This is a genomic window from Actinoplanes sp. NPDC051405 (assembly GCF_055586185.1).
The window spans coordinates 56,506-147,700 of the sequence record NZ_JBVJIR010000019.1 but is presented as its reverse complement, the minus strand read 5'-3'; the positions used below and the strand labels follow the sequence as shown (position 1 = coordinate 147,700).

Below are 91,195 nucleotides of genomic sequence, written 5' to 3'. Positions count from 1 at the left end.
ACGCCCCCCCCCCCCCCCCCCCCCCCCCCCCCCCCCCCCCCCCCCCCCCCCTCCCCCCTCCTCCCCCCCCCCCCCCCCCCCCCCCCCCCACGGTGCTGTTAGTAAGGTTGGCCCATCATGACGCTCACCGAACGCCTTCCGGGCACCGCCGAACCCGACGCCGTCTTCGATGCCTTCCAGGGCTGGGTGAGCGAGCAGGGCCTGACGCTCTACCCGCACCAGGAGGAGGCGCTCATCGAGATCGCCACCGGGGCGAACGTCATCCTCAACACCCCCACCGGCTCGGGCAAGAGCCTGGTCGCCACCGGCGCGCACTTCGCCGCCCTGGCCGACAAGCGCACCACCTTCTACACCGCGCCGATCAAGGCGCTGGTCAGCGAGAAGTTCTTCGCCCTGTGCGCGGTCTTCGGCGCGCACAACGTCGGCATGCTCACCGGCGACGCCAGCGTCAACGCCGACGCCCCGATCATCTGCTGCACCGCGGAGATCCTGGCCAACCTGGCCCTGCGCGAGGGCGCCGACGCCGACGTCGGCCAGGTCGTCATGGACGAGTTCCACTTCTACGCCGAGCCCGACCGGGGCTGGGCCTGGCAGGTGCCGCTCATCGAGCTGCCGCAGGCCCAGTTCATCCTGATGTCGGCGACCCTGGGCGACACCACCCGCTTCGTCGACGACCTGAGCCGGCGCACCGGCCGGCCCACGGCCGTGGTCAGCAACACCGAGCGGCCGGTCCCGCTGGTCTTCCAGTACGCGATGACCCCGCTGCACGAGACCATCGAGGAGCTGCTGACCACCCGGCAGGCACCGGTCTACATCGTGCACTTCACCCAGGCCGCCGCCCTGGAACGGGCTCAGTCGCTGATGAGCATCAACATGTGCACCCGCGCCGAGAAGGACGCGATCGCCGCGGCCATCGGCAGCTTCCGGTTCACCGCCGGCTTCGGGCGCACCCTGAGCCGGCTGGTGCGCCACGGCATCGGCGTGCACCACGCCGGCATGCTGCCCAAGTACCGCCGGCTCGTCGAGACCCTCGCGCAGGCGGGCCTGCTCAAGGTCATCTGCGGTACGGACACCCTCGGCGTCGGCATCAACGTGCCCATCCGGACCGTGCTGTTCACCGGCCTGAGCAAGTACGACGGGGTCCGTACCCGGCTGCTCAAGGCCCGTGAGTTCCACCAGATCGCCGGGCGGGCCGGGCGGGCCGGCTACGACACCCTCGGCACGGTCATCGTGCAGGCCCCCGAGCACGTCATCGACAACGAGCGGATGCTGGCCAAGGCCGGCGACGACCCGAAGAAGCGCCGCAAGGTGGTCCGCAAGAAGCCGCCGGAGGGCACCATCGGCTGGGGCCAGCCGACCTTCGACCGGCTGGTGGCGGCCGACCCGGAGCCGCTGACCTCGTCGTTCCAGGTGTCGCACGCGATGCTGCTCAACGTGCTGGTCCGCGGCGGCGACCCGTTCACGGCGATGCGGCACCTGCTCACCGACAACCACGAGGAGCCGGCCGCCCAGCGCCGGCACATCCGCCGGGCCCTGGCCATCGCCCGGGCGCTGCTGGCCGGTGGGGTCATCGAGCGGGTCGAGACCGACGACGGCATCCGCTACCGCCTCACCGAGGACCTGCAGATCGACTTCGCGCTCAACCAGGCGCTGTCGCCGTTCGCGCTGGCCTGCCTGGAGCTGCTCGACCGGGAGTCGCCGGAGTATCCGCTGGACGTGGTCTCGGTCATCGAGGCGACCCTGGAGGACCCGCGCCAGGTGCTGTCCGCGCAGCAGTTCAAGGCCAAGGGCGAGGCCGTCAACGCGATGAAGGCCGAGGGCATCGAGTACGACCAGCGGATGGAGCTGCTCGAGGAGGTCACCTACCCCAAGCCGCTGCTGCCGCTGCTGGAGGGCGCGTACGAGACCTACCGGGGCGGGCACCCGTGGGTCGCCGACTACGAGATCAAGCCCAAGGCCGTGGTCCGCGACATGTACGAGCGCGCCATGACCTTCACCGAGTACGTCTCGTTCTACGGCCTGTCCCGCTCCGAGGGGCTGGTGCTGCGGTATCTCGCGGACGCGTTCCGGGCGCTGCGCCAGACCGTGCCCGAGGACGCCCGCACCGAGGAGCTCACCGACCTGATCGAGTGGCTGGGCGAGCTGGTCCGGCAGGTCGACTCCAGCCTGCTCGACGAGTGGGAGCGGCTCCGCAATCCGGGCGCCGAGATCGTCGAGGTGTCGCCGCTGGACGACAAGCCGCCGGCGGTCACCCGCAACGTGCGGGCGTTCCGGGTGCTGGTGCGCAACGCCATGTTCCGCCGGGTCGAGCTGTTCGCCCTGCGCCGGGCGGAGGACCTGGGCGAGCTGGACGCCGAGTCGGGCTGGAACACCGATCGCTGGATCGAGGCCCTGGAGGACTACTACGCCGAGTATCCGGTGGTCGGCACCGGGCCCTCGGCGCGCGGGCCGGCGCTGCTGCACATCGAGACCACGCCGACGGTGTGGAAAGTGCGGCAGGTCTTCGAGGACCCCGAGGGTGACCACGACTGGGGCATCGAGGCCGAGGTCGACCTGGCGGCCAGCGACGAGCTCGGCGCCGCGGCGATCCGGATCACGGCGGTGGGCCCGCACTGAGCGCCGGCGGGTCGGCGCCGGCCGCCGCTGTCCGCAGCGGCAGGCACACGGTGAAGGTGGTGCCGGCCCCGGGTTCGCTGGTGACCTCGATGTAGCCGTCGTGGTCGCGCACGATCCGCTGGGCGATGGTCAGGCCCAGCCCGGTGCCGCCGGTCGCGCGCTGCCGGGCCGGGTCGGCCCGCCAGAAACGGTCGAAGACGCGCAGCAGATCCTCCGGGGTCATGCCGACGCCGGTGTCGCGTACGGTCAGCACGGCCTCCGCGCCGCGCTCACGGACGCGTACCAGGACGTGGCCGCCGGTGTCGGTGTAGCGCACCGCGTTGGTCAGCAGGTTGCCCAGGACCTGGCGCAGCCGGTCCGGGTCCGCCTCGACCCACACCGGGGCCGGCACGTCCACGGTCAGCGCGATGCCCGCCTCGGCGGCGACCGCCCGGTGCACGGTCGCGCCGACCTGCACCAGGTCGGCCAGGTCGATCGGGCCCTTGGCGTAGCGCAGGTCGCCCACCTCGGCCAGGGCCAGCACCTGCAGATCGTCGAGGATGCGCCGCTGGAGCATGGTCTCCTCGTGCAGCGAGACGAACAGCTCCCGGCTCGGCTCGACCACCCCGTCGGAGAGTCCCTCGAGGTAGCCGCGCAGGTTCGACAACGGCGTACGCATCTCGTGCGCGACGTCGGCCACCAGCCGCCGCTGGCGTTCCTCGCTGCGCTGCACCGCCTCGGCCATGGCGTTGAACGTCTGCGACAGCCGGGCCAGCTCACCGCGGCCGGAGGTGGGCACCCGCACGTTCAGCCGGCCGCCGGCGAGCAGCCGCGAGGCCTCGGTGAGCCGGCGTACCGGATGGCTGACCAGGCGGGCGATCCAGGCCGTGCCGATCAGCGCCACCACGATCAGGCCGGCGGCGCCGAAGGCGGCGGGCCGGCCGAGCTGGCCGACGTCGGTCTCGCCGGACGCGCCGAGGTAGAGCTGCAGCGGCAACGCGGCTGACACCCCGGCCCGGTCGTTGAAGGTGGTCGCCGCGCAGTTGCGGTCCTCGTCGGGCGCCCCCGGCGCGCTGCACTGCCGATACGTCAGCAGGTCGATGTCGATGCGCCTGCGGTTCTCCAGCACCAGCTCCGACGCCTTGCGCACGCACCCGGCGTGCTCGGTGAGCTGCCGCTGGGTCAGATACGGCGCCCGGTCGGTCAGCAGGACCGCCTCGGTGCCGGGCTTCTCGTCGGCGATGCACCGCACGGCGACCAGCGCCGCCCGGTACTGGGCGAGCTGGCGCAGCATCCCTGCCACCGGTGTCCGCTCGACGGGGCGGACCGGGTCGGGGGCCGGGCCGAACAGCGGTACGGTCAGCAGCGCGGTGGCCGGGACCCCCTTGGCGAGCAGAGCGGCCAGCGCCGGCTGAGCGGCGGCGTCGGCGGCCCAGGACTCCAGCTGCGGCCGCGGGTCGATCAGCATGGGGCCGGGGCGTACCGGGCCGGCGGCGCGACCGGCGATGTTGTCCGTGTCGACCAGCACCGTCTGGTCCAGGGTGATCAGCCGGATGTGCAGGCCGGTCTGCCGGGACAGCTCCGCGGCGAGAGCGTCCACGCCGGGCCACCGCCCGTGCAGCAGGCCGTAACGGGCCACCTGGTCGGCGATCTCGTAGCGGTGCCGGTCCGCGCTGTCCTGGGCCTCGTTGAACGCCCGGGAGGTCAGGCTCAGCGTCAGCCAGGCGGTCGCCCCGATCGCCGTCACGGCCACCACCATGACCAGCAGGAAGATCCGCAGCCGGAAGCTCATTGCTCGGCCATCCGGTAACCGCGGCCGTACACGGTCTGCACGTACCGGGGCTCGGCCGGGTCGGCCTCGATCTTGCGGCGCAGGTTGACCACGTGGGCGTCGACCGTGCGCTCGGAGACGTCCTGCTCGAAGCCGAAGGTCCGGTCGATGATCTGCCCCCGGGTGAAGACCCGGCCGGGCTCGCGGGCCAGCAGCTCGACGATTCCGAACTCCTTGGCGGTCAGGTGCACCGTGGCCCCGCCGACCCGGACCTCGAAACGGCCCGCGTCCACCTCGAGCTCACCGACGCGCAGGGTCGCGGACTGCCCGTCGGTCGTGCCGATCCGGCGCAGCAGGGCCCGGACCCGGGCGGTCAGCTCCCGCGGGCTGACCGGCTTGGCCAGGTAGTCGTCGGCGCCGATGTCCAGGCCCAGCAGCATGTCGTTCTCCGACGAGCGGGCGGTCACCAGCAGGATGGCGACCGGCGACGACTCCGCCCGCAGGATCCGGCACACGTCGAGCCCGTCGACCAGCGGCATCATGACGTCGAGGATCAGCAGGTCGGGCCGGCGGGCCCGGGCCTGTTCCAGCGCGGCCCGCCCGTCGCCGACGGTGAGCACGTGGTGGCCCTCGCGCTCCAGGTACAGGCGAATGAGCTGGGCGTGCTTGGGGTCGTCGTCGGCTACCAGGATCCGGGCGGTCACGGACGCGATTCTCACCCAGGCGGTCAACCCCCGCGCTGAATGTCAGATTCCGATGAAGATCCGGTCCGGTTCCGGTCCGTCCACGGTTCCCGGCCACTTCCTCACAGGTCCTTCATAACCGGCTTCCTACGGTGCAGACCCGCCGTCAACCGAAGGAGTGCCACGATGTGTGGTCTGAGCGTGTTCGTGAGCAGCCGGGCGCACGCCGGTGTCCCCGACCCCGCGTCGGCCGCCGCCTTCGCCGAGGCGCTGGCCACGATGCACCACCGGGGGCCAGACGACACCCAGATCGAGTACGGCGACGGCCTGGCCTTCGGCTTCCAGCGGCTGGCGATCGTGGACGTGGCCGAGAGCCGGCAGCCGGCGCACTACCCGTTCGACGGTCCGCAGGCCGGACGCTGGACCGTGGTCTTCAACGGCGAGATCTACAACTACCTCCAACTGCGGGCGGACCTGATCCGGGAGCACAGCGCCACCTTCGCCACCCACGGCGACACCGAGGTGCTGGCCGCGGCGTTCCACTACTGGGGTGCGGCGGCGCTGTCGCGGCTGCGGGGGATGTTCGCGTTCGTCGCGTACGACCACTGGACCGGCACCGTGCACGCCGCCCGCGACCCGTTCGGGATCAAGCCGCTGTACCTGCTGGAGACCTCGGACGGGCTGTTCCTGGCCAGCGAGCGCAAGGCGCTGCTGCCGTTCAGCGGCGACTCCGGGGCGGCCCTGGACACCGACGCTCTGGCCCACTACCTGACCCTGCAGTACGTGCCGGACCCCATGACACTGCACCGGCACGTGCGGCGGCTGCCGCCGGGACACCGGATGACCTGGACCCCCGGCGGCGGCCTGCGCCTGGACCGCTACTTCCGGCCGTCGCTGCGGCCGTTGCACGTACGGCCGGACGTGGCGATCCACGCCATCCGTGACGCGTTGCGCGACAGCGTCCGCAAGCACCTGCACGCCGAGGTGCCGGTGGGGGCGTTCCTGTCCAGCGGGGTGGACTCGTCGGCCATCGTCGCGCTGGCCGCCGAGGTCAAGCCGGACCTGCACGCGTTCACCGCCGGTTTCGCCCAGGAGGGCTACTCCGAGATCGAGATTGCCCAGCACACGGCGGACCAGCTCGGGGTACGGCTGACCCCGACGGTGGTCACCGAGGACGACGTCATCCGGGAGCTGCCGCGGATCGTGCAGCTGCTCGACGACCCGGTCGCGGACCCGTCGCTGGTGCCGCTCTACTTCCTGGCCCGTACGGCGTCCCGGCACGTCACCGTGGTGCTGTCCGGGGAGGGCTCCGACGAGCTCTTCGGCGGCTACACGATCTACCGCGAGCCGATGTCGCTGGCCGGCATCGAGCGCCTGCCGGCCGGCATGAAGCGTGGTCTGCGCAGCCTGTCGAAGGTCATCCCGGAGGGCGTGAAGGGCCACAGTTTCCTGGAGCGCGGCACCACCCCGATCGAGGAGCGCTACTACGGAAACGCCCGGATCTTCTCCCCCGCGGAGAAGGCGGAGCTGATGCGCTTCACCGCCGACCCCCACACGGTGATCACCGGCAAGCTGTACGCGGAGACCGCCGACGTCGACGACGTCGCCTCGATGCAGTACGTGGACCTGCACACCTGGCTGCCCGGCGACATCCTGACCAAGGCCGACCGGATGTCGATGGCGCACTCGCTGGAGCTGCGCGTGCCGTTCCTGGACCAGGCGGTGTACGCGGCCGCGGCGGGACTGCCCACCGAGATGAAACTCCCGGCCGGCAGCCGAACGACCAAGTACGCGCTGCGCGAGGCCATGCGCGGCATCGTGCCCGAGTCGGTGCGCGACCGCCGCAAGCTGGGCTTCCCCACCCCGACCCGGCTGTGGCTCAAGGGCGCCATCGGCGACTGGATCGCCGAGCTGATGGCCGGCTCGCAGACCGGGCACCTGCTCGACCTCGGCTACGCCCAGCGGCTGCTGGCCGAGCACCGGGCCGGCGTGGCCGACAACTCCCGCAAGGTCTGGACGGTGGCGATGTTCTGCCTGTGGCACGCGATCACGGTGGAACGGTCGCTGAACCCGGCCCCGACTCAGCCGGCGGCGACCGCGGCAGCGTGAGCTCAGCAACGCGCCCGTCCGTCCGAAGGTCAGGTACGGGACGGCTGGGGTCGATGCTCGCGGCGGTGCTCGCGCTCGGCCCGGCGGCCGGGTGCGCGCCGTGATCAGCTACCCGGCGCGGGGGCACGGCGACTGGCGGGTGGCCGGCGGATCGTCCCGGACCGCCGGCCGCGGCGGCTCGCTGCTGCGCTACCGGGTGCTGGTCGAGAAGGACATCACCGGCGTCGCCACCGCCGCGTTCGCCGCCGCGAGTGGGCCGGCGCCGGTCATGCAGCAGCAGACCTTGGGACTGCACGGGTGGGTCTGACCACGAGCGATCCTCTGTCAGGAGAACCATGCACAGCCACCGCCTCAGCGCCGCTGCGACCCACCGCCGCTGGGCTTTCGTCCTCACTCTCGCCGCCGCGGCCATCGCCGGCGGCACCCACCTGATCTCCTGACCGGTCCCCTACGGCGACGGCACCTCGTCGTCGTAACTGCCCGACGGGCCCGCGTACCGCTCGCCGTCCCGGTACGGCCACGCGTTGGCCGTACACCCGTGCAGGCCGAGCGTCTGCTGCTGCATGACCGGGGCCGGTTCACCCTTCCCGGGGCAGCGTTCATGACCGTGCCCGAGGCGATGCCCGACCTCGTGATTGACCATGTACTGGCGATAGACCGCGAGCGGCGCGCCGTAGTGCGGCACGCCGTGCGCCCAGCGGGCCACGTTGAGCACCACCCGGGCGCCGTTGCGGCACGACGTGTAGCCGTCCGGGACGTCCTGGCACAGCTCGTCCCGGGTGCTCGGCGTGACCAGGAAGATCGTGAAGTCGTACCGGTCACCGGGGCCGACCCGGCGCAGTTGCCGGACCCCGCCGCCGGACCAGCCGCGCGGATCCTCCAGCGTCCGCTGCACCGCGGCCGCGAACCCGGCGGTCGAGACCCCGGTGATGTCCCGCTCGACCCGCACCCGGTAGCGCAGCACGGTGCCGCGGGGCGGCTCGGGGCGCTGGGCGGCGGCCGTGCGGAACCGGCCGCCGCCGCGCTCCGGATACCGGACCCGCGGTGCCGTGCGCAGCGGCGCCTTGGACACCTCGGGCGACGCCGACGGGCTCACCGGCGCGGCCGCCGGCGCCGCCACGGTGGGATCCCCCACCGGGCCGCAGCCGGCGAGCAGCAACGTCAGGACCAGCACCGCGGTACGGCCACCGGCGCGCGACATGGGACTTCCCTTCGGCAGGCAACAGGTGTTGTGCGAAGGGAAGGACTGCCGGGGGCCGCGGAAGGTTGATCTACCGGGCCGTCAACCTTTTCGGGCCGTCACTCGTCTCAGGCGGGGCGTGCCGGGCGGTGTGCACGGCGAACGGGGCCAGGCCGACCTCGGCGCGGCGCTCGTCCATGCCGTCCGGGTCCTGGATCGGCCATGGCACCGGGGCACCGTCGGCCACCCCGGCGATCTGGGTGCCGTAGACCTGTGGACGGCCCTCGTTGACCAGTACCCGGTCGCGCAGCATGGCCAGCGCGGACGGGTCGGCCTCCCCCGCCGCGACGGCTGCGCTCAGCAGGGTCAGCACCCGGCGTTGCAGGTCGAGCTGCTGGTCCGCGTGCTGGGCGATGAGGAACGCCCGGCGCGCGGCCTCGGCGCCGACCAGGGTCACGGTGGGCCAGCCGTACGCGTCCAGGATCTCGGCGAGGCGGTCGGCGTTGCGCACCGTGACCCGCCGGTGCGCCAGCCGCGCGGCCGGGTCCCCGCCCAGCGCGCCGGCCTGCAGGTCGCGGTCCTCATCGGTCAGGATGATCAGTTCCCGGGCGAGGTCGTCGTTCGTCATGGGCGTCAACGCTAGGACGCGCGACATGCGGGACAGGGGGGAACCACCCGCGGGCCCGCCGGCGGCACTCTGCGATGATTCATACCGTGGCCGGGACAGCCTCGCGGGCCTCGTCGTCACTGTGTTTCCCGGCCGAGCGAGCACCCGTGCGCTCGGCCCCGATGCCCGCCGCGACCACGAAGGCGATGCCCGCCACCGGCGCCCAGCCGGGCACCTGACCCAGCACCAGCAGGCCGATCAGCAGCGCGAGGGCCGGCTCGAGGCTCATCAGCGTGCCGAAGGCCGCCGTCGTGAGCCGGCGCAGCGCCAGCATCTCCAGGGCGAACGGCACCACCGGCAGCATGATGGCCAGGCCGAAACCGGCGAGCAGCAGCTGCCAGGTCATCTCCCCCAGCACGGCCGGGCCGGCGACCACGGTGGCCACCAGCGCGGCGACCGGCATCGACACCGCGAGGCCCTGCAGGCCGGCCACGTCGTCCCCGACCCGCTGGGTGAGCAGGATGTACGCGGCCCAGCACACCGCCGCGGCCAGCGCGAAGCCGACCCCGACCAGATCGATGCCGCCGTGCCAGGGCTCGGTCAGCAGCACCACGCCGACCGCCGCCAGCGCCGGCCACAGCTTGGTGCCGCGCCGGCCCCGCACCACGGCCACGCCGAGCGGGCCGAGGAACTCCAGCGCGCTGGCGGTGCCCAGCGGCAGCCGGGCGATGGCCGCCATGAACAGCATGGTCACACCGGCCGTGACCACGCCCAGGGCGACGGTGGTCAGCAGGCTGGCCCTGGTGAACGAGCGCAGCCGGGGCCGGACGAGCACCAGCAGGATCACGCCGGCCCAGGCCAGCCGCAGCCACGCCGCGCCCTCCGCGCCGATCTGGTCGAGCAGGCCGACGGAGACGGCGAGACCCAGCTGGACGAGGACCATCGACGCGAGCGCCATCGACGCTCCGGTCCGTGCTTGTGAACGCATGCCGACCAGTACAACCCCGGGACACCGTTCACGTCCACGTGCCGATGGTGGACATACCGTTCAGGACTGGCTGACAATGACGGGATGGACACCCGCCGCCTGCGGTTATTGGTGGAACTGTCGCGGCTGGGCTCGATGCGAGCAGTCGCCGACGAGTTGCACATCACCACCTCGACCGTGTCGCAGCAACTCGCCGTGCTGGCCCGCGAGGCCGGTGCGGTGCTGATCGAGCCGGACGGCCGGCGGGTCCGGCTCACCCCGGCCGGTCAGCGCCTGGCCGGGCACGCGGTCACCATCCTGGCCGCGGTCGAGGCGGCCCGGCTCGACCTGGACCCGCAGGCCGAGCCGGCCGGCGCGCTGCGGGTCGCGGGCTTCGCCACCGCCGTACGGCGGTCGCTGCTGCCTGTCGCGGCCACGCTAGCCGCCACCCACCCCCGGGTCCGTCTGCTGATCCACGAGCACGAGCCGTTCGAGGCGTTCGAGCTGCTCGCCCTGGACGCCGTGGACCTGGCCCTGACCTACGACTACAACCTGGCCCCGGCCGCCTTCGACGCCGGCCTGGAGTCGGTGCCGCTGTGGGAGATGCCGTGGGGGCTCGCGGTGCCCCGCGACGACCCGGGCACCGACTTCGCCGGGTTCGCGGGCCACGACTGGATCGTCAACTCCCGCAACACCGCCGACGAGGACGTGGTCCGCACGATGGCGTCGCTGGTCGGCTTCACACCCCGGATCGTGCACCGCGCCGACAGCCTGGACCTGGTGCAGGACATGATCGTCGCCGGGCTGGGGGTCGGGCTGCTGCCGATGGGGACCGCCACGCTGCCCGGCGTACGGCTGATCGCCCTGACCGGGGTCGAGGCCCGGCTGCGCTGCTACGCCGTGACCCGGCGCGGCCGCGCCACCTGGCCACCACTGGCCCTCGTGCTGCGGATGCTGTCCGACAGCTGACCAGTCCCGGGCCCGGACGACGGCGAGCACCACGTCGTCGTCGGTGCCGCCCGCGAAGTGCCCGAGCAGGTGGTCGCAGATCTGCTCGGCGTTCATCGCGGCGCAGCCCCGCAACACCTGCGTCAGCTCGGCCGGCCCCGGTGCGGGCCCGGGTGCCCAGCAGCCGTACGGCACCGTTCGGGGCGACCAGCACCGGCGGCCGTGGCGCGGTGCTCGCCTGCCGGACCCGGGTCCGGTGCAGCCCTTGGGCCAGGGACGCACCGAGCAGCCGGAAGAACCGCAGGTATTCCTCGTCGACGGCGAGGTGCGGGCTGACCGGGCTGACCAGTACGGCGTCGGAGCGGTCCCGGTCCGCCCCGGTGAGCCGGATCCGGGCGATCCGGCCCTCGGTGGTCTCGACCGCCAGGTCGCGCCCCGCCCGGCCTGCACGACTTGAGCATCGGCCCGATGGTCGACCAGATCCCGGCGAAGACCTTCGCGCCCGGCGCGCCCACGGCCGCCGGACGCTTGTCGCCGATCATCGGCACGTACGCCTCGTTGTAGACGAGGACGTGCTCCGGACCCCAGACCAAGGTCACCGGCGCCGGGTGTGCGGGGTCAGATCCAGGGCCGCCCAGTCGACGCGCCGGTACGCGTCCCGGCAGCAGCGAAGGGATCGTTCACTTGGAGAATGTAGCCGGGTCGCGATCACTCACCGCGGCAGGCAGGCAGGCCTGGTGATCGCGGCCGGTCAGCCCGCGCGGCGGCGGGCCCGGCGGGCCGCGAGCTCGTCACCGGCGGCCGGCTCGGCGTCCAGGCCGGTGCCGACCGGCTGCGGGCCGGCGGCGGGCTCAGCGGGCAGGTGCGACAGCGAGCCCTGGATCTCCTTGAAGGCCCCGCCGATGGCGATGCCGAAGACACCCTGACCGCCCTGGAGCAGATCCACGACCTCCTCCGGCGACCGGCACTCGTACACCGTGGTGCCGTCGGAGATCAACGTGATGCCGGCCAGGTCGTCGACGCCGCGCGAGCGCAGCGTCTCGATCGCCTTGCGGATGTTCTGCAGGGAGACGCCCGCGTCCAGCAGGCGCTTGACCACCTTGAGGACGACCAGGTCACGGAACGAGTAGAGCCGCTGCGTGCCGGAGCCGGAGGCGTCGCGGATGCTGGGCACCACGAGCGTCGTCCGCGCCCAGTAGTCGAGCTGGCGGTAGCTGATGCCGACCGCCTGACAAGCCGTCACTCCGCGATACCCGGTATCGCCGTCCTCGCCGACAAGCGGACCCTCTTCAGAGTCTGACTCGTGCACGCGACTACCTCCCCGCTGCGCGGTGCCGCTTCACCTGGACTTCACGAGCGTATAACCCAGCGAGCCACGAAACAGGGAGGTAATGCTGCGACACGCCGCGTACGGACGACCGGACCTGTGGTGATCGTCGATGCGCGGATCAGCCCGCGAAGTCCTCCGGCCGGACCTGGTCGAGGAACTCGCGGAACTTCTCGACCTCGTCCTCCTGCTCGTCCGGGATGACGATCCCGGCCTCGGTCAGCACCTGATCGGCGCACCGGATCGGCGCACCCACCCGCAGGGCCAGGGCGATCGAGTCGCTCGGCCGCGCGGACACCCGCAGGTCGTCACCGATCAGCAGATCCGCGTAGAACACGTTCTCCTTGAGTTCCGTGATCTCGACGGCCTTCAGCGGCGCCTCGAGCGCCGCGAGGATGTCCCGTAGCAGATCATGGGTCAACGGCCGGGCGGGCTTGACGCCCTGCTGCTCGTACGCGATGGCAGTTGCCTCCACCGCGCCGATCCAGATCGGCAGGTACCGATCGCCGTCGACCTCCCTGAGCAGGACGATCGGCTGGTTACTGGGCAGCTCCACCCGAACCCCGACCACGCTCAGCTCGCGCACCGCCCGCCTCCGTGTCGCTTCGTCGTGCCGCCCCGTAAGGCCACCGCCGCCCCGCAGGGCAACGCGACCATCAGGCTGTTTCCCGCCTATCCTGCACGGTACACGGACGCTCGGGACCGAGCGCCACACGATGCCCGTGTCTGTGGGGTTACCCCGGCCACCCGCGGCAAACCGGCCACCCCGTGCCTCACCGTCCGAGAGTGTCCCGCAGGCCCGCCCGTACCAGCGCCGCGTGCAGCCGCTGGGACAGAGCCTGCAGCTCGCGCGCCGTCTCGGCGGCCCGGGCCCGCGCGGCCGGGTCGTGCTGGCGCATCAGCGGCGTCAGCAGCTGGGCGAAGAGCCCGACCTCCCGGTCCGCGCCGGTCCGGAACGCGCGCAGGTGCCGCAGCTCCAGGCCGTGCCGGACCAGGCCCACCACGGCCTCGACGATCACCACGGCGTCGCCGTCGTACCAGCCCGGCGGCCGGGACAGCACCAGGCCCATCTGCTCCAGCTCGGTGAGCATCTGCTCGGCGATACCGGTGCGCTCGACCAGGTCGGCCCGCGACACCCGGGTGTCGGCGGCGTCCGCCGGCACCTCGGCCTCCGAGCCGACCGCCACCAGCGACGGGCGCCGGTGCGACAAAGTGTCGTCCCCGCGCTCCTGCGCCTCGAGCTGCTCGCGGATGACGCGCAGCGGAAGGTACTGGTCCCGCTGCGCGGTCAGGACGAAACGCAGCCGCGCCACGTCGTTCCACGAGTACTTGCGGTAGCCGGAGGCGGTGCGCTGCGGGTCCACCAGCCCCTCCGCCTCCAGGAACCGGAGCTTGGAGATGGTGGTGTCCGGGAACTCGGTGCGCAGCTGGGCCAGCACCTCCCCGATGCTCATCAGCGCAGCGTCACGTTGACCCTGGGCCCGAGACCCGGGGTCGTGCGCGGCCGCCCCCGACGGGTTCACGCCCCGCTTCCCTCGCCCTCCGGCCGGGGACCGGCGATGAAGACCAGCCGGAACTTGCCGATCTGGACCTCGTCCCCGTTGCTCAGGGTGGCCGACTCGACCCGCTCACGGTTGACGTAGGTGCCGTTGAGCGAACCCACGTCGCGCACCGTGAAGGTGCCCCCGTCGCGGTGGAACTCGGCGTGCCGGCGCGAGACCGTCACGTCGTCGAGGAAGATGTCACTGTCGGGGTGTCGGCCACTCGTGGTCACGTCATGGTCCAGCAGGAACCGCGCACCCGCGTTGGGGCCGCGGCGCACGACCAGCAGCGCCATCCCGGGGGGCAGCGAACCGGACATCCGGCTCGGTACCACGTCGGTCTCGGGGCCCTCGAGCACCTCGTCGAGCGCACCGAGGTTCAGCGTGGACGTGACGTCGAGCGGGGGGAACTCGTCGTCTGGGCGCGTCATCGGACCACCTCACGGATCTGTTTCGGTCGCCGCCCGACGACACGGGGTGAGCGAGCCGGACCCGGGTCCGGAGCGCAGCGCCCCCCGCCGCTGCCCGGAGGTCCGGACGGCACGACTATCGGTATGAGAAAGGAATTGCAGATTTCTCCATGTGCCCCGCGAGCCTAGTCAGCGCCGAAATGGCGGGCAACCAGACGCGCGGGCGATCAGCTGTCGGTCAGCGCCTTGTAGGCGTCGGCGTCCAGCAGTCCGGCGATCGCCGCCGGGTCGTCCGGGGCGATCTCCACGAGCCAGCCGGCCGCGTACGGCTCGGCGTTGATCAGCTCCGGCTCGTCGGCGAGACTGCCGTTGCGGGCGACCACGGTGCCGGCGATCGGCGCGTAGATCTCCGAGACACTCTTCGTCGACTCGATCTCGCCGAGCTGGTCGCCGGCCTGCACAGCCGTACCCTCGTCGGGCAGCTGCACGAAGACGATGTCGCCGAGCGCGTCCTGCGCGAAGTGGGTGATGCCCACCCGCACGGGCGCGGTGCCGTCACCGGACACCCACTCGTGCTCGGCCGTGTACCGCAGGTCCTCAGGAATCACGCATTCCTCCGTTGACAAGCGCGCCCGCTCACGAGACCGGACGCGCGTACTGCAGGCTGGTGGGCTGACGCACCGCGGTCACCTCGACCGCCGTGCGTTGCTCCATGGTCACGTTACCGCCGGCCTGGCTCACCGAAGCGACCACCCCACCGGGGATCTGCAACGCCGTCTGCATCGTCGACGGCACGCCGATCACCCACAGCGTGTACGGGCCACTGAGCTGCTTGCCGTCGACGATCACCTGACCGCCGTCACCATCGACAAAATAGGACGAAGCCACGATCCGTACGGCGACACCGTTGTCGCCGATGATCTCCATCACCTCACCGCCGGCGCCGCGCAGTTCCTGCACGGCGTTCAGAATGGCGGAAGCCTTGATCGGCTGGCCCTTGGGGTCGATCGAGATCTTCAACCCGGGACCCCGCGCGGGCAGGGTGCCGGAGAGCAGCCCGAGCTCATCGGCCCGCTTCCCGGCCTCGGCGAGCGCGGCCTGCCGCCCGGCGACCCCGGAGGTCAGCTGCCGCTGGCTCTCCTCCAAGGTGTTGATCTCCTGCTGCAGGCGCTGATCGCGCGCCTCGAGGTCACTGAGGATGCCGACCAGGTCCTCCTGGCGGGCGGTGGCCAGCCCGGCGTCCTGGTCATTGCTGCGCAACTGCACGACGAGGGTGAAGCCGAGCAGGGCGAGCAACAACCAGATCAGCGCGCCGGCCGACGAGAGTCGCCGCCCGGCAGGGGCCTTCTCCTTGTCCGGTACGGCGGCAGCACCTGTCACCGGTTCGGGTGAGTCATCCGGAGTGCCGCCTTGGGAGTCGGCCCGCGAATCCTCGTCGTCGGCGGCCGCCGCGGCGCGGGCCATGCTTTCCTGCCACCGCCCGGGCGTGTCGCGCTCGGCGTCGCTGGTCGCCGACACGCTTCCGCCGGGGTGATCGGCAGGTTCGTGGTGCTCGGCTGGGTCGTTGTGCTCGGCTGGGTCGTCGGCGGGCCAGGACGGGCTGTCCGACCACCGGCCCGGGTCGGCCGGGGAGCTCTGCCACCGCTCCCGCGATTCGATCGCCGGGTCTCCGGAGGCGTCGGCGGCCCCCGCCGCATCCCAGGACTGCTCATCCTGGGGTGCCGGCGGCGCGTCGTCGGGGTCGGGCCGGCTCTCGTCGTGCCGGGTCGGCGGTGGTCCGTCGGCGCGATCAGTCCAGGCCTGGTCATCGCCTTGCGGCGGCGCGTCGACCTCCCACGGCCGGTCGCCCAGCCCACCCGCGGCGTTCGCCCACGACTCGTCATCGTGGTCTGCCGGCAGCTGATCGCCGCGTTCGGCCGACGGCTCATCGACGGCATGGGGTCGGGACCCGGCGCCGTCCTCCGTCGACGGCCCGTCGGCGGAATCGGGCCGGCGCGGGTTGCCATGGGATGCCGAGGCGTCGTCGGTGACCGGGGTCGCCCGTGGCGTCCGCGTCGTCCCCGGCGCGAAGAACGGCGGTTGCAGCCGCATGGTGGACCCGCCGTCGAACGACCGCCTCCGCGGCGGCTCGCCGGCAGCCGGGCCCGCATCGAGGGAACGCGGCTCGACCTGCACCGTCGGCTCATCGTCGACGGCCGCGGGTGGCGGCGTCAACAGGGTCGTGGCCTCGTCATCGGGCCCGTCCGGCCGGGACACCACGGTGATGTCGTCGCCGGCCGCAGCGACGCTGTCAGCCGGCGCGCTTCCTTGCTGCTCCGGCGGCTCGTGTGAGTCCGTCGCGGGCGGTGACAGCATCGCCCCGGCGAGGCGAACCGTCGGGCCGTCAGCGGACAAGGGCGCGTGCGGGTCGGCCGTCGCATAGGGATGAGGAGCATCCTCGGCCGCCGGCTGTCTGCCGGCAGCAGGCATCCCGGGATCCCCGAGAGCCGACGGCCGGCCGGCGCGACGCCGCTCACCGGCCTCCCGCTCGGCCGCGGCACCGCCGGACGAAGACCGGTCGTCCGGCGCAGACGCGGACGGGGGCCGGTCGCCGCTCACCGGCTCACCCGTCGGCCGGTCGGGCCGCTGAACCGCGGACTCCGGCTGCTCGCCGGACGCCGGCCCGGTCGCGGGCCAGTCGCCGGACACCGGCCCGGTCGCGGGCTGGTCAGGCTGCTGATCAGGCCGCTCGCCGGACGCCCGCCCGGTCGCGGGCCAGTCGCCGGACACCGGCCCGGTCGCGGGCTGGTCAGGCTGCTGATCAGGCCGCTCGCCGGACGCCGGCCCGGTCGCGGACGGGCCGGGCCGGTCATCACGCCGGTCTGGCTGCTGGTCGTCGGTCATCGCCGCCCCTACGCCCGGAACAGGTGCCGGCGGATCGCGGCCACGTTGCCGAAGATCCGGACGCCGAGCACCACCACGACGCCGATCGAGAGCTGGCCGCCTACGCCCAGCTGATCGCCCAGGTAGACGATGATGCCCGCGACCAGCACGTTCGAGATGAAGGAGACCACGAACTGCTTGTCGTCGAAGATCCCGTCGAGTTTCGCGCGCACGCCGCCGAACACCGCGTCCAGCGCGGCCACGACCGCGATGGGCAGGTACGGCTGCAGCGCGATCGGCACCGTCGGATGGAACACGATGCCGAGCACGACGCCGGCGATCAGGGCGAGTACGGCGATCATCAGCCGCCTTTCGACTCTTTGCTGGACGGGGTCGGGACACTGGACGGCGGCACGGACGGCGAGGCCTGCCGCAGGTTCGGCTCGGTGGCCGCGTCCAGGGTGACGTCGTTGAGCTCGGCCACGTCGTACGAGATGCCGAACTTGGTGTTGAGCGCGCGGAAGAAGCGGCCCGCCGGACCGTCGCGGAACTTACCGGCCAGGTTGTCCGGCCCGATCGCGATCACCTGGTACGGCGTGGTCACCGGCCGGAAGTCGACCAGGATCGCCTCGCCCGCCTGCCGGATCGTGGAGGTGGCGGTGAGCCGCTGGCCGTTGACCGCCACGGCTTCCGCACCGGCGGCCCACAGCGCGTTCGTCGCCACCTGCAGGTCGGTGTCGCGGACCCGGGCCTCGCTCTTGCGTTCGCCGGTCAGCGGGTCGACCGGCATCGGGCCGTCACCGACGGTGACCCGGGCGCCGGGGCCGCGTACGGGGGCCAGCCCGGTCTCGGCCTCGAGGTCACGCAACCGGGCCACGGCCGCCCCGCCGAGCTGTTTCTCCCGCAGCTCGGCGACCTCGGCGCGGAGCCGGTCGGCGCGGGCCTGCAGTTCGGCGGTCGCGGTGCGGCGGCTCTGCACCTGGTCGACGAGGGTGTCGCGGGCCTGGCTGCGGGCCGGCTCGGCGGCGGTCGTCTCCTGGTAGGCCACGACCAGCAGGAAGCCGAGCGCCACCAGGGTCAGCGCGCTGATCGCGCTGACGATCCGTTTCGGGGTGCCGGTGCGACCCTCCCCGCGGGCCTTGCGGGCGGCCGCGTCGGCGTAGCCGGGGTCGAGGGGGTTCTGGAACAGCTCGGTCAGGAAGTCCGGGGCGAACCGGCGCTGGCCGTCGCCGCCGTCGGGCGAGGTCATCCGGCGACTGCTCCGCTCCGGGTCTGTTCGGCCCGGTCGGCGCGCAGCAGCGCGCGGGTCTGGGCCAGGTAGAGCACCGCGGCCGCCCAGTACAGGCCGAGGGCCCACCAGGCCAGACCCCAGCCGATCGGCGCGACGACCGCGTGGATAGACGGTACGGCCTCGGCGAGCAGCAGCAGCGGCAGCGCACCGAGCAGCACGAACGTGCCGGTTTTGCCGACGTAGTGGACCGGCGGCGGCCCGTACCCGTGGCGGCGCAGCACCAGCAGGGCGACGGCCAGCACGGCCTCGCGCAGCAGCAGGGCCACGGTCAGCCACCAGGGCACGACCTCGCGCAGGGTGAAGCCGATCAGGGTGGCCAGGATGTAGAGCCGGTCGGCGAACGGGTCGAGCAGCTCACCGAGGCGGCTGACCGAGTTCATCCGGCGGGCCACGTAGCCGTCGACCCAGTCGGTGGTGCCGCCCAGGGTCAGCACGATCACCGCGGCGACGTCGTGCTGCGGGCCGAGCAGCAGGTAGAGGAAGAGCGGCACGCCGAGCAGCCGGATGAAGCTGATGACGTTGGGAATCGTCCAGATCCGGTCGGAGGCGGTGATCGCCGGGGTGCGTCCGGGCGCCGGGGAGCCGGGCGTCACCTGCGCAGGCTGCTGCGACATCGCGCCCCCTCTCCCCCTGCCGGCCGCGGGACCCCACCCGCGGACGTCGTGCGCCGCCCCGGTGGGATCGTCCGCTGCCGACCCCCCGGTCGGCAGGCCGGACACGCCGGGCCGGTCACTCGCGAGCCACTATAACCAGCCCCGTCGTTGTCCCGGTTCACCCCGGGCCGGACCGTGCGCGGGCCGTTGTGCGGGACACACCCCCTAGACCGTCCTAGGAAGGATGGGTCCCGCACTTCTCAGCGTTTGCCGCGGCGGCTACGGACGTAGTCGTTGACCACGTAGCGGCCGAGCTCCGAGACGTCCGGGCTGAAGACCCGGCCCCCGCTGCGCTTGGCCACCGCGTCGACGAAGCGGCGCAGCCCCGGGTCCTCACCCAGCATGAAGACGTTCAGCGTGGCGCCGTAGCGGGTGAGCAGGTCCACCTCGCGCACGGTCAGCTGCACCGTCTCCGGCAGCGTCGGCCAGTTGAAGTACGCCTGGCCGTCGTCCTCCAGGTGGGCCGTCGGCTCACCGTCGGTCACCACCAGCACCACCGGCTCGGCGCCCGGGTGCCGGCGCAGGTGCCGGCCGGCCAGTTTCAGCGCGTGCTGCAGGTTGGTGCCCTGCACCATGTCCGGCTCGATCGCCGCCAGCTCGCCCTGCGACAGGCTCATCGCGTACCGGCCGAAGCCGATGATCTGCAGCGAGTCCTGCGGGAACTGGGTGGCGACCAGGTGCGACAGGGCCAGCGCGGTCTGCTTCATCGGGCCCCAGCGGCCGTCGGCGAACATCGAGTACGACAGGTCGACGCACAGGGCGACCACCGCCGACGCCCGGCGTTCGGTCTCGGCGACCTCGAAGTCCTCCGGCTCCAGGCGCACCGGCAGCGTGCCCACTCCCCCGCCGGCGCGGCGGCGGACCGCGTTGCCGATGGTGCGGACCACGTCGAGCGGCTGCTCGTCACCGAACTGCCAGCGCCGCGACGACCCGATCAGGTCCCCGGCCGCGCCCGCGTCCCGCAGATCGTGCGAGCCGCGCTTCTTGCTGGACAGGTCGGAGAAGACCTGCGCCAGCGCGGTGCGGCCGAGCCGGCGCAGCGCCTTGGGTGACAGGGTGAGGCCGTCCTCGTCGCGGGTTACCCAGCCCTGGCGGCGCAGCTCCCGTTCGAGCTCGCGCAGCCGGCGCACGTCGGCGGCGGCACCGCGGCCGAGCTGGCGCTCGACCGCCTCGACGTCGACATCGTCCAGCGTCGCCCCGGGATGCTCCTGGCCGAGCTGCTCCAGCAGGTCGTCGAGCTCACCCAGCTCGCCGAGGGCCGCGGTGGCGTCGCCGTAGCCGAGGTCCTCGTTGCCGCGCATCCGCTCGCCGCGGTTCCAGTTCAGCTCCGGCCGCAACGCGCGCAGGTTGTCGGTCAGCTCGGACAGCTGGCCGCGCAGCGGCCCGTCGCCGAGGGCCTGGTCCATGAGCTGGGCCAGCTCCTCGCGCTGCTGCGGGCTCAGCGAGCGCATCAGCCGCTCGGCCGCCGCGGCCCGCCGGGCCAGGGAGTCGACGAGCTCGTCGATGGTCGCGGGGTGCTCCGGGAAGAACTCGCCGTGCTTGGCCATGAACTGCTGGAACGCGTCGTCGGTGTCCTCGCCGCGGGCGTGCTTGCCGAGCAGGTCGTTGAGGTCGCCGACCATCTCGGCGACCCGGGCGTCGGTGGCCGGGTCGCGGCCCCGCAGCGCGTCCTTCATGCCGGCGAAGCGCTGCTCGACCACCTCGCGCCGCAGACCGTCGAGGATCTGCTGGTACGTCGCCCGGGCCTCGTCACTGGCCCAGTCGTAGTCGGACAGCTCCTGCACAGCCTGGGCCGTGGAGCGCGGCAGGTTGTCGAGCACCGCCTCCTGGAAGCGGGCGTCGTCGCCCTCCCGCCCGCGCAGCTCGTCGCGTTCGGCGGCGACGGCCTGGTCGAGCAGCTGCTGAGCCCGGGTGACAGCGCCGTCGAGGTTGCCCCGGCGCAACGCCTCACGCCGCATCCGCCGGGCCCGGGCCTCCAGGTCGTCGAGGCCCCGGCCGTCGCGGGGACCCCGGCGCAGCAGGTCCCGCAACGCGTCGCGCAGATTGTCGCCGCCGAGCACCCGCTCGCCGACCTCGTCCACGGCCGCCCGCACGTCGTACGGCGGCGCGAGCGGGTCGGGCCCGTCCCGCCACACGCCGTACCGGAACCGGTTACCGGCCATGGCCGGGCCCGCTCTCGGGGAGGAAAACGCACATGTCAGCTCCCGTACAGGGTGCGGCCGTCGTCGGTCAGCTCCTTGGCCAGCCGGCGGGTGAGGTGCAGCCCTTCCAGGACGAACTCGACGCCGGACGCCGCCTGCCCGGGACTGGGCGCGTCACCCAGGCCGAGCCGGTCGAGCACCTTGGCCAGGCCCGGCACCGTGCCGATCTGGCCCAGCAGCTCCTCGGCCGAGACCAGGTCACCGGTCTCGATGATGGCGCCCTCGGCGACCAGGTCGGTGAAACCGGACAGGTCGAGGCCGGCCAGCCGGGCCCGGAACGTCTCGGCGGTGGCCAGGCGCAGCAGGTGGGCGAGGATCTCGGTCTCGCGTCCCTCCTCGCCGCTCTCGAACTCGACCTTGCCGCGCAGGGTGCTGGTCACCGAGACGGTGTCGCAGATCCGGGCGACGGCCTCGCGCTCGTTCTTGAGCCCGGCCCGGCGCAGCGCGGACGCGGCGACCGTCTCGGCCGCGGCGATGGCGAAGCGGGCCGAGATGCCGGAGCGGGAGTCCACCGCCGGCGAGTCGCGGACCGCGCGGGTGTAGCGGGCCAGTACGTCGATCAGGTGGTCGGGCACGTGCGCGGCCAGGGCCGCCTCCTGCCGGATCAGCGCCGTCTCCAGCTCGATCTCGAGCGGGTAGTGGGTGCGGATCTCGGCGCCGAAGCGGTCCTTGAGCGGGGTGATGATCCGGCCCCGGTTGGTGTAGTCCTCCGGGTTGGCCGAGGCCACCAGCAGCAGGTCCAGCGGCAGGCGCAGCTGGTAGCCGCGGACCTGGATGTCGCGCTCCTCGAGCACGTTGAGCAGCGACACCTGGATGCGTTCGGCCAGGTCGGGCAGCTCGTTGACGGCGAAGATGCCCCGGTTGGTCCGCGGCACCAGGCCGAAGTGAATCGTGTCCGGGTCGCCCAGGGCCCGGCCCTCGGCCACCTTGATCGGGTCGACGTCGCCGATCAGGTCGCCGACGCTGGTGTCCGGGGTGGCCAGCTTCTCACCGTACCGCTCGGAGCGGTGCAGCCAGGAGATCGGCAGCAGATCGCCGGTCTCGGCGGCCAGCCGCCGGGTGGCCGGGGTGAGCGGCTGGTACGGGTGTTCGCGCAGCTCGGAGCCCGTGATGTAGGGCGTCCACTCGTCGAGCAGGTCGACGAGGCCGCGGATGAGCCGGGTCTTGCCCTGGCCCCGCTCGCCGAGCAGCACCATGTCGTGGCCGGCGAGCAGCGCCCGCTCGACCTCGGGCAGCACGGTGTCGTCGTAGCCGACGATGCCGGGGAAGCGTGGCGCGCCGCGGCGCAGCCGGTCCAGCAGGTTGTCGCGCAGCTCCTCTTTGACCGTGCGGAACTCGTGGCCGGAGGCGCGGAGCTCGCCCAGTGTGCGGGGAAGATCGGTCGGAGGTGTGGGGACGAGCTGTGTGGAAGCTTCAGTCACTTCGGAAACGCTACTCCGGACCTGTGACAAGTGACCAAGGCCGCGGCCAGGCCCGCGGAATTGGCTCTGGCCGGGCCCGGCCGGGCGGCGGGACGCTGAGGGACATGAGCACAGAGTTGATCAAAACCGCCGACATTCTGAGGTACGCCGCGTTCAGCGCGGACCCCGCGGGCGGTAACCCGGCCGGCGTGGTCCTGGCCGCGGGCACGCTGTCCGACGCCGAGATGCTGGCGATCGCGGCGGAGGTCGGCTATTCGGAGACCGCCTTCCTCACCGAGGACCGGGGCTCCGGGGTGTACCGGGTCCGCTACTTCAGCCCGCTGGCCGAGGTGCCGTTCTGCGGGCACGCGACCGTGGGCACGGCGGTCGCGCTGGCCGACCGGCACGGGCCGGGCACCTACGTGTTCGTCACCAACGTCGGCGAGGTGCCGGTGGTCGTCGACGATCAGCGGCGGGCCACCCTGACCAGCGTCGGCGCCCGGGTGGCGGAGCTGGCCCCCGAGGACCTGGCCGCCCTGCTGGCCGCGCTGCGCTGGGACGCGGGCGACCTGGACCCGGCCCTGCCGCCCCGGGTCGCGTACGCCGGCGCGTACCACCCGGTGATCGCGGCGGCGACCCGGCAGCGGCTCGCCGACCTGGACTACGACGTGCCGGTCCTCAAGGCGCTGATGGAGGCCAGGGGCTGGACCACGGTCCAGCTCGTGTGGCGCGCGGCCGAGGACCGGTTCGACGTGCGCGACCCGTTCCCGGTCGGCGGGGTCTACGAGGATCCGGCCACCGGTGCCGCCGCGGCCGCGTTCGGTGGTTACCTGCGCGACGAGTGGCTGGTGCCCGGCGACGCGGTGGTGCAGCTGTCGCAGGGTGACGACCTCGGGCGGCCGGGACGGCTCACCGTGACGCTGACGCCCGGCGAGGACGGCGTACGCGTCAGCGGCACGGCGGTGCCCATCCCGGGGTAGCGCGCCCGATAGAGTCGGGCCCCGATGAGCGCCACGATGATCGTCAAGGACCTCGCCGCGGGGCACGGCGACCGCACCCTGTTCAGCTCCCTCGACCTGGTGGTCGCCCCCGGGGACGTGATCGGGCTGGTCGGCGTCAACGGGGCCGGGAAGACCACGCTGCTGCGTACGCTGGCCGGGTTGTTGCCGGTCGAGGCCGGCACGGTGTCGCTGAGCCCGCCCACCGCGAACGTCGGCTATCTGCCGCAGGAGCGGGAGCGGCGCGCCGGCGAGACCGTGCGGGACTTCCTGGCCCGGCGCACCGGCGTCGGGCCGGCCCAGGTCGCCATGGACGCCGCCGCCGAGGCCCTGGCCGAGGGCGCGCCCGGCGCCGACGAGACCTACGCGACCGCGCTGGAGCGCTGGCTCGACCTGGGCGGCGCCGACCTGGACGAACGCGCCGCGGCCGTCGCCGCCGAGCTGGGGCTGGGGGTCGCGCTGGAGCATCCGATGACCGCGCTCTCCGGCGGTCAGGCGGCCCGGGCCGGCATGGCGTCACTGCTGCTCAGCCGGTACGACGTGTTCCTGCTCGACGAGCCCACCAACGATCTTGATTTGGCAGGGCTGGCCCGGCTGGAGGAGTTCGTCACCTCGCTGCGGGCCGGCACGCTGCTGGTCAGCCATGACCGCGAGTTCCTCACCCGTACGGTCACGGCGGTGCTGGAGCTGGACCTGGCCCAGCAGCAGGTCCGCCGCTACGGCGGCGGGTACGGCGCCTACCTGGAGGAACGCGACCGGGCCCGGCGGCACGCGCGCGAGGACTACGAGGAGTTCGCCGACAAGAAGGGCGCGCTGCAGGAGCGGGCGCAGATGCAGCGGGGCTGGATGGAGCACGGCGTGCGCAACGCGCGGCGCAAGGCCAAGGACAACGACAAGATCGGCCGCAACGTGCGCGCCGAGTCGACCGAGAAGCAGGCCGCGAAGGCCCGGCAGACCCAGCGGATGATCGAGCGGCTGGAGGTTGTGGAGGAGCCTCGCAAGGAGTGGGAGCTGCGGATGGAGATCGCGGCCGCGCCCCGCGCCGGGGCGGTCGTGGCGACCTTGCGCGACGCCGTCGTGCGCCGCGGCGACTTCGTCCTGGGCCCGGTGACCCTGCAGATCGACTGGGCCGACCGGGTGGCCATCACCGGGGCGAACGGCGCCGGGAAGTCGACGCTGCTCGCCGCCCTGCTCGGCCGGCTGCCGCTGGAGGCGGGCTCGGCGGCGCTGGGGCCGGGCGTGGTTGTCGGTGAGGTGGACCAGGCCCGCGGGTTGTTCCTCGGCGACCAGCCGCTGATGGCGGCGTTCGGCGAGGCCGTGCCCGAGATGCCCGATGCCGAGGTCCGTACGCTGCTGGCCAAGTTCGGCCTGCGGGCCGCGCACGTGCTGCGCCCGGCGGACACCCTGTCACCCGGGGAGCGGACCCGGGCGGCGCTGGCACTGTTGCAGGCCCGCGGGGTGAACCTGCTGGTGCTGGACGAGCCGACCAACCATCTCGACCTGGCCGCGATCGAGCAGCTGGAGACCGCGCTGGCCGGCTATCCGGGCACGCTGCTGCTGGTCACCCACGACCGCCGGATGCTCGAGGCGGTGCACACCAACCGCACCTTCGAGGTCGCGGACGGCACAGTCACTAGCTGAGCCCGCGTGGCTCGCTGATCGGGCTCTCGTTGCCGGAGCGGTCCAGGCCGCTGAGGCAGTACTGCGCGGCGGCCGGCGGCGGGGCCGGGTCCTGGACCTTGGTGCCGCTGCGGCCGGTGGCGACCAGCTTCGCGGCGGCGCCGTCGACGCGGTAGAGCGCCCAGCTCGCCGGCTCGGCACCGGTGCCCGCCTGCCAGTCGAGCTCCACCGGTCCCGCGGCGGTCCGGCGGGCGCCGACGAGCCGGGGCGCGCCGGGTGGCTGGGCGGGCAGCTGCGCCATCGTCGGCAGCAGGGCCGGGGCGGCGTAGTGGTTCTTGCGGTAGCGGGTGACCGAGCCCAGCCGGTCCGCGCGGATCTGCTTGGCGCTGAAGTGCACGCTGCCCAGCACGCCGTACTTGTCGTTGAGGGTGAGCTGGCGGTCGATCTGGTCCGGCTGCTTCCACGGGCCCTTCTCGCCGACGCGGTAGTCGCCCTGCCCGATGTAGAGCTGCACCCGGGTGCCCTTGACCAGCTCCGACCACCAGGGCAGGGCCTTGGTGTAGTCGGCCTTGTCGAAGCCGATCGCCCAATACAGCTGCGGCACGATGTAGTCGAGCCAGCCCTCGCGGACCCACTTGCGGGTGTCGGCGTAGATGGAGTCGTAGCTCTGCAGCCCGTGGGTGTCCGAGCCGGCCTCGTCGGTCTCCTGGTTGCGCCAGATCCCGAACGGGCTGATGCCGAACTTGACCCACGGCTTGAGCTGCTTGATCCGCTGGTTCATCTCGCGGACCAGGGTGTCGACGTTGGCCCGGCGCCAGTCCCCGCGGCTCTGCGACTTGTCGGCCCGCCGGGCGAAGCTGGCGTCGTCCTTGAACTCGTTGCCCCCACCCTCGGGGTACGGGTAGAAGAAGTCGTCGAAGTGCACGCCGTCCACGTCGTACTTCTGGACGGCCTCGAGCATCGCGTCCTCGACGAATTTGCGGGCCGCCGGGATGCCCGGGTCGAAGTACAGCCGCGCGTTCTTGCCGTCCGGGTAGGAGATCGCCCAGTCCCTGTGCTTGATCAGAGGATGGTTCGGGGCCAGCTTCCTGAAGTCGGCGCCGGGCCCGGACGGGGCCGGCTGGGTCCCGCGGTACGGGTTGAACCAGGCGTGGAACTCCAGGTTGCGGGCGTGCGCCTCGCTGATCATGAACTCCATCGGGTCCCAGCCGGGCGACCTGCCGTCCCGCTTGCCGGTCAGCCACTCCGACCAGGGCGCGTACGCCGACTCCCAGAACGCGTCGCCGCTGGGCCGGACGTGCACGAAGATCGCGTTGTGCCGCATCGAGACGGCCAGGTCCAGCCAGGCGCGGTACTCGGCCTGCACCTTCTCCTTGCTCAGGCCGGGCCGGCTGGGCCAGTCGATGTTCATCACCGTGGTGAGCCACATGCCGCGCAGCTCCCGGGTGGCGCTGACCGGCACGCCCGCGCACCGGCCCGGGGTGCCGGCGGCCGGCCCGACCCGGGCCGCGCCGGGGGACGCCTGCTTACCGGCGCCGGGTGGGTCGTAGGTGGCCGCCCGGAGCAGCCCGATGCCGAGGACCGACACCCCCAGCAAAATGGCAACCACAAGGACCACGGTGGGCCGGACGGGGGGACGGCGCATCGGACCAGTGTGCCTGGTCCTACCCTCAGGCCATGAACGTGGTCGTGGTGGGGGCGGGAATCGCCGGGCTGGCCTGTGCCCGGAAGCTGGCCGCCGGCGGTGCCGCCGTCCGGGTGCACGAGCGCGGCCGGGTCGTCGGCGGACGGCTGGCCAGCAAGCGCCTGAACGGCCGGTACGCCGATCTGGGCGCGGCGTACTTCGTGGCCGACGACCCGGATTTCGCCGCCCTGGCCGAGTCGTGGCGCGCGCGGGGACTGGCCCGGCCCTGGACCGACAACCTGGCGGTGTTCCCGGGCGAGCCGACGACCGGCCCGATGCGCTGGGCGGCGCCGGGCGGGCTGCGCTCGCTGGCCGCGGACCTGGCCGACGGGTTGGACGTCACGCTGAGCAGTGAGCTGAGTGCGCTGCCGGACGACGCGGACGCTGTGGTGCTGGCCATGCCGGGACCGCAGGCGCTGCGGCTGGACCCGCCGGCGGCCGTCGCCGAGGCGGCCCGGGCGCAGGTGTGGGAGCCGGTGCTGGCGGCCGTCTGCACGTACGAGAAGCGGTCCTGGCCGGAGCTGCACGGCGCGTTCGTCAACGGCCACCCGGTGCTGGCCACGATCTTCGACGACGGTGACCGGCGCGGCGACGCCGCGCCGGTGCTGGTGGCCCACTCGACGCCCGCTTTCGCCCGGCCCCGGCTGGCCGACCCGGGCGCCGCGGCCGGGGAGCTGGCCGCGGCGGTCAACGACGTGCTGGGCCTGACCGACCGGCCCGAGGTCCACGTGCACCGGTGGACCTATGCCCAGCCGGCACCGGGCACGCCGTCGTTCGCCACCGACGGGCGGGTGTGGCTGGCCGGGGACGCCTTCGGCAAGCCGCGGGTGCAGACGGCCTGGCTGTCGGGGCGCGCCGTGGGCCGGGCGATCCTGGCTCAGAGCACCGAGCGGTAGACCTCCAGGGTGTCCACGGCGATCCGGGACCAGCTGAAGTGCTCCACCGCGCGGCGGCGCCCGGCCAGGCCCATCTCGGCGGCCCGGGCCGGGTCCTTGAGCAGCTTGGTCATCGCGGCGGCCAGGTCGGCGATGAACCGCTCCGGGTCGACCGGGGTGCCGCTGCCGTCGGTGACCTGCTCGATCGGCACCAGCAGGCCGGTCTCGCCGTCGGCGACGACCTCCGGGATGCCGCCGGTCGCGGTGGCGACCACGGCCGTCTCGCAGGCCATCGCCTCCAGGTTGACGATGCCCATCGGCTCGTAGACCGACGGGCAGACGAAGACCGTCGCGTGCGTGAGCACCTGCACGACCTCGTGCTTGGGCAGCATCTCCTGCACCCAGATCACCCCGGCCGCGTCCCGGGCGTTGCGCAGCTGGATCGCCAGGCCCTCGACCTCGGCGGCGATCTCCGGGGTGTCGGGCGCGCCGGCCAGCAGCACGATCTGGGTCTCCGGCGGCAGGTCGTGGCAGGCCCGCATCAGGTACGGCAGGCCCTTCTGCCGGGTGATCCGGCCGACGAAGACCACGCTCGGGCGGTTCAGGTCGATGCCGAGCCGCTCGATGACGTCGGTGCCGCGGTTCGGGGCGTACTGCTCGGTGTCGATGCCGTTGTAGACCACCCGGATCTTGTCCGGGTCGACACTCGGGTACGCGGTGAGCACGTCCCGCTTCATGCCCCCGGAGACTGCGATGATCGCGTCGGCGCCCTCGATGGCCGTCCGCTCGCAGAACGAGGAGAGCGCGTAACCGCCGCCGAGCTGCTCGGCCTTCCACGGGCGCAGCGGCTCCAGGCTGTGCGTGGTGACCACGTGCGGGACGCCGTACAGCAGTTTGGCGGTGTGGCCGGCGAAGTTCGCGTACCAGGTGTGGCTGTGCACGATGTCGGTGCCGTCGCAGCCCGCGGCCATCTCCAGGTCGACACCCATGGTGCGCAGCGCGGCGTTGGCCCCGGCCAGCTCGGCCGGCTCCGGATAAGCCGTCACGCCCGGCTCGTCGCGGGCGGCACCGAAGCAGTGCACCCGTACGTCGGTGAGGGGGCGCAGATCACGCGCCAGATACTCCACGTGCACCCCGGCGCCGCCGTACACCTCCGGCGGATACTCCCGGGTGAGCAGGTCGACGCGCAGATCCCTACCGCTGGAGGTCGAACGTGAGTCGGTCACGTGTCGCAGAATAGTCTCATCCCGGCCGGCCGGCGGGGTTGTCACATCGGGGTGGCGTAGACGACGACATTGTGGTCGTAGGTGCCGTCGCGGAACGCTCCCCCGCAGGTGACCAGGGCCAGCTGCGGGCTGGTGTCCCGGCGGAACAAGGCCTTCGGCAGCCGGCTCTTGGCGTAGCTGCGCCGGGCCGTCACCCGGTAGGCGATGCTGCGGTCACCGGCGCGGACCTCGATCCTGGACCCGACCGCCAGCTTCTCCAGGCGGTAGAGCGCGCCCTGGCCGTCCTCGGCCGTGTCGACGTGACCGGCGATGAGGACGGTGCCGCGCCGCTCGCCGGGCAGCACGGAGCCGATCCACCAGCCGAGCCGGTCCGGGTCGTCCGGCACGTCGAGCGCGCCGTCGCGGGTGACCCCGACCGGATCGACCGGGGCCCCGACGTCCAGCCGATCGATGGTCACCTTCGTCGGCGTCCACAGCGCGGGGGCCGGCGCCCTCGTCCTCGCCGCAGCGGTCGCGGGCGCCGATGCCGACACGACCACCGGCGGAGGCAGCGCGCCCGCGTCGGCCGGGGCCGAGGGCGGGCGCAGCACCAGGACGAGGCCGACGGCCAGCGCGCCCAGGCCGGCCACCAGGGTGGTCCAGCCCGCGGCGCGCCGGCCGTGGCGGTTCATCGCGTGGCGGCCGGGGAGCGGCGGCGCAGCAGCACCAGGGCCGCCGCGATCAGCAGCAGGCCCAGCGCGCCGAAGCCGAACGCCGCGGGGGCGTTCGACGTGGCGGCCTGGCCGCCGGTGCCCGTGCCGATGCTGCTCGGCACGCCGAGGTCGCTCGCGGCGTCCTCGAGCAGGCCGTGGTGCGCGGCGACCACGGGCGCCGAATCCTGTGCCACCTTCTTGGCCTGGGCGTCACTGCCCTGGGCGACCTCCTGCTCGCCGAGACGCATCGCCTTCATGTGCGCGTCCATCTGGGTGGGAATCCACAGCGCGTCGAAGTCGCTGCCGGAGGCCGCCTGGTAGCGGCGGGCCAGCGCCCGCTGCTCCGCGTTCGGCGCGTCCGGCAGGTCGACCCCGAGCGCCTCGGCGGTGTCCGTCAGCGTCGCGTCGAGCTTGGTGTGGTCGGCGACCCAGCGGGCCCCGAGGTCCTTCACCTGCTCGCTGGCGGCCTTCTGCTGGGCCAGTTCGCCGGTGGCGATCTCGGCCAGGTTGGACTGGTGGGCGGCCCGCAGGAACGCGGTGTCCTGGTCGGACGGCGCCGCTGCCGCGGCGGTCGCCGGCAGGAGCAGGAGGGCGGCCACCCCGGCCACCGCCGCAGCACGTCGGATGAACATGATCATCGATCCCTTCGTTGTCGTGACGAGGCGACTACCCGGCCGCCCGGCCCCTATGCGAAGAATCGACGCGGAAATCGACGCAACTTGTCTCAGCCTGGCACGGTGATGCCGTCGGCGAAGCGGATCAGCTGGTCACGAGTGAGAGGAACGTCCGCCTGCTCGACCGCGATCGACAGCAGCCGCTTCTTGTCGAGCCGCACGTTGAGCGTTCCCGGCCCCTGCTCCGAGGCTTCGAGAGTGGCCGGCCGGCCGCCGATGGTGAGCCGCTCGTCCTCCGGCGACGGCTCGTCCTCCGCCGAGACGGTGCCCAGGCCCAGGCAGATCCCCCGGCCGCTCTCGCCGTCGGTGAGGGTCGCCGGTGGCGCCAGGCACAGATAGTCCGTGGTGAGCGTCTGCAGGGCCAGCCCGGGCGGTGCCGTGGCGATGGCGAAGGGCAGCGGTGTGGGCGGCATCGCCACCGGTCGCAGGCCACCGGCGAAGCGCAGCACCTCGGCCTCGGTGTTGCGGCTGCCGCTGCCGAGCTGGGCCCAGCGCCCGTCGGCGAGCTGCCAGCGCACGCCCACGTACCGGTCGCCAGGACGATTGCCCTGGTAGACGTCGGCGTCCAGGGTCCGGATCAGTGCCGGGCGGCCGTTCACGGTGGTCGCCCGATCCTCGCCCTCGACCCACCAGTCCCCCGGCTGCGGCCCCACCGACAGCTCCATGGCCCGGTCGGCGGAGTCTCCGTAGATGAGCAGGACGTTCGGTCCGACCCGGCCGACCCGGGCGGTGCCCGCACCGGGCGGCGTCCAGCCGGGCGTCAAGGGAAAGACGGGCAGGTCGAACCGGGGTCGCTGCCAACCGGCCACCGCCGAATCCGCCGGCGCCGGACCCGCCGGGGCGGGCGCGGGCGACCGGCGACCGGCGATCGCCACCGGTACGGCCACCACGGCCACCAGCACCGCCGCCGCCCCCAGCACCGCCGCCCGCCGCCGGCCGGCCCGCCGGACTCCTCCGCGCACCGCGTCGAGCAGGTCCGGCGCCGGCGCCGGTTCGTCGGCGCGCTCACGCAGCGTCGCCCGCAGGTCGTCTTCGAGCATCATCGCGAACCTCCGGAAAGGGTGGTGGACGGGGACGGGCTCAGGTCGGTCCGCAGCCGGGCGAGACCACGGGCGGCGTGCACCCGTACGGTCGACGCGGCGCAGCGCAGCACCTCGGCGATCTGCCGGTCGTCGAGGTCCTCGTAGTAGCGCAGCACCAGCACGGCGCGCTGGGCCCGGGTCAGCCGGTCCAGCCGGGCCCACAGGTCGTCGCGCGCGGCGTGCTGATCGGCGAAGTCGGGCACCGAGCGCCCCGGCGCCGGGGTGGTCTCCGGACCGGTCTCGCGCCGGCCCGGCCGTTCCCCGCTGGAACGCCGCCGCAGCCACGACACGTGCGAGCGCACCAACGCCGTACGCAGGTAGCCGTCCGGATCGTCCGCCTCGATCCGCGACCACCGGCGGTACGCCTTGATCAGCACCTCCTGCACGAGGTCCTCGCCCAGGTGCCGGTCCCCGCAGAGCAGATAGGCGAACCGGCGTAACGCGTCTCCCCGCGCTCTGACGTACTCCTCGAACCCATGGCGCACTGCCTCGCTCCCCCGCTGCGGTCGTGATGTCTGCCTCCAGGACGCCGTGGCGCTCCGGTTCTGCTTACCGGAACCCGTAAAATCCCGGGAATCGCCGCTTCGACTGGCGCCGGAGCACCGGGAAAGTTAGCGTCACGGGCATGGCTGTCAAGGTGCTCGCGATCGTTCTGGCAGGTGGCGAAGGCAAGCGCCTGATGCCCCTCACCGCGGACCGGGCCAAGCCCGGTGTGCCCTTCGGCGGCATATACCGCATGATCGATTTCGTCCTGTCCAACCTCGCCAACGGCGGGTTCCTCAAGATCGTGGTGCTGACCCAGTACAAGTCGCACTCGCTCGACCGGCACATCACCAAGACCTGGCGGATGTCGACGCTGCTGGGCAACTACGTGACCCCGGTGCCGGCGCAGCAGCGGCTGGGCCCGCGCTGGTTCGCCGGCTCGGCCGACGCGATCTACCAGAGCCTCAACCTGATCAACGACGAGAATCCCGACTACGTCATCGTCTTCGGCGCGGACCACATCTACCGCATGGACCCCAAGCAGATGGTCGACGACCACATCGCCTCGGGCGCGGCCGTCACCGTCGCCGGGATCCGCCAGCCCAAGTCGATGTCCGACCAGTTCGGCGTCATCGACGTGGGCGAGGACGGCAAGAAGATCCGCGCCTTCCGGGAGAAGCCGGTCGACGTCGAGGGCCTGCCGGACGCCCCGGACGAGATCTTCGCGTCGATGGGCAACTACGTCTTCACCACCCGGGCGCTGTGCGAGGCGGTCACCGCCGACGCCCAGGACCCGGACAGCAAACACGACATGGGCGGCAACATCATCCCCATGCTGGTGGAGAAGGGCGAGGCCAACGTCTACGACTTCCGCGACAACGACGTGCCGGGCAGCACCGAACGCGACCGCGGCTACTGGCGCGACGTGGGCACGCTCGACTCCTTCTACGACGCGCACATGGACCTGATCGCGACACTGCCGGTCTTCAACCTCTACAACATGGACTGGCCGATCTTCACCAACTACGGCTCGTGGCCGCCGGCGAAGTTCGTGCACGGCTACGACGACCGGCAGGGCCGCGCCGTCGACTCGATGATCTCCCCCGGGGTGGTCGTCTCCGGCTCCCTGGTCGAGCGCTCGGTGGTCTCCCCCAACGTCCGGGTCAACTCCTGGGCCCACGTGGAGGGCTCGGTGCTGATGGAGGGCGTGCAGGTGGGCCGGCGCGCGGTGGTCCGCAACGCGATCATCGACAAGAACGTGCTGATCCCGGAGGACGCCCAGATCGGCGTCGACCTGGACCGCGACCGCAAGCGCTACACGGTCTCCGACAGCGGCATCGTCGTCATCGGCAAGGGCCAGCGGATCGAGCCGTAGCCCGGCCCGCGACCGCCTTGGGGGCCGGAGAGGTCAGAGGCGGTCGCGCAGCGTCTGGCTCGGGGAGACGCCGTAACGCTCGCGGTAGGCGCCCGCGAAGCGGCCCAGGTGGGTGAAGCCCCAGCGGGTCGCCACCTCGCTCACGCTGACCTGGCCCGGGCCGGCCCGGGTGAGCTCCGCGTGCACGCCCTCCAGCCGCAGCCGGCGCAGGTAGGTCAGCGGGGGCACGCCGACGTGCTGGCGGAAGGACTCCTGCAGCACCCGGATGCCGACGCCCGCGATGCCGGCGAGCTCGGCCGCCGTGAAGGAGCGCCCAGGCTCGGCGTGCATCGCGTCCAGCGTCCGTTTCACCGTCCGGGGTCGCCGGGCCGTCGGCTGCCCCGCCAGGCCTTCCGAAAACGGGTGCTCGACCGCCTGGGCCAGCCCGCTGATCGCCAGCTCGCGCCAGCGGCGCAGCAGCGGCGGCAGCAGAATCAGACCGTCCGGCTGGCGGGTCTCGGCCAGCAGCAGCCGGACCAGCGCCAGCCAGCTGCGGCCCGGACCGCCCGCGAGCCCGAAGGTCGCCCCCAGCGGCAGCGGTGAGCCGACCCTGCGGTCCAGGGTCGCGTCGAGCTCGCGTTCCAGGGCGAGGCGGTCCACCTTGAAGCTGATCAGCCGGCAGTCGGCCGACCAGCGCAGCGAGATGTCCCCGACCGGGCGGAACACCGCGGCCTGGCTGGGGTCGGCCGTGGTGGCCGCCCCCCGGTGCAGCACCTGCACCGCACCGGTCAGCGGCGCCAACACGTGGTACGCCGTCTCCAGGTTGCCGGTGTCGAGGCACATCTCGACGCCGTAGCTGATCTCGCCGATGGTGATCGGCCCGATCTGCGCCACCTCGCCGGAGAAGGACACCTCGTCCGCGCTGCCAGCCGGTTTGATCTCCAGCGGACCGTAGTACATCCGCCGGCAGAACGAGCTCGCCTGTTCCACATCGGCCGTCCGGAGGCTGACGGAAACCGCCACGTCCCCGTCCGGAGTTCCCGTACCGGGCTCCGGACCGGCCGCCCCTGCCGTGTCCATCCGCTCACCCTAGACCGACAGAGGCGTCACCGCGCGTCACACTTTGGCGGGTACCGGCCACTCGTACTCGGTGACCGAGCCACTGCGCACGTCGACCTCGGCCAATGGGGTGACCGCGTCGCGCCAGACGACGTAGCGGCCCTCGGCCAGGTTGTCGATGACAACGCTGAACAGCACGCCGTCGCGCACGTACCGGGCGCGGACCGCGGCGTGGGTGCGCGTCGCCGCGTCCCCCACCGGGCTCACCTCGATCTCGTGGCCGTGCAGGCTGCCCGGGGTGTAGATGACCAGCGCACCGATGCCGGCCCCGATGTTGAGGACCACGGTGCCCTGCCCGGACGGGTCGAGAGTGTGGTGATGGTGCACGCCCGCGCTCACTTGTCCGCCGGTTCGGGGTTGTTGAAGCCGTCGAACGGCACCCCGAGGTACGGGAACTTCTTGAGCAGCTTCGAGCTGGCGTCCTTGGCCGACAGTCCCTGCTCGACCAGCGCGGCCGCGGCGTCCGGCTTGAACTTCTCGTCCACCAGCGGCACGGTCACGCCGGCGATGGCCCGCAGCGAGATCGACACGACGTCGTCGGCGACGCGGCGCCCGTTCGGGAAGCCGGCCAGGTCACCACCGAGGATGCCGAAGGCGTTCGGGTCCTCCTTGGTCGGCGGGACGGCCGTGTTCAGCCGCAGCATGTCGGCCTGCACGTCGCCGGTGTTGTTCTGGAAGTCGTCGATCAGCCCGTCCGGGATGCCGGTGAGCAGGATCGCCACCAGGTCGGCACGGGCGGTCTTGGCCTTGTTGAGCTCGGCCAGGTTGTCGAAGAGGCCCGGGTAGAGCACCGGCAGCAGCGCACCCAGCTCCGGCTGCTCGACGAACTCGGCGAAGCGCTTGTCCTCGCTCGGCGGCAGGCTGTTCCACAGGTCCTTCTGCGCCATCGGCACGATGACCTCGTTGAACAGCGGGTTGCCGAGCCGCGAGACCTGGACCTGCGGGCCCACGTACACGTCGTCGTTGTCTGGTCTGCCGTGCCGGACCTGCACCTGGCGGCGGCTCGCCGACGTCCAGACGCCGATGACGGCACCCGGGTCGCGGCCGCGGACCTTCTTCTTGCCGTCCTTGCGCACGTAGTGCAGCGGCAGCTGGATGGCGATGCTGTGCACGTTCATCTTGTCGGTGGCGTTGACCGCCTTGCCGGCGTAGTTGAACAGCTTCTGCCCGACCAGGTGCTTGTCCTGGAACGGCCGCAGCGTGCCGAGGTCGAAGATCGCGCCCAGGTCGACGAAGAACGGGTCGGCGCGCTGGCCGGCGAAGACCTTCTCACCGGTTTTCAGCTTGTGCACCGCGTCCTCGGCGAGCTTGTCGTAGTCCGGGATGGACAGCGGGCCGACGTTGCACGGCGGGCAGGGCAGCTTCTCGGCCAGCACCGTGTGCTTGCCGCTGGCGTCCACCTTGGTGACCGAGTAGAACTGCCGGCGGTTCCAGTTCTCGCTGTCGAGCGACTCGATCGGCCCGGTGTTGTAGAGGAACGTCCGGTCGTTGCGCAGTTCGGTCCGGAACCGGAACTGGTACGTCAGATCCGGGCGGCCGTCACCGTTGGAGTCGACGTGGATCTCGTACAGCACGTCGTCGCCGAACTCGAAGAAGTTCGGGCCGCTGGCCGGCAGCTGCAACGGCACGTAGTTGGCGATCAGCGTGACGGTGTCCGGGTGGTCCGGGCTCACGAACGCGTACAGGTCGGCGCTGTCGGCGACCGGGTCCTTGCTGATCTCCGGCGCTTCACGGTGCGATGACATGAAGAACTTCCTTACTCAGGAATCGGGGGGCTGGGTGAGGAAGCGATTCAGGCGCGCTTGACGGCCTTGAGGAGCTTCTCGGCGAGGTCGGGATCGGTCAGCGTCACTCTGGACCCGCCGGAGAACACGTCGAACGTGCCCTTCTTCGCGTCGCGCAGGGAAATCACCAGCGGCTCGCTGTCGCTCGAACCGGCCTTCTCGCCGGCGAGGCTGAGCCCGGCCACGCTGGCGCCGGCGGCGCCGACTCCCACCGTGGCGGCGATGGCAAGAACCCGACGGCGCGACAGGCGGTTAACCGCCCGCGTGCCGTAGTGGACACGACTCATGCTCGGCCTTTCGTCAAACGCTGCGGCGGTCTCCCGCCGGTGCGCGAATCGGGGTTATTGCCCGGGACTTACGTCGTCGACGTCCATCAGTACGAAGCCACCACCGCAGTGGTTCAAAGCAATTTCCCAGCAAAGGTTTCCTTCAGGTTGCCCTTGCCACCAAATCGATGAATGCGCAGCTCAACGAGGGAAATGCCGTTTACTGGGAGCGTTTCCGGGGCGATCGGAATCGGCCACTCACCGTTTCTCTGCGACTGCGTGGGGTGATCTTGGGAGGGTGACCCGTCAGGAACTGGGTCGTTGAGGTTGTGGCCGGCACGACACGGACGAGCGGGGTGGATGATGGCGAGACGATGGCTGGTCGCGGCGGTGCTGCTGCTCACGCTGGGCGGGTGCGGTGACGAACCGGAGGCCGAGCCGGCGACCGTACCCGTGCCGGCGACGACCAGCGAGGCGCCCGTACCGGCGTCGCCGAGCGTGATCGCCAGCCGGGTCGCCGTCGCGGTCTCCCCGGCCCGGACGGCGCCGCAAACGACGCCGAAGGCTGCCGGGCGGGACCGGGCCGGCCCGGCGGAGTTCGTCGCCGTGGTGCAGCGCACCATGCCCGGTCTGGCCCTGGACCGCCGGGAAGAGGAGATCGCCGCGCTCGCCCAGCAGGCGTGCGCGGCGCTGGCGGCCGGCCGGTCCGCCGCCACCGTGGTCAGCGAGGTCCGGACCGTCGGCACCGACCGGGCCGGCGCCCGGCAGTTGATCAAGCTGGCGGTCGGCACGGTGTGTCCCGAGCAGGATCGCCGGGCCGGAGAGTTCTGAACCGGGGTCAGGGCTTGCGGGCCACTCCGCAGTACTGGTTGACGTCGATGTCGGGGTCACCGGGCCCGGGCCGCCAGCGCGAGCACGACACGACGCCGGGCTCGAGCAGCTCCAGGCCGTCGAAGAAGCGGGTGATCTCCGCCGAGCCGCGGTAGACGATCTTGGGCGTGCCGTGCTCGTTCCAGAACGACACGATGCTGTCCGCGGCTTCGCGGTTGATGTCGTTGCAGCCGTGCGCGATCGCCAGATAGCTGCCCGAGGGCAGGGCGTCCACCAGGCGCGCCACCACGTCGCGGGCCGCGTCGTCGTCGAGGATGAAGTGCAGGATGCCCAGCAGGGTGACAGCCACCGGCCGGGAGAAGTCGAGGGTCCGCCCGGCCGCCGCGATGATGGCCTCCGGGTCGTTGAGGTCCGCCTCGATGTATTCGGTGGCGCCCTCGGGGGCGCTGGTCAGCAGTGCGCGGGCGTGCACGAGCACCAGCGGGTCGTTGTCGACGTAGACGATCCGGGCGTCCGGCGCGATCGACTGGGCCACCTGGTGGGTGTTGTCCGCGGTGGGCAGGCCGGTGCCGATGTCCAGGATCTGCCGGACCCCCTGCTCGCCGACGAGGTGGCGCACCATCCGGCCCAGGAAGGCCCGGTCGGCGATCGCCAGGTCGATGATCGAGGGCAGCTGCCGGGCGATCTCGTCCCCCGCGGCCCGGTCGGACGCGAAGTTGTCCTTCCCGCCGAGCCAGTAGTTCCACAGCCGGGCCGAATGCGGCACGTTCGTGTTGATCCGGGCGTCCCCGGCCGGTTCCGGCATGACGGTGGCTCCTTGTCCGGTGTTGGGGTGGGCGCACATCTTTGCACCGATCCTGCAATAACTACAGCCCGTCGCGGGTCGGCCGAAAGTCGCAGCGGATGCACAGCAGGTCGCGCCCCTGGTCCGATGCCACGCACAGGTTGCCTGCGGATGCTGGGAAGTGCCCGTCACCCACCCAGGAGGTCATCATGTCGGCACGCGGAATGCTCGGTCTGGTCGGCACCGCCGTCGGTGGACTGATCGGCTGGGGCGAGGAGGTCCCGGCCGCGGACCCGGCGGCCCTGCGCGCCCTGTTCGCCGACCTCGGCCTGACCGTCGGGCGCACCGAGGAGGACCTGGCCACCGCCGTCCGCGGCTTCCAGGCCCGCGTCGGCCTGGACCCGGACGGGGTCGCCGGTCCCCGTACGGTGCACCTGCTCGCCCGCTACGCCAAGGAAGCCCGGGAGCTGCACCGCTTCGAACGCGCCGCAGCCGCCTGACTCACTCCGGCTTGCCGAGCGCCCGCAACGCGTCGAGCCCGGGCAGCAGGAAGTACTCCCCGCCCCGGCAGGTCACCAGCGGCCGCGGCACCTCGACGTACGCCGGCGGCGAGCCCTGCAGCAGGATCCGGGCGCCCGGCCCGCCGGCCGTGGTGAAGATGTCCTCCTCGCGGCCGCGGCCGAAGGCGTTGCCGTCGGCCATCCACTCGGTCTGCACGAACTCGAACTGCCGGCCCGGATCGGCGACCACGGCCAGGAAGAGCAGCCCGCGTTCGGCGCCGTCGTCCGGCGCGCCGGGCGGCAGGTACGGGCCGTACGGGATGCCCCGGCGCAGCATCAGGTGCCGCCGGGTGAGCTTGCTGCCCCCGGCCAGGGCCCCGCGCGGATTGGCCCGCCGTACGTGGGCCGCGGCCGGGCACGGTGCCAGCAGCTCACCGTCGCGGCGGCGCCCGACGAGCCCGGCGGCGACGTCGTCGGATCCCCCTTCGAACCCGGCGGCGGCGGCCCCGGTCATCTCCCGGAACGCCGGCACGTCCTGCTCCAGCTTGCGGTAGACCAGGTAGCTGCCGTTGCGGCTCAGGCCCGGCGGCAGGAACCGCCCGGCGACGTCACCGTCCACATCGGGCATGCCCAGCACGAACTCGCCGGGCGGCAGCACCTCGCCGGGGGCGTCGCGGCGGCCGTGGCCGGCCACCCGGGGCTGGGAGATGCCGTCGGCGAAGCCGAAGTGCTCGACGAACGTGCGGCTGTCGCCCTCGGCCCGGGGCAGGCGCCCGCCGCGCTGCTCACCGACGACCCGCAGCCCTTCGCTGTCGGCGATGCCGGCCCGCAGCCGGTCGAGCCACGGGTCGAGCTCGGCGGCGTCGGTCGCGGTCAGCAGCAGCACGACGTCGACCGCGCCCGGCTCGGTGAAGGGCTCCTGCCAGGGCTCGGTGCCCCGCCCGGGCGACAGCACGTCCTCGCGGGCGTGCATGCCCTCGCGGAATTCCTCGGGGAATTGCTCCAGCTCGGCGGCGGGCACCCCAAGGCGGGCCAGTCCGGCGTGGCTGACGCCCAGGTGCAGGGCGCGGGCGGGCCGGTCACCCACCTCGGCGGCCGAGGTGACCTCCGGAGCGACGGTACGCAGCCAGCGCCGGGCCTGCGGCCCGGAGGTGATCCGGAGGAACAGGTGAGCGGCCACACTGTGGTCGGCGAAGCCGCGCAGCACGATGCCCTGGATGTCGGGCAGCTCCAGCTCGGCCACCGGACCCGGCTCCGGGACGCGGTCCTCCTCCAGGTCCACGGCGATCCGGAAGCGGCTGCGCAGCATGCCGTCGGCGTTGCCCGGCGCGGTCGCGGCGAACGCGGCCACCTTGCGGCGCAGGCGCAGCGCGTCGGTGAGCTGCGCGACCGAACCCTCCGGGCTTCCGGAGAACGTGTATTCGGCCCGCACGCTGCGCTCGGTGAAGAACGCGACGAAGGGCGCCTCCCGGTCGTACCCGGGATAGCCGGTGCAGTCGCCCCAGATGGCGTCGGCGTCCGGGCCGAGCAGCCGCAGGCGCCGGAAGAAGTCGGCCGGGTCGCCGTCGACGGTCGCGGTCATCAACAGGTACGGGTGCGGCAGGTCGTCCGGGCGCGGCGGGCGGCCGCCGTGCGCGAGCAGGTCGAGCAGCCGCGCCTTGCGGCTCATCCCGGCCGGCCGTTGCTGGGGTACCGCGTGCTCGAGCACGACCAGGCGGGCGAAGTGGACGCCGGCCACCGTGGCGAACGGGCTGCGCCCGAAGGACCGGATCCGCTCGCGCAGCCCGGCGGCACGACCGTCGGCGATGCGCGCGAACACGGTCACCGACCGGGTGCCGGTCTTCGTACGGCTCATGACTGCGCCTCCCAGCTGTAGAGGTCACCCTGGACCTCGTCGACGAACCGCTGCCAGGCCGCGCCGAACTCGGCCGGGTCGGCGGTGCCCAGATGCCGGTCGTACGCCTCCCGCACGCGCAGCGCGGATGCGATCTCGGTCACTCCGGCGTCCGGGTAGGCGGCGTAGTAGTGGTCGACGTCGAGATCGTTCGCCCGGATGTAACGCCGGAACGGCTCCGGCGGCAGCGCCCCGGGGAAGCCGAAGGACCAGCCCCAGATGAGCGCCATCCGGGCCGGGATCTCCAGCGAGAAGGCGTCGATGTACTTGCCCCAGGCGCCGTTGAAGTCGCTGCGGAACAGCAGGTACGCGTACCGGGAGCGGCGGCTCTGGCCGGGGAAGCGGGGCAGCACCGACCAGTGCGCGAAGTGGATGAACGACATCCGCTTGAGGTCCTCGGGCGCGCCGAGCAGGTGCCGCAGGAACAGGAAGCCCCGCAGCAGCGGCACCCAGTGCCGGGGCATCGGGGTGAGCACGGTCAGCGGGGTGCCGCGACCGGCCAACGAGGACAGATAGGAGCCGTCCCGCGACTCCTCGCCCGGTGGATCCGTTGTCTCGATCATGGTGATGATCCTTCACGAAAGATCAACCGCGTCGGCTCCCGCTGACACGGTACGGGTACCCTCGCCCGGTTGCGACGGGAATACACTCGGCCGATGATGCTCGGACGGACCGCCGAACGTGCATTGATCGACGGTCTTCTGACAGGCGCGCGGGCGGGCCGCAGTGACGCCCTGGTGCTCACCGGCGAGCCCGGCATCGGCAAGACGACCCTGATCCAGTACGCGGTCGGGCAGGCCGAGGGCATGCAGGTGCTGTCCGCGCGCGGCTACGAGGACGAGTCGGAGATACCGTTCGCCGGCCTGGCCGACCTGCTGCGCCCCGTGCTCGGGGTGCTCGACGAGTTGCCCGCCCCGCAGGCCGCCGCCCTGCGCAGCGCCCTGGCCCTGGGCCCGCCGGTGGCCGGGGACCGCTTCACCGTGTGCGCCGCCACCGTCGGCATCCTCGCCGCGGCAGCGGAGAGCTCGCCCCTGCTGATCGTGGTGGACGACCTGCAGTGGCTGGACGCCTCCTCGCGCGAGGCCGTGCTGTTCGCCGGCCGCCGGCTGCACGCCGACGGCATCGCGCTGCTGCTGGCGACCCGCGATCCGGCCGACGCCGCCGGGCTGCGCTACCCGCAGGTGGCGCTGTCCGGACTGTCGGTCGAGGACGTCGACGAGCTGTGCCGGGCGACGCTCGCGGTCGCGCCCGAGGGCACCGGGGAGCGGCTGCACGCCGCCACGGCCGGCAATCCGCTCGGTGTCATCGAGCTGTGCCGGGAACGGCCGGAGATCGTCGAGGACGGGGTCACCGCGCCGTTCGTGGCGCCGGGCTCGCGCATCGAACGCGCGCTGCGCGGCCGGCTGGAGGAGCTCGACGACGACACCCGCCGGGCCCTGGTGCTGGCCGCGGCGGCCGTCGGCGGCGACATCGCCACGCTGCTGGCCGCCGCCCGGGCCACCGGGCTGCACCTGCGCCACTTCGCGCCGGCGGAGAAGCACGACCTGATCACCGTCGACGAGCAGCGCATCGAGTTCCGGCATCCGCTGCTGCGCTCGGTGGTCTACCACGGGGCCTCCACCGACGACCGGGTCGCCGCGCACAACGCGCTGGCCACTGCCCTGGCCGGAGCCCCCGGTGACGCCGCGGCCGACGCCCGGGCGTGGCACCTGGCCGCGGCCACTCTGGCCCCGGACGAGCAGATCGCCGCGGAGCTGGAGCAGGCCGCGCTGCGGGCCAGCCGGCGCGCCGGGTACGTGGCCGCGGCGCGGGCGTTCGGGCAGGCCGCCCGGCTCAGCCGCGGTCCGGAGCGGGCGCGGCGGCTGCTGCGGGCGGCGCGCTGCTGGCAGCTCGCCGGGCGCAACGACCAGGTGCTGACGCTGCTCGACGACGCGCTGCCGCTGACCGCCGACCCCGGCCGGCGCGCCCTGATCCAGCACATGGACGCGTACGTGCGGATGTGGCGCGAGCGTCCCGACGGCGTGCTGCCGTTCCTGGTCCGCGGGGCCGAAGCCGTGCAGGAGATCGACCCGGCCCGGGCGGCGCTGATGTATTCCGACGCCTGCATCCCGTACTTCATGGTCGGCGACATCGAGCAGTTGCAGGCCGCGGTCCGCCGCGGCTACGAGCTGGCCGAGCGGGTCGGCGGGGTGGCCCAGCTGGTCGCCGCGGTGGCGCTGGCCGGCGGGCTCACCCTGGCCGGGGAGCGCGAGCAGGCGAGCGCGCTGCTGCGCGACTGCCACGCCGACCTGCTGGCGGCCGATCCCCTGGTCCGCGCCCAGGATCTGTGCCATGCCTCGCTGACCTGGATCTGGCTGGAGGGCTACGAGCAGGCCGGCGAGCTGCTCGGCCGGGTGGTCGCCGCGGCCCGGTCGGCGGGCGCCCTGGGCGTGCTGCCGCAGGCACTGGGCATCGAGTCGGAGCTGCACTTCCGGGTCGGGCGCTGGCACGACGCGCGGGTCAGCGCGGCCGAGAGCCTGCGCCTGGCCAGCGAGACCCGCCAGGCCAACCTGTACGGGCTGTTCTTCGCCGGCCGCCTCGACGCGGTCCAGGGCCGCGACGACGAGTGCCGGCGTCAGGTCAGCCGCACGATGGAGGTGGCCGAGCGTCTCGGCGTCGGCTGCATGGCTCTCTACACCGGTCACGAGCTGGGTCTGCTGGCGCTGAGCCACGGCGACGCGGGTGAGGCGATCACCCGGCTCGAGGCCGTCCGGGAGCTGCCCGTGGTGGCGCACATCCACGAGCCGGCCGTGGTGCCGTGGGTGTTCGACCTCGTGGAGGCGTACATCCGCGACGGCCGGGGGGACGCCGCGGGCGAGCTGCTCGCCGAGCAGGAGTCGCACCCGGGCGGGCAGTGGGCCGAGGCCGCCACGGCCCGGTGCCGGGCGCTGCTGGCCGCCCCGGAAGAGATGGACGAGGCCTTCCGGGTCGCGTTGCAGGCCCCCGGGTGTGCGGTGATGCCGTTCGAGCGGGCCCGCACCCAGCTCTGTTACGGCGAGCGGCTGCGCCGGGTCCGGCGGCGGGCCGACGCGCGCCGGCACCTGCACGACGCTCTGGAGACGTTCACCCGGCTGGGCGCGCAGCCCTGGGCGGAACGGGTCCGCACCGAGCTGCGCGCCACCGGCTCCACGGTCGGCCGGTCCCCCGATGCGCTGCCCCGGCTCACCCCGCAGGAGCTGCAGGTGGCGCTGGTGGTGGCCAGGGGGGCCACCAACCATGAGGCGGCGGCCACCCTGTTCCTGTCGCAGAAGACGATCGAGTACCACCTGAGCAACATCTACCGGAAGACCCACATCCGCTCCCGGGCCGACCTCGCCGGCATCGCGAGTGCCGCCCAGGCCTAGTGCCATGCGTGCGCCCCGAGCCCGGCCCGCTCCAGCGAGGTGCGCAGCTTGCGCAGCGAGCGCATCCGGGTCGGCCCGATGCTGCCGATCGGGATGCCCTGGCACCGGGCGAGATCGGCGTACGCCGGGGCGTCGTTGCTGCTCAACGCCACGACCAGGGCGCGCGACGAGTCCGGCAGCGAGTTGACGTGCTGCCACAGCAGGTCGTTCATCCGGGCGTCGACGGCGGCCTTCTCCGGGTGCGGGGACCGCTCGTCGCGCTGCTCGGCCTGCTGCTCCAGGCCCGGGACCTCACGCTTGCCGCTGCGCATGAGCTTGAGGCACTCCCGGCGGGCGATGGTCACCAGCCAGGAGCTGACCCGCTCCGGGTCACGGACCTCGCCGAGATGCTCGAACGCGCGCAGCCAGGTGTTCTGCACGACGTCCTCGGCATCGGACTCGGGTAGCCGGAAGGAGCGGACTGTCCACCAGACCAGGCGCTCGAACTCGTGCACGAATCTGTCGGCCGCGCCGGTCGCGCCGGACTGTGCCGCGTAGATGATTTCCCGGGTGCCGTCGTACTGGTCGATCGTCATGACCGCGCCTCTCCTGGTCCGAACGGGACCTGGATGACGCTATGAATCGGCGGGCCGGTTGAGATCCGGGCGCGACCCTGGGGTTGACCGGCACCCACCCTGGGGTTGATACCGGCCGGCCAGTCGGAGATCCGACTGCATCAGGGACCGTGGCGGCGCGCACGGCGGAAGGGAGAAGGCCGTGCGCATCAAGGAGTTGGTCGGTGCGCGGCCTTACCATCGGAGGATGCTGACCTGAGGAGATCCGGCGATGCTGAGCCGCGTCAATCGAGAGACCGTCGATCTGTCGTCCTATCCCGATCTTGTGGTGGTCTATCTGGGTATGCGCGTCACCCGGCTCTACGGCCTGCGCACCCTGATGGCCCGCGGCCCGCGGATCGACCGGTCGGACGACAAGCCGGAGGGGCTGCTCGCGCACGAGCCGCTTCTCTGGTCGTTGTTCCCCATGCACCTCGGCATCCGCCAGTACTGGCGGGACCTACCCACGCTGCTGGCCTGGGCCCGCTCCGAGCCGCACCGCCTGTGGTGGCGCGACTTCCTGCGCGACAGCGGCGGCACCGGCTTCTGGCACGAAACCTACCTGCTGCGCGGCGGCATGGAGGCGGTCTACGACGACATCCCGCAGCGCCGCGGCTTCGCATCCTTCGCCCCGGTGCACCCGGCCCGTGGCGCGATGTTCGGCTCGGCCGCGCGGGTCGGCCGTCCGGAGGACGACATCGCCCCGGTCGTCACCGAGGACGACCTCTACACCCCCGGGACCTAGGTTCGGTCTCCTAGCTCAAAGCCCCCCATCAGACGCAGGGTGAACCGCTCACTGGTCATCAGGCGGAGGGCGGGACCAGCAGACGGACGACCGGGAACTTGCGGTCGGTCTTCTTCTCGTACTCGCGGGCGTCGGGCCAGTAGTCGCGCCAGACCCCGTACACGCTCTCCCAGCGGGGGTCGCCCGGCCGGATGACCTCGTAGTCGACGCTGATCGTGGCCGCGCCGAGCTCGATCGTGGCCGGGCCGGTGGCGGCCTCGAGGTTGGCGACCCACTGCGGGTCCTCCGGGGCGCCGGCGAGGCTCGCGCAGATCACGTACGCGTCGGCGTCCGGCGCGGCGACCAGCGGGGTGACGTACTCCTTGCCGGACCGCCGGCCGACGTGGTGCAGCAGCACCAGGGTCTTGCCCTCCCAGTGCATGCCGACCACACCGTCGGTGGCGCGGAACCTGTCGATGATGGTGTCGTTGAAGGAGGCCATGAGCAGAGGCTAACCGTCGATGGACGGTCGTGCCTCACGACGCGAAGTCCCAGACCGCCTCGAGGGTCTGCTGCGGGGTCTCCAGCTGCGGCAGGTGACCGGCGCCGGCCAACGGCAGGTGGACGGCGCCCGGAATGGCCGCGGCGTACGCCTTGCCGTACTCGGCGTCGACGATCCCGTCGCTCTCGCCCCACAGCACGCAGGTGGGGACGGTGACCGCGCTCAGCCGGGCCGCCAGCGTCGGGTCGGCCATCGTGGTGCCGGCGAAGAGCGCGATGGTCTGCCGGTTGGTCGCCAGCATGGCCTTCCGCGCGTCCGGCAGGGAATCCGGGTCGGAGCGGAACCGGTCCGGGTCGGCGTAGGACAGCTCGGTCAGCTCGGCCGGGGTCAGCGAGAAGAAGTCCGCGACCGGATGGCCGGGCACGGCGATGCCGACGCCGTTGAGGATCACGACACCGCTCACCCGGGGGCTGCCCAGCAGCGCGAGCTCGGCGGCGATCCAGCCGCCGATGGAGTTGCCGACGACGGTGACGCCGGTGAGGTCCAGCTGGTCGAGCAGGGCGGCATAGAGCTCGGCGAGCCCGCGGACGGTGGTGAGGTCGTCGGGGCGCGGCGTGCCGTTCCAGCCCGGGTGCGTCGGCGTGAGCGCCCGGGCCGGCCGCTCCCGGGCCAGCAGCTCGCCGAACGACAGGAACGAGAACGGCCCGGCGCCGCCGTGCAGCAGCAGGAACGGGCGGCCGGAGCCGGCCTCGGCCACGGTGACAGCGGCCGATGCCACCGCGTAAGTGTTGATCGTCATGGCCCAGACGCTAGGTCAGCATCCTTATATAAGCAACCTTAGTTAAGGATGTTGTTATGCTGCACACCATGGGAAGATCCGTCCAGGAGGTCGGCCTGCTGGTCAAACGACTCCAGCACCGCCACCACCGCGCGCTGACCGCCGCCCTCACCGACCTCGGCGTCTCCCTGGTGCAGTGGGACACGCTGCGCCACCTGCACGAGAACCCCGGCGCGTCGCTGCACGACCTGGCCCAGCTGACGTTCCAGACCGACCAGGCCTTCGGCACCCTGGCCACCCGGATGGCCGACCGCGGTCTCATCGAACGCGAGCCGGGGCCCGGCCGGGCCATCCGCCACCGCATCACCGCCAAGGGCGAACACGTCCGGGTCGAGGGCGGACGCCGGGCTGCCGAGGTGCTCGCCCGCACCCTGGGCGGCCTGACCGCCGGACAGCTCGATCAGCTCGGCGGCCTGCTGGAACTGGCCCTCACCGACGGACCCGCAGACGCCGGGTGACGACCGGGATCAGGACCTGGCCGTCACGCCCGGGGTTATCCGGAGGGTGCCGGCCGTGGTGTCGATCGTGGCCTTCGTGCCCAGCGGCACGGTCAGCTGCCCGTTGCCGTGGCCGATGCGCAGCCCGCCCAGCACCGGCACGCCCAGGTCGCCGACCCGGTCCTGGACCGCCTGCGCCGCCGTCCACTGGCCCTCGGTCACGGGGGCGTTGGTGAACTGACCGATCGCGATGCCCCTGATCCCGCGCAGCGCGCCCGCCCGGCGCAGCTGGGTCAGCATCCGGTCGTAGCTGTACGGCGCCTCGTCGACGTCCTCGAACATCAGGATCGCCCCCGTCAGGTCGGGGAAGTCGCGGGTGCCGAAGCCGGTCTGCAGGATCGTCAGGTTGCCGCCCAGCAGCGTCCCCGTCGCCGTGCCAGGCACGTGCACCGCCGCGCTCGGCTCGGCCGGGTCCCGGGTCAGCACCACCGGGTCGGTCGTCATGATCGCCTTGCGCAGCGACTCGATCTCCACCGGGCCGGTGCGCGAGTCGGTCCAGTTGACCATCGGGCCGTAGAAGCTGACCAGCCGCGCGCCGCGCCACAGGCGGCCGATCAGCGCGGTCAGGTCGCTGAAGCCCACCAGGACGCGGGGGTCGCGGCGGACCGAGGCCAGGTCCAGCCCGTCCACGATGCGCTGGGTGCCGTAGCCGCCCCGGGCGGCGAAGACACCGCGGACGCCCGGGTCGCGGAAGGCCGCGTTCAGGTCGGCCAGGCGCGCCTCGTCGGTGCCGGCCAGGTAGCCGAACTTGTCGTTGACGTGGGCGCCCAGCTCGACCTCCAGGCCGAAGCCACGCAGGATCTCGATGCCGCGGGCCAGGCGGGTGTCCGGCGCCGAGCCGGTGGCGATCACCCGGACCCGGTCGCCGGGGCGCAGCATCGGGGGCCGGACGGCGCGGCGGGGCGCGGCCTGGGCCGCTCCGGGGACGAGGGTGCCGCCGCCCGCGACGGCGGCGGCTCCCAGCAGGGTACGGCGGGTGATCGTCATCCTTCGCAGCGTGTCGCCCGGCCCGCCGATGGTCAAGGACATCGACGAAAAGCGACACGTGTTCAGCCCTGGCCGGCGTACCGGGCGGTGTCGCCCAGCTCCTCCTCGATGCGGATGAGCTGGTTGTACTTCGCCGTACGGTCCGAACGCGACAGTGAGCCGGTCTTGATCTGGCCGCAGCCGACCGCCACCGCCAGGTCCGCGATGGTGGTGTCCTCGGTCTCGCCCGAGCGGTGCGACATGACGACCCGGTAGCCGGCTTTGTGCGCCGCGTCCACCGTGGCCAGTGTCTCGGTCAGGGTCCCGATCTGGTTGAGCTTCACCAGGACGGCGTTGGCATAACCGCCCTCGATCCCGGCGCGCAGCCGTTCGGCGTCGGTGCAGAAGACGTCGTCGCCGACCAGCTGCACCCGGTCGCCGGCACGGCCGGTCAGCAGCTGCCAGCCGGTGATGTCGTCCTCGGCCATCGGGTCCTCCAGCGAGCTGATCGGGTAACGCGCCAGCAGCCCCTCCAGGTAGTCGACCTGCTCCTCGACCGTGCGATCGCGGTCCTCGCCCGCGTAGCGGTAGCGGCCGTCGGAGAAGAACTCGGACGCGGCCGGGTCGAGGCAGATGCTGATGTCGGTGCCGGGCTTGTAGCCGGTGTCCTCGATGGCCCGCAGCACGAACTCCAGGACCTCGTCCGCGGTGGCGAACCGCGGCGCGAAGCCGCCCTCGTCGCCGACGTTGGTGTTGTGGCCGGCCGCGGCCAGCGACTTCTTCAAGGTGTGGAAGACCTCGGCGCCCATCCGGACCGCCTCGAAGAAGGTCGGCGCCCCCACCGGCGCGATCATGAACTCCTGGAAATCGAGCGGGTTGTCGGCGTGCGCGCCACCGTTGACGATGTTCATCATCGGCACCGGCAGCAGGCGGGCGCCGACCCCGCCGACGTAGCGGTAGAGCGGCTGGCGGTGCGCCTGCGCGGCGGCCTTCACGGTGGCCAGGGAGACGCCGAGGATCCCGTTGGCGCCGAGGCGGGACTTGCCGGGCGTACCGTCGAGCTCGATCATGGTCCGGTCCACCCGGGCCTGGTCCTCGGCGTCCAGGCCGGTCACCGCCGCGGCGATCTCGCCGTTGACGGCGGCGACCGCCCGGCGCACCTCGCGGCCGTGGAAGCGGGCCGGGTCGCCGTCGCGCAACTCGACCGCCTCGTGGGTGCCGGTCGACGCCCCGGACGGGACCGCCGCCCGGCCCCGGGAACCGTCGGTGAGCACCACGTCGACCTCCACCGTCGGGTTGCCGCGGCTGTCGAGCACCTGCCGTCCGGTCACGCTTTCGATCTTCGTCATGGGGCCAGCCTGGCCAGCGGGGACGGGTTGCGGAAGGGCGATGATGAACACCTTGACCCGTACCCGGGGGTGCGGGTTTAGGGTCTCTCGGATGCGGGTGGGTGAGCTGGCGCGCCGGACCGGGACGACGGTCCGGGCGCTGCGGTACTACGAGACGGCCGGGCTGGTCGTGCCGCGGCGGCTGGGCAACGGCTACCGCGAGTACGACCCCATCGCCGTACGGCTGGTGGCGCAGATCCGCGAGCTCATGGCCCTGGGGCTCAGCGTCGAGGAGACCCGCCCGTTCGTGGATTCGATCGCCTCGGGGGCCGGGGAGGCGGACGTGTGCGCGGCGGCGCTGGCCACGTACCGCAGCACCATCACCGGTCTGCAGGAACGCATCGGCCGGCTGACCGCCCAGCGGGAGGCCCTCGACGCCCGGCTCGACGAGGCCGCCGGCCGGGTCGTGACCGGCCACCCGGCGCGGGGCGCGGATCCCGGCGCGCTGGTGGGCAACCGGTTGCCGGCGCTGGCGTTCTACGGCACCGACGGGCGGCCGGTGGACCTCGGTGCGCTGGGGCCGGGCCGCAGCGTCATCTTCGTGTACCCGCTGACCGGGCGTCCCGGCGTCGACCTGCCGAACGGGCTGCTGGAGATCGCCGGTGCGCGCGGCGGCACCGAGCAGGCCGCGTGGTTCCGCGACCATCACGCGGAGCTGCGCACCGCGGGCGCGGCCCGGGTCTACGGGCTCTCCGCGCAGTCCAGCGGCTACCAGCGGGAGCTCGTGCACCGGCTGCGGCTGCCCTATCCGCTGCTCCCCGACCCGCAGCTGACCTGCGCGCAGGCGCTCGGCCTGCCCACCTTCGCCGCCGGTGACATGACCCTGTACGAGCGCCTCACCCTGGTCGTGGCCGACGGCGTGGTCGAGCACGTCTTCCACCCCATCCCCCAGCCGGCCTCGCACGCCCGGCAGGTGCTGCGCTGGCTCACCAAGCGCAGGTCGGCGGGCCGCGACGAACAGCGGATGTGACACTGGCAGCGATGCCAACCACCGACAGTGCCACCCCGTGGCGTGCCGCCCGTCTGATCGCCGCCCAGGCCGCCACCGCGCTGCCGGCCGAGGACGTCCCGCTGGACCGCGCCGTGGGCCGGGTGCTGGCCGCCCCGGTCCTCGCCCGCGCCGACCTGCCCGGCTTCGACACCGCGGCGATGGACGGCTATGCCGTGGCCGGCGCCGGCCCGTGGCAGGTCAGCGGGCGGATCCTGGCCGGCGGGCCGGGCTGGGCGCACGAGCTCCGGCCGGGGCAGGCGGTGGAGATCATGACGGGTGCGGTCGTGCCCGCCGGGACGGTGGCGGTGCTGCCGTACGAGACCGCAGACCTGAGCGACACGACGCCCGCCGCGAAGCCGCACATCCGGCGGGCCGGTGAGGACGCCCGGGCCGGCAGCGAACTGGCCGGTGCGGGCCGGCTCATCACGCCCGCGGTGGCCGGGTTGCTGGCCCAGGGCGGCGCCGACAGCGTACCGGTGCACCGCCGGCCCCGGGTCCGGCTGCTGGTCACCGGCGACGAGGTGATCAGCGCCGGGGTCCCGGCCACCGGGCAGGTCCGGGACGTCTTCACGCCGATGGTGTCGGCCCTGGCGGCGGCCGCGGGCGCGGTGGTGGCCGAGCGGCTGGTGCTGCGCGACGATCCGGGCCTGCTGGCCGAGCGCCTGGCCGCCCCGGGCGCCGACGTGGTCGTGGTGACCGGCTCGTCGTCGGCCGGCGCGGCCGACCATCTGCACCGGGTGCTGGAGAAGGTCGCCGCGCGGCGGCTCGTCGACCGGGTGGCCTGCCGGCCGGGCGGACCGCAGCTGCTGGCCGCGCTGCCGGGCGGGCGGTGGGTCACCGGCCTGCCGGGCAACCCGTTCGCCGGCCTGGTCGCGGCGGTGACGGTGCTGCAACCCCTGCTGTACGCCCTCACCGGACGCTCCGTGCCGCTCGCGATCCGCCTGCCGGTGCGTGGTGACGTGGTCGTCACCGCGCCGGTGACCCGCCTGGTGCCGGTCCGCCTCGCCGGTGACCACGCCGTGGTGGTGCCCGGGAGCCGGCCCGCGAGCCTGGCCGGTGCCGCGGCGGCGGACGCCCTGGCCGTGCTCGAGGACGGCTGGGCCGACGGCTCCCCCGCCGATCTGCTCCCGCTCGGCTGACCGGACCGCGTCCCGGCTCCGCGCGGCGCGGCACTCATTAGGCTGGACGGATGGATCGACGGCATGTGCGCGTGGGCAGCGCCCTGACCGCCGTCGCCGCCGTCACTCTGGCCGCGGTGCTGGCCCTGCACCGGCTGGTGCCCGGAGCGCTCGGCACGGCCCTGGACAGCGGACTGCCGTGGCTGGGCCTGCTGGTGCCGGCCCTGCTCGCGGTGGCGGCGCTGCGCCGCTCGTCGCGGACCTTCCTCGTCTGCCTGCTGCCCGCGGTGTTCTGGGCGGCGATGTTCGGGCCCGTACTGGTGCCACGCTCGGCGGCCGGCCACCACGACCTGCGGGTGGCGACGCTGAACCTGGGCGCCGAGAACCCCAGCCCCGGGCAGGCGGTACGCGCGGTGCTGGCCGCCGCGCCCGACGTCCTGGTGCTGCAGGAGCTGACCCCGGCCAACCTCGCCGCGGCCCAGCGGGAGCTCGCCGGCGGGTACGCGTACCACGCGGTGACCGGCACCGTCGGGTTGTGGAGCACGCTGCCGCTGACCGAGACCGGCCCGGTCGACATCGGCATCGGCTGGACCCGGGCGCTGCGGGTCACGGTGCCCAGCGCCGACGGCCCGGTCCGCATCTACGCCGCGCACCTGGCCTCGGCCCGCCCGGCCGCGACCGCCGAACGCGACCAGACGATCGCCGCGCTGGCCGCCGCGGTGGCCGCCGACGAGAGCCCGCGGGTGCTGGTGGCCGGTGACCTGAACACCGCCACCACCGACCGGCAGTTCGACGTGCTGGCGCCGCTGCGCGACACCCAGCAGGAGGCCGGCGCGGGTTTCGGCTTCACCTGGCCGGCCGAGCTGCCGGTGCTGCGCCCGGACCACATCCTGCAGCGGGGCATGTCGACCCAGCGGTCCTGGGTGCTGCGGGCGCCGGGCAGCGACCACCGGGCCGTGCTGGCCGAGCTCGACACCGCCTGACCCGCGACCGCCGGGCCGTGCCGGCCGAGCCCCTCCCCGTCTGCTCGGCGCGGGCGGGTCAGGCCGGGACGACGAGGCGGAAGCCGACGCCGCGGCGGTTCTCGATCCATTTGGCGTCGCCGAGCTTGCTGCGCAGGCTGGCCACGTGGAAGTCCAGCGTCTTGCCGGGACCGAGGAAGTCGGGCTCCCACACGGTGTCGAGGATGTGCCGGCGGGCGACGACCGCGCCCGGTTCGGCGGCCAGCAGCACGAGCAGGTCGTACTCCTTGGGGGCGAGCGGGATCGGCACGCCGTGCAGGCGGATCTGCCGGGTGCGGGTGTCGATGGCCAGGGGGCCGTACCGGCGGACCGGTTCCTGGGCCGGCACCCGGCGGGCCCGGCGGGTGACCGCGCGCATCCGGGCCACCAGGTCCGGCACCCGGTAGGGCTGCCCCACGAGGTCCTCGACGCCGAGCTCCCGGCCCAGGCTGCGGTCGTGCGCGCCGCCTTGCCCGGTCAGCAGGATCATCGGGACGGCGCCGTCGCCGCGCAGCTTGCGGCAGGCCTCGACCTGCTCGGTGTCGCGCCGGCCGAGGTCGAACAGGACCAGGTCGGGTGGCCCCCCGGCGGGCGCGGCCGCGCCGGTGGTGACGTGGTCCGCGCGGATGCCGTACCGGGCCAGGCCGTCGATCAGCGGTTCCGCGACCGACACGTCGTCCTCCACCAGCAAAACTCTCATGCCCCTGATACGGCTGCGGAGCCCGCGCGGATGAATGCGGACCGGGTGGACCGGGACCGTGCTGCTGCGCTCGGCGGCCATCCGGCCTGCGCGGCGGCGATCTGCCGGGTCCCGGTGGCGCCGCGGGTGACCGGCCGGGCCGGCGCGCAAGTGGGTGTGACGCAGCTGCTTGTGAGGCGGCACGGCGGCCTGCACCCTGGGGGCATGGAGCTGACAGACCCGGATCCGCCGGCCGGGGCCGAACCGGTCCGCATCGGACTGGCCCTCGGCGGCGGGGCCGTCCGCGGCGCGGCCCACATCGGCGTGCTGAACATCCTGGACAAGGCCGGCCTGGCCCCGTCGGTGATCACCGGCTGCAGCGCCGGCGCCCTGGTCGGTGCGCTCTACGCCGCCGGGATGAGCACGCCGGACATCTCCGCGCTGGCCCGCACCCTGCACTGGACGCGCCTCGTGCGCCCGAGCATCACCGGCCGGTCGCTGTTCGAGACGTCCCGGCTGGGCACTTTCCTCGACAAGACACTCGACGGCCGCACCTTCGCCGAGCTGGACCTGCCGTTCGCCACGGTGGCCTGCGAGCTCACCACCGCCCGGCGGGTGGTGCTGGACGAGGGCCCGGTGGCCAGCGCGGTCCTGGCCAGTTCGGCGATCCCGGGCGTCTTCCCGCCGGTCAGCCGCGACGACATGCTGCTGGTCGACGGCAGCCTGGTCGACATGGTCCCGGCCGCCCTGGCCCGCAGCATGGGCGCCGACATCGTGGTGGCGGTGGACGTGTCCGGCCCGCTGCCGCGCCGCCCGCCGAAGACGATGGTGCAGATCATGGTGGCGGTCAGCACCCTGCACCCCGGCGTCGAGGGACAGCTGGCCCGCGACGCGGACCTGGTGCTGACCCCCGACGTCGACGCGTACGCGTTCTGGGAGCTGTCCCGGATGAGCGAGTTCGAACAGGCCGGCGAGGCCGCCGCCGAGGAGTCCCTGCCCCTGGTGCAGGCGCTGGTGCAGGTGGCCGAGGCCCGCACGGCCTGGCGCAACCGGCAGCGCCCCTGAGGATCGCGCCGGCCTGAGGTCAGTCCGGCAGCCGGGCCTCGGGCAGCCGCTCGACGATCTCCTGCACGGTCTGCGCGGGCGTCTGGTGCGACGTGTCGAGCCACAGCCCGAGGCGCGGGGTGTCGGTGCGCAGGGCGTGGTCCAGGGCCGCGACGGTCCAGTCGCCGTACCCCTTCTTGGTCCGCATCTGCTCGCGGTGGGCGAGCACGTCCGGGCGGGGCGCGAGGACGACGACGAAGCGGGGCCGGGTGGCGAGCAGGTCCACGTAGCGGGCGAGGTCGGCCCCGACGATCACGTCCTGGACCACGGCCGTGAAGCCGGCCCGCGCATAACCGTCGGCGACCGTGGTCGTGAGCCGGTAGCGCAGCCACAACTGCGCGGTCGCCTCGGCCGACGCCCCGGGTGCGAGCTCGTGCCGCCCCGAGACGACCATCCGGCGGAACACGTCGCCGCGCACGTGCGCCGCGCGCGGAAAGTGCCCGGCGAGCCCCTGCGCGACAGTCGACTTGCCCGCGGCCATGGCGCCCGTGATGACGACGGCCGCGGCGGACGACACGTGCACTGGAGCCTCCCGGCGGCCGGACCTCACTGCTGCGCGGCCCACCCTAGGTGACAGACTTGCCGCCATGGGGTTGTTCACGCCGGCGCAGGCCCGCATCGAGCTGGCCCGGCTGCGGCCGGTGCTCGACGAGCTGGTCGTCGTCCGGGCCGACATGGTCGAGCTGTCCGCCGCGCTGGCCACCGGGGGCACGCCGTCGGCGCTGGGCGGGCTGCCCGAACAGAAGGCCGCCGAGGCCCGGCTCAACGAGCTGATGACCGAGGTGCAGGAGACCGGGGCCGAGCTCAAGGGCGTCGCGCCGCTGCTGATCGACTTCCCCGCCGACCTCGACGGGGTGCCGGTACTGCTGTGCTGGCTCGAGGGTGAGACCGAGCTGGGCTGGTACCACCGCCTCGACCTGGGTTTCGCAGGCCGGCGCCGGCTGCACTGAGGCGACCGGCCGGCACCGGCTGCCCTGACGAGCGGCCGGCGCCGGGACGCTCAGGAGTCGGAGGGCAGCTGCCGGCGGCCGAACTCGAGGGTGTCGAGGTCGCCGTGGAACTGGTCGGTGTCGACGTCACTCTGGGTGGCCCGGATGCGCTTGCCGCCGATGACCACGGCACCGCTGGGCAGGATGTCGTCCAGCGGACCGGTCTGTTGCGCGGGCGGCAGCACCTGACGGCCGGTCGTACGGTCGTGGACGCGGATCTGGAACAGCACCGGGGACAGCCGTACGCAGGTCACCCGGTACCACCGGCCCACCGTCAGCTGGAAGTTCTCGGGCCCGGCCGGCAGCAGGACGAAGCGGGTGCCGTCCGACCACCGGCACGAGGGCCGGCCGTAGTCGACCTGCATCTTCCACTGGCTGACGCCCGCCCCGGCGGCGCCGAACTGGAAGACGTTCATGCCGGCGGCCGGGGACGGCGGCTCGGTGAGGCGGATGTCGGCGCCGAACACGAACCGCCCCTCGCCGCCGTCGTCCGGGACCAGCGTGATGCTGCTGGCCGGCTGGATGATCGCCTGTGGACACGGCGCGACGGTGCAGCTGCCGCCGGGGAACCGCAGGAACGGGTCGCCGCCGGGTCCGGCCACCGAGGTCACGGCACCGCCACGGCCGGTGAGGATGCTGCCGTGCAGATCCTTGCCGCTGCTGTCGGCGACCTGGGTGGCGTTCACCAGGTCGCCGGCGTAGCGCAGTTCCAGGGTGCCCGGCGGTGGTGCCGCCACCGCGGGGCCGGCCAGGGCGAGGACGAGCACGGCCACGGCCCCGCTCGTCGCTGATCGCAGAAGGTTCATGGTGCCGAGTGCAGCGGAGCCGGCGGCGGTGGACAAGGCGGAACGGTGCGACAGGCCGGGCCGTACCCGATCGGGGTCGTCCGGCTGTCGTATCGTGGGGTGACGTCGCAGGCCACGTCGGAGGTGATCACGGTGCCCCGGTGCTCATGACAGCCCCATCCCGGGGTGTCACGGAGCCGAAAGGCGACCGTATGAGCAGGACCGACAAGACCAGGCCGTGGTGGGTGAAGCTGGCCGAGCGGCCGATGGTGACCTGCCGGCCGCAGCATGATCATCGCTTCGGGACGTGCACGCTGCCGGACCGGATCGACGCCACGGCCGCACCGATCATCCGCCCCGAGCGGGGTTGCTACTGGGTGGTGACCGCCCGCTTCGCCGACACCATGCACAACGGCTGCCGCGAGTGCACGGGCTACTACTTCCGCCGCGACGAACGCCGCCGGAGCCGTCACGAGACGCGCCGCGAACTGCGCGTATATCACGGCGAGGACTGACGGGTCAGCGGCCGGGCCGGCGCGCCCCGGCCGCTGCGTCCGGGTGTCAGCGCAGGTACGACGCGAGCGCGATGCCCTGTTCCCGCAGCGCGGCGGCGATCAGGGCGGCGATCTGCCGGGCCCCCGCAGTCTCGAAGTGGGTGTGGTCGTTGCAGAAGAAGGCACCGACCGCGCCGGCGGTGTAGTCGCCGTTGTTCGGGCACAGCTTCAGCGAGTCGTACAACGCGACGCTGCGCTTGTGCAGATCGATCAGCGGCACGCCGTGGGTGGTGGCGGCGCTCTGCGTGTCGGCGAGGAACCCGCGGTTGCCCACCGCGGTGCTGCCGCTGCAGGTGATCGCCGCGACCGGGGTCACCAGGACCGGTCTGGCGCCGCGGTCCTTGGCCGCCTGCACCATCACGCCGAGCAGCTGCCGGTAGCGGGCGGCGCCGACGTGGCGCGGGCAGGCGGAGTCGCCGTCGTTGATACCGAACTGGATGAACAGGTAGTCGCCGGCGCGCATCCCGTTGGTGGCATCGAGCATGGCGGTCCACCGCGAGCTGTAGGTGGTCGGGCTGACGATGCACTCGCCGGCGGCGTTCTTGGTGCCGGTGACGTTGCCTTCGTAGAGCCAGGTCTGGATGCTGCGGCCGCCGACGGCGCTGTTCTGCACGGTGACGTCGCTGGTGAAGTACGGCGCGAACTGGCTGCCCCAGCCGACCGGGCAAGCGCTGGCGTTCGCCATTGTCGAGTCGCCGGCCATCCAGATCTTGACCCGCTCGGCCGGTGCCGACGGCGAGGCCGGCGGGGTGCTCGGGCCGGTGCAGGGCGTCGGCGACGGTGTGCCGGGGGTCGGCGAAACGGTGCCGCTGGTCGGTGACGGCGTGCCGGCCGGACCGGCGCAGGGGGTGCCGTTGAAGGTGAACGACGCCGGTACGGGGTTGCTGCCGGTGTGGGTCCCGTTGAATCCGAAACTGACGGAGGCCCCGGACGCCACCGCGCTGTTGTAGCTCAGGCCGGCGGCGGTCACCGCGGTTCCGACTGCGGTGACGGAGGCGTTCCAGGCCTGGGTGATGCCCTGACCGGGCGCCGTCGTCCAGCCGAGCGTCCATCCGGTCACCGCGTCGCCCAGGTTGGTCACGGTGACGTCGGCGCCGAATCCCGTACCCCACTGGTTGGTGATCGTGTAGTCGACGCGGCAGGCCGGGGCCGCGGCCGCCTGCGCCGTAGTGATGCCGGCACCGCCGGCGGCCACGACCACGACCGTGGCGGCGAGCAGGGCCAGGCGCCGCCGGGGGACCGTCATCGGGTCACCGCCGCGGGGGCGAGCTTGCCGGCGATGATCGGGGCGAGCCGGGCCGCGACGGCCTGATGACCGGCGTCGTTGGGGTGCACGTTGTCGCTCAGTCCGCCGGCGGGCACCCAGCCGTCGGTGGGCACGAAGAAGGTGTTGCGGTCGCCGGCGGTGGTGACGGTCTGCACGGCCGCCTGGGTCTGTGCGGCGTACCGCCTGGTGAAGGTCTGCAGGGCCAGGATCGCCGCCTGCGGGTATCTGGCGCGGATGTCGCGCAACAGCTGGGTGTAGACGATCTGGAACGTGGTGCTGCTGACGCCGTGCCCGACGTCGTTGGTGCCGAGGTTGATCACGACGGCGTCGGCCCGGTACCGGGAGAAGTCCCACAGCGGTGACCCGGCCGCGGTGTTGTTGCGCAGGAACCGGTCGGCCATGCCGGTGCAGCCGTCCGCGGCGCTGACCAGGCAGGCCCCGCCCTCGGCGATCTGCGTGTGCGCGGCGCCGAGCCGCTCACCGGTCAGCCACCCGTACGCGGTGAGCGCGTTCTTCGACGAGGTGGTGCCGACGGTGATCGAGTCGCCGATGAACTCGACCAGCCGGGCGGGCCGGGGCGGGGCGACCGTGGTGGCACCGCTGTCGAGCACGAGTCCCTGGAAGACGGCGTCACCGTGGTACGACCCGGCGACCACGCGGTAGGAGACCCGCAATGTGTGGTTACCGGCCCGCAATGGTGTCGGGGTGAGGTTGACCGTGCCACTGACGTTGCGCAGGTAGACATCGGTGGCGCCGTCGATGCTGTAGTAGAGGTCGATCGCGGCCCGCTGTCTCAGGGCGACCCGGGTGCCCGTGAAGCCGGTGACGAGATAGGCGCCGGCGAAGTGCGGCACGACGACGGCGGGGTTCGCGGTGTCCCAGCGCCCGTAGAAGGCGATGTTGGGGTCGCGCGGTGAGCCGTCGCCCGCTGCCGCCTGCGCCGCCGGGGCGAGCAGCCAGCCGGTGAGCGCGAACAGCAGTGCCGCGATGGCCAGGACCAGGACTTTCAGCCGTCGTCGCACCGGGCCGACTCCTCATGATTGGGAGCGCTCCCAATCAGGAGGTGACCTCATCGTCAATCATCGTTCGATGCCTGTCAATGAACCTCCGCCCGGGGTCAGTCCTCCCCGGGCACGGACAACGGGTAGCGGTCCGCATCTCGTTCGGCCAGCCGCTGCACCGCCCGCCGGTACTGCGGCCCGGTGATCTCGCCGTCCAGCAGCTGCCGGGCCAGGACACCCTCCAGCGTCTCCGGCACCGCCGGCACGGGCACCACCTCGGCCTCGGCCGGCTCGGCGGCGCCATCCTGGTCCGCGTTCCGGACGGCCGACCAGGCGGTCGCCACGACGATGGCCGCCAGCGTGATCGTCAGCAGCACCATGAAGATCATCGTCGCCATCACCTCCCGGCACCATCTTGGTTCCGTTCGACCTGAGAGACCAGAGCCGAACGTCCCATTGCACGGAAGGCGGCACCGGCCGGAGCCGGTGCCGCCTCCCGCGATGACCGGGTCAGCCCTGCTGGGCCCAGTCGCCCAGGGACCAGTCGCGGACCTCGGGCATGTCCTCCAGGTGCTCCACCACGTACGCCTCGTGCTTGGCCAGCTGCTGCTCGCACCAGGTCTTGAGCTCGGTGGCCCCGCGCGGCAGCCGCTTGGCGTTGTTGATCGCGTCCATCACCAGGTGGTAGCGCGATGCCTTGTTGCGCACCGTCATGTCGAACGGGGTGGTCGTCGTGCCCTGCTCGATGAAGCCGCGGACCCGGAACCGGTCGGCGTCGGGGCGGCCGTGCACCAGCTGGTGGATGGCGCCCGGGTAGCCGTGGAAGGAGAAGACCACGTCGACCGTGTCGGTGAACAGCTCGGTGAACATGGTCTCGCTCATGCCGTGCGGGTGGTCCTTCGGGCGTACCAGGGTCATCAGGTCGACCACGTTGACCACCCGGACCTTCAGTCCGGGCAGCTTCTCCTTGAGGATCTGGGCCGCCGCCACGGTCTCCATGGTCACCACGTCGCCGGCGCACGCCAGCACGATGTCCGGGTCGCTGCTGCCGTCGTCGGTGCCGGCCCACTCCCAGATGCCCGCGCCGCGGGCGCAGTGCTCGATCGCCTCGTCCATGGTGAGGAACTGCAGCTGGGGCTGCTTGTCGATGACGATCAGGTTGATGTACGAGCGGGACCGGAAGCAGTGGTCGGCCACCGACAGCAGCGTGTTGGCGTCCGGCGGCAGGTAGACCCGGGCCACGTCGCCGCGCTGGGTCAGCACCACCTGGATCAGGCCCGGGCCCTGGTGCGAGAAGCCGTTGTGGTCGTTGCGCCAGGCCGTCGAGGTCAGCAGCACGTTCAGGCTGGGCACCTTGGCCCGCCACGGCAGGTTCTTGGCCTCCTGCAGCCACTTGCCGTGCTGGACCGTCTGCGAGGCGCTGACCATCGCGAACGCCTCGTAGGTGGCGAACATGCCGTGCCGGCCGGTGAGCGTGTACCCCTCCAGCCAGCCGTGGCAGTTGTGCTCGGAGAGCACCTCCATCACCCGGCCGTCCCGGCTGATCTTGACGTCCTCGTCCGTGACGTGCTCCATGAAGCCGCGGTCGGAGACCTCGAAGACGGCACCGAGGCGGTTGCTGTTCGTCTCGTCCGGGCAGAACAGCCGGAAGCTGTACGGGTTGCGCGCGTAGATGTCGCGCATCAGCTCGCCGAGCTTGCGGGTCGACTCGGCGTGCTGGGCCGCCGGACGCGGCACCTCGACGGCGTAGTCCCGGAAGTCGGGCATGTCCAGGTCCTCGGTGAGCCGGCCGCCGTTGGCGTGCGGGCTGGCGCTCATCCGCAGGTCACCCTCGGGGGCCAGGGCACGCACGAGCTCGGTCGGCGCACCGTCGGCGTCGAACAGCTCCTCCGGGCGGTACGAGCGCAACCACGTGTCCAGGATGGCCAGGTGCTCCGGGTTGTCGCGGACACCGGAAAGCGGCACCTGGTGCGAGCGCCAGGTGCCCGTCACCTTGATGCCGTCGACCTCGGCCGGGCCGGTCCAGCCCTTGGGCGAACGCAGGATGATGAGCGGCCAGCGCGGCCGGGTGCCGTCCCACTCGCCGTCGCGGGCCGAACGCTGGATGGCCCGGATCTTGCCCCAGGCCTCGGCGAGGGCGGCGGCGAAGCGGTGGTGCATGCCGGGCAGGTCCTCGCCCCCGACCTCGATGATCTCGTACCCGTGGCCCTGCAGCAGCGCGCGCACCTCGGCCGGGTCCTTGCGGGCCAGCACGGTGGGCCCGGCGATCTTGGCCCCGTTGAGGTGCAGGATCGGCAGGACCGCACCGTCGCGGGCCGGGTTGATGAAGGAGACGCCCTTCCAGGAGCCCTCCAGCGGGCCGGTCTCGGCCTCACCGTCACCGACCACGGCGACGGCCAGCAGGTCGGGGTTGTCCATCACGGCGCCGAACGCGTGCACCAGCACGTACCCCAGCTCACCGCCCTCGTGGATCGAGCCCGGCGTCGTCACCGACACGTGGCTCGGGATGCCGCCCGGGCTGGAGAACTGCCGGAACAGCCGGAGCATGCCGGCCTCGTCCTGGGAGACGTCCGGGTAGATCTCGCTGTAGGTGCCCTCCAGGTAGCCGGCGGCGACCAGCGCCGGGCCGCCGTGGCCGGGCCCGGCAAGATAGATCGACTGCTGACCGGTACGCCGGATCAGACGCGACACGTGCGCGTAGATCAGCGACAGACCCGGGCTGGTCCCCCAGTGCCCGAGCAGCCGCGGCTTGATGTGCTCGGGCGCCAGCGGCTCACGCAGCAGCGGATTGCCACCCAGGTAGATCTGGCCGATGGTCAGATAGTTGTTGGCCCGCCACCAGGCGTCCAGCTGGGCGATCTCCGTGTCGTCCGGAGCGGCGAGGGCGCGCACCAGCTCGTCGTCGCGGGTGCCGGCCTGGTGTTCCGATACGGCGGTCACGGTGTTCCTTCCGTTTGCTGCTGACTGGGTCAATTCTCAATCTAGGGGCCCGGAGATCACCGCGCTCAGAGGACGACGGACGTCGCCGACGGGACCTTCGGCCCCCTGCTCGGCGCGGTCCCGGATGCCGGTGAGCATCTTGCGTTCCATGATCAAGCTGCCCGGCTCCAGCACCACGCGGCTGACCAGCCGCCGGCCCGGCGAGCGCGGCGGCACGGCGATCCGGTTGCGGCTCACCAGCCGGGTCCCGCCCCGGTCGGCGGCCAGCCCGAAGATCCAGACCCAGCTCCCGTCGGCGGAGCGGAAGGCCAGCGTGCGGGGCCGGTCGCAGATCTCCACCCGCATGCCCGGCCCGTCCGCGCCGAGCGGCAGCACATCACCCACGGCAAGCTGCTGGAACTGCGGCAGGATGCGGTCGGCGCTGTGCATGTCGAGACCGAACAGGTTCTCGATCCAGTCGTAGGTGTAGGCGCCGCCGCGGTGGCTGCCCAGCTGCACCAGCCAGGGCCAGACGGCGTCGGGCGGCGCGTCGATCGTGACGGCGCGCGTCGAGACGACGTCCGGGCCGGCCAGCAGCTCGTCACCGGGCATCGGCGCGGCAACCTCCGCCGGGGTGGCTCCCCAGGTCAGATACCACCGCCGTGCCGGAGGTCCGTAGGCGACGGCCGCTAGCAGTGCCGCACCGGTCAGGCCTTTGACGATGAGGTTCATGGCCCTCCTCCTTCGCATCCGCCCTCACCGTGCGCCCGCGCACGCCTGCACCGCCAGGGCCGTCCGGCCCGCCGGTGGTGACCCCGGTCAGCGCGGGTGGTCGCCGAGCAGCTTCGTGGCCAGCACCGCGGCCTGGGTACGCCGTTCCAGGCCCAGCTTCGCCAGCAGGCTGGACACGTAGTTCTTCACCGTCTTCTCGGCCAGGAACATCTTCCCGGCGATCTCCCGGTTGGTCAGTCCCTCGGCCACGAACTCCAGGATTCGCCGTTCCTGGTCGGTCAGCGAGGCCAGCTCCCGGGGCTGCTCCACGCCGTGCCGGATGCGCTCCAGCACCCGCTGGGTCACCGCGGGATCCAGCAGCGACTGGCCGGTGGCGACCCGGCGGACCGCGTCGACCAGGTCGGTGCCGCGGATCTGCTTCAGCACATAGCCCGACGCGCCGGCCATGATCGCCGCGAACAGCGCCTCGTCGTCCTCGTACGAGGTGAGGATCAGCCCCCGGATCGACGAGTCCACCGCCCGCACGTCGCGGCACACGTCGATGCCGTTGCCGTCGGGCAGCCGCGCGTCCAGGACCATCACGTCCGGCCGCAGCGCCGGGATCCGGCGGGTCGCCTCCTGCGCCAGTCCGGACTCCCCCACCACCTCGATGTCCCCGGCGGCGTGCAGCAGGTCGGCCAGGCCACGGCGGACGACCTCGTGGTCGTCGAGCAGGAAGACACGAATCATGTGTCCTTCCTACCGGGCGCAGGTCCCGCGACCAAGGGCCGGAGGTCCTGTCGGCGTGGGACGGGTGGCCGTGGCGCGGTCCGCGCCGGCGAAAGGGCCCGAAGTCCCGGCCCGGCCGGTCCGCGGCCTCTGCTGCCGGGGCCGGCCGCGGAGCTGAATAGAGGTGTCAGCCAGGATCGGAAAGGACGTGGACATCATGACCGCCGCCACCCACCTCACCTCCACCGGCCGCAGGGGCACCACAGCGGCGGGCGTCGACACCACCACCGAGAGCACCGCGCAGCGGGCGACCCGCTACGTGCTCGCCGGTCTGCGGCTCGCGCTCGGCTGGGTCTTCCTCTGGGCCTTCCTCGACAAGCTCTTCGGGCTGGGGCACTCTACCCCGTCGGCCAACGCCTGGATCAACGGCGGCAGCCCCACCAAGGGCTTCCTCGGCAAGGCCGTCAGCGGCCCGTTCGAGGGCTTCTACCACAGCTTCGCCGGCGCGGCCTGGGCCGACACCCTGTTCATGCTCGGCCTGGCCGGCATCGGCATCGCCCTGATCGCCGGGATCGGCATGCGATTCGCCGCGGCCGCCGGCTCGCTGATGCTGGTCCTCATGTGGACCGCCGTCCTGCCGCCCGAGAACAACCCCTTCATGGACGACCACCTCATCTACGCGGGCGTCCTGGTCCTCCTCGTCCTCACCGCGGCCGGCGACACGCTCGGCCTCGGCCGGTTCTGGAGCCGCCTGCCGATCGTGCAGCGCCTCCCCTGGCTCAAGTAGCCGGCAGTGACAGTCGGGCGGCGTCCGTAACGGACACCGCCCGGCCTGCTATGACAGGGCCTCGCGCATGGCGATCCGGGCCCGCCGCGCGCGGGATTTCACCGTGCCTTCCGGCACTCCCAGCAGCAGCGCCGTCTCCCGTACGGACAGCCCGTCGAGAACCAGCGACCGCAGCACCACCCGCAGCTCGGCCGGCAGCACCAGCAGGGCCTGCTCCAGCTCCTGACCGATCCGCCCGGCCATGACCTCGTCCTCGGCGGCGGGCGCCGTCGACGCGGTCAGCGGGACCGCCGGCAGCTGGGTGTGCCGGGCCCGCCGACGGAACGCGTCGACCAGCCGGTTCGCGGCGATCGTCCAGAGCCAGCCCACCGCGCTGCCCGCGGTGGCCGCGCCGGCGAAGCTGCCCGCCGCCCGCCAGACCGCCAGGTACGTCTCCTGCAGCACGTCGGCGACCACGTCCTCGTCGGCGCACCGGCGTCGCAGCCGGGCCGCGAGCCACGGCGACGTGCGGCGGTACAGCTCGTCGAACGCGGGCCGGTCCCCGGTGGCCGTCCGGCGCACGAGGGTCTCCTCGTCGACCGCGTCCCAGCTTCGTCTCACACCACGCAAGACGACTCCCGGCTGTCCACGGTTCTGCGCTTGAGGTGACCCCCGTCACTATGCGGCAGATCGAGGGGGAATGTCAGGCGCTCGGCCGGCCCATCCGGGCACTGGCCGCCACCGTCTCCTCGGTCTGCGCGCGGCGCCGTGCCGAGTACGCGGCGAACGCCGTGGCGGGCTCCGGGTGCTCCCGCAGAGCGGCGGCCAGCGCGACGGCGTCCTCGAGAGCCATCGACGCGCCCTGGGCCGCCGCCGGGGACGCGGCGTGCGCGGCGTCGCCCACCAGCACCATCCGTTCGTTGTGCCAGCTCGGCGTCGTCGGGATGTCGTAGGAGTCGCCGCCCACGACGTCCCCGCCGGTCGCCTCGATGATCGCCGCCGCGGGGGTGGCGTCGTCGCGTACGGCGTCGAGGACCAGCTGGCGCCACTGCGTGGCCGTCGTCCCGGCGGGGCGGCTGTCGCCGGTGAGGCGGGCGAACCACCAGGTGCGCCCGTCGCCGGGAGCCGTGAAGCCGAAGAAGGCGCGGGCGCCGAAGACCATGTGGTACGCCTCCGGCGCGCTGCCGGCCGGGTTGCCGTCCGCGTAGCCGTAGACGACGTGCTGGCCGGTGTAGCGCGGGGTCGGGGCCTGCGGGTCGATGAGGCGGCGGGTCGGTGAGTGGATGCCGTCGGCCCCGACCAGGACGTCGCCCCGGGCGAACGTGCCGTCGGCGAAGCGGGCCTCGATGCCACCGTCGACGGTCGCGGCATCGGTCAGCCGCTTGCCGTGCAGGACCGGGATGCCCCGGGAGATCGCCAGATCCTGAAGCGCCCTGTAGAGGGCCGCGCGGCTCAGGGTGCGCGCCGTACCCTCGATCGCCCGGTGCTGCAGGTGCGCGCCCTCGGCGTTGAAGAGCTCCACCGCCGCGGCCGGGTAGGAGGCCGCCATGACGGCCGGGCCGGCGCCGATCGAGTCCAGCGCGGCCATCCCGTTGGCCATCACGGTCAGGAAGGCGCCGGCGTCGTCCCCGCCGGACGGGTGTGCCTCGTTCACGATCGAGGGAATCCCCGCCTGGTGCAGAGCGAGCGCGGTCGCGGCGCCGGCGACGCCGCCGCCGGCGATGAGTACTTTCGTCATGATTGTTGGATATCCTTCGATGACTTCACCGGCGACGAGGGGGCGGGCGAGGTGAGCGATCGCAGGCTGCGCAGGCGGTGCCGGACGCTGCTGCGCGAGCTGGATGTGCGGCCGCCCCTGGACGTCCGGGAGCTGTGCGCGCGGCTGGCCCGGCAGCGGGGCCGCCCGATCCGGCTGGTGGACCATCCGATCAAGGTGCCAGGGCCGTTCGGGCTCTGGTTCATGACGGAATCCATGGACGTCATCTTCTACCAGCAGCAGACGACGCGTCCGCACCAGGACCACATCATCCTGCACGAGATCGGGCACATCATCGCCGATCACCCCAGCGACGAGGGTGATGACCAGGCCTGGGAGGCGCTCACCCCGGACGAGCGCCCCGGCGGCGGCACCCGGGCGCTGCGCCGCACCTGCTACGACTCGGCCTACGAGCGGGAGGCGGAGCTGATCGCCACCGTCATCCTGGAGTGGGCCAGCGTCCTCAATCCGCTCTATCCCGGCGGTGCCGAGCGGCTCGGCTCGTCGCTGTCGCACCACCAGGGCTGGCTGTAGTGGCGCCCGTCCTGCTCGCTGTCATCGCCGCGGCGCTGTGGATCGGCGTGCTCAACAAGGTCGTCCAGCTCTGGCGGGCGCCGGAGGATCTGCCGCTGCGCGCGGTGGCGGCCTGCGTGGTGAGCGCGACCCTGAGCTTCACGGCCAATCTGCCGCCGCTCGAGCCGCTGCTCGACCGGGCCGGGGCCGGGGTACGCAGCCTCGTGGTCAACGTGGCCACGATGGCCGCGGCGTACTTCCTGCTGGCGTTCCTCACCTACTCCATGCGCGGGAGGGCTGCCCGTCGCGCCGTACGCGTGCAGGCCGCGCCGCTGGCAGCCGGGATCCTGATCGCGGTCGTGGCCTGGGCCCTGGCCCCGCCCGCGGTGCGCGCCGACCCCGCCGAGACGGCCAACGGCGCGAGCCCGCACGCCACCGTGTTCGTCGTGGCCGTGCTCGGCTACATGGCGTACGCGCACGCGCAGTCGCTGCGCTGGTCGATCGCGTACGTGCGCGCCGCCGGCACCACCCGGCTGCGCCGCGGTCTGATCATCCTGAGCGTGGCGGTCTGCGCCTTCCTGATCGCCGACGCCACCAAGTCGGTGCTGGCTCTGCTCCAGGCCACGACCGAGCCGGCCCCGGCCGCCGTACGCGTCTTCACCCTCGTCCACCTGACCGGGGTCGCCGCGGGCGCGCTCGCGTTCGTGGTCGGCGTCAGTTACGCGGCGGTCGTCGGCATGCTGGTCTCGGTGCCGCTGTGGCGCGCGCACCGGCGCTACTACCGCCAGCTGGAGCCGCTGTGGACAGCAGTGGATCAGGCGTTCCCGCAGCTGGTGCTGGGTCGTGTGCCCGCCGTCTCGTGGCGCGGCCGGCTGGGCTGGGACAGCAGCCACTACCGCTTCTACCGGCGGGTCGTCGAGATCCGTGACGGGCTGGTGCTGCTGGGGCCGTACTTCGAGGTGTCGGCGGCTCGCGCCGACGCTCAGCGGGACGAGGCGCACTGGGCCGCCGCGATCCGCGGCGCCCTGCGCGCGAAGCAGGCGGAAGGCCCGGTCGTTGACGCGGATCCCGTCCTCGTGCCCGGGGGCGACGATCTGGAGAGCGACGCCCGCCGGCTCGTCGGGATCTCGCGGGAGCTCGCCGTGAGGTGAGGTGAGGCGCGGGCCCGGTCTCGGCCGCCCCGTGATCGGTCGGAACGGGCCCGCGTTGTCCACTGTCGGCGCACAATTTCCTTTGCGACACTATATTTAACGGCTGACACCGGTCAAGGCGGATCCGCGGCCCCGACGGTTAACCGGAGACGACAGGCGTGGGAGCCTCGACGACATGTCCGACAGTGCAGGCCGGCCGCCGGCCACGGTGGCAGCCCGGTTGAACGAGCTGTTCGCCACCGTCACCTGGGTCGACGACCGCGGGCGCACCCGGGAGTATTCGACCCCGCAGGTGGCCCGGGCGATCACCGACGACCCGGCGCACGACACCAGCGTCTCGCGTGTCTATCTCGCCACATTGCGCTCGGGGGCCAACACCAACCCGACCGTCGCCGTGCTCAAGGCGATCGCCAAGTTCTTCGACGAGCGGCGCGCCCCCGGCAGCGCGCCGGTCACCGCCTCGTTCCTGCTCGGCGAGCACGACCCGGCCGGCGACGACCCGGAGGCCCGGGAGCTGCGCCGCAAGCTCGCCGACCGGCAGGTCCGCATGATCGCCATGCGGGCGGGTGACATGACCCCGGCGGTACGCCGCCAGGTGCTGCAGATGCTCGACATCCTGGGCCAGCCGACCGCTCCCGGCACCCCGCCCACGCCGGAATCGGTGCGCACCGAGGACGACACGACCGAAAGTGGATAGTCCACCGGTTAGACAGCGCCGGGCGTTGTCGTTTAAGTTGGTCGTACGGCGCCGTTGCGAGTTCTTCCCCCGTGGAATTCGCAGCGGCGCCTCTTTGTCTGCACCATCGGCTAGTAGCCGATGTGGAACGTGGCGTCCTGCTTGTCGGTGCCCGGCGAGCCGGCGGTGATCGGGTCGATCCGCAGCACGTAGCCGCTGTGCCGCACGTAGCGGTCCGGGAAGTTGTGTGAGCGCAGCGACGTCCAGCCGGCGTCGGCCCAGCCCGCGACCCGGTGGAAGGTGGCGTCGGCCTGGAAACCGCTGGTGCCGTCGTTCGCGTCGAGCACCAGTGCGTAGTTCGCATGCCGCAGGTAGCGGTCGGGATAGTTCACCGAGCGCAGCGACACCCCGGCCGGGTCGGCCAGGCCGGGCACCAGCGTCCACAACTGGTCCTGGTACGGGTCGAACGGGTACGCGTCGATACGCCCCACCCCGTCGGCGTGCCGCACGTAGCGGTCCGGGAAGTTGTACGACTTGAGCCGGCTCCAGGACGGCGTGCCCCAGGTCGCGGTGAGCCCGGACAGCTCGGCGGCGGTGATCGCGGTGATGCCCAGGTGCTTGGAGTTCAGCGGCTGGGTGTACGCGCGGTCATTCAGCAGGCTCCACGAGCCACCCGCGACGTCGCCGCTCTGCCAGCAGTAGAACCGGCCGTTCGGGCTCCAGGTGTCGCCCCACATGTACCAGACGTTCGCGCTGTTGGACTTGACGATCTGCGGCGCCTCGACGCCGCGGCCGGGGCCGATAGGGCCGGTGTAGATGCTGAAGCTGCCCGGGTTCAGCGAGGTGGACCGGGTGCCCAGCAGCGTGCTGTTGGTGTTGTTCTTGTAGTACATGTAGTTGACGCCGCCGACCGTGACGAAGTTGCCGTCGATGGCGTCGTAGCCGGGGTCGAAGAAGACCTGCGGCGCCGAGGCGGTGACGAAGTCGGCGGTGTAGGAGACCATCAGCACGTTGTGCCCGTTGACCACGGCGGAGAAGACCACGGCGTAGCGGCCGCGGGCGGCGTCCCAGAAGGCCTCGGGGGCCCAGGCGTGGGTGGCCAGCGAGTGCACCTTGAGCAGCCGGTAGTTGCGGAAGCTGCGCAGGTCCGTGGAGTCCCAGACGTGCAGGTACTGGCTCTGGTACGACCAGTTCGTGCCGTTGAGGTCGGTGGCCAGCACGGTGAACGTACCGTCCTGCTTGCGCAGGATGAACGGGTCGCGCAGCCCGCCGCTGCCCGCGGTCGGCGTCGCCACCGGCCGGTTCTGGTTGAGCGGCGTCCAGGCGAGGCCGTCGCCGCTGACCGCCAGGTGCAGGTTGTAGCTGGCGGCGCTCATCGACGGCGACTCCGTGAAGTAGGCCATCGCGTAGCCGGAGTAGGTGGCGGCCTGGGCGGCGCCGGGCCGGATCAGGGCACCCGCGGCGGCGCTCACCCCCAGCGCGGACAGCAGAGTACGACGTCTCACGAGCACCTCACAGTTTGATGTGACCGGTAACATTGATGTTACTGAATGATTCCGGTCACGTTGCGCGATTGTCAAGAAGGCCGGCGGCGAGGCGTTGCGCCTATCGACGGCGCGGCGCGCGCGTGCGAGAGTGTGCGGCCATGGAGATCGTTTCTCGGTCGGGAACCGGATGACAGCTGCGGAACCCTCCGGTGGCACCCGGGCCCGGTGGATCGGCGCGGGCTACGCGGCGCAGGGCCTCGGGTACGCCGCGGTCGTCACCGCGCTGCCGATGTTCAAGGAGCGCCAAGGTCTCGACGACGCCCTGGTGTCGGCGATCCTCCTGCTCGTCGTGGTCGCGGCAGCCGGCGGCTCGCTGGTCGCGGACGCGGTCGCGGCCCGGTGGGGCAGCCGCTTCGCCCTGGCCGGCGGGCTGGTGACGATCGGCGTCGCGCTCGGCCTCACCACGTTCCACACCCCGACGGCTGTGTTCGTGGCCGTTCTCATCGCGTACGGCGTGGGCCTGGGCACCGTCGACGCCTCGCTGAGCATGCAGGGTGTGCTCGTCCAGGCCCGGCTGGGCCGCAGCGTGATGAACCGGCTCTTCGCCGCCTACACCGCCGCCGCCTTCGTCGCCGCGCTGCTGATGTCGGCCTTCGTCGCGAGCGGGGCCGGCGCCGGCGTGGCCGTGGGCGTCGCCGGCGGGTTCGCGCTCCTGGTGGCGCTGGCCGGCTGGCGCGGGTACGAGCCCGCCCGCACCGTCATGCCCGACCTGACCGGGCACCGCCACCCGCGCGACGGCAGCAAGCGGGTCGTGCTCATCTGCGGTGCGCTGATCTTCACCGCGTTCCTCGCCGACTCGGCCGTCAGCACCTGGAGCTCGGTGTACCTGCACGACTCGCTGTCGGCCGCGGACTCCGTCGCGCCGCTGGGCTACGCGGCGTACCAGGTCGCGGTGCTCGTCTCCCGGCTGGTCGGCGACCATGTCGTGCCCCGCACCGGCGTGGTCGCCGCCGCGGGCGCGTCCCTGCTGGTCTGCGCGGTGGGCTGCGGCCTGGTCGTCGCGGTCCCGTCGGTCGCGGTGGCCGTCGCCGGTTTCGCCCTCACCGGCCTCGGCGTGGGCGTGCTGGTGCCGCTGGCCTTCAGCGCCGCCGGGCACGCCGTGCCCGGCAACAGCGACGAGGTGATCGCCCGGGTCAACCTGTTCAACTACGGCGGCGCGCTGATCGGCGCGGTCCTGCTCGGCCTGCTGTCCGAGCCGGTCGGCCTGCGGATCGCGTTCCTCGTCCCGGTGCTGGGACTGCTGCTCACCCTGCCGGTGGTCCGGCAGCTGCGGCGGCTCACCGTCGCGGCGCCCTCGCGGGCAGTGCCGTGAAAGCTCGGACCGGGTACGGCATCAGGCCGGCACGAAGCGTACGGCGTCGGCGACGACGTAGCCGGTGGTCGACTCCGTCCGGATCAGCACACTTCCGGTGCTGCCGGCGGCGAAGGTGAACGTGCCCAGCGACACCCACTGACCACCGGCCACCCGCTGGTCGACGGTCCTGGTCGTGGTGCCGCCGCTGTGCACGACGTCGACCGGCACGTTGCCCGCCCGGTTCTCGTGCGCGGTCCACCGCAGGTACACCGCGTAGCCGCCGGCGGCGGGCAGGGCCGGCGTGAACCGCAGCCGGTTGACCCCCTTGGCCGTGTTGCCGTCGTGCTCGTAGTCCGGGCCGTGGAAGCCGCCGGTCGCGGTGCTGCGGACCCAGGTGCCGGCCCGGGTCACCCCGGTCGTGGCGGCGTTGTCGACGATGACCTCGCCGGTGCCGGTCAGCGGCCACCGCAGCAGCTGGCCGTCCTGGCGCAGCCGGGCCTCGAGGGCGGGATAGCTCACCTGCTGCACCGGTACCGCCGCGTCGATGGCGAGCACCGCCGCGGTCGCCGCCGACTGGGCCAGGATCATGAAGACCGGTTCCATCCGGATCGACCCGTACGCGATGTGACTCGCCGCCAGGCACACCGGCACCAGCAGGTTCGGGCACTGCGCCGGGTCCGGCACGATCGAGCGGTAGCTGATCGGGAACGGCGCCGGCACGCCGGTCTGCACGTCGCCCTCGTTGCGGACCGCCCCGCCCACGACGACCCGCTGGCAGTTGTGGGAATCCATGGTGTAGCTGGCCAGCCCGACCGGATCACCGGCGCGCGTCGACCCCCGGCAGTCCCGTTCGGTCATCACGTAGGCCGACCGCATCCGCCGCGCCTCACGGACGTAGAGCTGCGGCGGCCACCCGCCGGAAGCGGCGAACTCGTCGACCGGCAGCCCCCAGGACGCCGTCGCGGTGCGGATCGAGGCCGGCAGCCGCGGGTCGTTGGCGAGGAACCACATCAGGCCCTGCTGGTACGTCCGGTGCTCGGCGATCATCGCCTCGCGCGCGGCGTACCCGGCGGTGGGATAGGCGTAGTTGCGCCCGATGAAGTCGGTCGAGACCGCGCCGTTGTTGTTGGAGTCGGTCTTGCCGCCACCGACACTCTGCGTGGTGAAGAACGGCCCGCCGTACCCGGCGTCGATGTACCGCCGGAGCAGCTCGTACTCCGCCGGGTCGTAGCCGGCCGGCTTGGGGAACGGGATACGGCCGGCGTCGCGGGTCAGGCACATCCGGAAGTTGTACGCCTGGATCCGGTCGTCGGCAGTGCCGTTCGGGGCCACCGGGCTCGCCGAGATGCCCGGCAACAGCCCACTGGCCGGGTCGCCCGCGACCACGTACGGATCGACGGGCCGGTCGAACTGGTGCTTGTCCCGCAGCTGCACGCCGTTGATCGTCTCGCCGTACTCGGTGTTCGCCTCGCGGCCGAGCGTCCAGCTGACCCCGGCCCGGTCCATCAGGTCACCCTCGTAGCCGGCGTCGACGTACATCAGGCCCCGGAACACCTGGCCGTTGTCGGTCACCAGCTCGGTGATCCGGGCGCCCGAACGGGTCACCGAGCTCAGCCGGGCCCCGAGGTAGACGGGCACCCCGGCCTCGGCCAGCAGGTCGTCCAGCACCGCGCGGGCCACGTGCGGCTCGAAAGTGAACCGGGCCGGGGAGGTGGGGGTGACGACCGTGCCGTTGTACTTCGCGTACACCCGGCGGTAGAACTCCCCGGCGATGCCGCCGATGGACTCCTTGACGCCGCTGTCGGTGAAGCCCAGGCCGCCGGTGGTCAGGCCGCCCAGGTGCGTGCCCGGCTCGACGACCACGGCGGTACGGCCCATCCGCCGGGCCTGGACCGCGGCGACCAGACCCGCCGCTGTCCCGCCGTAGACGACCAGGTCGGCCTGCACGGCGGCGGCCGCGAGCGCGGGCAGGGCCGGTGCGGCCGCGGTGACCACCAGGGTCGCGCCGCCGATCCGCAGGACGTGACGCCGGCTGAGGTGAGCTGACATGGCGGGGCGCCTCCCTGGTAGCGGAACCCCGTCATCCTCATCAGCCGCCGAGTCCACTGTCAACGGTCGGCGGAGCTGCCGGAAATCGCCTCGCGCCGCCTCGGACGGTGTGTGATCGTGGCGGGATGCCACAACCGATCTTGCGGACCGAGCGGCTGGTGCTCGTCCCCCTGGCGGACCGGCACCTCGAACGGGAGGTCGAGCTGGACTCGGACCCCGAGGTGTTGCGCTACATCTTCGGCCGGGCGCGGTCGCGCGAGGAGGTCGTCGCCGCCCACGCCGGGCGGATGGCGCTGGGGCGCAAGGTGGACGGGCTGGGCTACTGGATGGCGTACCGGTCCACCGGCGACGAGGACGAGTTCGTCGGGCTCATGATGCTGCCGCCGGCGCACGGTCCCGACCAGCCCGACGATCCGGCCGTCGCCGAGCTCGGTTACCGCCTGCTGCGCCGGCACTGGCGGCAGGGCCTGGCCGGCGAGGCGTCCCGGGCGCTGCTGGCGCACGCTTTCGAGACCGTCGGGCAGACCCGGGTGATCGCGCAGACCATGGCGGTGAACGCCGCGTCGAGGGGCGTGATGGCCGCGGTCGGCCTGCGCCACGTGCGGACGTACTTCCCGGTCTGGGACGACCCGCTGCCGGGAGCGGACCTGGGCGAGGTCGAGTACGAGATGACCAGGGAGATGTGGGCGTCCCGCAATACCGATTCCGGGTGACACGAGTCGGCGCCGGGCGCCCCTATGCTCGGGGACAACCGGCCCGGTGGGCGGGCCGCCGGGACGAAGGCGGACCCCGTGTCGACACCGGTTCTTGACCTGTACGGCGATGAGTTCCGCTCCCGGCCGCACGAGGCGCTGGCCGCCCTGCGCGAGCAGAGCTGGTGGGCCCAGTCCCCGGTCGGCCCGGCCGTGCTGCGCCACGAGCCGGTGCAGGCGTTGCTGGGCATGCGTCAGCTGCGTACCCCCGGGGTGGACTTTCTGGCGCTGCAGGGCATCACCGACGGGCCGCTGGTCGAGACGATGCGCAGCTTCCTGCTCAACGCCGACGGCGAGGACCATCAGCGGCTGCGCCGGCTGGTGAGCAAGGCCTTCACGGTACGGCGGGTGCAGGACTTCCGCCCGGCCGTGCGGGCCTGCGCCGAGGAGCTGATCGCCGCCCTGGCCGGCACCGACAGGGTGGACTTCGTGGAAGCGTTCGCCGAGCCGTACAGCCTGCGGGTGGTGTGTGAGTTCATCGGCATCCCGGAGGGCGACAGCGCGCAGGTCAACCAGTGGGCGCACGACGTCGGGCTCATCTTCGGCTTCAGCGTGGCCCAGCACGCCGGGCGGATCGAGACCGCCGTGCGCAGCCTCAACCTGTTCATCGACGGGCTGATCGAGGCTCGCCGCCGGGCACCGGGTGAGGACCTGCTGAGCGCGCTGATCCTGGCCGAGGAGTCCGGCGAGCTGCTCGACGACGCCGAGCTGCGCGCCATGGTCATCACGATGCTGTCCGCCGGTCAGGGAACGGTGCAGTTCCAGCTGGCCCAGGCGATCGACACCTTCATCGCGTACCCGGATCAGTGGAGCCTGCTGGCCGACCGGCCGGAGCTGGCCGCGAACGCCGCCGAGGAGGTCGTCCGGTTCTGCCCGTCGGCGCTGCTGGGCGTACCGCGGATCGCCAAGTCCGACGTGGAGCTGTCCGGCACGGTGTTCCCGGCCGGGACGTGCCTGCTGCCGATCACCGGGTCCGCCAACCGCGACAGCGCCGTCTTCGCCCGCGCCGACACCTTCGACATCGGCCGCGAACCCTCCGGGCAGCTCACCTTCGGCGGCGGCATCCACTACTGCCTGGGCGCGGCCCTGGCCCGGATAGAGCTGCAGGAGGCACTCCCCCGGCTCGCCGCCCACATGCGCGGCCTGTCCTCGGCCGGCGAGGCGGAATGGCTGGCTCCCACCGAGGCCGTCTACGGCCCGGTGCGCCTCCCGGTGACCTACCGACCCACGACTGCCTGACCAGCGCACGGCCCGAGGCCACCTGGTTCGCCGCGACCCGGCGGCCGGCGAGATCGCCGGCCACCGGGACGTGCCGTCACCGGAACCAGCCCGCTTCCTCAGCCAGCCGGACGGCCTCCAACCGGCTGCGCGCGCCGGTCTTGCGCAGCACGGCTGAGATGTAGTTCCGAACGGTCCCCGGCGCCAGACGCAGCTTCGCGGCGACCTCGTCCGCAGGCGCCCCCGATGCGACAACGCTGAGGACGTCCAGCTCCCGCGGCGACAGCGGACTGCGCGGGGCGGCCACCATGGCGAAGACCAGGCCGGCGTCGATCACCCGTTCGCCGCGGGCCAGCCGCCGGATGCCCCGCACCAGCTCACCGGGCGCGGCGTGCATGCCGACAACACCCCGGACATGAACATCCAGTGCCCGGCTGAGCCGCCCGGCGGCATCCGGCCCGGCCAGCACCAGCATGGCGCACCGGGGCTGCTCGGCGATGAGCTTCTCGATGGTACGCAGCCCGTCATCGGCCAGCAGATCAACATTGACGACGGCGACATCCGGCGGAACGGCCCGCGCCCTGTCCAGCGCCTCATCGAGGCAGCCCAGCTCGGCGACCACCTCGAAATCCTCCTCCAGCGACAACGTCGCGGCGAGAGCGCCACGCAACAGATTGACGGGTTCGGCGAGCAGAATGCGGATCACAACGGCCTCCCAGCCAGGGTCAAAGCTTCGCGGTGGGAATGCCGGCATCCGGTCTCGGCCACGGTGGCGGGCGGAGCGTGGAAGCCGGCGGACGGCCGACCGCTGGTCCGTCGAAGGACCGGCGTGGGCCTGTTTCCTGTCCCCGGAGGGAGGGCGATCAGCTGGGAGGTCCGCTGTAGCGGACAGTCCGCCCGTAGGCGGTGGCGTCATCGGCCGGGCAGAAACCGCCGGTGGCGGTCTCCGGTCGCCAGGACGACGGGACGGTGCCCGTCGTGGGCGAGCCGGCGCCGCCGGAATCGCGGACGTGGCCCGCCCCGGCGGAGTCGACGGGCTGGTGCGGTCCGACGGGCAGCGGATCGGACCAGGGCGCTGCCGGCGGCCTGGTGCTGGCGCGGTCGGCTGTGGTCGCGGTGGGTGCGTCACGCAGGCCGAATGCGGGCATCGGGCCCGCCTGCCGCAGGGCCGAGGTCCGGGTGGGGGTAGGCACGGGCAGCGGCTCGGTGGTGATGTTCTGCGCCTGGAGCTGCTCCTGGGCCGCGGGCGTCAAGACTGTGGGGAGAAGCAGGTCTGCCGGTGTTGCGGGCGCCAGTGGGATTTCAGCCAGGACGGGTGGCGCGGGCATGGGCGGCAGGGCGGGCGCTGCCGGGAGGGTGGGCAGGGCCGGCAGCGAGGGCAGGGCCGGAGGCACCGGCAACGCAGGCGCGACGGGCAGGACCGGTGGCGCGGGCAGGACCGGCAACGCCGGCAGGGCCGGCAACGCAGGCAGGACCGGCAACGCAGGCAGGACCGGCAACGCGGGCAGGACCGGCAACGCGGGCAGCGCAGTCGGAGCAGGCCGCGCCGGCGCGATGGGCAATGCCGGCAGTGCGGGCGACGCAGGCAGCGCGGGCGGGCTTGCAGTGGGGACCTCGGGAGATTTCCGTGCTTCCACTCTGGAGGCGGCAGCCGCGCGGCCTGCCGCCTTCGCACCCAGGACCTTCGGCGCGTGCCGTTCGGGAGCGATGGTCTTGGGTCGGTCCACCTTCGGACCCGAAGCGGTCCGTGGCTCAGAAGCAGCATTCTTCCGAGAAGCCGGAAGCGACTCCGCCGGGGAATGGCCGATCTTCCGGCCGTCCACTTTCGGGCGCGAAGTGTGCTGTGCCCGTCCGCGTGCGGCCGAGACCTTCCGCCTCGGCGCCTGCCCGGCAGAGGCCTTGCGCCCTTCCGGAACCGGGATTCGCGCATCGGATTTCGCGGATCTACCCTCATGGATCTTCGGAACCGAGATCAGCGGCGCCGAACGGGTCCTTTTCGCGTTGTCGGCCAGATCGTCGCCAATTGCGGCGGGAGCCACCCCGCCCTGGTCAACAGCACCTGCATCGGCGCGGGCCGCGTGATCGAAAAGGCCCAGGCCGAAGTAGGCGGCAATGATCAGACCGATCATCAACAGCAGCCGGGACATGCGCTGAGCTGCTGCTTCAGCGACACTCCGGCGCACCGTCAAACCCCCAGCAGATCATTCGTTCCGGCAATCGATGTATTCCTACCCACCAATCGGAGGCTGACACCGCCCCACCACCACCGCGAAACTCGGCCGAGCAGCTGGAAAGATCGAATCACGCCGCCCGGTGCGGACCACGCAGTCTGCTGTGAAGCTCCGTCGTCTCCGGTGCCGGCCGTGCACCGACGTAGGTTTCGAGCACCCGCACCAGCTCCTCGTACTGGCGCAGCGCCCGCCCCCGCTCCCCCAGCGCGGCATAGCAGCGCATGAGTGCCCGGTGCGCCCCCTCCAGCAGCGGATCATGCGCCACCAGCCGGGCGAACACGTCCGCGGCCTCGACGAAGCGCTGGTCCCGCGCCAGCAGGCCGCCGAGGCCGCGGAGCACGTTCTCGTACTCTCTGCGCAGCTCCTCCCGGTGCGGTTCCGCCCACGCACCGACCGGGGTGTCGATCAGGAAATCGCCCGGGTAGCTCGCCGCGGCCCTGGTCAGGGCCTCGATACCGGCGGGCCGGGCCGCCGCCCGGAAGTCCCGGACGTCGTAGCGCAGCGGGCCGACCGCTTCCAGGTGGTACGCGCCATCGGTGAACCGCACCCGCGCGGCCCCGTCGAGGGCCCGGCGCAGGAACTTCAGGCACGTGTGGAAGCTGTTGCGCAGCTCGGTCGCCGACGCCTCCGGCCACAGCGCCAGCCCGATCTCCGCCTTGGTGCTGCCCGGCCTGGTGAGCAGGTAGAACATCAGCTCGCGGGGCTTGGCGTAGGTCCAGTCCTCCGGCCCGAGCGCACGACCGTCCACTTCGACCCGGCTGCGCCCGAGCGCGTGGACCGACAGCCCGGCAAGCGGCACCGGGCGTGGGATGGGCGCCGGTACGGGCGGCGAGGAGGTCGCCGCGGCCACGGCCTGCTCCACCGTCAGCGCCGCGCCCTCCAGCGCGGCCCGTTCGAGCTCCGCTTGACTCAGCTCGGCCCGTACCCCCTGCACTCGCCTCTCGTGATCCGCCCGGTCGCACGGCGGCAGCGGCGTGCCCAGCTCCCGGCGCAGGCGGTCGGCTGCGGCCAGCAGCCGCGCCCCGGTACGGGCATCGGCCCCCACCCCCGCCAGCCCCTCCAGCACGCTCGCCGTCCGCCACCGATCGCCCAGCTCGTGATGCACGGTGAGGCTCCGGCGCAGCCGGGCCACCGCCTCCGCCCGATCGCCCCGCGCCTCCGCGATCAGCCCGAGTTGCTCGTTCGCCCAGGCGGTCGCCTCGCGCAGGCCCATCCGCTCGGCGTCGGCCAGGCTCTCGCGCAGCAGCCGTACGGCACCGTCCGGATCACCTCCGCGGAAGGTCGACGCGGCCAGGTCGATCAGGGCACCGACGACGCCTTCGGTGTCGCCCAGCTCGCGGAACCGGCGCAGGGCCTCGCCGGACAGTCCGGCCGCCCGGGCATGATCGCCTTCCAGCCACGACGTGAAGCCCAGCAGTTGCAGCGCCCGTGCCTCGCCGGCCGGTTCGGCCAAGCGGCGCCACAGCGTCAGGCCTTCCTCATGGTGCGCGCGGGCCTCGGCGTACCGGCCGCGTTCCCGGGCGATGCCGCCGAGGCTCTGCACCGCCTCGGCGACGCCGCGCTCGTCACCGGTCTTCGCGAACAGGTCCCGGGCCCGGGTCAGGCGGGCCGCGGCCGCCGCGTAGTCACATTGCAGGAATTCCAGGCGGCCCAGCGCGGTCAGAGCCTTGGCCAGCGCGGCCGGTGCGATGTCGCGGTCCACGCCGGACACGGCCGCGTGCAGCCACTGCCGGCCTTCGGCGTACTGCCCGGTGAGCTGCCAGTAGCGGCCCAGCGCCCCGGCGAGTTGCCCTTCGAGCGGCCCGTCGTCGCCGCGCGCCCAGGTCAGCGCGGCCCGCAGGTTGCCCCGGTCGTGGTGCAGCCGGTCGCGCCAGAGCCGCTGGTCGGCGCCGCTGAGGCCGCGTTCCGCCCGCCGGGCCACGTCGAGCATGTACGCGGCGTGCCGGGCCGCCACCGCCCGGCGCTGATCACCGAGCCGCTCCGCCGCGTACTGCCGGACGACTTCGAGCAGGCGGTACCGCTCCTCCGCGGCGTCGGTGCGAGCCTGCACCAGCGACTTGTCGACCAGGCGGGCGAGCAGGTCCAGGGTGTCCGGCGCGTTCTCGCCGGCGACCGCGGCAGCTCCGTCGACGGTGAAGCCGCCGCGGAACACCGACAGCCGGGCGAACAGCTCGCGTTCCGGGCCGGGCAGCAGGTCGTAGCTCCAGTCCAGGGTGGCCCGCAGGGTCGCCTGCCGGGCCGGCACGTCGCGGTTGGTGGTGGCCAGCAGCGAGACGGCGTCGTCCAGCAGCGCGACGATCCGCGGCAGGGGAAGCACCCGCAGGCGCGCGGCGGCCAGTTCCAGGACCAGGGGCATGCCATCGAGGCGGCGGCAGAGCCGGGACACGTCGGCGGCGTTGTCGTCGGTGACCGTGAAGTCGCGGCGGGCCAGGCGGGCCCGGTCGGCGAACAGCTGCACGGCCTGGCTGCCGACGAGGTCCGCGGCGCTCGGTGCGGGCAGGTCGGCCGGTACGGACAGGCCCTCGACCCACCACGTGGTCTCCCCGGCGACGGCCAGCGGTTCCCGGCTCGTGGTGAGCACCCGCAGGTCGGGGCAGGCCCGCAGCAGGCCGGCGACGAGCTCCGCGCAGGCGGCCACCAGGTGCTCGCAGTTGTCGAGGACGAGCAGCCCCGGGTGTTCGCGCAGGTGGGCGACGACCATGTCGGGGCGCGATCGGCCGGGCACCTCGGCGACGCCGAGGACGTCGGCCACGGCCGCGGCCAGCAGCGCCGGCCGGTCCAGCGGGGCCAGCGACACCCACCACGTCGGGTGCCGGGGGTCGTCGGCCAGCCGGTCGTGGACCGCGTGCGCGAGCCGGGTCTTGCCGCTGCCGCCCGGGCCGACCAGGCTCAGCAGCCGGGTCCGGCGCACGGCGGTGACCAGGGCGGCGACCTCGGTGTCGCGGCCGACGAACCGGGTCAGCGGCGGACCGAGGGCCGGTCCGGGGCCGGTGCGCCGCGGTGCGGCGACGAGCGAAGCAGGCATGGCGGGTGCTCCGGCGCCGGGGACAGGACGGTTCGCCCCACGACGGGCGAAGCGCACTCCAGCGTCGGGTCCGGCGCCGGGACGGTCAACCCGTCTGTCGGCTACCCGCCGGGCCGCGACCTGCGTCCCCCCGCGTCTCCCCCCGCACCACCCCGCGCCGCCCCCCGCACCCGCGGCGCAGCCTTGGGTCGTTCCACGGGGCCCGGTCCGACGGGCTCCGCCACCTCACAGGGGAGATCTTCGATGCGCACCAACCCGTTCCGCCGCCGGCTGCTCCAGCTCGCTGCCACCGCGGCCGTCGTACCGGTGGCCCTGCTGCCCTTCGGACCGGCGACGGCGGCGCCGTCGGCCGCGGCCGCGTCTTTCGCGGCGCCGTCCTTCACCAAGATCGAGGGGGCCGCGAGCGACGCGGCGGGCCTGCAGCCCACCGTGGACGCCTACCGCGCGCTGCTCGGCGAGCCGAACAACGGCAGCGCGCCGGGAAGCCAGCCGGCCGGGCGGCGCGAGATCAACTGGGACGGTACGCCGGACGCCCAGTCCGCGCCGAACCTGCTGCCCCGCGACTTCTTCAACACCACCGTGCCCCGTGGCGCGGTGTTCTCCACCGGGGCCGGCAACAAGTTCCAGGTCAGCGCGGACAGTGACAACCCGACCCAGACCGCGGTCCGGTTCGGCAACATCAACACCCAGTACCGCGAGAACTTCAACGTGTTCAGCGCGCAGCGGCTGTTCACGCCGCTGGGCACGAACAGGATGAGCGTCCGGTTCTTCCAGCCCGGCACGACCAAGCCGGCGACGGTCAAGGGCTTCGGCGCCGTCTTCACCGACGTCGACAAGGCCGGCACGACCAAGATCGAACTGTACGACCAGTGGGGCACCCAGCTCTGGTGGCAGGCGGTGCCCAAGGGCACCACGGCCAACCGCAGCCTGTCCTTCCTCGGCGTCAAGACCACCGCCGACGTGTACGAGGTACGCATCACCACCGGCAACGCCCCGCTGAGCAGCACCAACACCGACACGTCGACCCGCGACGTGGTCGTCATGGACGACTTCCTGTACGGGGAGCCGCAGCCGCTGTCCTGACCACGACAGCCGACACAGCGTGGGCGGGGGTGCCTCCACCCCCGGCCACGCCGCGCGTCACACCGCCACGCCGTCGATCTGCAGGGTCTGGACCGACGCCGCCGGGAACGGGACGGTGACCCGCTTGCCCATCACCCGCTGGTCCTGACGGGCGGTGTACCGGTCGGAGCCGCCCGGGACGGTGGACCAGCGCGGGACCACGCCGCCCGTGCCGCCGGCAGCCTGGCCGAAGCGGGACAGGTCGAACGTCAGATTCTGGGCGGCACCGGCGTTCAGCGCCACGATCACCAGTCGGCGGGCGCCCGCGTCGTAGGCCGCGATCGCGTAGTCCACGCCGAGGTCGATGATCCGCATGCCGGGGCGAATGTGCCGGGTGAACTGGGCGAGCGTGTAGTACTTCGTCTCGATCGCCCCGGCGGTGGCGGTGCCGCCGTGGTAGCGGATCGTGCCCCAGCCGGCCGACGGGTCCATCACCTGCCAGTAGCACCACGCCGTCGGGTGCAGCCAGCGCCAGTCCATGCACAGGTTGCGGGCCATCGCCAGGCCGGTGCCGTCGCCGTCGCCGTGCTCGGAGTTCCAGAGAATCTTGTTGTCGGCGCGGACGGCGTTGTAGAGCAGGTCGCGGCGGGTGTCCGGGCCGTAGCCGTGCACGTTCACCTGCCGTACGAGTGCTTTGGTCGCACTGTCGAAGCTGTTCCACGTCGCCCGGGCGGCGTCGAAGTTGGTCTCGTCCGACGCGGCGATCGTCACGCCGGTCAGGCCCTGCCGGTTCAGCTCGGTGCGCATGTGTCCCAGGACGCTGCGCTGGGTCTGCGCGTCGATGTGGCAGCCTTCCTGGGTGCCGTCGGCGCGCCACCAGCCGGCGGACGGCTCGTTGAACGGGTCCACGGTCCGGAAACGCACGCCCCACCGCTCCTGCGCGTAGCGGGCGGTGACGGCGAGGTGGTGGGCGTGCTGACGATGGTTCCACGCCTGGAGGTTCGGCCCGCCGCCGGCCGCCCCGGACGGGTTGTGGTTGCCGCACATCCACCACATCGGCGAGTTGGCGAACAGCTCGCTGATCGCGCCCCGCTGCGTCGCCTTGACCAGGGCGGCACGCTGCTTGGCGTCCACGGTGAAGTCCCACGCCGACGAGGCCGGGTCCTCGTTGGTGTAGTCCAGCCAGAACCCCTCGATCTGCTTGAAACGGGGGATGTTGGGCGAGGCCACCATCCGCTCGCCGTTGATGGTGTTCCAGCTGCTGGCGCCCAGGTTGTAGCGGGCGATGGTCAGGCCGAGGCCGGGCAGCGTGGTGCCGTTGTACGACACGTTCTTCATCGTGAAGAACAGGTCGGCGAAGTCGTCGCGGTCGCCGAAGACGTTGGCCCACCAGGCCAGCGAGGTGCCCCAGCCCTCCCACGCACCGAAGTCGGCGCCCGGGTTGACGGCGATGGTGGCGTCCGCCCACGCCGGTCCCCCGCCGAGGGCGCCACCGGCAACGGCGAGCCCGGTCGCTCCCGCGGCGGCGAGAACCGTTCTTCTTGTGGTCATGGAGTCCTCCCGAGAGTGGTCACCGGCCCCAGCCCCAGCGGATCTGGGCGAGACCGGAGGCGTTGTTCACCGCGAGGCCGCTGCCGCTCTGCCGGGTCAGTGAGCAGGCGTCGCCGGTGCGCAGCCCGGGCCAGGAGACGATGCCCATCTGCCGGGCCCGGGCCAGGTCCGTCGTGGCCGCGAGGTACGCGGTGAAGGTGTTGCCGTCCTGGTGCCCCGCGCTGTAGTTCAACCGGTGGTCGTGGGCGAGCCGCGGATAGCATCGAAGTTGCTGAATGATTGCGCTAACATTGCCGGAGTGTCAAGGAGAAGCTGATGACCCGAGAGAGCGCCGAACAGCTCCGCCAGATCATCGTGCGGGCGGCCATGCCCCTGCTGGGCACGTACGACACCGTGACCACGGCGCAGATCGCCCGGGCCGCCGGGATCGACGAAGCTGACCTGCTGGCCGTCTTCGCGGACAAGGAGGAGATCATGCGGGCGTGTGCAGCCAGGATGACGCAGCACGTGACCGCGGTGCTCGACCCGGCCGAGGAGGTACGGGAGCTGGACGCGATCCCGGCCGACCAGCCACTCGCCGCGCGCCTCGTCGCGGTGATCGACGTCCTCGACGGCTACCACCGCCGCGTCCGTACCGATCTCGAGGCTCTGCAGCAAGCAGTCTCGGCCGGTGCACCCGACCTGCCACCGGTCAGCCGCCAGGACCTGCGAACCGCCGGCAGGTTGCCCGAGATCCAGCAGGCTGTCGCGAGGGTGCTGGAGCCGGATCAGCGACGCCTGCGCCTGCCGCCCGCGTTCCTCGCCGAAGCCTTCCTCGGCATCGCCCGGACGCCGCAGTCGCCGGTGCCGGCCGAGCAGGTCGTCGACCTCTTCCTGCACGGCGCTCTCGCGTCCTGACACGGAGCATGGCGGCACCCGTGGTGGGTGCCGCCTGATTGCTTGTCGTCGTGGGTTACTTGAGCCAGGGCAGGCGCTGCACCAGCGGCAGGCGGGCCCACATCTTGCCGAGGCCGAGGGTGTCACCGGCGGCGGTCAGGGCCAGCAGGGCCAGGACACCGGCGTAGACGAGGTGGTCGTCCATGAAGGGGTTGTTCTCCGGAGGCAGGACCGCGGTCCACATGAGCACCAGCAGCAGACCGCCGGCCACCGCGGCCAGGCGCATGCCGATACCGAGGATCAGAGCCGTACCGATCGCGGCCAGACCCAGCATGAACAGCCAGTCGGCCCAGGCCGCCCCGGCGATGCTGTGGTAGACACCCTCGAACGGACCCGCGACCGCGTTGCCCAGGAAACCCTTGGTCGGGCTGCCACCGTTGATCCACGCCCCCTTGTCAGGGGTGGCCAGGCCGAGGCCGAACAGCTTGTCGATGAAGGCCCACAGGAACACCCAGCCCAGCGCCAGACGCAACCCGGCGAGGGTGAAACGGGTGGCCTTGCTGCGACGGGACTCCGTGACGGTCGTGCCACCGGTCTTGAGGGAGACCCGGGTGGTGCGGTGCTGGACGGCGGTCATGGCGTCCACGTCCTTTCTGGTTCGTTGGCTACATCCCTATTCCAGTCGGGATCGACGCCCGTGATCAGTGCCGCACTGCCGTACCTTTCGGGACCTTCGGCCTACCCGAGCTTGGCCACGGTCAGCAGCACCGCGGCGTCCTCGAGCGCGGACAGGCTGTGCCGGGCGTCCGGCACGGTGAGCAGGTCGCCGGTCGTCCCGTCGGTGGACGTGTCGCCGCTGATGAGGCGGACGCGGCCGGCCAGGACCTGCAGCGTTGCCTCGCCGGGGTTCTCGTGCTCGTCCAGGGCCGCGCCGGCGCGCAGTGCGACCAGGGTCTGCCTCAGGGTGTGCGTGTGCCCGCCGACCAGGGTCCGGGCGCCGCGGCCGCTGGACGAGCCGCGGGCCGTGTCGAGCAGTTCGGTGGTGAGGGCGGTCAATGACCATGCCACGATGGTTCTCCTTCAGGTGGTGACCGGACGGCGGGCCAGGCCGTTCATCTTGACGGCGGTGTAGACGGCGGCCGCGATGGCGACGTCCGACAGCAGCATCAGGCCGATGGCGTACGAGCTCTCGGCGCCGTACACCCAGCCCATGATCAGGGGCGGGACGAAGCCGCCGAGGCCGCCCGCCGCGCCGACCACGCCGGTGACGCTGCCGACCTTGTCCGCCGGTGCGACCCTGCCGACCAGGGCGAACACGGCGCCGCTGGCCGCTCCGAGCAGGCCGGCCAGGGCCAGGAAGGCGATGGTGGCGACCGGGACGAGCGGTGGCTGGAACGCCTGCACGACGGCGAACAGCGCGGTTCCGGAGAAGCACCACACCAGCACGGGCACCGGGTGCAGCCGGTCGGACAACCAGCCGCCCACCGGCCGGGCGATCACGGCCAGGACGACAAAACCAGCGGTACGCAGGGCCGCGTCGTTGGCGGTGAGACCGTACGCCTCGCGCAGGTACGCCGGCAGGTAGACGCTGAACGCGACGAACCCGCCGAAGCCGACCGCGTACAGGAAGCACATCTGCCAGGTGACGGCCAGGCGCCCGACGTCCTTGATCCGTCCCCAGGCCGAGCCGGCCGGCCGCTGCCGGTCCGGGGCGTCGCGGATCAGCAGCAAAGCCACCACCGCGTACGCCGCGAGCAGCACCGCCACCAGCAGGAACGGTGTGTTGTCGCCGTAGGTGTCGGCGAGCTTCACGGTGGTGAAGTTGGAGATCGCCGTGCCGCCCATGCCCACGCCGAAGACGCCGATGGCGAACCCCTTGCGGGCCGGCGGATACCAGCCGGAGACCAGCGGCACGCCGACGGCGAAGGTGGTGCCGCCCAGTCCGAGGAAGAAGCCGGTGACGATCAGCGCCGGGTACGACGACACCACGGTCAGGGTCAGCACCGGGACGATGGTGGCGATGCTGACGAGCGGGAACATGATCCGGGCGCCGTACCGGTCGGTGAGCGCCCCGACCGGGATCCGGCCGAGCGAGCCGACCAGCACCGGCACCGCGACCAGCAGCGACTGGGCCGCGAAGCTGAGCCCGAGGCGTTCCTTCACGCCCGGCCCGAGCGGGCCCAGCAGGGCCCAGGCCCAGAAGTTCACCATGAAACCGATGGTCGCGAGGATCAGGTTGCGGGTGGCGCCCGGTCGCACCGCGGCGGCGGTTGTGGTCATCGTGGTTCCTCGGGTCGGGCCGGTCAGCCGCGGTCGCGGCCGGAGCGGGTGGGGAGCTTCGGCGGGCCTTCCCAGCCGGGCCGGGACGGACGCAATCCGGGGCGGGTGTCACGGCTGCGGTAGGGCACGTAGGGACGGGTCAGGTAGCCCACGGGTGCGCTGAAGGCGTGCACGAGGCGGGTGAACGGCCAGAAGGCGAACAGCGAGAACGCGGCGATGATGTGGAGCTGGAAGCCGATCGGGACGGCGGCCATGATCTCCGGGTCCGGGCTGAGGTAGAACAGCGACCGGAACCACGGTGAGATCGTCTCGCGGTAGTCGTAGCCGTCGCCGGCCACGTTGGCCCGCAGGGTCGACCACAGTCCCAGCACGATCACCCCGGCCAGCACCAGGTACATGGCCTTGTCGTTCTTCGTGGTGGCGGCGAAGACCGGACCGGTGAGCCGGCGCCGGGCGATGAGGATCGCCATGCCGATCAGCGTGCAGAAGCCCGCGACGGTGCCGACGAACACGGCCGTCAGGTGGTAGGCGTGCTCGGTGATCCCGACGGCCTCGGTCCAGGCCTTGGGGATGATCAGCCCGCCGACGTGCCCGACGAGGACCATCAGCACCCCGAAGTGGAACATCGGGCTGCCCCAGCGCAGGATCGCGCTCTCGTAGAGCTGGGACGAACGGGTGGTCCAGCCGAACTTGTCGTAGCGGTACCGCCAGATCAGGCCGCCGACCAGCACGGCGATGCACAGGTACGGGAAGACGACCCAGAGCAGCACGTTCATCGCCGGCCTCCGGTGGTATCGACGAGTCCGAACGGTTCGAGCCCGACCTGTTCGACCGGCGGTCCGGTCCGGGCGAGCCGGACGGCGGCCGCGATGTCACCGGGCTGGGGCGGGGGCAGCATGGCCCGTACGCTCTCGATGACGTGCCGGTAGACCGACTTCTCGGTGTGCAGGGCCTTGGCCAGCAGGTCGAGGCCGATGCGGTTCTCCCGCAACAGCCGCCATCCGTCGTCGTCCAGCACCGCCAGGTCGAGCACCGCGGGCAGATAGTCCGGCAGTTCGCCGTCGACGAGCCGAAGACCCGCGTTCTTGTACGCCTCGGCGAACAGCACCAGCGCCTCGCCACGCTTACGGGTGTCCCCGGCGGTGTAGTAGGTCAGGTGCAGGCAGCAGCGGCGGCGGAAGTCGAACAACTCGACGTAGGCCGCCGCCAGCGTGGCCGGGTCACCGGCACGGCGGTGCTCGGCGACCACCCGCAACGGCTGCGCGATCGGCGCCGGCAGGTCGTCGAGTGCCGCCACGAGCGTGGGCAGCACCGACAGCACCTCGTGGTCGGGGTACCGCAGCAGCAGGGAGGCGGCGCGGGCCGCGACAGGCCGCCAGGCCGGGGTGGTCACTGGTCGTCTCCGTCCTTCTTGGGCGGGAAGAGTCCCTCGGGCCGGCCCTTGCCGTCCCAGTTGAGCAGGTTGACCCGCTGGTGCTTGTCGTCGGGCGCGGCGACGGAGTCCGCGGTCTGGCGGTCTCGGAGCATGTGGAAGTTCTCGATCGAGATCGGCGCCGGCGTGCCGGAGGCCTCACCGAACGGCCCGGAGCCGCCCATGCCCGGACCGCCATCGACCTCGAGGCTGCACTCGGTGGCGAGTTGTTCGAGGTGGTGGGCGTCCTCGGCGTGCGCGGCCGGGATGACGTAGCGCTCCTCGTACTTGGCGATGGCCAGCAGCCGGTACATGTCGTCCATCTCGGTGCCGGTCATGCCGACCGCGGCGGCCAGCGATTCGTCGCGCTGCTCACCGAGGTTGATCCGGCGCTGGTAGGCGCGCATGGCGGCGAGCCGCTGCAGGACGGCGGTCACCGGGGCCGGGTCGCCGGCGGTGAACAGCCCGGCCAGGTAGTCCACCGGGATGCGCAGCGCGTCGACGGCCCCGAAAAGGTTGTCCAGGTCCTCGCCGTCGTGACCGGTGTCGCGCAGGATGTCCACGACCGGGGACAGCGGCGGGATGTACCAGACCATCGGCATGGTGCGGTACTCCGGGTGCAGCGGCAGCGCGACCTCGTACTTCATGATCAGGTCCCAGATCGGGGAGCGCTGCGCCGCGGTGATCCAGTCGTCCGGGATGTCGGCGGCGCGGGCCGCGGCGATCACCTGCGGGTCGTGCGGATCGAGGAAGACCGACTTCTGGGCCTCGTACAGGGCGTGCTCGTCCTTGACCGCCGCTGCCTCGCCCACCCGGTCGGCGTCGTACAGCATCAGGCCGAGGTAGCGCAGCCGGCCGACGCAGGTCTCCGAGCAGATGGTCGGCTGGCCGATCTCGATGCGCGGGAAGCAGAAGGTGCACTTCTCGGCCTTGCCGGTGCGGTGGTTGAAGTAGATCTTCTTGTACGGGCAACCGGTCACGCACATCCGCCAGCCCCGGCAGCGGTCCTGGTCGACCAGCACGATGCCGTCCTCGGCGCGCTTGTAGATCGCCCCGGACGGGCAGGAGGCCGCGCAGGACGGGTTGAGGCAGTGCTCGCAGATGCGGGGCAGGAAGAACAGGAACGCCTTCTCGTACTCCTGGCGTACCTGATCCGACAGCTGCTGCAGGATCGGGTCGCCGGCGGCGATCTCGTTGCCGCCCGCGAGCGAATCGTCCCAGTTCGCCGACCAGGTCACCTTGGTGTCTTTGCCGGTCAGCAGGGACTTGGGCCGGGCCACCGGGGTGTCGTCGCCGGCCGGGGCGGTGAGCAGGTGCTCGTAGTCGTAGGTCCAGGGCTCGTAGTAGTCCTGCATGGCCGGCATCCTGGGGTTGGCGAAGATGCTGAACAGCTTCTTGATCCGGCCACCGGCGCGGGGCTTGAGCCGCCCGGTACGGGTACGCGTCCAGCCGCCCTGCCACCTGTCCTGATCCTGGTAGGTGCGGGGATAGCCCTGCCCGGGGCGCGACTCGACGTTGTTGAACCACACGTACTCCACACCGGAGCGGTTGGTCCACGCCTGCTTGCAGGTGACCGAACAGGTGTGACAGCCGATGCACTTGTCGAGGTTCATCACCATCGACATCTGGGCCATGACGCGCATCAGTACTGCACCTCCTGGGAGCGACGGCGGATGACGGTGACCTCGTCGCGCTGATTGCCGGTCGGGCCGAGGTAGTTGAACGCGAACGACAGCTGCGCGTAGCCGCCGATGAGGTGGCTGGGCTTGATCAGCAGCCGGGTCAGCGAGTTGTGGATGCCGCCGCGCCGGCCGTTGGTCTCGGCCTTCGGCACGTCGATGACCCGTTCCTGGGCGTGGTATAGGTAGACGGTGCCCTCGGGCATCTTGTGGGTGACCACGGCGCGGCAGACCACGACGCCGTTGCGGTTGATCGCCTCGATCCACTCGTTGTCCGTGACACCGATCTTGGCGGCGTCCTTCTCGCTCATCCACATCGTCGGCCCGCCGCGCGAGAGCGTCAGCATGATCAGGTTGTCCTGGTACTCGGAGTGGATGGACCACTTCGAGTGCGGCGTCAGGTAGCGCACCGTCAGTTCCAGCTCGCCCTTGGCGCCCAGGCGCGGCTCGCCGAAGAGCTTGTGCATGTCCAGCGGCGGCCGGAAGACGGGCATTTCCTCGCCGAGCTCCTTGATCCAGTCGTGGTCGAGGTAGAAGTGCTGCCGACCGGTCAGGGTGTGCCAGGGCTTGAGCCGCTCGACGTTGATCGTGAACGGCGAGTACCGGCGCCCGCCGTGCTCGCTGCCGGACCACTCCGGGCTGGTGATCACCGGGACGGGCCGCGACTGGCAGTCGGCGAAGCGGATCTGTTTGCCCTCGTGCTCGGCGGCCAGGTCGGCCAGCCGTTGGCCGGTACGCCGCTCGAGGAACTGGAAACCCTCGGTCGCGACCCGGCCGTTGGTGGTGCCCGACAGCACCAGGATCGCCTCGCAGCAGCGGATGTCGGTGTCCAGGCGCGGGCGGCCGTCGGCGACCCCGCCGCGAACCGTGCCGTTGACCTTCCGCAGGAGCTCAACCTCCGGATTGACATCGACCGTGACGGCCTTGGTAGTGGTGCCGAGCCGGTCCAGCAGCGGGCCCAGCGAACTCATCTTCGCGGAGATGGCACCGTAGTCGCGTTCCACCACGACGAACTTCGGCATCGTCTGGCCCGGGATCGCGTCGACCTCGCCGGTCTTCCAGTCGCGCACGACACCGCCGGGGGTTGCCATCGCGTCCGGGGTGTCGTGCAGCAAAGGCGCCGCGACCAGATCCTTGCGCACGCCCAAACGCGGGCCGGCCAGGTCGGAGAAGGCTTTGGCGATGCCGTGGAACGCGTCGAAGTCGGTGCGGGTCTGCCACGGCGGGTTGATCGCCGGGGTGAACGCGTGGATGAACGGGTGCATGTCCGTGGTGTTGAGGTCGTGCTTCTCGTACCACGTCGCCGCGGGCAGGACCACGTCGGAGAACAGCGTCGTGGAGGTCATCCGGAAGTCCAGCGACAGCAGCAGATCCAGCTTGCCCTCGGGCGCCTCGTCGTGCCAGACGACGTCCTGCGGGCGTTTCTCCGGCGGTGCCTCCTCGGCCCGCAGTGAGGCGTCGGTGCCGAGCAGGTGCCGCAGAAAGTACTCGTTGCCCTTCGCCGACGAGCCCAGCAGGTTGGCCCGCCACACCGTGAGCACGCGCGGCCAGTTCTCCGGTGCGTCCGGGTCCGTACAGGCGAAGCCGAGCCGGCCGTCGACCAGCTCCCGGGTCACGTGCGCGGCGGGATTGTCGGGCGCGGCGGCGAGGGCTTCGTCGGCGAGATCGAGGGGATTGCGGTCGAAGGTCGGCATCGACGGCATCCAACCCAGCCGGGCCGACTTGGCCAGCAGATCGGCGGTGTGCTTGCCGGCGAACGCGCCCTTGGCCAGCGGCGAGGTCAGCACGTCGGCGCCGTACTGGTCGTAGCGCCACTGGTCGGTGTGCAGATACCAGAAAGCGGTGCCGATCATCTGCCGCGGCGGCCGGGCCCAGTCCAGCCCGAAGGCCAGGTGCGACCAGCCGGTCACCGGCCGGCACTTCTCCTGCCCGACGTAGTGTGCCCAGCCGCCGCCGTTGACGCCCTGACAGCCGGTCAGCGTGGTCAGGGTCAGCATCGCCCGGTAGGTGGTGTCGGAATGGAACCAGTGGTTGGTCCCCGCACCCATCAGGATCATCGACCGGCCGCCGGAGCGTTCGGCGTTGTCGGCGAACTCGCGGCCGATCCGGGCCACGGCCGCGGCGGGTACGCCGGTGATCGGCTCCTGCCACGCCGGGGTGTACGGCACCTCGACGTCGTCGTAGCCGCTCGGCCAGGTCCCGGGCAGA

General features: G+C 72.5%; 88 protein-coding genes (1 of these 88 cut by a window edge). 29 read left to right on the top strand and 59 right to left on the bottom strand.

Annotated elements, in window-relative coordinates:
- Positions 1–117: 117 nt before the first annotated feature.
- Complete coding sequence (locus ACZ6S4_RS34690) at positions 118–2,616, top strand: DEAD/DEAH box helicase (RefSeq protein ID WP_465478954.1); 2,499 nt, start codon at positions 118–120, stop codon at positions 2,614–2,616.
- Here the strand turns inward: ACZ6S4_RS34690 and ACZ6S4_RS34685 are convergent.
- Both ACZ6S4_RS34685 and ACZ6S4_RS34680 read right to left on the bottom strand, forming a co-directional pair.
- Positions 2,594–4,387 carry a sensor histidine kinase gene (locus tag ACZ6S4_RS34685; protein WP_465478953.1) on the bottom strand — a complete coding sequence of 598 codons (1,794 nt, stop codon included), beginning with the start codon at positions 4,385–4,387 and terminating at the stop codon, positions 2,594–2,596. The genes ACZ6S4_RS34690 and ACZ6S4_RS34685 overlap by 23 nt on opposite strands.
- The gene (locus ACZ6S4_RS34680) at positions 4,384–5,079 is read right to left on the bottom strand and encodes a response regulator transcription factor (RefSeq protein ID WP_465479028.1); all 696 of its coding nucleotides are present in this window, start codon (positions 5,077–5,079) and stop codon (positions 4,384–4,386) included. The genes ACZ6S4_RS34685 and ACZ6S4_RS34680 overlap by 4 nt, the downstream gene beginning before the upstream one ends.
- Before the next feature lie 156 nt (positions 5,080–5,235).
- Here ACZ6S4_RS34680 and asnB point away from each other — a divergent pair, with 156 nt between their 5' ends.
- Complete coding sequence (gene asnB / locus ACZ6S4_RS34675; protein WP_465478952.1) at positions 5,236–7,158, top strand: asparagine synthase (glutamine-hydrolyzing); 1,923 nt, start codon at positions 5,236–5,238, stop codon at positions 7,156–7,158.
- Positions 7,159–7,258: 100 nt separating this feature from the next.
- A complete protein-coding gene (locus ACZ6S4_RS34670) occupies positions 7,259–7,465 on the top strand; it encodes a hypothetical protein (RefSeq protein ID WP_465478951.1) in 207 nt (68 codons plus the stop codon).
- A 141-nt stretch (positions 7,466–7,606) separates the two neighbouring features.
- Here ACZ6S4_RS34670 and ACZ6S4_RS34665 read toward each other — a convergent pair whose 3' ends face one another.
- The 3 genes from ACZ6S4_RS34665 to ACZ6S4_RS34655 all read right to left on the bottom strand — a co-directional run bounded on the left by ACZ6S4_RS34665 (position 7,607) and on the right by ACZ6S4_RS34655 (position 9,933).
- Entirely contained in the window at positions 7,607–8,359 is a 753-nt protein-coding gene (locus ACZ6S4_RS34665) for a DUF3152 domain-containing protein (protein WP_465478950.1), read from the bottom strand.
- A 70-nt stretch (positions 8,360–8,429) separates the two neighbouring features.
- Positions 8,430–8,966 carry a DUF6624 domain-containing protein gene (locus ACZ6S4_RS34660; RefSeq protein ID WP_465478949.1) on the bottom strand — a complete coding sequence of 179 codons (537 nt, stop codon included), beginning with the start codon at positions 8,964–8,966 and terminating at the stop codon, positions 8,430–8,432.
- Between the two features lie 79 nt (positions 8,967–9,045).
- Complete coding sequence (locus tag ACZ6S4_RS34655; RefSeq protein WP_465478948.1) at positions 9,046–9,933, bottom strand: EamA family transporter; 888 nt, start codon at positions 9,931–9,933, stop codon at positions 9,046–9,048.
- A gap of 84 nt (positions 9,934–10,017) precedes the next feature.
- On the opposite strand from ACZ6S4_RS34655, the gene ACZ6S4_RS34650 reads away from it, so the two are divergent.
- Entirely contained in the window at positions 10,018–10,881 is an 864-nt protein-coding gene (locus ACZ6S4_RS34650; protein WP_465478947.1) for a LysR family transcriptional regulator, read from the top strand.
- Positions 10,882–10,924: 43 nt separating this feature from the next.
- Entirely contained in the window at positions 10,925–11,317 is a 393-nt protein-coding gene (locus ACZ6S4_RS34645) for a hypothetical protein (RefSeq protein WP_465478946.1), read from the top strand.
- A gap of 294 nt (positions 11,318–11,611) precedes the next feature.
- Here the strand turns inward: ACZ6S4_RS34645 and ACZ6S4_RS34640 are convergent, their stop codons facing one another.
- The 11 genes from ACZ6S4_RS34640 to ACZ6S4_RS34590 form a co-directional block, all read right to left on the bottom strand.
- A complete protein-coding gene (locus ACZ6S4_RS34640) occupies positions 11,612–12,169 on the bottom strand; it encodes a MerR family transcriptional regulator (protein ID WP_360552254.1) in 558 nt (185 codons plus the stop codon).
- A gap of 139 nt (positions 12,170–12,308) precedes the next feature.
- On the bottom strand, positions 12,309–12,773 hold the full coding sequence (locus tag ACZ6S4_RS34635) for a bifunctional nuclease family protein (RefSeq protein WP_125804926.1): 465 nt from the start codon (positions 12,771–12,773) through the stop codon (positions 12,309–12,311).
- Between the two features lie 187 nt (positions 12,774–12,960).
- Positions 12,961–13,641 carry a transcriptional regulator FtsR gene (gene ftsR, locus ACZ6S4_RS34630; protein ID WP_360552256.1) on the bottom strand — a complete coding sequence of 227 codons (681 nt, stop codon included), beginning with the start codon at positions 13,639–13,641 and terminating at the stop codon, positions 12,961–12,963.
- A 65-nt stretch (positions 13,642–13,706) separates the two neighbouring features.
- Complete coding sequence (odhI, locus tag ACZ6S4_RS34625; RefSeq protein WP_023362861.1) at positions 13,707–14,159, bottom strand: oxoglutarate dehydrogenase inhibitor Odhl; 453 nt, start codon at positions 14,157–14,159, stop codon at positions 13,707–13,709.
- A gap of 206 nt (positions 14,160–14,365) precedes the next feature.
- A complete protein-coding gene (gene gcvH / locus ACZ6S4_RS34620) occupies positions 14,366–14,746 on the bottom strand; it encodes a glycine cleavage system protein GcvH (protein WP_465478945.1) in 381 nt (126 codons plus the stop codon).
- A gap of 28 nt (positions 14,747–14,774) precedes the next feature.
- Entirely contained in the window at positions 14,775–17,021 is a 2,247-nt protein-coding gene (locus ACZ6S4_RS34615) for a DUF881 domain-containing protein (protein ID WP_465478944.1), read from the bottom strand.
- 8 nt (positions 17,022–17,029) lie between these two features.
- On the bottom strand, positions 17,030–17,362 hold the full coding sequence (locus tag ACZ6S4_RS34610; protein ID WP_360552264.1) for a small basic family protein: 333 nt from the start codon (positions 17,360–17,362) through the stop codon (positions 17,030–17,032).
- Positions 17,362–18,249 carry a DUF881 domain-containing protein gene (locus ACZ6S4_RS34605; protein WP_465478943.1) on the bottom strand — a complete coding sequence of 296 codons (888 nt, stop codon included), beginning with the start codon at positions 18,247–18,249 and terminating at the stop codon, positions 17,362–17,364. The genes ACZ6S4_RS34610 and ACZ6S4_RS34605 overlap by 1 nt, the downstream gene beginning before the upstream one ends.
- On the bottom strand, positions 18,246–18,905 hold the full coding sequence (locus ACZ6S4_RS34600) for a CDP-alcohol phosphatidyltransferase family protein (RefSeq protein ID WP_465478942.1): 660 nt from the start codon (positions 18,903–18,905) through the stop codon (positions 18,246–18,248). Before ACZ6S4_RS34600 ends, ACZ6S4_RS34605 begins: the two co-directional genes overlap by 4 nt.
- A 239-nt stretch (positions 18,906–19,144) precedes the next feature.
- A complete protein-coding gene (locus ACZ6S4_RS34595; protein ID WP_465478941.1) occupies positions 19,145–21,106 on the bottom strand; it encodes a vWA domain-containing protein in 1,962 nt (653 codons plus the stop codon).
- A 35-nt stretch (positions 21,107–21,141) separates the two neighbouring features.
- Complete coding sequence (locus ACZ6S4_RS34590) at positions 21,142–22,566, bottom strand: sigma 54-interacting transcriptional regulator (RefSeq protein WP_465478940.1); 1,425 nt, start codon at positions 22,564–22,566, stop codon at positions 21,142–21,144.
- A gap of 104 nt (positions 22,567–22,670) precedes the next feature.
- Here ACZ6S4_RS34590 and ACZ6S4_RS34585 point away from each other — a divergent pair, with 104 nt between their 5' ends.
- A complete protein-coding gene (locus ACZ6S4_RS34585) occupies positions 22,671–23,525 on the top strand; it encodes a PhzF family phenazine biosynthesis protein (protein WP_465478939.1) in 855 nt (284 codons plus the stop codon).
- 24 nt (positions 23,526–23,549) lie between these two features.
- Positions 23,550–25,184 carry an ABC-F family ATP-binding cassette domain-containing protein gene (locus tag ACZ6S4_RS34580; RefSeq protein WP_465478938.1) on the top strand — a complete coding sequence of 545 codons (1,635 nt, stop codon included), beginning with the start codon at positions 23,550–23,552 and terminating at the stop codon, positions 25,182–25,184.
- On the opposite strand, the gene ACZ6S4_RS34575 is transcribed toward ACZ6S4_RS34580, so the two are convergent.
- Positions 25,177–26,808, bottom strand: coding sequence for a glycoside hydrolase family 10-like protein (locus tag ACZ6S4_RS34575; protein ID WP_465478937.1), 1,632 nt, complete (start codon positions 26,806–26,808; stop codon positions 25,177–25,179). The two genes, ACZ6S4_RS34580 and ACZ6S4_RS34575, sit on opposite strands and share 8 nt — an antisense overlap.
- 32 nt (positions 26,809–26,840) lie before the next feature.
- Here ACZ6S4_RS34575 and ACZ6S4_RS34570 point away from each other — a divergent pair, with 32 nt between their 5' ends.
- The gene (locus tag ACZ6S4_RS34570; RefSeq protein WP_465478936.1) at positions 26,841–27,743 is read left to right on the top strand and encodes an NAD(P)/FAD-dependent oxidoreductase; all 903 of its coding nucleotides are present in this window, start codon (positions 26,841–26,843) and stop codon (positions 27,741–27,743) included.
- On the opposite strand, the gene glgA is transcribed toward ACZ6S4_RS34570, so the two are convergent.
- The 5 genes from glgA to ACZ6S4_RS34545 all read right to left on the bottom strand — a co-directional run bounded on the left by glgA (position 27,725) and on the right by ACZ6S4_RS34545 (position 31,881).
- The gene (gene glgA / locus ACZ6S4_RS34565; protein WP_465478935.1) at positions 27,725–28,948 is read right to left on the bottom strand and encodes a glycogen synthase; all 1,224 of its coding nucleotides are present in this window, start codon (positions 28,946–28,948) and stop codon (positions 27,725–27,727) included. The two genes, ACZ6S4_RS34570 and glgA, sit on opposite strands and share 19 nt — an antisense overlap.
- A 41-nt stretch (positions 28,949–28,989) precedes the next feature.
- Positions 28,990–29,619, bottom strand: a complete 630-nt coding sequence (locus ACZ6S4_RS34560; protein WP_465478934.1) for a class F sortase — start codon at positions 29,617–29,619, stop codon at positions 28,990–28,992.
- On the bottom strand, positions 29,616–30,272 hold the full coding sequence (locus ACZ6S4_RS34555; protein ID WP_465478933.1) for a DUF4142 domain-containing protein: 657 nt from the start codon (positions 30,270–30,272) through the stop codon (positions 29,616–29,618). Before ACZ6S4_RS34555 ends, ACZ6S4_RS34560 begins: the two co-directional genes overlap by 4 nt.
- Before the next feature lie 92 nt (positions 30,273–30,364).
- Positions 30,365–31,357, bottom strand: coding sequence for a hypothetical protein (locus tag ACZ6S4_RS34550; protein ID WP_465478932.1), 993 nt, complete (start codon positions 31,355–31,357; stop codon positions 30,365–30,367).
- Positions 31,354–31,881 (bottom strand): SigE family RNA polymerase sigma factor, encoded by a 528-nt coding sequence (locus ACZ6S4_RS34545; RefSeq protein WP_465478931.1) that lies wholly within the window; start codon positions 31,879–31,881, stop codon positions 31,354–31,356. Before ACZ6S4_RS34545 ends, ACZ6S4_RS34550 begins: the two co-directional genes overlap by 4 nt.
- A gap of 140 nt (positions 31,882–32,021) precedes the next feature.
- Here ACZ6S4_RS34545 and glgC point away from each other — a divergent pair, with 140 nt between their 5' ends.
- Positions 32,022–33,254, top strand: coding sequence for a glucose-1-phosphate adenylyltransferase (gene glgC, locus ACZ6S4_RS34540; RefSeq protein ID WP_465478930.1), 1,233 nt, complete (start codon positions 32,022–32,024; stop codon positions 33,252–33,254).
- Positions 33,255–33,287: 33 nt separating this feature from the next.
- Here the strand turns inward: glgC and ACZ6S4_RS34535 are convergent, their stop codons facing one another.
- From ACZ6S4_RS34535 to ACZ6S4_RS34520, 4 genes are read right to left on the bottom strand one after another with little or no spacing between them, the layout of a single operon-like run.
- Positions 33,288–34,313 carry an AraC family transcriptional regulator gene (locus ACZ6S4_RS34535; RefSeq protein ID WP_465478929.1) on the bottom strand — a complete coding sequence of 342 codons (1,026 nt, stop codon included), beginning with the start codon at positions 34,311–34,313 and terminating at the stop codon, positions 33,288–33,290.
- 36 nt (positions 34,314–34,349) lie between these two features.
- The gene (locus tag ACZ6S4_RS34530) at positions 34,350–34,679 is read right to left on the bottom strand and encodes a phospholipase (protein WP_360827551.1); all 330 of its coding nucleotides are present in this window, start codon (positions 34,677–34,679) and stop codon (positions 34,350–34,352) included.
- An 8-nt stretch (positions 34,680–34,687) separates the two neighbouring features.
- Entirely contained in the window at positions 34,688–36,097 is a 1,410-nt protein-coding gene (locus ACZ6S4_RS34525; protein ID WP_465478928.1) for a DUF4331 domain-containing protein, read from the bottom strand.
- Between the two features lie 47 nt (positions 36,098–36,144).
- The gene (locus ACZ6S4_RS34520; protein WP_360552295.1) at positions 36,145–36,423 is read right to left on the bottom strand and encodes a hypothetical protein; all 279 of its coding nucleotides are present in this window, start codon (positions 36,421–36,423) and stop codon (positions 36,145–36,147) included.
- Positions 36,424–36,762: 339 nt separating this feature from the next.
- Between ACZ6S4_RS34520 and ACZ6S4_RS34515 the strand changes: the two genes are divergently transcribed.
- The gene (locus ACZ6S4_RS34515) at positions 36,763–37,233 is read left to right on the top strand and encodes a DUF732 domain-containing protein (protein WP_465478927.1); all 471 of its coding nucleotides are present in this window, start codon (positions 36,763–36,765) and stop codon (positions 37,231–37,233) included.
- A gap of 7 nt (positions 37,234–37,240) precedes the next feature.
- On the opposite strand, the gene ACZ6S4_RS34510 is transcribed toward ACZ6S4_RS34515, so the two are convergent.
- Positions 37,241–38,077 (bottom strand): SAM-dependent methyltransferase, encoded by an 837-nt coding sequence (locus ACZ6S4_RS34510; protein WP_465478926.1) that lies wholly within the window; start codon positions 38,075–38,077, stop codon positions 37,241–37,243.
- A gap of 149 nt (positions 38,078–38,226) precedes the next feature.
- Here ACZ6S4_RS34510 and ACZ6S4_RS34505 point away from each other — a divergent pair, with 149 nt between their 5' ends.
- Positions 38,227–38,517 carry a peptidoglycan-binding protein gene (locus ACZ6S4_RS34505; protein ID WP_465478925.1) on the top strand — a complete coding sequence of 97 codons (291 nt, stop codon included), beginning with the start codon at positions 38,227–38,229 and terminating at the stop codon, positions 38,515–38,517.
- A gap of 1 nt (position 38,518) precedes the next feature.
- On the opposite strand, the gene ACZ6S4_RS34500 is transcribed toward ACZ6S4_RS34505, so the two are convergent.
- Entirely contained in the window at positions 38,519–40,372 is a 1,854-nt protein-coding gene (locus ACZ6S4_RS34500; RefSeq protein WP_465478924.1) for a Dyp-type peroxidase, read from the bottom strand.
- Complete coding sequence (locus tag ACZ6S4_RS34495; protein ID WP_465478923.1) at positions 40,369–40,974, bottom strand: hypothetical protein; 606 nt, start codon at positions 40,972–40,974, stop codon at positions 40,369–40,371. Before ACZ6S4_RS34495 ends, ACZ6S4_RS34500 begins: the two co-directional genes overlap by 4 nt.
- A gap of 93 nt (positions 40,975–41,067) precedes the next feature.
- Here ACZ6S4_RS34495 and ACZ6S4_RS34490 point away from each other — a divergent pair, with 93 nt between their 5' ends.
- Entirely contained in the window at positions 41,068–43,794 is a 2,727-nt protein-coding gene (locus ACZ6S4_RS34490; protein WP_465478922.1) for an AAA family ATPase, read from the top strand.
- Here ACZ6S4_RS34490 and ACZ6S4_RS34485 read toward each other — a convergent pair.
- Positions 43,791–44,369 carry an RNA polymerase sigma factor gene (locus tag ACZ6S4_RS34485; protein ID WP_360831299.1) on the bottom strand — a complete coding sequence of 193 codons (579 nt, stop codon included), beginning with the start codon at positions 44,367–44,369 and terminating at the stop codon, positions 43,791–43,793. The genes ACZ6S4_RS34490 and ACZ6S4_RS34485 overlap by 4 nt on opposite strands.
- Positions 44,370–44,619: 250 nt before the next feature.
- Here ACZ6S4_RS34485 and ACZ6S4_RS34480 point away from each other — a divergent pair, with 250 nt between their 5' ends.
- Positions 44,620–45,132 carry a monooxygenase family protein gene (locus ACZ6S4_RS34480; protein WP_465478921.1) on the top strand — a complete coding sequence of 171 codons (513 nt, stop codon included), beginning with the start codon at positions 44,620–44,622 and terminating at the stop codon, positions 45,130–45,132.
- A gap of 58 nt (positions 45,133–45,190) precedes the next feature.
- Here the strand turns inward: ACZ6S4_RS34480 and ACZ6S4_RS34475 are convergent, their stop codons facing one another.
- On the bottom strand, positions 45,191–45,613 hold the full coding sequence (locus ACZ6S4_RS34475) for a nitroreductase/quinone reductase family protein (RefSeq protein WP_465478920.1): 423 nt from the start codon (positions 45,611–45,613) through the stop codon (positions 45,191–45,193).
- 34 nt (positions 45,614–45,647) lie between these two features.
- Positions 45,648–46,412 (bottom strand): alpha/beta fold hydrolase, encoded by a 765-nt coding sequence (locus ACZ6S4_RS34470; protein ID WP_465478919.1) that lies wholly within the window; start codon positions 46,410–46,412, stop codon positions 45,648–45,650.
- Positions 46,413–46,480: 68 nt separating this feature from the next.
- Between ACZ6S4_RS34470 and ACZ6S4_RS34465 the strand changes: the two genes are divergently transcribed.
- Positions 46,481–46,909 (top strand): MarR family winged helix-turn-helix transcriptional regulator, encoded by a 429-nt coding sequence (locus ACZ6S4_RS34465; protein ID WP_465478918.1) that lies wholly within the window; start codon positions 46,481–46,483, stop codon positions 46,907–46,909.
- A 9-nt stretch (positions 46,910–46,918) separates the two neighbouring features.
- Here ACZ6S4_RS34465 and ACZ6S4_RS34460 read toward each other — a convergent pair whose 3' ends face one another.
- Both ACZ6S4_RS34460 and eno read right to left on the bottom strand, forming a co-directional pair.
- The gene (locus ACZ6S4_RS34460) at positions 46,919–47,827 is read right to left on the bottom strand and encodes a S66 peptidase family protein (protein ID WP_465479027.1); all 909 of its coding nucleotides are present in this window, start codon (positions 47,825–47,827) and stop codon (positions 46,919–46,921) included.
- 170 nt (positions 47,828–47,997) lie between these two features.
- Entirely contained in the window at positions 47,998–49,263 is a 1,266-nt protein-coding gene (gene eno, locus ACZ6S4_RS34455; RefSeq protein WP_465478917.1) for a phosphopyruvate hydratase, read from the bottom strand.
- Positions 49,264–49,354: 91 nt separating this feature from the next.
- Between eno and ACZ6S4_RS34450 the strand changes: the two genes are divergently transcribed.
- The 3 genes from ACZ6S4_RS34450 to ACZ6S4_RS34440 are packed head-to-tail and all read left to right on the top strand — an operon-like array spanning position 49,355 to position 52,394.
- Positions 49,355–50,272 (top strand): MerR family transcriptional regulator, encoded by a 918-nt coding sequence (locus ACZ6S4_RS34450; protein ID WP_465478916.1) that lies wholly within the window; start codon positions 49,355–49,357, stop codon positions 50,270–50,272.
- An 11-nt stretch (positions 50,273–50,283) separates the two neighbouring features.
- Positions 50,284–51,432 (top strand): molybdopterin molybdotransferase MoeA, encoded by a 1,149-nt coding sequence (locus ACZ6S4_RS34445; protein ID WP_465478915.1) that lies wholly within the window; start codon positions 50,284–50,286, stop codon positions 51,430–51,432.
- 50 nt (positions 51,433–51,482) lie between these two features.
- A complete protein-coding gene (locus ACZ6S4_RS34440; protein WP_465478914.1) occupies positions 51,483–52,394 on the top strand; it encodes an endonuclease/exonuclease/phosphatase family protein in 912 nt (303 codons plus the stop codon).
- Positions 52,395–52,452: 58 nt separating this feature from the next.
- Here the strand turns inward: ACZ6S4_RS34440 and ACZ6S4_RS34435 are convergent, their stop codons facing one another.
- Positions 52,453–53,112 (bottom strand): response regulator transcription factor, encoded by a 660-nt coding sequence (locus tag ACZ6S4_RS34435; RefSeq protein ID WP_465478913.1) that lies wholly within the window; start codon positions 53,110–53,112, stop codon positions 52,453–52,455.
- Positions 53,113–53,316: 204 nt separating this feature from the next.
- Between ACZ6S4_RS34435 and ACZ6S4_RS34430 the strand changes: the two genes are divergently transcribed.
- Positions 53,317–54,156 (top strand): patatin-like phospholipase family protein, encoded by an 840-nt coding sequence (locus tag ACZ6S4_RS34430; RefSeq protein WP_465478912.1) that lies wholly within the window; start codon positions 53,317–53,319, stop codon positions 54,154–54,156.
- 19 nt (positions 54,157–54,175) lie between these two features.
- On the opposite strand, the gene ACZ6S4_RS34425 is transcribed toward ACZ6S4_RS34430, so the two are convergent.
- Positions 54,176–54,718 (bottom strand): AAA family ATPase, encoded by a 543-nt coding sequence (locus tag ACZ6S4_RS34425; protein ID WP_465478911.1) that lies wholly within the window; start codon positions 54,716–54,718, stop codon positions 54,176–54,178.
- 64 nt (positions 54,719–54,782) lie between these two features.
- Here ACZ6S4_RS34425 and ACZ6S4_RS34420 point away from each other — a divergent pair, with 64 nt between their 5' ends.
- On the top strand, positions 54,783–55,145 hold the full coding sequence (locus ACZ6S4_RS34420) for a DUF2203 domain-containing protein (protein ID WP_465478910.1): 363 nt from the start codon (positions 54,783–54,785) through the stop codon (positions 55,143–55,145).
- 50 nt (positions 55,146–55,195) lie between these two features.
- Here ACZ6S4_RS34420 and ACZ6S4_RS34415 read toward each other — a convergent pair whose 3' ends face one another.
- Positions 55,196–55,990 carry a hypothetical protein gene (locus ACZ6S4_RS34415; protein WP_465478909.1) on the bottom strand — a complete coding sequence of 265 codons (795 nt, stop codon included), beginning with the start codon at positions 55,988–55,990 and terminating at the stop codon, positions 55,196–55,198.
- Positions 55,991–56,181: 191 nt separating this feature from the next.
- Here ACZ6S4_RS34415 and ACZ6S4_RS34410 point away from each other — a divergent pair, with 191 nt between their 5' ends.
- Positions 56,182–56,484: a hypothetical protein gene (locus tag ACZ6S4_RS34410; RefSeq protein WP_465478908.1), complete on the top strand. Its 303-nt coding sequence runs from the start codon at positions 56,182–56,184 to the stop codon at positions 56,482–56,484.
- Between the two features lie 46 nt (positions 56,485–56,530).
- Here ACZ6S4_RS34410 and ACZ6S4_RS34405 read toward each other — a convergent pair whose 3' ends face one another.
- The 6 genes from ACZ6S4_RS34405 to ACZ6S4_RS34380 all read right to left on the bottom strand — a co-directional run bounded on the left by ACZ6S4_RS34405 (position 56,531) and on the right by ACZ6S4_RS34380 (position 63,171).
- Positions 56,531–57,769, bottom strand: coding sequence for a cellulose binding domain-containing protein (locus tag ACZ6S4_RS34405; protein ID WP_465478907.1), 1,239 nt, complete (start codon positions 57,767–57,769; stop codon positions 56,531–56,533).
- Positions 57,766–58,812, bottom strand: coding sequence for an SGNH/GDSL hydrolase family protein (locus tag ACZ6S4_RS34400; protein ID WP_465478906.1), 1,047 nt, complete (start codon positions 58,810–58,812; stop codon positions 57,766–57,768). Before ACZ6S4_RS34400 ends, ACZ6S4_RS34405 begins: the two co-directional genes overlap by 4 nt.
- A 95-nt stretch (positions 58,813–58,907) precedes the next feature.
- Complete coding sequence (locus ACZ6S4_RS34395; protein WP_465478905.1) at positions 58,908–59,189, bottom strand: hypothetical protein; 282 nt, start codon at positions 59,187–59,189, stop codon at positions 58,908–58,910.
- Positions 59,190–59,301: 112 nt separating this feature from the next.
- Entirely contained in the window at positions 59,302–61,683 is a 2,382-nt protein-coding gene (locus tag ACZ6S4_RS34390; protein ID WP_465479026.1) for a phosphoketolase family protein, read from the bottom strand.
- Between the two features lie 84 nt (positions 61,684–61,767).
- A complete protein-coding gene (locus tag ACZ6S4_RS34385) occupies positions 61,768–62,442 on the bottom strand; it encodes an SRPBCC family protein (protein WP_465478904.1) in 675 nt (224 codons plus the stop codon).
- Positions 62,443–62,529: 87 nt separating this feature from the next.
- On the bottom strand, positions 62,530–63,171 hold the full coding sequence (locus ACZ6S4_RS34380) for a response regulator (protein WP_465478903.1): 642 nt from the start codon (positions 63,169–63,171) through the stop codon (positions 62,530–62,532).
- Between the two features lie 196 nt (positions 63,172–63,367).
- On the opposite strand from ACZ6S4_RS34380, the gene ACZ6S4_RS34375 reads away from it, so the two are divergent.
- Positions 63,368–63,937, top strand: coding sequence for a hypothetical protein (locus ACZ6S4_RS34375; RefSeq protein WP_465479025.1), 570 nt, complete (start codon positions 63,368–63,370; stop codon positions 63,935–63,937).
- Between the two features lie 48 nt (positions 63,938–63,985).
- On the opposite strand, the gene ACZ6S4_RS34370 is transcribed toward ACZ6S4_RS34375, so the two are convergent.
- Together ACZ6S4_RS34370 and ACZ6S4_RS34365 are read right to left on the bottom strand one after the other, a co-directional pair.
- Positions 63,986–64,537 (bottom strand): RNA polymerase sigma factor, encoded by a 552-nt coding sequence (locus ACZ6S4_RS34370; protein ID WP_465478902.1) that lies wholly within the window; start codon positions 64,535–64,537, stop codon positions 63,986–63,988.
- An 82-nt stretch (positions 64,538–64,619) separates the two neighbouring features.
- Positions 64,620–65,654: an FAD-dependent monooxygenase gene (locus tag ACZ6S4_RS34365; protein WP_465478901.1), complete on the bottom strand. Its 1,035-nt coding sequence runs from the start codon at positions 65,652–65,654 to the stop codon at positions 64,620–64,622.
- A 51-nt stretch (positions 65,655–65,705) separates the two neighbouring features.
- On the opposite strand from ACZ6S4_RS34365, the gene ACZ6S4_RS34360 reads away from it, so the two are divergent.
- The 3 genes from ACZ6S4_RS34360 to ACZ6S4_RS34350 all read left to right on the top strand — a co-directional run bounded on the left by ACZ6S4_RS34360 (position 65,706) and on the right by ACZ6S4_RS34350 (position 68,033).
- A complete protein-coding gene (locus ACZ6S4_RS34360; protein ID WP_465478900.1) occupies positions 65,706–66,206 on the top strand; it encodes a hypothetical protein in 501 nt (166 codons plus the stop codon).
- Positions 66,206–67,336, top strand: a complete 1,131-nt coding sequence (locus ACZ6S4_RS34355) for an MAB_1171c family putative transporter (RefSeq protein ID WP_465478899.1) — start codon at positions 66,206–66,208, stop codon at positions 67,334–67,336. Before ACZ6S4_RS34360 ends, ACZ6S4_RS34355 begins: the two co-directional genes overlap by 1 nt.
- Before the next feature lie 208 nt (positions 67,337–67,544).
- Positions 67,545–68,033, top strand: a complete 489-nt coding sequence (locus ACZ6S4_RS34350; protein ID WP_465479024.1) for a hypothetical protein — start codon at positions 67,545–67,547, stop codon at positions 68,031–68,033.
- Positions 68,034–68,143: 110 nt separating this feature from the next.
- On the opposite strand, the gene ACZ6S4_RS34345 is transcribed toward ACZ6S4_RS34350, so the two are convergent.
- Positions 68,144–69,517 (bottom strand): glycoside hydrolase family 43 protein, encoded by a 1,374-nt coding sequence (locus ACZ6S4_RS34345; protein ID WP_465478898.1) that lies wholly within the window; start codon positions 69,515–69,517, stop codon positions 68,144–68,146.
- Positions 69,518–69,686: 169 nt separating this feature from the next.
- Here ACZ6S4_RS34345 and ACZ6S4_RS34340 point away from each other — a divergent pair, with 169 nt between their 5' ends.
- On the top strand, positions 69,687–70,871 hold the full coding sequence (locus ACZ6S4_RS34340; protein WP_465478897.1) for an MFS transporter: 1,185 nt from the start codon (positions 69,687–69,689) through the stop codon (positions 70,869–70,871).
- Between the two features lie 21 nt (positions 70,872–70,892).
- Here the strand turns inward: ACZ6S4_RS34340 and ACZ6S4_RS34335 are convergent, their stop codons facing one another.
- Positions 70,893–72,902: an FAD-dependent oxidoreductase gene (locus ACZ6S4_RS34335; protein WP_465478896.1), complete on the bottom strand. Its 2,010-nt coding sequence runs from the start codon at positions 72,900–72,902 to the stop codon at positions 70,893–70,895.
- A gap of 125 nt (positions 72,903–73,027) precedes the next feature.
- Between ACZ6S4_RS34335 and ACZ6S4_RS34330 the strand changes: the two genes are divergently transcribed.
- Together ACZ6S4_RS34330 and ACZ6S4_RS34325 are read left to right on the top strand one after the other, a co-directional pair.
- A complete protein-coding gene (locus ACZ6S4_RS34330; RefSeq protein ID WP_465478895.1) occupies positions 73,028–73,615 on the top strand; it encodes a GNAT family N-acetyltransferase in 588 nt (195 codons plus the stop codon).
- A 78-nt stretch (positions 73,616–73,693) separates the two neighbouring features.
- Positions 73,694–74,893, top strand: a complete 1,200-nt coding sequence (locus tag ACZ6S4_RS34325) for a cytochrome P450 (protein WP_465478894.1) — start codon at positions 73,694–73,696, stop codon at positions 74,891–74,893.
- 76 nt (positions 74,894–74,969) lie between these two features.
- Here the strand turns inward: ACZ6S4_RS34325 and ACZ6S4_RS34320 are convergent, their stop codons facing one another.
- From ACZ6S4_RS34320 to ACZ6S4_RS34310, 3 genes are all read right to left on the bottom strand, one after another.
- Entirely contained in the window at positions 74,970–75,578 is a 609-nt protein-coding gene (locus tag ACZ6S4_RS34320) for a LuxR C-terminal-related transcriptional regulator (protein ID WP_465478893.1), read from the bottom strand.
- A 157-nt stretch (positions 75,579–75,735) separates the two neighbouring features.
- Positions 75,736–77,019 (bottom strand): hypothetical protein, encoded by a 1,284-nt coding sequence (locus tag ACZ6S4_RS34315; protein ID WP_465478892.1) that lies wholly within the window; start codon positions 77,017–77,019, stop codon positions 75,736–75,738.
- Positions 77,020–77,173: 154 nt separating this feature from the next.
- Positions 77,174–80,128 carry a BTAD domain-containing putative transcriptional regulator gene (locus ACZ6S4_RS34310; RefSeq protein ID WP_465478891.1) on the bottom strand — a complete coding sequence of 985 codons (2,955 nt, stop codon included), beginning with the start codon at positions 80,126–80,128 and terminating at the stop codon, positions 77,174–77,176.
- A 243-nt stretch (positions 80,129–80,371) separates the two neighbouring features.
- On the opposite strand from ACZ6S4_RS34310, the gene ACZ6S4_RS34305 reads away from it, so the two are divergent.
- Positions 80,372–81,211 carry a hypothetical protein gene (locus ACZ6S4_RS34305; protein ID WP_465478890.1) on the top strand — a complete coding sequence of 280 codons (840 nt, stop codon included), beginning with the start codon at positions 80,372–80,374 and terminating at the stop codon, positions 81,209–81,211.
- A gap of 57 nt (positions 81,212–81,268) precedes the next feature.
- On the opposite strand, the gene ACZ6S4_RS34300 is transcribed toward ACZ6S4_RS34305, so the two are convergent.
- The gene (locus tag ACZ6S4_RS34300; RefSeq protein WP_465478889.1) at positions 81,269–82,741 is read right to left on the bottom strand and encodes a glycoside hydrolase; all 1,473 of its coding nucleotides are present in this window, start codon (positions 82,739–82,741) and stop codon (positions 81,269–81,271) included.
- A 19-nt stretch (positions 82,742–82,760) separates the two neighbouring features.
- The gene (locus tag ACZ6S4_RS34295) at positions 82,761–82,973 is read right to left on the bottom strand and encodes a hypothetical protein (RefSeq protein ID WP_465478888.1); all 213 of its coding nucleotides are present in this window, start codon (positions 82,971–82,973) and stop codon (positions 82,761–82,763) included.
- 83 nt (positions 82,974–83,056) lie between these two features.
- Here ACZ6S4_RS34295 and ACZ6S4_RS34290 point away from each other — a divergent pair, with 83 nt between their 5' ends.
- A complete protein-coding gene (locus tag ACZ6S4_RS34290; protein ID WP_465478887.1) occupies positions 83,057–83,638 on the top strand; it encodes a TetR/AcrR family transcriptional regulator in 582 nt (193 codons plus the stop codon).
- Positions 83,639–83,693: 55 nt separating this feature from the next.
- On the opposite strand, the gene ACZ6S4_RS34285 is transcribed toward ACZ6S4_RS34290, so the two are convergent.
- The 7 genes from ACZ6S4_RS34285 to ACZ6S4_RS34255 form a co-directional block, all read right to left on the bottom strand.
- Entirely contained in the window at positions 83,694–84,254 is a 561-nt protein-coding gene (locus ACZ6S4_RS34285; protein WP_465478886.1) for a hypothetical protein, read from the bottom strand.
- 101 nt (positions 84,255–84,355) lie between these two features.
- On the bottom strand, positions 84,356–84,685 hold the full coding sequence (locus tag ACZ6S4_RS34280; RefSeq protein ID WP_465478885.1) for a cupin domain-containing protein: 330 nt from the start codon (positions 84,683–84,685) through the stop codon (positions 84,356–84,358).
- Between the two features lie 12 nt (positions 84,686–84,697).
- Positions 84,698–85,897 (bottom strand): MFS transporter, encoded by a 1,200-nt coding sequence (locus ACZ6S4_RS34275; protein ID WP_465478884.1) that lies wholly within the window; start codon positions 85,895–85,897, stop codon positions 84,698–84,700.
- A gap of 23 nt (positions 85,898–85,920) precedes the next feature.
- Entirely contained in the window at positions 85,921–86,673 is a 753-nt protein-coding gene (gene narI, locus ACZ6S4_RS34270) for a respiratory nitrate reductase subunit gamma (protein WP_465478883.1), read from the bottom strand.
- Positions 86,670–87,290: a nitrate reductase molybdenum cofactor assembly chaperone gene (gene narJ, locus ACZ6S4_RS34265; protein WP_465478882.1), complete on the bottom strand. Its 621-nt coding sequence runs from the start codon at positions 87,288–87,290 to the stop codon at positions 86,670–86,672. The genes narI and narJ overlap by 4 nt, the downstream gene beginning before the upstream one ends.
- On the bottom strand, positions 87,287–88,951 hold the full coding sequence (gene narH, locus ACZ6S4_RS34260) for a nitrate reductase subunit beta (protein WP_465478881.1): 1,665 nt from the start codon (positions 88,949–88,951) through the stop codon (positions 87,287–87,289). The genes narJ and narH overlap by 4 nt, the downstream gene beginning before the upstream one ends.
- Positions 88,951–91,195: the 3' portion of a nitrate reductase subunit alpha gene (locus ACZ6S4_RS34255; protein ID WP_465478880.1), read on the bottom strand. 1,424 nt of this gene lie beyond the right edge of the window; the window shows 2,245 of its 3,669 coding nt (coding positions 1,425–3,669); its start codon lies beyond the right edge, outside the window; it ends in the stop codon at positions 88,951–88,953. Before ACZ6S4_RS34255 ends, narH begins: the two co-directional genes overlap by 1 nt.

Bases quoted from the DNA above. Each gene is read 5' to 3' on its own strand.
- ACZ6S4_RS34690 (WP_465478954.1), top strand. From the start codon at position 118: ATGACGCTCACCGAACGCCTTCCGGGCACCGCCGAACCCGACGCCGTC.
- ACZ6S4_RS34685 (WP_465478953.1), bottom strand. From the start codon at position 4,387: ATGAGCTTCCGGCTGCGGATCTTCCTGCTGGTCATGGTGGTGGCCGTG.
- asnB (WP_465478952.1), top strand. From the start codon at position 5,236: ATGTGTGGTCTGAGCGTGTTCGTGAGCAGCCGGGCGCACGCCGGTGTC.
- ACZ6S4_RS34665 (WP_465478950.1), bottom strand. From the start codon at position 8,359: ATGTCGCGCGCCGGTGGCCGTACCGCGGTGCTGGTCCTGACGTTGCTG.
- ACZ6S4_RS34660 (WP_465478949.1), bottom strand. From the start codon at position 8,966: ATGACGAACGACGACCTCGCCCGGGAACTGATCATCCTGACCGATGAG.
- ACZ6S4_RS34655 (WP_465478948.1), bottom strand. From the start codon at position 9,933: ATGCGTTCACAAGCACGGACCGGAGCGTCGATGGCGCTCGCGTCGATG.
- ACZ6S4_RS34650 (WP_465478947.1), top strand. From the start codon at position 10,018: ATGGACACCCGCCGCCTGCGGTTATTGGTGGAACTGTCGCGGCTGGGC.
- ftsR (WP_360552256.1), bottom strand. From the start codon at position 13,641: ATGAGCATCGGGGAGGTGCTGGCCCAGCTGCGCACCGAGTTCCCGGAC.
- odhI (WP_023362861.1), bottom strand. From the start codon at position 14,159: ATGACGCGCCCAGACGACGAGTTCCCCCCGCTCGACGTCACGTCCACG.
- ACZ6S4_RS34615 (WP_465478944.1), bottom strand. From the start codon at position 17,021: ATGACCGACGACCAGCAGCCAGACCGGCGTGATGACCGGCCCGGCCCG.
- ACZ6S4_RS34610 (WP_360552264.1), bottom strand. From the start codon at position 17,362: ATGATCGCCGTACTCGCCCTGATCGCCGGCGTCGTGCTCGGCATCGTG.
- ACZ6S4_RS34605 (WP_465478943.1), bottom strand. From the start codon at position 18,249: ATGACCTCGCCCGACGGCGGCGACGGCCAGCGCCGGTTCGCCCCGGAC.
- ACZ6S4_RS34600 (WP_465478942.1), bottom strand. From the start codon at position 18,905: ATGTCGCAGCAGCCTGCGCAGGTGACGCCCGGCTCCCCGGCGCCCGGA.
- ACZ6S4_RS34595 (WP_465478941.1), bottom strand. From the start codon at position 21,106: ATGGCCGGTAACCGGTTCCGGTACGGCGTGTGGCGGGACGGGCCCGAC.
- ACZ6S4_RS34585 (WP_465478939.1), top strand. From the start codon at position 22,671: ATGAGCACAGAGTTGATCAAAACCGCCGACATTCTGAGGTACGCCGCG.
- ACZ6S4_RS34580 (WP_465478938.1), top strand. From the start codon at position 23,550: ATGAGCGCCACGATGATCGTCAAGGACCTCGCCGCGGGGCACGGCGAC.
- ACZ6S4_RS34575 (WP_465478937.1), bottom strand. From the start codon at position 26,808: ATGCGCCGTCCCCCCGTCCGGCCCACCGTGGTCCTTGTGGTTGCCATT.
- ACZ6S4_RS34570 (WP_465478936.1), top strand. From the start codon at position 26,841: ATGAACGTGGTCGTGGTGGGGGCGGGAATCGCCGGGCTGGCCTGTGCC.
- ACZ6S4_RS34560 (WP_465478934.1), bottom strand. From the start codon at position 29,619: ATGAACCGCCACGGCCGGCGCGCCGCGGGCTGGACCACCCTGGTGGCC.
- ACZ6S4_RS34555 (WP_465478933.1), bottom strand. From the start codon at position 30,272: ATGTTCATCCGACGTGCTGCGGCGGTGGCCGGGGTGGCCGCCCTCCTG.
- ACZ6S4_RS34550 (WP_465478932.1), bottom strand. From the start codon at position 31,357: ATGATGCTCGAAGACGACCTGCGGGCGACGCTGCGTGAGCGCGCCGAC.
- glgC (WP_465478930.1), top strand. From the start codon at position 32,022: ATGGCTGTCAAGGTGCTCGCGATCGTTCTGGCAGGTGGCGAAGGCAAG.
- ACZ6S4_RS34535 (WP_465478929.1), bottom strand. From the start codon at position 34,313: ATGGACACGGCAGGGGCGGCCGGTCCGGAGCCCGGTACGGGAACTCCG.
- ACZ6S4_RS34525 (WP_465478928.1), bottom strand. From the start codon at position 36,097: ATGTCATCGCACCGTGAAGCGCCGGAGATCAGCAAGGACCCGGTCGCC.
- ACZ6S4_RS34520 (WP_360552295.1), bottom strand. From the start codon at position 36,423: ATGAGTCGTGTCCACTACGGCACGCGGGCGGTTAACCGCCTGTCGCGC.
- ACZ6S4_RS34515 (WP_465478927.1), top strand. From the start codon at position 36,763: ATGATGGCGAGACGATGGCTGGTCGCGGCGGTGCTGCTGCTCACGCTG.
- ACZ6S4_RS34510 (WP_465478926.1), bottom strand. From the start codon at position 38,077: ATGTGCGCCCACCCCAACACCGGACAAGGAGCCACCGTCATGCCGGAA.
- ACZ6S4_RS34505 (WP_465478925.1), top strand. From the start codon at position 38,227: ATGTCGGCACGCGGAATGCTCGGTCTGGTCGGCACCGCCGTCGGTGGA.
- ACZ6S4_RS34500 (WP_465478924.1), bottom strand. From the start codon at position 40,372: ATGAGCCGTACGAAGACCGGCACCCGGTCGGTGACCGTGTTCGCGCGC.
- ACZ6S4_RS34495 (WP_465478923.1), bottom strand. From the start codon at position 40,974: ATGATCGAGACAACGGATCCACCGGGCGAGGAGTCGCGGGACGGCTCC.
- ACZ6S4_RS34490 (WP_465478922.1), top strand. From the start codon at position 41,068: ATGATGCTCGGACGGACCGCCGAACGTGCATTGATCGACGGTCTTCTG.
- ACZ6S4_RS34485 (WP_360831299.1), bottom strand. From the start codon at position 44,369: ATGACGATCGACCAGTACGACGGCACCCGGGAAATCATCTACGCGGCA.
- ACZ6S4_RS34480 (WP_465478921.1), top strand. From the start codon at position 44,620: ATGCTGAGCCGCGTCAATCGAGAGACCGTCGATCTGTCGTCCTATCCC.
- ACZ6S4_RS34475 (WP_465478920.1), bottom strand. From the start codon at position 45,613: ATGGCCTCCTTCAACGACACCATCATCGACAGGTTCCGCGCCACCGAC.
- ACZ6S4_RS34470 (WP_465478919.1), bottom strand. From the start codon at position 46,412: ATGACGATCAACACTTACGCGGTGGCATCGGCCGCTGTCACCGTGGCC.
- ACZ6S4_RS34465 (WP_465478918.1), top strand. From the start codon at position 46,481: ATGGGAAGATCCGTCCAGGAGGTCGGCCTGCTGGTCAAACGACTCCAG.
- ACZ6S4_RS34460 (WP_465479027.1), bottom strand. From the start codon at position 47,827: ATGCTGCGCCCCGGCGACCGGGTCCGGGTGATCGCCACCGGCTCGGCG.
- eno (WP_465478917.1), bottom strand. From the start codon at position 49,263: ATGACGAAGATCGAAAGCGTGACCGGACGGCAGGTGCTCGACAGCCGC.
- ACZ6S4_RS34450 (WP_465478916.1), top strand. From the start codon at position 49,355: ATGCGGGTGGGTGAGCTGGCGCGCCGGACCGGGACGACGGTCCGGGCG.
- ACZ6S4_RS34445 (WP_465478915.1), top strand. From the start codon at position 50,284: ATGCCAACCACCGACAGTGCCACCCCGTGGCGTGCCGCCCGTCTGATC.
- ACZ6S4_RS34440 (WP_465478914.1), top strand. From the start codon at position 51,483: ATGGATCGACGGCATGTGCGCGTGGGCAGCGCCCTGACCGCCGTCGCC.
- ACZ6S4_RS34435 (WP_465478913.1), bottom strand. From the start codon at position 53,112: ATGAGAGTTTTGCTGGTGGAGGACGACGTGTCGGTCGCGGAACCGCTG.
- ACZ6S4_RS34430 (WP_465478912.1), top strand. From the start codon at position 53,317: ATGGAGCTGACAGACCCGGATCCGCCGGCCGGGGCCGAACCGGTCCGC.
- ACZ6S4_RS34420 (WP_465478910.1), top strand. From the start codon at position 54,783: ATGGGGTTGTTCACGCCGGCGCAGGCCCGCATCGAGCTGGCCCGGCTG.
- ACZ6S4_RS34415 (WP_465478909.1), bottom strand. From the start codon at position 55,990: ATGAACCTTCTGCGATCAGCGACGAGCGGGGCCGTGGCCGTGCTCGTC.
- ACZ6S4_RS34410 (WP_465478908.1), top strand. From the start codon at position 56,182: ATGAGCAGGACCGACAAGACCAGGCCGTGGTGGGTGAAGCTGGCCGAG.
- ACZ6S4_RS34405 (WP_465478907.1), bottom strand. From the start codon at position 57,769: ATGACGGTCCCCCGGCGGCGCCTGGCCCTGCTCGCCGCCACGGTCGTG.
- ACZ6S4_RS34395 (WP_465478905.1), bottom strand. From the start codon at position 59,189: ATGGCGACGATGATCTTCATGGTGCTGCTGACGATCACGCTGGCGGCC.
- ACZ6S4_RS34385 (WP_465478904.1), bottom strand. From the start codon at position 62,442: ATGAACCTCATCGTCAAAGGCCTGACCGGTGCGGCACTGCTAGCGGCC.
- ACZ6S4_RS34380 (WP_465478903.1), bottom strand. From the start codon at position 63,171: ATGATTCGTGTCTTCCTGCTCGACGACCACGAGGTCGTCCGCCGTGGC.
- ACZ6S4_RS34375 (WP_465479025.1), top strand. From the start codon at position 63,368: ATGACCGCCGCCACCCACCTCACCTCCACCGGCCGCAGGGGCACCACA.
- ACZ6S4_RS34365 (WP_465478901.1), bottom strand. From the start codon at position 65,654: ATGACGAAAGTACTCATCGCCGGCGGCGGCGTCGCCGGCGCCGCGACC.
- ACZ6S4_RS34340 (WP_465478897.1), top strand. From the start codon at position 69,687: ATGACAGCTGCGGAACCCTCCGGTGGCACCCGGGCCCGGTGGATCGGC.
- ACZ6S4_RS34335 (WP_465478896.1), bottom strand. From the start codon at position 72,902: ATGTCAGCTCACCTCAGCCGGCGTCACGTCCTGCGGATCGGCGGCGCG.
- ACZ6S4_RS34330 (WP_465478895.1), top strand. From the start codon at position 73,028: ATGCCACAACCGATCTTGCGGACCGAGCGGCTGGTGCTCGTCCCCCTG.
- ACZ6S4_RS34315 (WP_465478892.1), bottom strand. From the start codon at position 77,019: ATGTCCCGGCTGCTGTTGATGATCGGTCTGATCATTGCCGCCTACTTC.
- ACZ6S4_RS34310 (WP_465478891.1), bottom strand. From the start codon at position 80,128: ATGCCTGCTTCGCTCGTCGCCGCACCGCGGCGCACCGGCCCCGGACCG.
- ACZ6S4_RS34305 (WP_465478890.1), top strand. From the start codon at position 80,372: ATGCGCACCAACCCGTTCCGCCGCCGGCTGCTCCAGCTCGCTGCCACC.
- ACZ6S4_RS34300 (WP_465478889.1), bottom strand. From the start codon at position 82,741: ATGACCACAAGAAGAACGGTTCTCGCCGCCGCGGGAGCGACCGGGCTC.
- ACZ6S4_RS34290 (WP_465478887.1), top strand. From the start codon at position 83,057: ATGACCCGAGAGAGCGCCGAACAGCTCCGCCAGATCATCGTGCGGGCG.
- ACZ6S4_RS34285 (WP_465478886.1), bottom strand. From the start codon at position 84,254: ATGACCGCCGTCCAGCACCGCACCACCCGGGTCTCCCTCAAGACCGGT.
- ACZ6S4_RS34275 (WP_465478884.1), bottom strand. From the start codon at position 85,897: ATGACCACAACCGCCGCCGCGGTGCGACCGGGCGCCACCCGCAACCTG.
- narI (WP_465478883.1), bottom strand. From the start codon at position 86,673: ATGAACGTGCTGCTCTGGGTCGTCTTCCCGTACCTGTGCATCGCCGTG.
- narH (WP_465478881.1), bottom strand. From the start codon at position 88,951: ATGCGCGTCATGGCCCAGATGTCGATGGTGATGAACCTCGACAAGTGC.